The organism is Myxococcus sp. CA005, from assembly GCF_006518205.1.
In the GTDB taxonomy this organism is placed as follows: domain Bacteria; phylum Myxococcota; class Myxococcia; order Myxococcales; family Myxococcaceae; genus Myxococcus; species Myxococcus xanthus.
Map to the genome: position 1 here is coordinate 1 of NZ_SRLV01000027.1, position 98,888 is coordinate 98,888.

91 protein-coding genes and 2 pseudogenes are annotated in these 98,888 nt (G+C 68.6%); 48 read left to right on the forward strand and 45 right to left on the reverse strand.

What is annotated here, in order from left to right; translation table 11 throughout:
• Positions 1 to 258: 258 nt before the first annotated feature.
• The gene (locus FMQ63_RS14230) at positions 259 to 1,440 is read left to right on the forward strand and encodes a hypothetical protein (protein WP_020478712.1); all 1,182 of its coding nucleotides are present in this window, start codon (positions 259 to 261) and stop codon (positions 1,438 to 1,440) included.
• Positions 1,441 to 1,553: 113 nt separating this feature from the next.
• Here the strand turns inward: FMQ63_RS14230 and FMQ63_RS14235 are convergent, their stop codons facing one another.
• Positions 1,554 to 2,312: a DUF6209 family protein gene (locus FMQ63_RS14235; protein WP_225909399.1), complete on the reverse strand. Its 759-nt coding sequence runs from the start codon at positions 2,310 to 2,312 to the stop codon at positions 1,554 to 1,556.
• Positions 2,313 to 2,692: 380 nt separating this feature from the next.
• On the opposite strand from FMQ63_RS14235, the gene cheB reads away from it, so the two are divergent.
• From cheB to FMQ63_RS14265, 7 genes are all read left to right on the forward strand, one after another.
• A complete protein-coding gene (gene cheB / locus FMQ63_RS14240; protein WP_011555116.1) occupies positions 2,693 to 3,751 on the forward strand; it encodes a chemotaxis-specific protein-glutamate methyltransferase CheB in 1,059 nt (352 codons plus the stop codon).
• A gap of 6 nt (positions 3,752 to 3,757) precedes the next feature.
• Positions 3,758 to 5,080 (forward strand): protein-glutamate O-methyltransferase CheR, encoded by a 1,323-nt coding sequence (locus tag FMQ63_RS14245; protein WP_011555115.1) that lies wholly within the window; start codon positions 3,758 to 3,760, stop codon positions 5,078 to 5,080.
• A gap of 88 nt (positions 5,081 to 5,168) precedes the next feature.
• Positions 5,169 to 6,011 carry a tetratricopeptide repeat protein gene (locus tag FMQ63_RS14250; RefSeq protein ID WP_026114037.1) on the forward strand — a complete coding sequence of 281 codons (843 nt, stop codon included), beginning with the start codon at positions 5,169 to 5,171 and terminating at the stop codon, positions 6,009 to 6,011.
• Positions 6,008 to 6,142, forward strand: coding sequence for a hypothetical protein (locus FMQ63_RS38395; protein ID WP_002634075.1), 135 nt, complete (start codon positions 6,008 to 6,010; stop codon positions 6,140 to 6,142). The genes FMQ63_RS14250 and FMQ63_RS38395 overlap by 4 nt, the downstream gene beginning before the upstream one ends.
• Positions 6,143 to 6,214: 72 nt before the next feature.
• Positions 6,215 to 7,153 (forward strand): 5'-nucleotidase, encoded by a 939-nt coding sequence (locus tag FMQ63_RS14255; protein WP_011555113.1) that lies wholly within the window; start codon positions 6,215 to 6,217, stop codon positions 7,151 to 7,153.
• A gap of 111 nt (positions 7,154 to 7,264) precedes the next feature.
• Complete coding sequence (gene rpmE / locus FMQ63_RS14260; protein WP_011555112.1) at positions 7,265 to 7,486, forward strand: 50S ribosomal protein L31; 222 nt, start codon at positions 7,265 to 7,267, stop codon at positions 7,484 to 7,486.
• A gap of 220 nt (positions 7,487 to 7,706) precedes the next feature.
• Complete coding sequence (locus FMQ63_RS14265) at positions 7,707 to 8,591, forward strand: site-specific DNA-methyltransferase (RefSeq protein ID WP_011555111.1); 885 nt, start codon at positions 7,707 to 7,709, stop codon at positions 8,589 to 8,591.
• Between the two features lie 21 nt (positions 8,592 to 8,612).
• On the opposite strand, the gene FMQ63_RS14270 is transcribed toward FMQ63_RS14265, so the two are convergent.
• A complete protein-coding gene (locus FMQ63_RS14270; RefSeq protein ID WP_011555110.1) occupies positions 8,613 to 10,367 on the reverse strand; it encodes a M1 family metallopeptidase in 1,755 nt (584 codons plus the stop codon).
• 127 nt (positions 10,368 to 10,494) lie between these two features.
• On the opposite strand from FMQ63_RS14270, the gene FMQ63_RS14275 reads away from it, so the two are divergent.
• Positions 10,495 to 12,873 (forward strand): 3-hydroxyacyl-CoA dehydrogenase/enoyl-CoA hydratase family protein, encoded by a 2,379-nt coding sequence (locus tag FMQ63_RS14275; protein WP_011555109.1) that lies wholly within the window; start codon positions 10,495 to 10,497, stop codon positions 12,871 to 12,873.
• A gap of 79 nt (positions 12,874 to 12,952) precedes the next feature.
• On the forward strand, positions 12,953 to 14,125 hold the full coding sequence (locus tag FMQ63_RS14280) for a thiolase family protein (protein WP_026114036.1): 1,173 nt from the start codon (positions 12,953 to 12,955) through the stop codon (positions 14,123 to 14,125).
• Positions 14,126 to 14,212: 87 nt separating this feature from the next.
• Here FMQ63_RS14280 and FMQ63_RS14285 read toward each other — a convergent pair whose 3' ends face one another.
• A complete protein-coding gene (locus tag FMQ63_RS14285; protein ID WP_171452263.1) occupies positions 14,213 to 16,057 on the reverse strand; it encodes a DNA mismatch repair protein MutS in 1,845 nt (614 codons plus the stop codon).
• Between the two features lie 167 nt (positions 16,058 to 16,224).
• On the opposite strand from FMQ63_RS14285, the gene FMQ63_RS14290 reads away from it, so the two are divergent.
• The gene (locus FMQ63_RS14290) at positions 16,225 to 17,319 is read left to right on the forward strand and encodes a vWA domain-containing protein (RefSeq protein WP_171452261.1); all 1,095 of its coding nucleotides are present in this window, start codon (positions 16,225 to 16,227) and stop codon (positions 17,317 to 17,319) included.
• A 12-nt stretch (positions 17,320 to 17,331) separates the two neighbouring features.
• Here FMQ63_RS14290 and FMQ63_RS14295 read toward each other — a convergent pair whose 3' ends face one another.
• Complete coding sequence (locus tag FMQ63_RS14295; RefSeq protein WP_011555105.1) at positions 17,332 to 19,053, reverse strand: HEAT repeat domain-containing protein; 1,722 nt, start codon at positions 19,051 to 19,053, stop codon at positions 17,332 to 17,334.
• A 156-nt stretch (positions 19,054 to 19,209) separates the two neighbouring features.
• On the opposite strand from FMQ63_RS14295, the gene FMQ63_RS14300 reads away from it, so the two are divergent.
• Positions 19,210 to 19,980, forward strand: coding sequence for a metallophosphoesterase (locus tag FMQ63_RS14300; RefSeq protein ID WP_011555104.1), 771 nt, complete (start codon positions 19,210 to 19,212; stop codon positions 19,978 to 19,980).
• Entirely contained in the window at positions 19,980 to 20,576 is a 597-nt protein-coding gene (locus FMQ63_RS14305; protein WP_011555103.1) for a hypothetical protein, read from the forward strand. The genes FMQ63_RS14300 and FMQ63_RS14305 overlap by 1 nt, the downstream gene beginning before the upstream one ends.
• Positions 20,577 to 20,621: 45 nt before the next feature.
• Here the strand turns inward: FMQ63_RS14305 and FMQ63_RS14310 are convergent, their stop codons facing one another.
• Positions 20,622 to 22,517: a sulfatase-like hydrolase/transferase gene (locus FMQ63_RS14310; protein ID WP_225909398.1), complete on the reverse strand. Its 1,896-nt coding sequence runs from the start codon at positions 22,515 to 22,517 to the stop codon at positions 20,622 to 20,624.
• A 95-nt stretch (positions 22,518 to 22,612) separates the two neighbouring features.
• On the opposite strand from FMQ63_RS14310, the gene FMQ63_RS14315 reads away from it, so the two are divergent.
• Positions 22,613 to 23,533 (forward strand): LysR family transcriptional regulator, encoded by a 921-nt coding sequence (locus tag FMQ63_RS14315; RefSeq protein WP_020478711.1) that lies wholly within the window; start codon positions 22,613 to 22,615, stop codon positions 23,531 to 23,533.
• Positions 23,534 to 23,637: 104 nt separating this feature from the next.
• Positions 23,638 to 25,209: an aromatic amino acid hydroxylase gene (locus FMQ63_RS14320; RefSeq protein ID WP_026114035.1), complete on the forward strand. Its 1,572-nt coding sequence runs from the start codon at positions 23,638 to 23,640 to the stop codon at positions 25,207 to 25,209.
• A gap of 1 nt (position 25,210) precedes the next feature.
• Here FMQ63_RS14320 and FMQ63_RS14325 read toward each other — a convergent pair whose 3' ends face one another.
• The 4 genes from FMQ63_RS14325 to FMQ63_RS14340 form a co-directional block, all read right to left on the reverse strand.
• Positions 25,211 to 25,789, reverse strand: a complete 579-nt coding sequence (locus FMQ63_RS14325) for an SMI1/KNR4 family protein (protein ID WP_020478710.1) — start codon at positions 25,787 to 25,789, stop codon at positions 25,211 to 25,213.
• Between the two features lie 124 nt (positions 25,790 to 25,913).
• Positions 25,914 to 26,660 (reverse strand): Crp/Fnr family transcriptional regulator MrpC, encoded by a 747-nt coding sequence (mrpC, locus tag FMQ63_RS14330; protein ID WP_002634092.1) that lies wholly within the window; start codon positions 26,658 to 26,660, stop codon positions 25,914 to 25,916.
• 273 nt (positions 26,661 to 26,933) lie between these two features.
• Positions 26,934 to 28,400 (reverse strand): sigma-54 dependent transcriptional regulator, encoded by a 1,467-nt coding sequence (locus FMQ63_RS14335; RefSeq protein WP_011555098.1) that lies wholly within the window; start codon positions 28,398 to 28,400, stop codon positions 26,934 to 26,936.
• A 7-nt stretch (positions 28,401 to 28,407) separates the two neighbouring features.
• Positions 28,408 to 29,382 (reverse strand): sensor histidine kinase KdpD, encoded by a 975-nt coding sequence (locus FMQ63_RS14340; RefSeq protein WP_309247150.1) that lies wholly within the window; start codon positions 29,380 to 29,382, stop codon positions 28,408 to 28,410.
• A 44-nt stretch (positions 29,383 to 29,426) separates the two neighbouring features.
• Here FMQ63_RS14340 and FMQ63_RS14345 point away from each other — a divergent pair, with 44 nt between their 5' ends.
• From FMQ63_RS14345 to FMQ63_RS14355, 3 genes are all read left to right on the forward strand, one after another.
• Positions 29,427 to 32,303, forward strand: a complete 2,877-nt coding sequence (locus FMQ63_RS14345) for a fused MFS/spermidine synthase (protein WP_011555096.1) — start codon at positions 29,427 to 29,429, stop codon at positions 32,301 to 32,303.
• A 164-nt stretch (positions 32,304 to 32,467) separates the two neighbouring features.
• Positions 32,468 to 32,725: a hypothetical protein gene (locus FMQ63_RS14350; protein WP_026114034.1), complete on the forward strand. Its 258-nt coding sequence runs from the start codon at positions 32,468 to 32,470 to the stop codon at positions 32,723 to 32,725.
• A gap of 175 nt (positions 32,726 to 32,900) precedes the next feature.
• Entirely contained in the window at positions 32,901 to 33,680 is a 780-nt protein-coding gene (locus FMQ63_RS14355; RefSeq protein WP_026114033.1) for a MerR family transcriptional regulator, read from the forward strand.
• Here FMQ63_RS14355 and FMQ63_RS14360 read toward each other — a convergent pair.
• Positions 33,677 to 34,807, reverse strand: a complete 1,131-nt coding sequence (locus FMQ63_RS14360; RefSeq protein ID WP_228556419.1) for a hypothetical protein — start codon at positions 34,805 to 34,807, stop codon at positions 33,677 to 33,679. The two genes, FMQ63_RS14355 and FMQ63_RS14360, sit on opposite strands and share 4 nt — an antisense overlap.
• Positions 34,808 to 34,923: 116 nt before the next feature.
• Here FMQ63_RS14360 and FMQ63_RS14365 point away from each other — a divergent pair, with 116 nt between their 5' ends.
• From FMQ63_RS14365 to FMQ63_RS14385, 5 genes are all read left to right on the forward strand, one after another.
• A complete protein-coding gene (locus FMQ63_RS14365) occupies positions 34,924 to 36,249 on the forward strand; it encodes an amidohydrolase family protein (RefSeq protein WP_011555092.1) in 1,326 nt (441 codons plus the stop codon).
• An 8-nt stretch (positions 36,250 to 36,257) separates the two neighbouring features.
• Complete coding sequence (locus FMQ63_RS14370; RefSeq protein ID WP_011555091.1) at positions 36,258 to 37,244, forward strand: class I SAM-dependent rRNA methyltransferase; 987 nt, start codon at positions 36,258 to 36,260, stop codon at positions 37,242 to 37,244.
• A 73-nt stretch (positions 37,245 to 37,317) separates the two neighbouring features.
• Positions 37,318 to 38,544 (forward strand): serine/threonine-protein kinase, encoded by a 1,227-nt coding sequence (locus FMQ63_RS14375; RefSeq protein ID WP_011555090.1) that lies wholly within the window; start codon positions 37,318 to 37,320, stop codon positions 38,542 to 38,544.
• 3 nt (positions 38,545 to 38,547) lie between these two features.
• Positions 38,548 to 39,345, forward strand: a complete 798-nt coding sequence (gene truA / locus FMQ63_RS14380; protein WP_011555089.1) for a tRNA pseudouridine(38-40) synthase TruA — start codon at positions 38,548 to 38,550, stop codon at positions 39,343 to 39,345.
• A 21-nt stretch (positions 39,346 to 39,366) separates the two neighbouring features.
• A complete protein-coding gene (locus FMQ63_RS14385; RefSeq protein ID WP_011555088.1) occupies positions 39,367 to 40,125 on the forward strand; it encodes a hypothetical protein in 759 nt (252 codons plus the stop codon).
• 25 nt (positions 40,126 to 40,150) lie between these two features.
• Here the strand turns inward: FMQ63_RS14385 and FMQ63_RS14390 are convergent, their stop codons facing one another.
• The gene (locus FMQ63_RS14390; RefSeq protein ID WP_225909395.1) at positions 40,151 to 41,017 is read right to left on the reverse strand and encodes a universal stress protein; all 867 of its coding nucleotides are present in this window, start codon (positions 41,015 to 41,017) and stop codon (positions 40,151 to 40,153) included.
• A gap of 127 nt (positions 41,018 to 41,144) precedes the next feature.
• A complete protein-coding gene (locus FMQ63_RS14395; RefSeq protein ID WP_011555086.1) occupies positions 41,145 to 42,755 on the reverse strand; it encodes a Na+/H+ antiporter in 1,611 nt (536 codons plus the stop codon).
• 186 nt (positions 42,756 to 42,941) lie between these two features.
• On the opposite strand from FMQ63_RS14395, the gene FMQ63_RS14400 reads away from it, so the two are divergent.
• Positions 42,942 to 43,742, forward strand: coding sequence for a TVP38/TMEM64 family protein (locus FMQ63_RS14400; protein ID WP_011555085.1), 801 nt, complete (start codon positions 42,942 to 42,944; stop codon positions 43,740 to 43,742).
• Here FMQ63_RS14400 and argC read toward each other — a convergent pair.
• From argC to FMQ63_RS14435, 7 genes are read right to left on the reverse strand one after another with little or no spacing between them, the layout of a single operon-like run.
• The gene (argC, locus tag FMQ63_RS14405) at positions 43,681 to 44,748 is read right to left on the reverse strand and encodes an N-acetyl-gamma-glutamyl-phosphate reductase (protein ID WP_011555084.1); all 1,068 of its coding nucleotides are present in this window, start codon (positions 44,746 to 44,748) and stop codon (positions 43,681 to 43,683) included. The genes FMQ63_RS14400 and argC overlap by 62 nt on opposite strands.
• Positions 44,745 to 45,806 (reverse strand): hypothetical protein, encoded by a 1,062-nt coding sequence (locus FMQ63_RS14410; protein WP_011555083.1) that lies wholly within the window; start codon positions 45,804 to 45,806, stop codon positions 44,745 to 44,747. Before FMQ63_RS14410 ends, argC begins: the two co-directional genes overlap by 4 nt.
• A 7-nt stretch (positions 45,807 to 45,813) precedes the next feature.
• The gene (gene argG, locus FMQ63_RS14415; RefSeq protein WP_011555082.1) at positions 45,814 to 47,004 is read right to left on the reverse strand and encodes an argininosuccinate synthase; all 1,191 of its coding nucleotides are present in this window, start codon (positions 47,002 to 47,004) and stop codon (positions 45,814 to 45,816) included.
• A gap of 25 nt (positions 47,005 to 47,029) precedes the next feature.
• Positions 47,030 to 48,379 carry an argininosuccinate lyase gene (gene argH / locus FMQ63_RS14420; protein ID WP_011555081.1) on the reverse strand — a complete coding sequence of 450 codons (1,350 nt, stop codon included), beginning with the start codon at positions 48,377 to 48,379 and terminating at the stop codon, positions 47,030 to 47,032.
• Complete coding sequence (locus FMQ63_RS14425) at positions 48,372 to 49,433, reverse strand: M20 family metallo-hydrolase (protein WP_011555080.1); 1,062 nt, start codon at positions 49,431 to 49,433, stop codon at positions 48,372 to 48,374. Before FMQ63_RS14425 ends, argH begins: the two co-directional genes overlap by 8 nt.
• Positions 49,430 to 50,356 carry an acetylglutamate kinase gene (gene argB, locus FMQ63_RS14430; RefSeq protein ID WP_011555079.1) on the reverse strand — a complete coding sequence of 309 codons (927 nt, stop codon included), beginning with the start codon at positions 50,354 to 50,356 and terminating at the stop codon, positions 49,430 to 49,432. The genes FMQ63_RS14425 and argB overlap by 4 nt, the downstream gene beginning before the upstream one ends.
• Positions 50,357 to 50,399: 43 nt before the next feature.
• A complete protein-coding gene (locus FMQ63_RS14435; protein WP_011555078.1) occupies positions 50,400 to 51,407 on the reverse strand; it encodes an N-acetylornithine carbamoyltransferase in 1,008 nt (335 codons plus the stop codon).
• Positions 51,408 to 51,576: 169 nt separating this feature from the next.
• Between FMQ63_RS14435 and FMQ63_RS14440 the strand changes: the two genes are divergently transcribed.
• Positions 51,577 to 52,011, forward strand: a complete 435-nt coding sequence (locus FMQ63_RS14440; RefSeq protein ID WP_011555077.1) for an arginine repressor — start codon at positions 51,577 to 51,579, stop codon at positions 52,009 to 52,011.
• 144 nt (positions 52,012 to 52,155) lie between these two features.
• On the opposite strand, the gene FMQ63_RS14445 is transcribed toward FMQ63_RS14440, so the two are convergent.
• A complete protein-coding gene (locus FMQ63_RS14445; RefSeq protein WP_011555076.1) occupies positions 52,156 to 52,965 on the reverse strand; it encodes a DUF6209 family protein in 810 nt (269 codons plus the stop codon).
• A gap of 309 nt (positions 52,966 to 53,274) precedes the next feature.
• Between FMQ63_RS14445 and FMQ63_RS14450 the strand changes: the two genes are divergently transcribed.
• Entirely contained in the window at positions 53,275 to 53,826 is a 552-nt protein-coding gene (locus tag FMQ63_RS14450; protein WP_011555075.1) for a sigma-70 family RNA polymerase sigma factor, read from the forward strand.
• Positions 53,827 to 53,874: 48 nt separating this feature from the next.
• On the opposite strand, the gene FMQ63_RS14455 is transcribed toward FMQ63_RS14450, so the two are convergent.
• Positions 53,875 to 54,729 (reverse strand): SDR family oxidoreductase, encoded by an 855-nt coding sequence (locus FMQ63_RS14455; protein ID WP_026114032.1) that lies wholly within the window; start codon positions 54,727 to 54,729, stop codon positions 53,875 to 53,877.
• A gap of 101 nt (positions 54,730 to 54,830) precedes the next feature.
• On the opposite strand from FMQ63_RS14455, the gene FMQ63_RS14460 reads away from it, so the two are divergent.
• Complete coding sequence (locus FMQ63_RS14460; protein ID WP_011555073.1) at positions 54,831 to 55,247, forward strand: helix-turn-helix domain-containing protein; 417 nt, start codon at positions 54,831 to 54,833, stop codon at positions 55,245 to 55,247.
• A 57-nt stretch (positions 55,248 to 55,304) separates the two neighbouring features.
• Here FMQ63_RS14460 and FMQ63_RS14465 read toward each other — a convergent pair whose 3' ends face one another.
• Both FMQ63_RS14465 and FMQ63_RS14470 read right to left on the reverse strand, forming a co-directional pair.
• A complete protein-coding gene (locus FMQ63_RS14465; protein WP_011555072.1) occupies positions 55,305 to 57,524 on the reverse strand; it encodes an Ig domain-containing protein in 2,220 nt (739 codons plus the stop codon).
• Positions 57,525 to 57,656: 132 nt separating this feature from the next.
• Positions 57,657 to 58,970 carry an amidohydrolase gene (locus tag FMQ63_RS14470; RefSeq protein WP_011555071.1) on the reverse strand — a complete coding sequence of 438 codons (1,314 nt, stop codon included), beginning with the start codon at positions 58,968 to 58,970 and terminating at the stop codon, positions 57,657 to 57,659.
• A 139-nt stretch (positions 58,971 to 59,109) separates the two neighbouring features.
• Between FMQ63_RS14470 and FMQ63_RS14475 the strand changes: the two genes are divergently transcribed.
• Entirely contained in the window at positions 59,110 to 60,438 is a 1,329-nt protein-coding gene (locus FMQ63_RS14475) for a DUF418 domain-containing protein (protein ID WP_011555070.1), read from the forward strand.
• Positions 60,439 to 60,450: 12 nt separating this feature from the next.
• Here FMQ63_RS14475 and FMQ63_RS14480 read toward each other — a convergent pair whose 3' ends face one another.
• The 4 genes from FMQ63_RS14480 to clpB form a co-directional block, all read right to left on the reverse strand.
• Positions 60,451 to 61,836, reverse strand: coding sequence for a di-heme oxidoredictase family protein (locus FMQ63_RS14480; RefSeq protein ID WP_011555069.1), 1,386 nt, complete (start codon positions 61,834 to 61,836; stop codon positions 60,451 to 60,453).
• A gap of 256 nt (positions 61,837 to 62,092) precedes the next feature.
• Positions 62,093 to 63,109, reverse strand: a complete 1,017-nt coding sequence (locus FMQ63_RS14485) for an LLM class flavin-dependent oxidoreductase (protein ID WP_011555068.1) — start codon at positions 63,107 to 63,109, stop codon at positions 62,093 to 62,095.
• Between the two features lie 10 nt (positions 63,110 to 63,119).
• Positions 63,120 to 63,803, reverse strand: coding sequence for a hypothetical protein (locus FMQ63_RS14490; protein ID WP_011555067.1), 684 nt, complete (start codon positions 63,801 to 63,803; stop codon positions 63,120 to 63,122).
• A 76-nt stretch (positions 63,804 to 63,879) separates the two neighbouring features.
• Complete coding sequence (gene clpB / locus FMQ63_RS14495) at positions 63,880 to 66,504, reverse strand: ATP-dependent chaperone ClpB (RefSeq protein ID WP_011555066.1); 2,625 nt, start codon at positions 66,502 to 66,504, stop codon at positions 63,880 to 63,882.
• A 127-nt stretch (positions 66,505 to 66,631) separates the two neighbouring features.
• On the opposite strand from clpB, the gene FMQ63_RS14500 reads away from it, so the two are divergent.
• Complete coding sequence (locus FMQ63_RS14500) at positions 66,632 to 67,267, forward strand: hypothetical protein (protein WP_043612441.1); 636 nt, start codon at positions 66,632 to 66,634, stop codon at positions 67,265 to 67,267.
• A 6-nt stretch (positions 67,268 to 67,273) separates the two neighbouring features.
• On the opposite strand, the gene FMQ63_RS14505 is transcribed toward FMQ63_RS14500, so the two are convergent.
• From FMQ63_RS14505 to FMQ63_RS14515, 3 genes are read right to left on the reverse strand one after another with little or no spacing between them, the layout of a single operon-like run.
• Positions 67,274 to 67,915: a hypothetical protein gene (locus FMQ63_RS14505; RefSeq protein ID WP_011555064.1), complete on the reverse strand. Its 642-nt coding sequence runs from the start codon at positions 67,913 to 67,915 to the stop codon at positions 67,274 to 67,276.
• On the reverse strand, positions 67,912 to 68,226 hold the full coding sequence (locus FMQ63_RS14510; RefSeq protein ID WP_011555063.1) for a DUF1844 domain-containing protein: 315 nt from the start codon (positions 68,224 to 68,226) through the stop codon (positions 67,912 to 67,914). The genes FMQ63_RS14505 and FMQ63_RS14510 overlap by 4 nt, the downstream gene beginning before the upstream one ends.
• Positions 68,223 to 68,600, reverse strand: a complete 378-nt coding sequence (locus tag FMQ63_RS14515; protein WP_011555062.1) for a hypothetical protein — start codon at positions 68,598 to 68,600, stop codon at positions 68,223 to 68,225. Before FMQ63_RS14515 ends, FMQ63_RS14510 begins: the two co-directional genes overlap by 4 nt.
• 92 nt (positions 68,601 to 68,692) lie before the next feature.
• On the opposite strand from FMQ63_RS14515, the gene thiE reads away from it, so the two are divergent.
• The 3 genes from thiE to FMQ63_RS14530 are packed head-to-tail and all read left to right on the forward strand — an operon-like array spanning position 68,693 to position 70,871.
• Positions 68,693 to 69,349, forward strand: a complete 657-nt coding sequence (gene thiE, locus FMQ63_RS14520; protein WP_011555061.1) for a thiamine phosphate synthase — start codon at positions 68,693 to 68,695, stop codon at positions 69,347 to 69,349.
• 20 nt (positions 69,350 to 69,369) lie between these two features.
• Positions 69,370 to 70,134: a gamma-glutamyl-gamma-aminobutyrate hydrolase family protein gene (locus FMQ63_RS14525; protein ID WP_011555060.1), complete on the forward strand. Its 765-nt coding sequence runs from the start codon at positions 69,370 to 69,372 to the stop codon at positions 70,132 to 70,134.
• Positions 70,131 to 70,871: a bifunctional hydroxymethylpyrimidine kinase/phosphomethylpyrimidine kinase gene (locus FMQ63_RS14530; protein WP_011555059.1), complete on the forward strand. Its 741-nt coding sequence runs from the start codon at positions 70,131 to 70,133 to the stop codon at positions 70,869 to 70,871. Before FMQ63_RS14525 ends, FMQ63_RS14530 begins: the two co-directional genes overlap by 4 nt.
• Positions 70,872 to 70,946: 75 nt before the next feature.
• Here the strand turns inward: FMQ63_RS14530 and dnaB are convergent, their stop codons facing one another.
• The 12 genes from dnaB to FMQ63_RS14590 form a co-directional block, all read right to left on the reverse strand.
• Positions 70,947 to 72,317 carry a replicative DNA helicase gene (gene dnaB, locus FMQ63_RS14535; protein ID WP_011555058.1) on the reverse strand — a complete coding sequence of 457 codons (1,371 nt, stop codon included), beginning with the start codon at positions 72,315 to 72,317 and terminating at the stop codon, positions 70,947 to 70,949.
• A gap of 71 nt (positions 72,318 to 72,388) precedes the next feature.
• A complete protein-coding gene (locus tag FMQ63_RS14540; RefSeq protein WP_011555057.1) occupies positions 72,389 to 73,159 on the reverse strand; it encodes a LytTR family DNA-binding domain-containing protein in 771 nt (256 codons plus the stop codon).
• Positions 73,156 to 74,271 (reverse strand): sensor histidine kinase, encoded by a 1,116-nt coding sequence (locus FMQ63_RS14545; protein ID WP_020478706.1) that lies wholly within the window; start codon positions 74,269 to 74,271, stop codon positions 73,156 to 73,158. The genes FMQ63_RS14540 and FMQ63_RS14545 overlap by 4 nt, the downstream gene beginning before the upstream one ends.
• Positions 74,272 to 74,279: 8 nt before the next feature.
• Complete coding sequence (locus tag FMQ63_RS14550) at positions 74,280 to 75,446, reverse strand: acyltransferase (protein WP_011555055.1); 1,167 nt, start codon at positions 75,444 to 75,446, stop codon at positions 74,280 to 74,282.
• 173 nt (positions 75,447 to 75,619) lie between these two features.
• A complete protein-coding gene (gene rplI, locus FMQ63_RS14555) occupies positions 75,620 to 76,063 on the reverse strand; it encodes a 50S ribosomal protein L9 (protein WP_011555054.1) in 444 nt (147 codons plus the stop codon).
• A 27-nt stretch (positions 76,064 to 76,090) separates the two neighbouring features.
• The gene (gene rpsR, locus FMQ63_RS14560; RefSeq protein ID WP_011555053.1) at positions 76,091 to 76,486 is read right to left on the reverse strand and encodes a 30S ribosomal protein S18; all 396 of its coding nucleotides are present in this window, start codon (positions 76,484 to 76,486) and stop codon (positions 76,091 to 76,093) included.
• Positions 76,487 to 76,537: 51 nt separating this feature from the next.
• Positions 76,538 to 77,014 (reverse strand): 30S ribosomal protein S6, encoded by a 477-nt coding sequence (gene rpsF / locus FMQ63_RS14565; protein ID WP_011555052.1) that lies wholly within the window; start codon positions 77,012 to 77,014, stop codon positions 76,538 to 76,540.
• Positions 77,015 to 77,285: 271 nt separating this feature from the next.
• Positions 77,286 to 77,861, reverse strand: a complete 576-nt coding sequence (gene pth / locus FMQ63_RS14570; RefSeq protein ID WP_011555051.1) for an aminoacyl-tRNA hydrolase — start codon at positions 77,859 to 77,861, stop codon at positions 77,286 to 77,288.
• Positions 77,862 to 77,942: 81 nt separating this feature from the next.
• Positions 77,943 to 78,605: a 50S ribosomal protein L25/general stress protein Ctc gene (locus tag FMQ63_RS14575; RefSeq protein ID WP_011555050.1), complete on the reverse strand. Its 663-nt coding sequence runs from the start codon at positions 78,603 to 78,605 to the stop codon at positions 77,943 to 77,945.
• 173 nt (positions 78,606 to 78,778) lie between these two features.
• The gene (locus FMQ63_RS14580) at positions 78,779 to 79,729 is read right to left on the reverse strand and encodes a ribose-phosphate pyrophosphokinase (RefSeq protein ID WP_011555049.1); all 951 of its coding nucleotides are present in this window, start codon (positions 79,727 to 79,729) and stop codon (positions 78,779 to 78,781) included.
• A 47-nt stretch (positions 79,730 to 79,776) separates the two neighbouring features.
• The gene (gene spoVG, locus FMQ63_RS14585) at positions 79,777 to 80,076 is read right to left on the reverse strand and encodes a septation regulator SpoVG (protein WP_002634160.1); all 300 of its coding nucleotides are present in this window, start codon (positions 80,074 to 80,076) and stop codon (positions 79,777 to 79,779) included.
• Positions 80,077 to 80,210: 134 nt separating this feature from the next.
• Positions 80,211 to 80,591: a DUF5658 family protein gene (locus tag FMQ63_RS14590; protein WP_171452260.1), complete on the reverse strand. Its 381-nt coding sequence runs from the start codon at positions 80,589 to 80,591 to the stop codon at positions 80,211 to 80,213.
• Positions 80,592 to 80,785: 194 nt separating this feature from the next.
• Between FMQ63_RS14590 and FMQ63_RS14595 the strand changes: the two genes are divergently transcribed.
• From FMQ63_RS14595 to FMQ63_RS14615, 5 genes are all read left to right on the forward strand, one after another.
• Entirely contained in the window at positions 80,786 to 81,385 is a 600-nt protein-coding gene (locus FMQ63_RS14595) for a thymidine kinase (protein WP_011555047.1), read from the forward strand.
• Positions 81,386 to 81,400: 15 nt separating this feature from the next.
• A complete protein-coding gene (locus FMQ63_RS14600) occupies positions 81,401 to 82,216 on the forward strand; it encodes a uracil phosphoribosyltransferase (RefSeq protein ID WP_011555046.1) in 816 nt (271 codons plus the stop codon).
• A gap of 11 nt (positions 82,217 to 82,227) precedes the next feature.
• A complete protein-coding gene (gene hpt, locus FMQ63_RS14605; RefSeq protein ID WP_011555045.1) occupies positions 82,228 to 82,761 on the forward strand; it encodes a hypoxanthine phosphoribosyltransferase in 534 nt (177 codons plus the stop codon).
• 371 nt (positions 82,762 to 83,132) lie between these two features.
• Positions 83,133 to 83,969, forward strand: coding sequence for an aquaporin Z (aqpZ, locus tag FMQ63_RS14610; protein ID WP_011555044.1), 837 nt, complete (start codon positions 83,133 to 83,135; stop codon positions 83,967 to 83,969).
• Between the two features lie 83 nt (positions 83,970 to 84,052).
• On the forward strand, positions 84,053 to 84,688 hold the full coding sequence (locus FMQ63_RS14615) for a LysE family translocator (RefSeq protein WP_011555043.1): 636 nt from the start codon (positions 84,053 to 84,055) through the stop codon (positions 84,686 to 84,688).
• 3 nt (positions 84,689 to 84,691) lie between these two features.
• Here the strand turns inward: FMQ63_RS14615 and FMQ63_RS14620 are convergent, their stop codons facing one another.
• Positions 84,692 to 85,339, reverse strand: coding sequence for a hypothetical protein (locus FMQ63_RS14620; protein WP_011555042.1), 648 nt, complete (start codon positions 85,337 to 85,339; stop codon positions 84,692 to 84,694).
• 111 nt (positions 85,340 to 85,450) lie between these two features.
• Between FMQ63_RS14620 and FMQ63_RS14625 the strand changes: the two genes are divergently transcribed.
• The 11 genes and pseudogenes from FMQ63_RS14625 to FMQ63_RS14675 form a co-directional block, all read left to right on the forward strand.
• Positions 85,451 to 85,630, forward strand: a complete 180-nt coding sequence (locus FMQ63_RS14625; protein WP_225909394.1) for a hypothetical protein — start codon at positions 85,451 to 85,453, stop codon at positions 85,628 to 85,630.
• A gap of 372 nt (positions 85,631 to 86,002) precedes the next feature.
• Positions 86,003 to 87,310: a TIGR02270 family protein gene (locus tag FMQ63_RS14630; RefSeq protein ID WP_011555040.1), complete on the forward strand. Its 1,308-nt coding sequence runs from the start codon at positions 86,003 to 86,005 to the stop codon at positions 87,308 to 87,310.
• Positions 87,311 to 87,316: 6 nt separating this feature from the next.
• Entirely contained in the window at positions 87,317 to 88,327 is a 1,011-nt protein-coding gene (locus tag FMQ63_RS14635; protein ID WP_011555039.1) for a DUF2169 domain-containing protein, read from the forward strand.
• On the forward strand, positions 88,324 to 89,373 hold the full coding sequence (locus FMQ63_RS14640) for a hypothetical protein (RefSeq protein ID WP_011555038.1): 1,050 nt from the start codon (positions 88,324 to 88,326) through the stop codon (positions 89,371 to 89,373). Before FMQ63_RS14635 ends, FMQ63_RS14640 begins: the two co-directional genes overlap by 4 nt.
• Positions 89,374 to 89,386: 13 nt before the next feature.
• Positions 89,387 to 90,529, forward strand: coding sequence for a PAAR-like domain-containing protein (locus FMQ63_RS14645; RefSeq protein WP_081436823.1), 1,143 nt, complete (start codon positions 89,387 to 89,389; stop codon positions 90,527 to 90,529).
• Positions 90,530 to 90,537: 8 nt separating this feature from the next.
• On the forward strand, positions 90,538 to 91,266 hold the full coding sequence (locus tag FMQ63_RS37920; RefSeq protein ID WP_228556421.1) for an SMI1/KNR4 family protein: 729 nt from the start codon (positions 90,538 to 90,540) through the stop codon (positions 91,264 to 91,266).
• 71 nt (positions 91,267 to 91,337) lie between these two features.
• Complete coding sequence (locus FMQ63_RS14655; RefSeq protein ID WP_020478703.1) at positions 91,338 to 92,048, forward strand: hypothetical protein; 711 nt, start codon at positions 91,338 to 91,340, stop codon at positions 92,046 to 92,048.
• A 414-nt stretch (positions 92,049 to 92,462) separates the two neighbouring features.
• Positions 92,463 to 93,425: a hypothetical protein gene (locus tag FMQ63_RS14660; protein ID WP_225909392.1), complete on the forward strand. Its 963-nt coding sequence runs from the start codon at positions 92,463 to 92,465 to the stop codon at positions 93,423 to 93,425.
• 26 nt (positions 93,426 to 93,451) lie between these two features.
• Positions 93,452 to 93,718, forward strand: a pseudogene (locus FMQ63_RS14665) (transposase); the annotation flags it as partial.
• Between the two features lie 131 nt (positions 93,719 to 93,849).
• The gene (locus FMQ63_RS14670) at positions 93,850 to 94,281 is read left to right on the forward strand and encodes a hypothetical protein (RefSeq protein WP_011555035.1); all 432 of its coding nucleotides are present in this window, start codon (positions 93,850 to 93,852) and stop codon (positions 94,279 to 94,281) included.
• A gap of 109 nt (positions 94,282 to 94,390) precedes the next feature.
• Positions 94,391 to 94,665: pseudogene (locus FMQ63_RS14675) on the forward strand (ISAzo13 family transposase); the annotation flags it as partial.
• Positions 94,666 to 94,740: 75 nt separating this feature from the next.
• Here the strand turns inward: FMQ63_RS14675 and FMQ63_RS14680 are convergent.
• Both FMQ63_RS14680 and FMQ63_RS14685 read right to left on the reverse strand, forming a co-directional pair.
• Positions 94,741 to 95,751 carry a ribonucleotide-diphosphate reductase subunit beta gene (locus tag FMQ63_RS14680; RefSeq protein WP_026114031.1) on the reverse strand — a complete coding sequence of 337 codons (1,011 nt, stop codon included), beginning with the start codon at positions 95,749 to 95,751 and terminating at the stop codon, positions 94,741 to 94,743.
• A 75-nt stretch (positions 95,752 to 95,826) separates the two neighbouring features.
• Positions 95,827 to 98,343 carry a ribonucleoside-diphosphate reductase subunit alpha gene (locus FMQ63_RS14685; RefSeq protein WP_020478702.1) on the reverse strand — a complete coding sequence of 839 codons (2,517 nt, stop codon included), beginning with the start codon at positions 98,341 to 98,343 and terminating at the stop codon, positions 95,827 to 95,829.
• Positions 98,344 to 98,888 lie beyond the last annotated feature (545 nt).

A 98,888-nucleotide genomic window follows, 5' to 3' on the forward strand; every position in this document is an offset into this window, starting at 1 on the left:
GGGGTGGACGGCTACATCACCAAGGGCGACCTGGTGCGCCAGGACCTGGTGGATGTGGTGCGGCGACTGCTGGGCTGACAGGCCCCTGAATTGGCTGTGCCCCGCCGGCGTATCGGCGGGATAGAAGCCATGTGGGTTGAGGGGGAGGGCTGGAGCGGAGGAGGCGAGGAGGGCCGCTGCCGGGGGCCGGCCCGTGGATAGACTGCCGAGCCATCGCGGCGGTGTCGATCAAACTCACCGCGCTCGAGGACCAGGCCGATGGGTTACGACGTGAGGTGGGTTCGATACGACGACACGCTCCACACTGCGGCGTTCGTAAAGGCAGCCAGCCAGGAGGCAGAAGCGCGCGGAGGACTCGAAGTCGAGTTCAAACGCGGAGCCGGTGTGACCCGCTTGCTCGTCAAGTTGCCGCGCAGCTCACTCGAGGTGCAACCCGGTGAATCGGAACGGGCCCCGGACGAAGGGGGGCGCTGGGGCGAGATCCACTTCAGCGTCATCCCCTCAGCTCAGCGTGGTTTCGAGGTCCTCCGACACTTTCCGGATGAGCGAGGTTACATCGCGCTCTCGCGCTCCGGAGACGACGTGCTGATGCTGCGCGACGACGGAGTGGTGAGCCGGTGGGACGGCGTGGCCGTTCACGACGGGCCCCGCGTGTCCGAAGGATTCCTCGACGATCTCTGGTCTCCAGAGCCGGGGGTGGCGTGGGTCGTGGGGGACGAGACGTTTCACCTCGGTCCCAGCGGCTGGACGCGCGTGGAGACGGGGGCGGGCGTTCCGCTTCATCGGGTCTCCGGTCGCCATGCGCGAGACGTATGGGCAGTCGGAGAAGGGGTGGTCTTTCATTGGGATGGGGCTCAGTGGAGTCGAATCCCTTCGCCCGATTTCGGAGTGGCTTATGGCTTGTGGGTCGACGCAGAGGGGGTCTGGCTTACGGGCTCGGACGTGAAACTGCTTCGGCTCGAAGGCTCGCAAATGGTTCCGCTCGAGATTCCAGACGGCGCCAGCGCCGAACACTCCTGGTACGAGGCCATCTTCCGAAGTGGCGGCGAGCTCTGGCTTGCAGCGGAAGGCGAATGCGTTCGCTGGAACCGCGGCGGGGCCACGGTGCTCAGGACCGGCGTCGAGGGCCCCTCTGCCTTTGCAGGTACTTCCTCAGGCGCGTTGGTCCTGGTGGGGACTTGCACCTCGGCCTGGTGGGACGGCGGCAGTTGGTCGCCAGTCGCATCGCTCACCGAACGGTACGTGGCTGCGTGCGTTTACAACGATGGTTCAATCCTCGCGTCGAATCCGGATGAAGGGCTCACGCGTCTGGTGCCCAGAGGCACGCACGCCGTGCTCTCTGTCAGCTCCAGCTTCAGTTCCAATCGCAACCTATGGCTTTCGATCGCTGAACTCGCCGCCGCGATTGCACATCGCCTGCGCATGACGGTTCAACCTTAGGTCGGCGGTGCCTTCGAGGATGGGTTGATTCGGCTCTGGGTTCACCACGACGCCGCCTGCTGCAGTCTCGAACGTGATGACACTGCAGCCGGTCGCGACCCAGCAGGTGCGGCTCACTCCACGGCGAAGTGATAGTTGGAGCCGTAGTTGCTGTCGTAGCTCACGCAGGAGCTGCGGTCCGTGTTGCGGAACCACATCTCCAGGTGGCGGGCGCCGGCCGGAGCGGTGATGGCCGTCGGCTCGGACCTGCCGGAGCCGGTGACGACCGTCTCCTGGATGGGGCCGTTGTCGAAGCGGTACTGCGCGACAATCGACCAGGCCGGGCCGTTGTAGGTCGCGCGACACTCGGGCAGGCGGGCCTCGTCGTAGTTGACGATGAGCTGCTGGCCGGCGCGCAGCGTGCCCGCAATCACCTCGTCCCAGTTCGCGTTGAAGGAGAGGGTCGGCGCGCCGATGGCGAAGTGGTAGTTGCTCCCGTGGTTGGAGTCCCAGGCCTGGCAGCCCTGGCTCGAGATGTCGAACCACATCACCAGGGCGCCGCTCAACCCCGCGGGGAGATGCAGGACGCGCTGGGAAGAGTTGCCGTCCGGCGCGTGGCCGGCCACCCAGAAGCTCACCACCGGGCCGCGGTTCACCTGGACGTGGCCGGTGATGGTCCAGGTTGGGTTGCCCGAGGAGGTGGTGCCCCGGCACTGCGGCAGGCGGCTGATGTCGTAGTTGACGACCACCTGTCCGCCCACGGGAATCAGCTCCACCGACGGCGTCTCGTTCCAATCGCCATCGAAGGTGATGGAGGTGGGGGTGGTCTGCGCCGCGGCCGTGGAGGCCACCAGCACCAGCGGGAGGAGGGAGGGAAGAAATCGCCGGACCAAGATGCGCTCCTTTCGAGCGGCAGAGGGAGCGGACGGCGGTAGTCCGCTCCCGCGCATCAGGTCAATGGCTTCCCCGCTTATCCATATAGGTTGGAAAGCCATGTTGAGGGGAGAATCGGAGCTGAGGCGGGCCGCTGACGGAGGGCTGATCGAGCAGCGAGCCCGGCCGGTGAAGAGCCTGCGCAGCCCCATGGGGCACCCCGTCCGTTCGAGGTTCCCGGTGGTCAGCCTTCACCACCCGTGGGGGGAGGATGACCGGCGGCAGGGGGGCTGGCTACACCGCCCAGGGCAACCTGGTGGATGTGGTGCGGCGACTGCTGGGCTGACAAGCCCCTGCATTGGCTATACTCCCGGGCTCGCGCACGGGGTATGGACAGGGCATGGGCAAGAAAGTGTCGGTGCTGGTGGTCGATGACTCCCTCATCTGCCGACAGCTCATCTGCGAGGCGCTGAGCAAGGACCCCGATATCGAAGTCGTGGGCACCTGCGCGGACGGCAAGCAGGCCGTGGAGATGACCAAGGAGCTGCGTCCCCACGTCATCACCATGGACGTGGACATGCCCGTCATGGACGGGCTCACGGCCACCGAGCACATCATGGCCGAGTGCCCCACGCCCATCCTGGTGCTCACGGCGGACCCGCGCTCACAGGCGCCGGAGCTGACGTACCGCGCGCTGGAGCTGGGCGCGCTCGCTCTGCAAATCAAGCCCGCGATCGACGCCGGGCCGGACGCGTGGAACCTGGTTCGCGAAATCCGGCTGCTGTCCTCGGTGCGTGTCATCCGCCACCTGCGCCGGCCCCAGCGCGGCCCGCTGTTGCCGCCCCGGGTGGCCACGTCGGTGCTGCCGGCGGTGTCCATGGGCGTGGTGGTGGTGGCGGCGAGCACGGGCGGGCCCCAGGTGCTCTTCAAGATGCTGTCGGAGCTGCCTGCGGACTTTCCGGCGCCCATCGTCATCGTCCAGCACATCAACGCCGCCTTCGCGGAGTCCCTGGCGGGGTGGCTGGCCGGGGCCAGCAAGTTGAAGGTCCGGCTGGCGCAGGACGGAGAGCCGCTGATGCCGGGGCACGTCCTCATCGCTCCGCCGGGGCAGCACACCGTCATCCCCTTCCGGGGACGCGTGGGGATCAAGCTGGGCGTGGAGCGGGATGGGCACATGCCGTCCGGCACGGTGCTGCTGGAGAGCGCCGCCCGCACCTATGGCCGGCGCGCGGTGGGCCTGGTGCTGACGGGCATGGGGGCGGATGGCGCGGATGGCCTGCTGGCCATCAAGCAGGCGGGCGGACTGGCGGTGGCGCAGAACGAGGAGTCCTGCGTGGTGTTCGGCATGCCGGGCGCGGCGGTGGAGCGCAAGGCGGTGGACCACCTCATCCACGGTGACGAAGTCGCGGCGACGTTGGTGCGACTGGCGCGGGGAGAGTCCCTCTCGGTGGGGCGCTGAGCCCGGGTGACTGACGGCGCGCCATGGTCCGGAGTGCGCGCCTTCCTGTCGGCGCGGACGGGGATGGCCCTGAGTGGCCCTCAGGTCCGCCGGCTGGATGAGCGGCTGGCGGCGCGCAGCCAGGGCCTCACGCCGCACCAGTACCTGATGTTCCTCCAGTCCCCGTCGGGCGTGACGGACCTGGAGGACCTCATCGCCGCGGTGGTGGTGAACAAGACGGACCTGTTCCGCGACGAGGTGCAGCTCGCCGCGTTTCGAGCGCAGGTCCTCTCCCCACTGGTGGCGAGGAATCGGCGGCCCCTGCGCGTCTGGAGCGCGGGCTGCGCCACGGGCGAGGAGGTGGCCACGCTGCTCGTCCTGCTCGCGGAGGCAGGGGCCAACTCGGACAGCACGGTGTTGGGGACGGACATCGCCGGGGACACGCTGCGCCGTGCGCGGTGGCTGGCGTACGGCCGGGAGCAGCTGCGCCGCGTCCCACCGGAGCTGCGCTCGCGGTACTTCGTCCGGTCCGGCGCGAAAGAAGCCCTGACGCCCGCGCTGCGGGAGCGCGCGAGCTTCCAGTGCCACAACCTGATGGAGTCGCCGTATCCGGTGGCGCCCGGCGGAGGCGGCTTCGACGTCATCTTCTGCCGCAACGTCCTCATCTACTTCACCGCGGAGGCCTTCCAGCGCACCGTGGAGGCGCTCGCGGGGAGCCTGGCGCCCGGCGGCGCGCTGGTGCTGTCCGCGTCCGAGCCGCTGCTCCGGGTGCCGCCAACGCTCCGTGTGCGGCGCGGCGAGCAGGCGTTCTTCTACGTCCGGCCGGAGGAAGGGGAGTCCGAGGCGCCGCCAGCCCCGCTCTCCTGGAACGGCGCTGCGCCACCTTCAAGGAAGCGTGGCACGGCCCTGCCCCCAGGCCGAGCCCCCGCGCGCGCTCGCACCGAGGCTCACCATGGGTTTTCTGTCCCGGCTCCCACCGAGGTGGAGGGCGTCCGGGGGCCCGTGGCCACCGCGCCCGAGCCCAGCCCGGAGGCCTGCGCGGAAGCGGACCTCCTCTTCGCCTGCGTGCTGGATGGCGCCGCCTCGGGTGTCTCCGACGCCGTGGCGGAGCGGGACCTGCGTCGCTGCCTGACGCTGGACCCGGACCACGCCGCCGCCCGGTACCTGCTCGGGCTGCTCCTGGAGCAGTGCCGGCGCACCGCCGAGGCTACCGCCGAGTACCGCCGGGCCCTCCAGGCCCTGGAGTCGGGCCGCTCTCGCCCCGTGGCCTTCTTCCTCAACCCCGACCGCCTCCGGGTGGCCTGCGCGCATGCTGCCGAGCGGCTGGAGTTTTCCATCCAGAAGCGGTGACCGGCCAGCCGGGCAGGCGTTGGCGGGAGCCCCAACTGGACGAGAGAAGTCCGGACGGGCAGGGCGTTTGCGCCTAAGATGGCGCCCGATGCGAAGCTTGGCGCTGATATCCCTGCTGGCCCTCCCTGGTTGCTTCTATCCCGCTGACCGCGGCCGCGCCCTCGAGGCGAAGGTCGACCGGCTCGGCACCGACTCCGCCCAGATTCAGGCGGAGCTGAAGGAGACGCGCGAGCAGCTCGTCGCCACCCTTCCGAAAATCGACGAGAAGGTCGCGGAGGTCACCAAGGCCCTCAAGGGGCTGGACACCGCGGCGCGCCGCAAGGACGCGGACATCGGCGTGCAGTTCCAGAAGACCGTCGAAGACCTCGCCCAGCTTCGTGGCCAGGTGGAGACGTACCTCCACAAAATCACCGAGCTGGAGACGGCGCTGGCCGCGCAGGACCAGAAGCTGGTCGCCATGCAGGGCGAGGCGGCGCTGAAGGAAGCCGAGGCGAAGAAGAAGGCCGAGGAGCTCAAGCGCCCCACGGACAAGAAGGAGTTCCTGGCGCTCGCCAAAGCGAAGGCCAAGGCTGGCGACGTGCTGCTGGCGCGCCAGCTCTACAACGAGTTCATGAAGAAGTGGGCCAAGGACCCGCTGGTGGGGGACGCCCACTTCGGCCTTGGTGAGACGTACTTCTCCGAGTCCAAGTGCCGCGAGGCCCTCTTCGAGTACGGCAAGGTGCTGCAGGACTTCCCGAAGGCGGAGTCCGCGCCGGAGTCCTACCTGCGCTCGTCGGACTGCTTCGCCCAGCTGAAGATGAAGGAGGAGTCGCGGCTGGCGCTGGAGGAACTCATCAAGAGCTACCCGAAGTCCGCCGAGGCGAAGACGGCCAAGGAGCGCATCGCCGAGCTGGACAAGAAGGCGGCGCCCGCCAAGAAGGGCAAGAAGTGAGCCCGCGTCCGGTGAAGCTGGCCGCGCTGGCGCTGCTGCTCCTGCTGCCCCTGGTGGCGGGCGCGGCGCCCAAGCAGCTCGTCCTCCTCTTCACCGGAGACAATGGGGGCGAAGTCGCCCCCTGTGGTTGAAGGCACAACCCATCTGGCGGTCTGGCCAGACGAAAAGTCGCGATTGAGAAGGAGCGCAAGCAGGGCACGCCCGTGCTGGTGCTGGACGCCGGCAATGCGCTCTTCAAGAGCCGGGACAGCGCGCAGGCCCCGGATGCCCGGGCGCGCGCGGAGCTCGTGCTGTCGCAGATGGACGCGCAGGGCACCGCGGCCATGGCCGTGGGCGCGCGCGACCTCGGGTTCGGCGTGGGCTTCCTCAAGAAGCAGACGCGGCAGGCGAAGCTGAAGCTCCTGTCCGCGAACCTCGCGGACGCGCAGGGCAAGCTGCTGTTCCCCGCCTCGTTGGTGACGACGGTGGGCGGCGTGAAGGTGGGCGTGGTGGGCGTCTCTCCCGCCATGGCCAAACCCACCCCGGTGGGGCTCGCCGTTCCGGGCCAGGCCCAGGAGCAGGTGCAGGGCCTGCCGGTGCAGCCCGCAGTGGCCGCCGAGGCGAAGCGCCTGCGTGAGAAGTCGAAGGTGGACCTGGTGGTGGTGCTCGCGGCGGTGCCTCACGCGGAGGCGCTCCAGCTGGCTGACCAGGTGGAGGGCGTGGACTTCGTGGTGCAGTCCCACGAGGGCCGGGGGCAGGGCATCGCCCAGCGGCAGGCCCTGGCCACGGTGATTCCTTCCGGTGCCAGGGGCCGCGAGCTGGCGAAGCTGCTGCTCCAGTTGGAGGGGACGGGCCGCTTTGCCGACGCCTCCGTGCAGGAGCGCACGCGGCAGCAGCTGCGCCTGCTCGAAGGCAACCTCACCCGGGCGAAGGCGCGGCTCGCGGGGACCCAGGACCCGGCGGAGAAGCAGCCCCTGGAGGCGACGATTGCTCGCCTGGAAGCCTCGCGGGCGGCCTACCAGAAGGCGCTGGCCGGCGGCGCAACGGACGCCGGGCGCACGCATCTGTTGTCGTACATCCAGCTTGGCAGTGACGTCCCGGCGGATCCGGTCGTCCAGAAATGGGTGGAACGCGTCGAGCCCCCCGGCTCGGCGGCCCATTGAGCCGTGCTGGCCTTGTGAAGCGGTCCAAGCGCCATTATAAGCGCCGACCATCCCTCAGCGCCGGACCTCCTACCCGTCAGCGGGTGGGGGCAAGGCATACTGGAGCGTGTCATGAAGCCTGAAATCCATCCCGTCTACCCGCCGTCCCGCGTGACCTGCATGTGCGGCAACGTCGTGGAGACGAAGTCCACCCGCGGCTCGTTCTCGGTGGAAATCTGCTCGAACTGCCACCCCTTCTTCACGGGCAAGTACAAGCTCGTGGACACGGCCGGCCGCATCGACCGCTTCCGCAAGAAGTACGGCGCGTCGCCGACCTCCGCCAAGAAGGCGTAGGCCGCGGGGGCCTTTCAGGGGCCCCGCCACAGTCCAGGCAGTACCCGTCGAGCAGGGTGTCGGAGGGCCTCCACGAGAGGCGCTCCCGCCCTGCTCGCGGCGCTTCTACGGCCTGAATCACCCGTCAAGTTTCAGGGTGCTACAGGCCAGAAATTAGACGTAGCACCGAAGCGACCGCACAGTCCGCCGCGTCCACGACGAAGAGTCCGACGGAGGCGAGATGTCCGCGCATGCTGCAGCAGCCCCTTCCCTGAAAGTCGTCCGCCGTTCGCTCAACGAGAGCGTCTACGCGAAAGGGGAGGCCTATACGCTGCTGCACGGCGACAGCCTGGAGCTGATGTCGCAGTTCGAGCCCCAGACGTTCGACATGATTTTCGCCGACCCGCCGTACTTCCTCTCCAACGGCGGCACCACCTGCAAGGGCGGCAAGCGCGTCTCGGTGGCCAAGGGCGGCTGGGACGTGTCGCGCGGCGTGGAGGAGGACCACAAGTTCACCACCGAGTGGCTCGCGGCCTGCCAGCGCCTGCTCAAGCCCACCGGCACGTTGTGGGTGAGCGGCACGCAGCACGTCATCTTCAACGCCGGCTTCGCGATGCAGAAGCTCGGCTACAAGCTGCTCAACACCGTCACCTGGTTCAAGCCCAACGCGAGCCCCAACCTGGCGTGCCGCTACTTCACGCACTCCACGGAGCTGCTCATCTGGGCCTCGCCGAAGTCCGGCGGCAAGCTCCAGCACACGTTCAACTACGCGCGCATGAAGGCGGAGAACGGCGGCAAGCAGATGCGCGACGCCTGGGCGCTGCCGCCCTCCGGTGACGCCGAGCTGACGGCGGACGGCGAGGGCCGGATGTGGACGCTCACCGTCCCGCGCGGCGGCGAGGAGAAGGCCTTCGGCAGCCACCCCACGCAGAAGCCGGTGGCGCTGCTGGAGCGCATCCTGGAGGCGAGCTGCCCCCCGGACGCGCTCGTGCTGGACCCCTTCAACGGCAGCGGCACCTCGGGCGTGGCGGCCCTCAAGCTGGGCCACCGTTACGTGGGCATCGACATGGACGAGAAGTACCTCGCCCTGTCGGAGAAGCGCCTGAACGCGGCGGCCTCGAAGTAGTCCCGTCCTGCTCGCGCGTCCTCAGGCGCGCGAAAGGATGAGCTCCACGCCCTGACGGGCGATGGGGTGGTAGCGCTCCCCGTGCTTCTTGAAGAGCGCGCGCGCCAGACTCCGGTGCGCATGCGACGCGGAGAGCACCCCGTACAGCGGCTTGAGGTACTTCATCCGGCCCACCTCGCCGAGGAACGTCTCGGTGCGAGCCACGGCCGGCTCCCAGTCCGCGCGCAGCGCCACCACCAGCCACGCCACCAGCACCTCCGAGTTGCGGCTCTCGGTGAGGCTGAAGCGCGCGTCGAGTTGCTGGATGACGTCCCGTGGAATGTCCCAGGGCAGTGACTCCAGGTAGAGCTGCCACTCGGCCGGCGTCCAGTCCTTCGCCTGCTCCGGCGTGGGCACCTTGCCGCGCAGCGCGTCCATGGCCTCCAGCCGCAGGGAGCGCGGTGACGGCGCCCCGGGGGGCACGCCGGGCCGGTGCAGGTATGCCTCCGCGTCCACCTTGGTCAGCACGCCGGGCAGTTCCTTCTCCGCGAAGGCGACGAACTCCTCGGTGGTGAGCGCGCGGAAGCGGTAGGTGGCCAGGTAGCGGCGGAGGAACTCGTCGAAGGCGGGCCGCCCGGCCGCGTCCTCCATGGCGCGCAGCAGCAGGTAGCCCTTCTCGTAGGGAATCTGGGAGAAGGCCTCGTCCGGGTCCACGCCGGCCAGGTGGGTGCGCAGCGACGTCAGCTGCGGGTGCGCGCGGAAGTGCTGCAGCGCGGAGTCCAGCGCGCGGCGGCCCAGCGCGCCGTGCAGCGCCGACACTTCCGGACCCTCCAGGACCTCCAGGATGCGGCGCTCGGCGAAGACGGTGAAGCCCTCGTTGAGCCAGAAGTGCTCCGCGGAGGCGTTCGTCACCAGGTTGCCCGTCCACGAGTGCGCCAACTCGTGCGCCACCACGTTGACCAGGCTCTTGTCTCCGGTGATGAGCGTGGGCGTGAGGAACGTCAGGCGCGGGTTCTCCATGCCGCCGTAGGGGAACGATGGCGGCATGGTGAGCAGGTCGAAGCGCTCCCAGTCATAGGGCCCGAAGAGCGACTCGGCGGCGCGCAGCATGTCGTCCACGCCGGAGAACTCCTCCGCCGCGTCCTCCAGCAGCTCCGGCTCCGCCCACACGCGCGAGCGCGGCCCCAGCTCCTTCGGCGCCAGGCTGCCCACCGCGAAGGCCAGCAGGTACGGAGGCACCGGCTGGGGCATCTCGTAGTGCTCCTCCGCCTCCACGCCATGCTCCTCGCGCCGCAGGAAGCTGGCGGCCATGACGGCCTTGAGCGCCTTGGGAATCCGCAGCGACGCGGTGTAGCGGATGCGGATGCGCGGCGTGTCCTGGAGCGGCACCACGCTTCGGGCGTGGATGGCCTGGCACTGGCTGTAGAGGAAGGGGTGCTTCCCCCCGGCCGTCTGGGAGGGCGTCAGCCACTGGAGCGCGCTGGCGTGCGGCGCCGTGCGGTAGCGCACGGTGAATTGCCGCAGTCCCACCGGCAGCTCGATGCGCAGCCGGCTGCCGAGAATCGGCTCGGAAGGGGAGAGGATGTAGGGCAAGGGACGACCCGCGGCGTCGATGACGTCACGGATTTCCAAATCCCGGGTATCCAGGTCCAGCGGCCCGGCCGAGGCTTCCTTGAGGGTGTGGGTGACCTCCGCGTGCAGCCGCTGCGTCTTGAAATCGACGCGGGCCCTCCAGTCCAGGGTTTCCGTCTCAGGCTGCGTGCTGTCGTTGTACGAGTGCGGGTCGAGGCGAGCCATGGAGGGCCGGTATCTAGTCGGCTTGTCCTCTGGTGGCGAGTGTCCTGGCCGTCCGAACCGATTGACTTTCGGGTCAATCGCCTACATTTGTGCAATCCCCTCCTTCCCAACAGGGAGCCTTTTCCACATGACGACGCGGATCCGCAAAGTGGCTGTGCTGGGCGCCGGAGTAATGGGCAGCGGCATCGCCGCGCACCTAGCCAACTCGGGCGTGCGTGCGCTCCTCCTGGACATCGTTCCGCCCAAGGCCGCGCCGGGCGAGGACACCTCCTCGAAGGCGTTTCGCAACAAGTTCGCCCAGGGCGCGCTGGCCAACCTGCGCAAGCAGAAGCCGAGCCCCATCGTCTCTGGTGAGGTCTTCACCAACATCGAGGTAGGCAACTTCGAGGACGACCTGCACCGCATCGCCGAGTGCGATTGGGTGGTGGAGGTGGTGAAGGAGGACCTGAAGATCAAGCAGGACCTGTTCGCCAAGGTGGAGAAGCTCATCCGCCCGGGCACCATCGTGTCGTCCAACACCTCCGGCATGTCGATTGTGGGGATGACCGAGGGCCGCGGCGCGGAGTTCAAGAAGAACTTCCTGGTCACGCACTTCTTCAACCCCGTCCGCTACATGAAGCTGCTGGAGCTGGTGGCCGGCAAGGAGACTGCCCCGGAGGTGCTCAAGACGCTGCACCGCTTTGGCGAAGAGGTGCTGGGCAAGGGCATCGTCTACGGCAAGGACACCACCAACTTCATCGCGAACCGCATTGGCGTGTACGGGATGATGCGGACCATCGCCGCCATGGACAAGGCGGAGCTATCCATCGAAGAGGTGGACAAGATTTTCGGCCCGGCCATGGGCCGTCCCAAGTCCGCCGTCTTCCGCACCGCGGACATCGTGGGCCTGGACACGTTCACCCACGTGGCGAAGAACTGTTACGACACGCTGACGCACGACGAAGAGCGTGACGTGTTCGCCAGCCCCGCCTTCCTCCAGAAGATGGTGGAGAAGGGCATGCTGGGCGACAAGAGCGGCGGCGGCTTCTACAAGAAGCAGGGCAAGGACATCCTCGCGCTCGACCTGAAGACGCTGGAGTACCGGCCGCAGGCGAAGGTGCGCTACGAGTCGCTGGGCGCCGCGCGGGACATCGAGGACGTGCGCGAGCGCGTGGCCTCGGTGATGAACGCCGAGGACAAGGCGGCGAAGTTCGCCGAGGGCGTCACCCTGGACGTGCTGGCCTACACCAGCCGCCGCATCCCGGAGATCGCCGACGACGTGGTCAACGTGGACCGCGGCGTGCGCTGGGGCTTCGGTTGGGACTTGGGGCCCTTCGAGGTCTGGGACGCCTACGGCGTGAAGAAGGGCGTGGAGCGGATGAAGGCCCTGGGCCTGAAGCCAGCCGCGTGGGTGGAGGAGATGCTGGCCGCGGGCCGCGCGTCCTTCTACGGCGTGGAGAACGGCAAGGACACGTACTGGGACATCCCGTCCAAGTCCGTGAAGGTGGTGCCGGAGAACGCCCGCACGCAGCGCGTGGAGTACCTCAAGCGCGGCAACAAGAAGATCGCCGGCAACGACGGGGCCACGCTGTGGGATTTGGGCGACGGCGCGACGCTGCTCGAGTTCCACACCAAGATGAACTCCATCGATGACCAGATCATCGAGATGATGAACACCGCGCTGGACGAGACGGAGAAGAACCACAAGGGCCTCGTCATCGGTAACGACGGCTCCAACTTCTCCGCGGGCGCGAACATCGTGGCGCTGCTGTGGGCGGCCAAGAGCGGCGAGTTCGAGTCCATCCGCAAGCTGGTGACGGGCTTCCAGGCCGTCAATCAGCGCATGCGCTACAGCCCGGTGCCGGTGGTGACGGCGCCCTTCAACCTCACGCTCGGCGGCGGCGCCGAGGTGACGATGGGCGGCAACGCCATCCAGGCGAGCGCCGAGCTGTACATGGGCCTGGTGGAAGTGGGCGTGGGCCTCATCCCGGGCGGCGGCGGCAACATGCAGTTGCTGCGCAACGTGTACGGCCCTTTCGGCACGGACAAGGACTTCGACTTCTTCCCCTTCCTGAAGAAGATCTTCCTCACCATCGGCATGGCGAAGGTCGCCACCAGCGCCGAGGAGGCCCGCGAGGCGGGCTTCCTGACGCAGGCGGATGGCATCAGCGCCAACCGGGACTTCCTGCTGTCCGACGCGAAGGCCCGCGTGCTGGGCATGGCGGACGCCGGCTTCAAGGCGCCCCGTCCCACGCGCTTCCGCCTGCCGGGCACCAGCGGCGCGGCCACCATCGACATGATGCTCTACGACATGGAGCTCAACGGCCAGGTGAGCGCGCACGACCGGAAGATCGCCCAGAAGCTGGCGAAGGTGCTGACGGGTGGCAACACCAGCCCGTCGCTGCTCGTGACGGAGGAGCGCTTGCTGGAGCTGGAGGCGGAGGCCTTCCTGAGCCTGTGCGGCGAGGAGAAGACCCAGGACCGCCTGCAGCACATGATCGAGAAGGGCAAGCCGCTGCGGAACTGACGGCCGGCCAGTATCCATAGGCTACTGAACCTGAGATTCGCTGAATGCCCGGGTGCCCCCCGGGCAAGGAGACATCAAAATGGCTGGTCGAGTCGTGATTGCCAGCGCGGTCCGCACGCCCTTCACCCGCGCGCACAAGGGAGAGTTCAAGGACACCCGGCCGGATACCCTGGCCGCTGTCGCCATCAAGGAGGCCGTTGCCCAGGTCCCGGGCCTGAAGCCGGAGGACATCGGTGACGTCGTCCTGGGCTGTGCCATGCCGGAGGCCGAGCAGGGCATGAACGTGGCCCGCGTGGCCACGCTGCTGGCGGGCCTGCCCGTCACGGTGCCCGCGATGACCATCAACCGGTTCTGTTCCTCCGGTTCGCAGGCCATCGCCCAGGTGGCCCAGGCCATCCAGGCGGGGATGTACGACGTGGGCATCGGTGGTGGCACCGAGTCCATGACGATGGTCCCCATGGGCGGCAACAAGGCGAGCGCCAACCCCGAGGCCATGGAGCGCCTGCCGGAGATCTACACCTCCATGGGCGCCACGGCGGAGAACATCGCGTCGCGCTACGGCGTGTCGCGTGAGGACTCGGACAAGTTCGCCGCCGAGAGCCAGCGCCGTGCCGCCACCGCGCGCGAGCAGGGCAAGTTCAAGGAGGAGATCGTCCCCGTCACCACGACGTACTACGACGACGACGGCGTGGCGCAGAACGTCACCGTCACGGTGGACACCATCCTCCGCCCGGAGACCACGCAGGAGGGCCTGGCCAAGCTGCGCCCGGCCTTCAACCCCAAGGGCGTGGTGACGGCTGGTAACGCGTCGCCGCTGACGGACGGCGCCGCCGCCGCGGTGGTGATGAGTGAGGCCAAGGCGAAGGAGCTGGGCGTCAAGCCGCTGGGCTACTTCATCGACGCCGCGGTGGCGGGCGTGCCCCCGGAAATCATGGGCATCGGCCCGGTTCCCGCGGTCCGCAAGCTGCTGGAGAAGAACAAGCTCAAGGTCGAGGACATCGACGTCTTCGAGCTGAACGAGGCCTTCGGGGCGCAGGCGCTGTACTGCGTGCGCGAGCTGGGCATCCCCGCCGACAAGGTGAACCCCAACGGCGGCGCCATCGCCCTGGGTCACCCGCTGGGCGTCTCTGGCGCGCGCATGGTGGCCACCATCCTGCGCGAGCTGAAGCGCCGCAACGGCCGCTACGGCGTCGTCTCCATGTGCATCGGCGGCGGCATGGGCTTCGCCGCCCTCATCGAGGCGCCCAAGTAGTCACCGCTTCGACGCAAGTCACTGATTCAAGCGCGGGCCTCGGGGGAAACCCCGGGGCCCGTGTCGTTTCGGGCCTGCGTTTCGGGCTCAGCGCGCCGCCGTGGCTTCGTCCGGGTCGTCCACCGGTACGCCGGCCAGGCGCAGCACGCGCAGGGCGTTGGTGGTGTCCACCACGCCCTGGCGCAGCTTGTAGTCGAACATCATCTTCCCGGCCTCCAGGTGGTCCCGGAAGTGGACGTTGACGACATGGGCGCCCGGCTCGTCCGCGAGCACCGCCAGGGACAAGTCGTGCGTCGTCACCGCGCCAATGGCGCCGGTGCCCAGCAGCAGGCGCAGCACCTCGCGCGAGGCAATCTGCCGCTCGCGGGTGTTCGTCCCCAGGAGGATTTCGTCCAGGAGGAACAGCACCTGCCCGCGCGCGGCCTGCGCCGCGTCCAGCACCGCCTTGATGCGCTGTACCTCCGCGTAGAAGTAGGAGACGCCGCGCTCCAGCGAGTCCTTCACCCGCATGCTGGTGAGCGTCTGGAGCGGTGTCAGGCGGAAGTGCTTCGCGCTCACCGGCGCGCCCGCCAACGCCAGCACCACGTTGGCTCCAACCGCGCGCATCAGCGTCGTCTTGCCGCTCATGTTGGAGCCGGTGATGAGCAGCGCGTGCCGGGGACCGGGCAGGGACACGTCGTTGGGCACCGGAGCGTCCAGCAGCGGGTGGCCCAGCGCTGTCGCCTCCACACAGGGGCCATTGGCCGCCAAGACGGGCCAGGTGAAGTCCGGCCGGTCATGGGCGAGGCCCGCGACGCAAGACAGGGCTTCCAGTTCGGCCAGGGCCTCGAACCACTGGCGCAGCTGCTTACCGTGGGCCTCGCGCCAGCGCTCCAGCGCGAAGTGCGCGTGGATGTCCCAGAGCGTGAGCCAGTGAATCAGCGGGTGGAACTGGTGGCGCTTGAACTCGATGAAGGAGAACAGCCGGCTGAAGCGCTTGAAGTGCTCGGACACGGGCGGCTGGCCGGGCTGCTGGAGGCCGGACTGGAGCGTCTTCAGTCGCGGGTGCTCGAAGCGCTGGGCCTCCACGCGCTCGAAGATGGGGGCGTAGCGCACGAAGCCGCGCTCACCCACCTCCACGCCTTCGTCCATGACCTTCAGCGGGCGGCGGGTGATGACGGCCACGCCCAGTTGCGCGGCCAAGCCCACCCAGAAAGCCGACTCCGGCAGTACCTCGAACTTGCCCAGGACGTAGACGGCCAGCGTCACCAGGGGCAGCACCACCGCCACCGGTCGGGCCCAGCGGATGGCATTCAGCTGTGGACCCGACTCCGCCCACTGGATGAACAGCGCCGGGTCCGCCTTCTCGCGCGAGGCGTCCCGCGCGTCCACGCAGAGGTCCTGGCGGAAGTCCAGGTTGGGCGCCAGTTCGCGCGCGGCGCCCTGTCTGGCTTCGACCTCCTGGGCGGACGCGGGGGCGGAGAGCCACGCCGCCAACCGTTCTTCTCCAGCGCGCGTGGCCGTCTCGTTGAGGAGTTGGAAGAGGCTTCCCTGTCCGAAGACATCCAGGTCCGGGGTGTACAGGTGACCGGGGGAGAGGAAGCGTTCACCGCGCTCGGTGAAGTCGTGCCAGCCGGGCCCCAGCCGCGCCAATCCGCGTTCGTTGAGCGTCACGTACAGCTTCGCCCGGGCCTCGCGGCGGAAGACCTGGTGGTGGAGGACGGCGAGCACGCCGTAGAGCACCAGCGCGGCGGCGCTGGCCCACCACCACACCTTGGGCAGACGCCCCGCCAGCACGAAGCCCGCGACGCCGGCCGCGGCCAGGAAGGCGAGTGTTCGCAAGTTGGCGTAGCGGGCGCTCACGCGGTCCAGCGCGGTCAGTTCCGCCTGCGCGGCGGCTCGGCGCTCGGTGTACGTGCGATGCGGGGATGGGGGCTCGGCGGTGGCGGACACGATGGGCACGCATGCTGCGGTCACGCGGCGTTCAGGGCAAGCGGCAGGTGCAAATGCGTGACGCCGGGTCGACGGAGGCCCGGCCAGCACCCCGTTTCCTGGCCTGATTCATGTCAGACCCGGCGCGTAGATTTGTCCTCATCGGCGGTCACGAGGGGGGCACCGGAATGAGCACGTCAGTCATTGATAACCGCGTCGAAATCGTCTTCAGCTTTGACACCACCGGCAGCATGTATCCGTGTCTTGCACAGGTACGGAAGAAGCTGCGGGGCACCGTGTCCCGGCTGATGAAGGAGATTCCGGGCATCCGCATTGGAATCATCGCCCACGGGGACTACTGCGACGCGGGCTCCACGTATGTCACCAAGATGCTGGACCTGACGGACGACGAGGGCGCCGTCGTCCGCTTCGTGGACCGCGTGGAGCAGACGGGCGGGGGGGACGCGCCCGAATGCTACGAGTTCGTACTTCGCCAGGCGCAAAGCCTGTCCTGGACGGTTGGTTACACGCGGGCGCTGGTCTTGATTGGCGACGACGTTCCCCACGGGCCCGCGCAGAATCCACACAAGCTGGACTGGCGCAAGGAGGTGGCCGCGCTGGGGAAGATGGGCATTCCCGTGTATGGCGTGCAAGCCCTGGCGCGCCGCCACGCGACGGCCTTCTACAAGGAGCTGGCGGAGAAGTCGGGCGGCTTCCACCTGAGCCTGGACCAGTTCGCCCACGTCACCGACCTGCTGCTGGCCGTCTGCTACAAGCAGTCCTCGGATGTACAGCTTCAATCGTTTGAGCAGGAAGTGGTGCGCGAGGGCCGGATGAGCCGCGGCCTCAACGTGATGTTCAGCACCATGCTCCAGCGCACGGCGCCGCCGCTCTACGGCGAGGCGGACCTGCGCGCGGTTCCACCGGGCCGCTTCCAGGTGCTGGACGTGGACCGGACCCAGCCCATCAAGGACTTCGTGCAGGAGAACGGCCTGCGCTTCAAGACGGGCCGGGGCTTCTACGAGTTCACCAAGACGGAGACCATCCAGGGCCGGAAGGAAGTGGTGCTCATGGACCGGAAGACGGGTGACCTCTTCAGCGGAGACCGCGCCCGGGAGATGCTCGGGCTTCCGCCCGGGGAGACGGTCCGCATTCGGCCCGCCAGCCTGGAGAAGTACGTCGTCTTCGTGCAGAGCACGTCGGCCAACCGGAAGCTGATGGGGGATTCGAAGTTCCTCTACGAGGTCGAGGACTGGGAAGGCGCCTCGTCCGCCGCTGCGTAGCGGGCCGGCGAATCAGTGGCTGTCGACCGGCTCCGGGTCGGCTGGCACGGGCTCGATGAAGTGCAGCGTTCGTGGCGTGTCCGTGCTGGAGAGGACGTCCCGGGCCAGCTCCAGGCGGAAGCGGCGTGGCATGCCGTTGGAGGCTGGCGGCTCGGGCGTCACGGTGAATGCCGTGCTTCGGCCGGGGGCGCCCTCGGGTTGGATGCGGAGTTGGTCTCCGAGAGCGGTGTACTGAAAGGCGTGGACCCGGCCGTCGGTGCCCAGTCGCTCCAGGTGTCCGCCTTCGTAGAAGTAGAAGCGCTCGGTCGCGGGGTAGCGTTCGGGGACCGCGAGCCACTCCGCCACGCTCTGTCCCGTTCGCGCCGGGTCGAAGAAGAGACGTTCGGCGGGTGAGGCCACTGAGACGGGCGTGTCGTCAGGGGCCTGCTGTCGTTCGAGCGCCGCGTCCAGGTGCCGCAGAACGTCCGGGTCACGTTCGGTGGCTTGATGGTCGCGCAGGGTTTGAAGGGCCTCTGGGCTGGCCTCTAGGCCCAGGTCTCGCACGGCCATCCGCCGGACCTCGGGCGCGGAGTCCTCGAGCGCAAGCCGCAGGGCGCGGTGGGCCACCTCCGGGCGGCTGTTCATGAGGGCCAGGACAACGGCCTTCCGCGTTTCTGTGTCGGGGGCGCCTCGCAGGCGCTCCAGCAGCACCGGGGTTGCGTCTGGCGGTGCGGCGTCCGAGGTCCAGGCGGAGATGGCGGCGCGCCTGACGCGGAGGGATTCATCCGACAGCGCCTGGCGAAGCGCCTCCCATGCCTCGGGTCCACCGAGTTGTCCGAGCGCGGTGATGAGGTCCGCCCGTTCATCTTCGTCGCGTGTCCGGGCCAGCATCTCCAGCAGGGCGCGCGTCGCACCGGAGCAGCCGAGCCGTGCGGTGGCGAGAATCGTGCTTCTGCGGAGTGAAGAATCAGGGTCGGTCAGGAGCCGGCAAACGGGTTCGCAAGCACTGGCGTCGCCACGCAGGACGAGCGACTGAAGCGCCTGTTCGCGGACTTGTAATGGGGACGACGCGGAAAGCAGCGGGACGAAGACGCTGGCGGGCACGTGTGCGCGACGGGACAGCGCGCGAAGGGCTTCGAGTTGCACGTCTTCGGCGGCATCCGTGAGGACTTGGATGAGCAGGCCCTCTGTCGCCTCGCCTTCTCGCGCGAGCAGGGCAACCGCCGCGGTCCTGAGGGTGGAAGAGGCCGAAGCCAGGCCGAGCCGAGCCAGGGCGCCGGATTCGGGGAGCCCCAGCCGTTGCGCGGTGGCGAGCGCGTTCAGCTTCTCCGCCTCCGGGGCACGCTCGAAGCGCTCGATGAAGAGGTCGCTCGCGGCCGCCGGATTCATCCTCGCGAGCGAGTCCATGACGGCGTGCTGCACGGAGGGCTCGGTATCATCCAGCGCCTCCTGGAGGCTCCGCCAGTCCGCAGCGTCCTGTGCGCTCGCCAGCACCCGAGCCGCCAGGGCCCGGACGTCAGCCGCTTCGTCGCGAAGCGCGAGCCGAGCCAGGGCATGGGCTTCGGGTGACGCCAGCTCCCGGAGCACTCGCAGGGCCGTGGTCTTCTCCGAAGAGGTGCCCGACGCCAGGGCGTCCCGGGCGACCTGCGTGAAATCCACTCGCGCGAGCAGTGCGTCGAGGTCTTCCCGCGTGCTCCGGGTGGGCTTCGTGGCCACCCAATGCAGCAGCTCCCATGTCGACAGAGGTGCGCTCACGGCACCGCCAAAATGCGCGAGGCGAGAAGGCTGCTGGAAGTCGCCTGAGTCCGGTTCATATGGCGCGTGAGAATGGCTGCTCCTTGTCGCCGCGTGCTCCTGAATCCGGCGTCACATTCCATGGAAGCATCGGGAGGCCGACGTTAGCGTGCGTTCGTGCGCGTCTGGGTGACATTGCTACTGGTGGGCGCGGGCTGTGGCGCCTTCGAGTTCCACCCCTATGAACTCCGGGGACCCCACCGGGATTTGCATGCGCGCTCGCTCGAGCGGTTGTTCGGAGCGGAACCGAAGCAGGCCTTTCGCTTCGCGGTGGTGGGCGACATGCAGTTGTTCCTGGATGACTCCGCGGCGGCGATGCGGGACTTGGAGCAGCGCGGCGTCGACTTCGTGGTGCAGATGGGCGACCTGACGGAGTTCGGCAGCACGCAAGAGTACGAGTGGGGCGTCGAACTGCTGTCTCGGTTGAAGGTCCCGTTCTTCGTGGTCATGGGCAACCATGACGCACTGGGCATGGGGCAGAAGCTCTACCGGCGCACCTTCGGACCGGAGTCCTTCTCCTTCACGTATTCGGGCACGCGCTTCGTCTTCTTCGACTCCAACTCCCGCGAGTACGGCTTCCCGGGCGACATCCCGAACCTGCAGTGGCTGAAGACGGCGCTCGCACCGGAGCCCGCGGTGCTGAACACCTTCACCTTCTCCCACGTGCCTCCTGGGAACGGGGACTTTGACGATGCGCTCGTCGCGCCCTTGGTGAAGCTCCAGCAGAAGCAGGGCGTCGCCATCTCCTTCCACGGCCACGTCCACCAGTACCACGACGTCCATGCGCACGATGTCCGGTACGTCACCACCGATTCGATGAAGGGCCGGAGCTACCTCTGGGTGGACGTCGATGGCAGCTCGGTGCAGGTGCAGAGGGCCACCTTCTGATGGCCGCGCACGGGAGTCTCCGAGCCTCGCTGCTGGCGGCGTTGCTGTTGGCGGCGCGGGAGGCGCGGCCGGAGCCGGCGCACGAGGCGTCACCCTGGTACGTGCCCGACCATGCGGCGATGCAGTTCGCGGGCGCCATCGGTTTTCTCTCCGCGGGGCCGGGCTGGAGCTTTCTCGACGACACCGTGGAGGCCGCGCTGCTGGTGGGCTGGGCGCCGCCCGCGTTGGCGGGGGAAGACTTCTTCACCTTCACGTTGAAGGGGCAGTGGCGGCCCTTCCTGCTCGATGCGGCGGAGTGGACCGTCCGCCCGCTCATGGTGGGCGCGATGCTCAGCTACACGGTGGGCGACGACTACTTCGCGGGCCTGCCCAGCCGTTACGACCGGGGCTACTACTGGTTCCGCACCGCCGTCCGGCCCGCGCTGCTGCTGGGCGCCAGCGCGGGGCGCCCGGTGGAGGCGCTGAACCTGCGATTCGTGGAGGGGTACTTCGAGCTCGTCGCCACCGACTACCGGCTGGTGCAGTTCATCCGCAATCCCACCACCGTGAACGTCGAACTCTTCACGCTGGCCCTGGGCGTGAAGCTCCGGTTCTGAAGCGGCGCGTGTGAGCACCGCCCCAGGGCCCGCCGCGAGGTACCGTCAGGGCACGTCCGTGGCCGTGGCGGCGTCGGGAAGCGTCGACTCCGACGTCCCCCTCAGTCGGCGGAGGATGCGCGGGGCCTCGGCCGCGAGGCGCTCCTTGCCATCGGCCAGGGGACGGTCGCGCAGGTCGGTGATGACGGTGCCAGGCCGCCCCGCGCCGAAATGGACCTTCAGCTCCTGGCCGATGAGCGCGTAACGCGCCTCCCAACCCACGGTGGTGAGGAGGTATCGCTGCGGGTCCGGCCGGGACATGGGAATGCCGTCACCCAGCATCGCGGGGCTGTGCGTGTCTCCCAGCAGGTCGAAGATCGTGGACACCACGTCGATGTGTCCGGTGACGGCGTCGACCTGGCCCACGGGAAGCTGGTCGTCGAACACGAGCATGGGCACGTGAAGCTGGGAGGCCGTCACGTCGCTGCCATGGCCGACGCGGCCGTACTCGCGGAACTCCTCGCCATGGTCGCCGGTGACGAGCGTCATCGGACGCGCGCCGCGCAAGCTTTCGATGCGCGCCAGCAGCTCTTCGACCTTGGTGTCCACTTCGTAGGCCGCGTTCCACGCGCGGGCCTTGAGGTGCTCGGGAGGCACGCGCGCCGTGGAGAGTCCGCCCTTGCCATTCCAGGCGGGCGAGAAGACCTCGGAGCGCGGTGGGTAGTCGTAGTCGAAGTGCGTGCCGGCGAAGAACACGAACAGGAACAGCGGCTTGTCCTGAGGCGTGGCCTCCACGGCCGCCAGCGCGTCACGGACCATGGCTTCGTCCCGCAGGTGGCTGCGGCCCGTGTAGTCCGTGCGCAGGCCTCCCGTCACGTCGCGGAAGACGGTGTCCTTGAGGCCCATCCAGTCAACGGAGGACGCGGCGAAGAAGAACTGCTGGTAGCCATTGTGGGCCAGCGCGGGGAAGAGGAGGGGCGTGCGGCCCGCGCCCACCACGGCATTGCGGCGCTGGGCCTCCAGCCCGAAGAACATGCTGAACAGCGAGTAGTCCGTGGAGCTGGCCGCGCTGTGGTGATGCAGGAAGCGCGTGCCGCTCTGCGCCCTGCGCCACATGTTCGGCATGACGTCGGCGGTGAAGAAGTCGTCACGCAGGCTCTCCACCAGGACGACGACGATGTCGGGACGGCGGGTGAAGCGCACCGCCGCGGGGTCGATGCTCGCCGCGGGCACGCCCGCCTCAGGGCTCACGCCCAGGCGCAGGCCGGATGCGGGCGCATTGCCCGTGATGCGCGAGAGGAGGGTGTTCATCCGCAACGGTGCCTGGAGGGGCAGGGTGGTGGTGGCGTGCTGCACGGCGCCGCCATGGGCGAAGATGAGGGACGCGGTGACCAGCCGCTCGATGGTGCACAGGGCCGTCATCAGCACCACCGTGCGCGCCACCCGGCGAGGGCCGAAGCCCCGGCGCAGGAACCAGATGCCCGCCGCCGTGTCGAGCGTGAGGATGACCACCATCGCTCCGGCCACCAGCGCCACCTCCGACGAAGACAGCCCCGTCTCCGCCAGGGCATGCGGCTGGAGCGCCACCGCCAGCACCAGGCCGTTGATGTGGAAGCCCAGTGAGTTGAGCACCAGCGCGTCCAGCCCGAGCAGCACGCCGCCCACCGCCGTCAGCACCGGGAGCGCGAAGCGGTAGCGGTGGCCGAGCAGGACGGCCAGCGGGAGGGTTCCAAGAAAGGCCACCAGCCCCAGGAACAACGCCTGGGCGAAGCTTCCCGCGAGCAGGAGGGGGCGGAGTCCCGGCGCCAGCCGCTCCACGGCCACGCGCAGCGCGCCGCCGAAGTACAGCAATGCGACGAGCCCGTGGAGCACGCACCAGGTCAGCGCGGTGCTCAGGTAGGGCCGGGCTGCTTCGAAGCGCTGGAGGAAAATGGCGGCTGCGGAGGACGCCGCGTCAGACATCCGTGACATTGCACGGCGCAGGTATTCCGGATGCCAGACTTTCGCAAGCATCAATGAAGTCCGGGGGCGTATCCCGCTGATGGCGGCGTGCAAGGATGCTGCTCATGCCTCCGCGCAAGCTCGTTCGGCACCTCGTCTGGTTGGAGTCCTTCGCCGCCGCCGTGGAGGCGGGCAGCATCGAGGCCGCCGCGGAGCACCTGGGCGTGGCGCGCTCGGTGGTGAGCGAGCACGTTCGCTCGCTGGAGCTGGCGCTGGCGGATGGTGCGCCGTTGTTGGAGCGCGGGCCTGGCCGTCGCTTGCAGCTCACCGCCCGGGGGGAGCGGCTCTTCGCGGGCACCCAGACGCCGCTGCATCAACTGGACATGAAGCGGCTGCGCGACCTGGCCAGCGCCGAGCCCGTGGTGCGGCTGGGCCTCAACCCGACGCTGTCCTTGTCCCTGGTGGGCGCCGTGGCGAGGGACGCCGCCGCCGCGGACCTCAAGCTGGTGCTCAGCTTCGGAGGGCCCCACGAGCTGACGCGCCAGGTACAGACGCGGCAGCTCGACCTGGCGCTCGACTTCACGCCCCTGCCTACCCATGAAGGCGTGGAGTCGGAGTCACTGCTGCGCATGCCCTTCGTCGTGCTCGCTGGGCCGGACAACGCGCTCGCGCGGCAGGCCGCGTCCCGGAAGTCGCTGCACGTGAAGGACCTGGAGGGGCAGCGCTTCGTGGACTGGCTGCGTGATGACCCCTACGGCGGCGCCAACAGCGCCCGCTTCGCCGCCCACGGCGTGACGGTGGATGAAGTGGGGCGCGCGGAGAGCTTCCTTCTCCTCTACGAGTTGCTGCGCGCGTTCCGCGCCTGCGCCATCACTCCGGACCTGCGCCCCATGCACCCGTTTCCACCGGACCTCCATGCGTGGCCCCTCCTGGAAGAGGAGCCCCAGGCGGTCGAGGTGGTGGCCTTGTGGCCTTCGGGAGCGCTCAGCCCCGGCGCCCGGTTGGTTCTGGATGGACTTCGCCGCAAGCCAGGCTAGTTCGACGTTAAAACGACGAAGACGTCGATTTCTGACGGATTTCCGTTCGCCTGGAGAAAGGATATCTTTCGAAAAGTAGAAGATTCCGCCTGAGGTGAATGATGATGACTCCCACGGAACGGACGATTGCCCGCCTGCCTGCTCATCTGCGTCGCTACGTGGTGAGCCAGGACTACGCGGCGTATACGTCGCGGGACCAGGCCGTCTGGCGGAATATCCTGGGCTCCTTGAGGGGCCACCTGGCGGACAAGGCGCACCCCGTCTACCTGGAGGGCCTGGAGGCCACGGGCATCGGCTCGGAGTGCATCCCCAGCCTGGATGAGATGAACGAGAAGCTCGCTCGACTGGGGTGGGCCTGTGTGGGGGTGCGTGGCTTCATTCCTCCCGCCGTCTTCACGGAGCTCCAGGCGATGGGCGTCCTGGCGATTGCCGCGGACATCCGCACCCACGAGCACATCGAGTACACGCCGGCGCCGGACATCGTCCATGAGAGCGCCGGGCACGCGCCCATCATCGCCAACCGCCGCTACGCGGAGTACCTCAAGGCCTGCGGGCTGGTGGGCTTCAAGGCCATTGCCAGCGTGGAGGACCAGGCCGTCTTCGAGGCCATCCGGAACCTGTCGGTGGTGAAGGAGGACCCGGACGCCAGCGAGGAGGAAGCGGCGCACGCGCAGGCCCGGCTGGAGGCCGCCAGCGCGAGCCGCCGCTACGTCAGCGAGAGCACGCGGGCGAGCCGCCTCTACTGGTGGACGGCTGAGTACGGCCTCATCGGGAGCGTGGCGTCGCCGCGCATCTACGGCGCGGGGCTGCTGTCCAGTATCGGCGAGGCGCAGCACTGCCTGACGCCGGCGGTGAAGAAGCTGCCGCTGAGCGTGGCCTGCGCGGACATGGACTACGACATCACCCGCATGCAGCCGCAGCTCTTCGTGGCGCGGGACTTCGAGCACCTGTTCGAGGTGCTGGCGGAGTTCGAGTCCACGCTGTCGTGGAAGCGCGGCGGCGACTTCGGCCTGACGGAGGCGCTGCGCGCGCGGACCGTCAATCACCTGGTGCTGGCGGACGGCCGCGAGGTGACGGGCCGGGTGCTGGAGATGCTCGCCGCGCCGCGCGAGGTGGCGCCGGGGCTGGGCACCGCGCTTGTCTGCATGGAGGGGCCCATCATGGCCTCGCGAGGCGGGCGCGCCCTGGACGACAAGCCGTGGAGCGGGCCGGCGCTGGTGGCGTTCGGCGCGGGGACCTTGCCGGAGCGCGGGCCCTTCAAGCTGTCGCTGGAGAGTGGGCTGGAGCTGGAGGGCTTCGCCACGGACGGCGGCCAGGTGCTGGCGCTGCGCGGCCGGTTGGCGGGGCGCGAGCTGGCGCTGCCCGCGGTGGCGAAGCTCTTCGTCAGCACGCACCTGCCCTCGGTGGCGGGTGGGCCTTCGGACCCGGCGACGTGGGACCGCTGGTACGGCGAGCTGAGCGCCTTCGCGGAAGGGGATGGCGAGGAGAAGGCCCGCACACGCAAGGCCCTGGCGCTGCACCCGGCGCTGGCCGCGCTCTACCGCGAGGTCCGGAAGATGCGGGAGACGCACTCCGTGAAGCCTGAGCGGCTGAGCCAGATTGCCGCGGCGGCCACGGACTTCCCGGATGACTGGCTGCTTCGCGCCGAAGTGGAAGAGCTGCGCCGCCGCGTCTGAGTCAGCGCCCCCAGTCCTTCTCCTCCAGGCCCTCCCGGAGGACCCAGCGCAGGTGTTCGTCGAAGTCGAAGGTGCAGCCCGAGACGTCGGGCGCTCCATCCAGCAGCCACGTCGACAGGTCGAAGTCGTCGTGGCGCGCCGGGAAGATGAGCAGCCCGGTGTCGCGACGCATCCCCGTGTCGAAGTAGTAGTAGTCGCTCACGCTCGAGTAGGCGCTGTACTGGAAGGGGATGAGCCGCTCGCGGAGCTTCTTCTCGAGGATGGCGGCTTCCAGTTCGTCCTCGTTGTCGCCGAAGGCGCCCTCCTCGACGTACTCCTTGGACCACTGGAGCGTCTCCAGCACCTCGGTGGGGCTCAACATCCGGGCGCGCTCATGTCCCTGCCAGTCCACCGCGGAGAAAAGGCCGTGGCGGGAGATGAAGTCGACGTAGGCCTGGGGAAGCAGCGCGCCCAGCGAGGACTCCAAGACGTGGAGGTCCTGAGCGGCCACCGGCGTGAGCGACACGGACCGGAGCGGGAGCTTTGTCTCGTGCTTCAGGCGCTCCTGAAGCGCGAGGATGGAATCAATGGCGCCAGACATTCGCGCCATCCTACGCACACCCGGGGAGCGCCGTTCGCTGGAAACACCACGGGCCCGGCCACGCGGCATGCGCATGGTCAGGCCCGTCTGGTGTCCTGCTTCCCGTTCGCCGCGGGCGCGCGGACTACTTCTCCTTGCCGGCGATCTTCCGCAGGGCCTTCTGGTCACGCACGCAGAGGATACGGCCGACGTTGCCGAGCACGCCCTCGCGCTTCATCTCGTTGATGAGCGTGGACACGAAGGAGCGGGAGGCGCCCACGAGGTCCGCGAGGTCCTGCTGGGTGATGCCGCGCAGGTCCGTCTCGCCGCCGTGCGGGCAGCGCTCGCCGTGCGCTTCAACCAGGGTGAGCAGGGTGTCCGCCAGGCGGGCCGGAACCTCCTTGAACGTCAGGCCCAGCACGCGCTTGCGCAGGGCACGCACGCGCTCGGCGTAGGCGCGGACCACGTCCACCGCCAGGGCCGGACGGGCCTCCAACTGGGCGCGGAAGTCGCGGCCCTCGATGCTCCAGACCTCGGCCTCACCGGCGGCGATGGCCATCTCTTCAATCGGCGTGCCCTCGGGGCGGAACAGCTCGCCGAAGAGGTCGCCCGGGCGGAGGATGGACACCACGGAGCGGGTGCTGTTCTTGCCGATGCGCATCAGGCGCACGCGGCCGGACTTCAGCAGGTAGACGCGGTCGGTGTTGTCACCGGGGCGGTAGATGGTCGAGTTGTGCGGGAAGGACTCGACCTTGAAGTAGCCCTTGAAGTCGATGGCCTCCTGGCCGGGCACCAGCTTGTTGGCGGTGACCATCATCCCGGAGCTGGTCGTCTGCAGCGGCGCCACGACGTTGGAACCGATGGGGCCGAGGGGGCGGTTGAAACCGTGCATGGCATAACTCCTGGGAAGGAAGCGTAGGGAAGCCGGGCCGTCTGCTTCAGCGGCGAACGGGACTTTCCTTCTCCAAGGTTCGTGCCAGCGGGAATTGAAATGCCGCCGGGACAACACCTCCTGAAATGCCGGGTACTTAGCGCTACAGGCCCGCACCAGAGCCCGTTCTGTGTCCAAAACCTGAAACAGAACGTTCAAACAGTCTGATCAATTTGAACGAAACGTTCAAACCGGGGGCATGAGTGTCGGAGCAGCGACACTGTCCAAGAGTGCTCACAACGCATCCTTCACAGGGAAGGTGTGCACTTGAGGGCTCTGGCTCTGTGCAAGACCGTACTTCTGGAGCTTGCGCTCCAGGGTGGGGCGGCTGATTCCAAGGATCTGGCAGGTGCGACCCTTGTGCCCCTTCGTGACGGTCATCGCACGGGCGATGAGCTGGCGCTCGGCCTCTTCCAAAGTGGGAATCAGGCTGGCGTCGTCCTCGGCCGGCGCGGCGAACATGGCGCTGGCGGTGTGGTGGGCGGAGGTGGCCCGGCCCGGCTCCGGCGAGGGGAGGGGAGACTCCAGGGCGGGCAAATCGTCCCCGCGCAGGACGTCACCGGGGGCCAGCACCACGGCGCGGGTGAGCACGTTCTCCAGTTCGCGCACGTTGCCGCGCCAGGGCAGGCGGGTGAGGCGCTCCATGACCTCGCCGGGCACGCGGGTGACGCGCTTGTGGACCTTCTCGTTGATGCGCTCGAGCAGGTGCTTCACCAGCGGGGGGATGTCCTCGCGCCGCTCGCGCAGCGGGGGAATCTGGAGGGTGATGACCTTGAGGCGTTGGTAGAGGTCCTCGCGGAAGCGGCCGGCCTCCACCTCCTCCACCAGCGCGCGGTGGGTGGCGGCGATGACGCGGGCGCGCAGCTTGATGCGTTTGACGCCGCCCACGCGCTCGAACTCGCGCTCCTGCAGTACGCGCAGGAGCTTGGCCTGGAGCATCAGCGACATGTCGCCAATCTCGTCCAGGAACACCGTGCCGTCCTCGGCCAGCTCGAACTTGCCCGGCTTGCCCGCCGTGGCGCCGGTGAAGGCGCCCTTCTCGTGGCCGAAGAGCTCGCTCTCCAGCAGCGTGTCGACGATGGCCGAACAGTTGATGCCGATGAAGGGCCGGGGCTCGTCGTAGGAGTAGTTGTGGATGACGCGGGCGATGAGCTCCTTGCCGGTGCCGCTCTCGCCCGTAATCAGCACGGTGGCGTGGCTGCCGGTGACTTTTCCAATCTCCTTCACCAGTTGCTGCATCAGCGGGCTGGTGCCCACGATGTCGCCCAGGCGGGCGGCGGCGTTCTCCCGGTGGACCTCGTCCGCGCGGCGCGACAGCTGGCGGTACTCCAGCGCGCGCTCCACCACCAGGTCCAGGGCGGCCGGGTCCGGGAAGGGCTTGTGGATGTAGTCGAAAGCCCCGGCCTTCATGGCCCGGATGGTGGTCTCCATGTCGTGGTACGCGGTGACCAGGATGATGCGCGCGTCCCCGCACAGGCCCTTCATCTCCTCGATGATTTCCAGACCCGTGCGGTCCGGGAGCATCATGTCGAGGATGACCACGCTGGGCATGGCCTCCTGGGCAGCGCGCAGTCCTGCCGCGGCGCTGGTGGCGGTGGCCACCTGGTAGCGGGGCTGGCCGTCCTGCTCGATCTCCTCGAAATGCATCTTCAGCGTTTCGAGGAGCGAGACGTCGTCGTCGACGATGAGAAGGGTCTCCATGGCGCTCTCAGGTGGCGAACGTCAGCGTCAGCACCACGCCCGGCTCGGCGCTGCCCCGGGCGGCCACGTCTCCCCCCACGCCCGTCATCACCCGGCGCAGGGCGGCCAGGGACAGACCGGCGCCCCGGGCCAGCCGGGAGCCGAAGGGCTCGAAGAGCGAACCGTTCTCCTCGGGGGGCAGGGCGGCGGCGGGGTCGTGGAGCACCATCATCACCTGGTGGGGGCCACCCCGGCGCAGGGCCACCTCCATCGGGCTGCCCTCCGCCTGGCCCATGGCGACGTTGAGCAGCACCTGGGCCAGCACGGGCCGCAGCCGCGTCGGGTCCACCCGGACGCGGGGCAGGTCGGGTTCCTCGTCCACGCGGACCTCCACGCGCCGTTCGGCCAGCTCGGGGGCCACCATCTCCGTGGCCTCCTGCACCACGCCGCGCAGCGGATGGGCGTCCAGCTTCGGGGTGGTGTCGCGGCCGTATTCGGAGAGGAGCCAGAGCATGCGCTCCATGGTGCGAATCTCCCGGTTGGCGATGGTGAGCCGCCGCTTGTCCCGGTCATTGAGGCCGGTGTTCCGGGCCAGCGTCTGCACCGCCATCTTCACCGAGGAGAGGGGGTTGCGAATCTCGTGGCTGAGCGAGGAGGACAGCCGTGAAATCTGCACCGGGGGGGCGCCGTCCAGCATGGCGTTGAGGTCCAGCACGGTGGCGCTGGCCTCGCCGTCGTCCAGTCCCAGGGACAGGCGGAGGGGGGACGCGTCCTCGCCGCCGAGGTTGGCGGAGATGAACTCCACCGCGCGGCGGTCCTCGCGGGCGCGGGCGTCCAGCTCACGGGCGCGCTTGGGCGACACGCCGAGGACCTCGTGGAGCGGCTGCTCCAACAGGGCCCCGGCGGGGCGTCGCAGGATGCTGGAGAGGTCGCCTTCGGCGCGTGTCACCCGCAGGCTTGGAGTCCAGGCGAGCATCGCGGCTTGCAGGAGATGGGTGTTCATTTGATGGGCCTGAAACATACCGACTAAGGTTCCGCGCTGTCCCCATGTCATCTCCGGCGCGTTTTCCTAAGAACCTTGTGGCCTGCCTCCTCTTCCTGTCCGGGGGCACTGCGCTCGTTTACGAACTCGTCTGGTCCAAGTACCTCGGGAATGTCCTGGGGAACAGCGGCCAGGCGCATGCCGTGGTGCTCGCCACGTTCATGGGAGGGCAAGCGCTGGGCGCATTTGTCTTCGGGCGGACAGCCGACCGGGCAAAGAACCCCCTGGCCCTTTACGGCCTGCTGGAGCTGGGCGTGGGCCTGTACGCGCTGGTCTTCCCCTATGTGCTCGATGTGCTGGGGGCGCTATGGCTGAACGTGGCCCCGTCCGTGCCGGATGGCTGGCGACTGGGGCCCCGGCTGCTGGTCTCCTCCGCGTCGCTGCTGATTCCCACGCTGCTGATGGGCGGCACGCTGCCGGCGCTGGTGCGGCACTTCGCCTCCAGCCTGTCGGGCGTGCGCTACGAGTTGGCGCGGCTCTACGCCGTCAACAGTCTGGGCGCGGCGGTGGGTGTGTTCATCGCCGGGACGAAGCTGGTGCCCGCCATCGGCCTGTCCTCCTCGGCGGGGCTGGCCGCGGGGCTCAACATCCTGGTGGCGCTGGCCTCGCTGGGGCTGGCCCGGCGCTTCCCGCCCGCGCTGGTGCCGGGACAGACGCCCCCCGCGGAAGCGGGCGACGCGGAGGTGTCCTATCCGCGCATCGCGGTGAGGGCGGCGCTCATCGGCGTGCTGCTGTCTGGCTTCACGTCCATGCTGTACCAGGTGACGTGGATCCGCCTGCTGTCCATCGTCCTGGGCGCGTCCACCTACGCCTTCACGCTCATCCTCACCGCGTTCATCATGGGCATTGGCCTGGGCAGCTTCTGGCTGATGACGCGCAAGGGACAGGTGGACTCGCTGCGCCTGTTCGGCCGGCTCCAGGTCGCGCTGGTGGCCAGCATCTGCGTGGCGCTGCCGCTCTACGTCCGGCTGCCGCACCTATTCCGCAAGGCGCAGTGGATGATGACGCGCTCGCTGGACACCTGGCCGCTGTTCCAGGTGCTGACCTTCGGCTTCTGCTGCCTGGTGCTGCTGGTTCCCACCTTCTTCATGGGCGCGGCCTTCCCGGCGGCGGCGCGCGTGGCCACGGCCAAGGTGTCCGAGGTGGGGCGCCAGTTGGGCGGCGTCTACTTGTGGAACACGGTGGGCACGATTACGGGTTCGGCGCTGGGCGTGCTGGTGCTGATGCCGTGGTGGGGCATGGAGGGCAACTTCATCGCGGGCGTGGCGGCCAACCTGCTCGGCGCGGGGCTGGCCTTCCACGCGGCTCCCGGCCGTCCCGCACAGCACGCGCGCGCCTTGTGGCCGGTGGCCGCCACGGCGGTGCTGGCGCTGGTGGTGCTGGGCGGGATGAGCGGCTGGGCGGTGCGGTTGTCGGGCATCGCCTCCATCCGCTCCCACGAGAAGCCGCCGGAGAGCTACGCGAAGCTGGTGGCGGACACGGAGGCCATCATCCGCCCCATCTTCTACCAGGACGACACCTTCGCCACGGTGATGGTGGCGGACGTTCCCGTGGACAACCTGCGTTTCATGAAGCTCAACGGGAAGGTGGACGCGTCCAACGGGAGCGACGTGGAGACGCAGGTGGTGGCCGGTCACCTGGGCGCCCTGTTGCACCCGCGTGAGCCCAAGTCGGTGCTGCTGGTGGGCGCCGGCGCTGCCATCACCGCGGGCAGCGTGCTGGTGCACCCCGTGGAGCACCTGGACATGGTGGAGATTGCTCCCGCCGTCATCGACGCGGCGCGCCTGTTCAAGGCGGACAACCGCAACGCGGTGGATGACCCGCGCACCCACGTGCACGTGGACGACGCCAAGACGTTCATGGCGCTGTCGCCGCGCAAGTACGACCTGGTGGTGAGCGTGCCGTCCAACCCGTGGGTGTCCGGCGTGTCCGGCCTCTTCACGCGGGACTTCTTCCAGACCGTGGACCGGCACCTGGCGGACGACGGCGTGCTGGTGCAGTGGATCCACACCTACGAGAGCAACGAGGACCTCATCAAGCTGGTGGTCCGCACCCTGCGAGACACCTTCCCGCACGCCACCACGTGGCTGGGGCCGCATGACCTGGTGATGGTGGCCAGCCGCAAGCCCCTGGCCTTCGATGCGGCGCGCCTGGCCGAGCGCATGGGGCATCCGGAGGTGCGGAAGGACTTGTCCCGCGTGGGCATCAACGACGTGTTCGCGCTGCTGTCCAAGCAGGTGCACAGCGAGGCCGGCCAGCTCGAGTTCGCCGGTGAGGGCCCCATCAACACGGACGACCACAACCTGCTGGAGTACGCGTCGCCCATCGCCTTCTTCGTGTCGAATCTGGACGTGCGCGTGAAGGACGAGCGGCGCGCGCCCGAAGGGGCGGACCGCCTCTTCCTGCACGACTATGTCCAGCAGCACCCGCCCACCGCGGAGCAGGCCGCCGGGCTGTACCGGAACATCGAGCGCTACCACGCGCCCAATGACCCCATGGTGCGCGGCGCGGCCGCGCAGTGGCGGCGGCTGGCCCCCGACAGCCCGGAGTCCGCCCTGGCCCTGGGCAAGGCGGCGCTGGCCCAGCAGGACTTGACGCTGGCCGCCTCGCTCCTGGAGCCGGAGGTGGCACGGGGAGGACGCGCGCCCGCGCTGGTGACGGCCTACCTCCGGCTGGTGACGGCTCAGACCTGGGCTTCGCGCACCATGTGGACGCCTGTAGGTGCCCTGCACGACACCGTGGCCCTGGGGCGCGAGGTTGCGTCCCGGCACCCGGACGACGAACATCTGGCCCGGGCGCTGCGCTCGCTCTGCGAGGCGCTGCCCCGTTCGAGCTGCGAAGGCACGGCCCAAACGCCCGTTGCCGCCCCCGGGGGCCCCTGAAATGGGGGCTTGGATCATCCCAATCGGGCCAATTGCCTGGAATCACTGAGAATTCCAGGCATCCTCCCGATGACCGATGGAGGTGGAAGTGGGATCTGCCCTAGGGTGCGAATCACCCAAGCAGCAGGGTGTTTTTTCCACCACTGCAATCCCCGGAGAGTTCCATGAAGGCGATCTCGAAGAAGCAGCAGCTCCGCAAGGCTCGTGGCCAGGGCATGACCGAGTACATCATCATCGTCGCCCTCATCGCGATCGCCGCCATCGGCGTGGTGACCCTGTTCGGCGACAACATCCGCAAGCTGTTCGGCGCCTCCGCCGACGCGCTGGCCGGTAACGCCTCCGTCGACTCCGAGGCCACCGAGCGTCAGCGCCAGCTGGAGAAGAAGACCATCAAGACGTTCGGCCAGAACAACGCGTACTGAGCCGTGTCCTTCCGGGGGGAGCCATACCTGCCTCGTGCGGGTGGCTCCTCTCGGGCGGCTGAGGTCGAGGGCTGAGTCGTCAGCCCGGTGCCCGGCCGGAAGTGGCAGCACCCCCGCCCAGGGGCTTGACCCTCACGCGACGTGAGGCCCTACACCTCCTCATCAAGAGGTGGAGATGGCCCTGACGGTGAGCCAGGTCGCCCGGCTGGCGAAAATCAGCATCCGCGCGTTGCACCACTATGACGAGCTGGGCCTGTTGTGTCCTTCGGACCGCAGCGAGGCCGGCTACCGGCTCTATTCACAGGCGGACCTCCAGAAGCTCCAACAGGTGCTCTTCTTCAAGGAGCTGGGCTTCCCGCTGGAGGACATCCGCCGCATCCTGGGCGACCCCACCTTCGACCTGCGCACCGCGCTGCGGATGCAGCGGCAGCTCCTGACGGAGCGGGCCGCCCGTCTGGACGCGCTGGTGCATGCCGTGGACGCGGCGCTGGACGCGCTGGAGAAGGGGACGCACGTGGACAAGGAAGCGATGTTCGAGGCCTTTGGCGACTTCGACCCCTCGAAGTACGAGGAGGAGGCGAAGCAGCGCTGGGGGAACACGGAGGCCTACAAGGAATCCGCCCGGAGGACGGCGCGCTACAAGAAGGAGGACTGGAAGCGCATCAAGGAGGAGGGGGACGTCCTCTTCCAGGCGTTGGCGGACCTGCTCGCGGCGGGCACCAGCGCCGCGTCGGCCGCGGCCATGGACCTGGCCGAGGCGCACCGGCAATACCTGGGCAGGTGGTTCTACGCGTGCCCACCCGCCATGCACCGGGGCCTGGGGGAGATGTACGTGGCGGATACGCGCTTCACGGAGAACATCGACAAGGCGCGCCCTGGCCTGTCGCTGTTCCTACGGGATGCCTTCGCGGCCAACGCGGAGCGACAGGGGGCCGCCGATGTTCCCTGCGGCTAGCTGAAGCCCAGCCGCTTCAGCATCACCGCGCGGATGGAGGGAATCCGGAAGCGGTAGATGAGCGCGTCCGCGAAGTAGTGCGCCAGCACCACCGCGAAGCCCAGGGACGTCATGGCGCGCAGCAGGGGATGCGTCTCCGCCACGCCCATGTTGCTGCCCAGCGCGCCGCGCACCACGCCCTGCTGGAGCAGGCCGTGCACCGCGCCCAGCGCCAACAGGGGCAGCATGGACGCAATCATCGCCGGGACGATGAACTTCCGCGGCAGCCGGGGCGTATCACCCTCGCGCGGCTCCAGCATCCGCGCGGTGAGCATGTAGTACTCCAGGCCGTGCATGCCGGGCAGCATGACGTAGCCCCAGGTGGGCGCCACCAGCACCAGCCCGGTCGCCGTCGCCATGGCCAGGAGGTAGAGCACCTTGGGTCCGCTGACGGCCTCCGCGCGCAGTACCGTGCGGAACAGCAGCATGAAATAGCCCAGCCACACCGCCAGCAGCACCCCTAGCGTGCCGTGCGGGAGCACCGCGCCCTGGCCAATGTCCAGGTACGCCGGCGCATCGGGCCCGGGGGCCTCCGGCACGAAGAAGATGCGCACCAGCAGCAGCGAGAGCAGCAGCGGGACGTACATCTGTTGCAGCTTGCGCTCCAGTGCCGACGCGCCAGGCAGGCCGGCCTTGCCCGCGCGCAGCCCGTGGAGTGACCAGATGCCCCGGTGCTGGGACAGGGTGTGGTGCGTGCCGAAGACGTTGAAAATCACCGCCACGCCATACGTGTGCGCCGTGCGCTCCGCGTAGAACGTGAAGAAGAGCACCGTGCCCACCGCGAGCATGCCCAGCGAACCCGCCAGCACCTGCCGGGGTTGGCCCGGGGCGGACGTCAGCACGTCCCGGTGCACCGCGAAGAGCAGGAACGTGAGGATGACGTGGGTGGCGTTGCCGAGCAGGTTCTGCGCCGTCCAGGCTGAAAGGCGGTGTGCGCCTTCCGCGGCGCCCGGGGCCAGCCAGACGTTGGCGGCCGCCGTGCACAGGGCCAGGGCCAGGGGCAGGGCGACGATGAGGGCATCTGCCCGCGGTGAGAAGAGCCACAAGCCCCGGAAGGCCAGCGCCCCGCCCGGGGAGGGGGCCGTCACGGGGGACGGGGAGTTCACGGCGGGGCTCAGCGGCGTCATACCGTACGGACCCTAACATGCCCGCTGGCGGCGGCGCCGCTCGCGTCGCGCCGTGCCCGTGTTAGAACAGGGCTTTCATGGAAGGCCGCCTGCTTCTGAAAAACTGTGCCGTGTTCAGGGCGGACGGACGCGTCCGCCATGGCATGGCCGTGGTGGTGGAAGGCAACACCATCCGCCGCATGGCTCCGGACGCCCAGGTGCCCGTGCTGCCCGGGGACTGGGAAGTCGCCTGTCATGGCCGGCTGGTGGCGCCAGGCCTGGTGGACTGTCACACGCACCTCGTCAACGGCCAGTTGCTGCCGCCGACGGGACACTTCCTGATGCTCCCGCCCCGCGAGCGCCTGGACCGGCTCCGGCACGTGGCGCGGCTGCTCACGAACGAGGACGTGGAGGCCCTCACCCGCTACGCGGCGGCCCGGGCCCTGCGTCACGGCGTCACCCTGGCGGTGGAGCACCTGTCCTGCCAGGACGTGGCCGGAGGACTCGCCGCCCAGGCTCGCGCCGCGGAGGCGGTGGGCTTGCGGTTGGTGACGAGCCACTCCACCCACGGATTGGACGGCGCCGCGCAGGCGCAGGCGTGGCTGGACGCCAACGCGGACTTCACGCGCGCGCATCGGGACCACCCGCTGGTCCGGGGGGCGCTTGGCTTCCATGCGTCGTTCACCTGTGACGACGCGCTGCTGCGCCGCATCGCGGAGCTGAGCCGGGTGCTGGACGCGCCCACCGTCTTCCATCTCGCGGAGAGCGAGGACGACCTCTCCTCCACCTACTCGCAGCACGGCAAACGCGTGGTTCCGCGGCTGGATGCGCTGGGGCTGCTCGGGCCGCGTGCCATCGCGGGCTATGCGCGCGTGCTGGACAGCGCGGAGGCGGAGCTGCTGGAGCAGAGCGGTGCCTTCGTGGCGCTGGCGGCCCGGGGCGTGCGCGCGCTGGAGCGTGGCGCGGACCCCATGGACGCGGTGCTGTCGCGGGTCCACCTGCTGGGGCTCGGCACCGGGGGCCATGGCAGCCTCCAGGACGAACTGCTCGCCGCGCTGGTGGGCGTGCTGCGCATCTCCCGTTCCGGAAGGCTGCCGGACGTGGATGGCGCGCTGGCGCACCTGCTCGTCAACGGCCCGGCGGAGCTGTGCACGCGGCTGTTCGGCCTGCCCTCCGGGAGCGTGGAGGAGGGGAGCATCGCGGACCTCGTCGTCTACGACGTCGTGCCCACCGCGGATCCGGAGACGGGCTACTCGCCCTATCTGCTCGGGCAACTGGCGCATTCGCCGGTGGGATGGACCATCGTGAACGGCCGGGTCTGCGTGCGGGAGGGGCAGTTGCTGGGGCTCGACTACGTGGCGCTTTCCCGTGCGGCGACCGAGGCGCTGGAGCGTGTCTGGACGCGCGCGCGTCTGGGCAGTTGAGCGGCGGCATGGGCACACTGGCTTCTTCTCTCGTGGAGACGCTGCGCGCCTCGCGCGGCCGGCGCGGGCCGCTGCTGGGAGACGCGCGGACCACGGCCTGGCGCGTGGTAAACGCCGAAGCGGACGGTGTGCCGGATGTGACGGCGGATGTGTTTGGTGACGTGTACGTCATCAGCCTCTACCGGGACTTCACGCCGGACGAGGAGGAGACGCTGCTCGACGCGGCCGTGGCCGCCTGGGCGCCTCGAAGCCTCTACCTCAAGCGCCGGCCCCGGGAGGCGCGTGTCCTGGCCAACGTGGCGAAGGAGTCGCTCGCACCCGAGGCGCCCGCCCGGGGCGAAGCGGTGGAGTCCTTCACCGCGCTCGAAAACGGCCTGACGTTCCTCATCCGTCCGGCGCAGGGGCTGTCGGTGGGGCTGTACCTGGACATGCGGGACACGCGGGCGTGGCTGCTGTCGCAGGCGCGGGGCCTCACCGTGCTCAACCTCTTCTCGTACACCTGTGCCTTTGGCGTCGTGGCCATGGCGGGCGGCGCGAAGCGGGCGCTCAACCTGGATGCGAGCCGGCGCGTGCTGGAGTGGGGCGAGGAGAACGCGCGCCTCAATGGCCAGACGGTGGACCGATATGACTACGTGGCCGGTGACGTGTTCGATTGGCTGAAGCGCCTGGCGAAGAAGGGCGAGTCCTTCGACATCGTCATCTCGGACCCGCCGTCGTTCTCGACGACGCGCAGTGGCCGGTTCTCCGCGGCGCGCGACTATGCCCGGCTGGCCGAGGCCGCCGCGCGCGTCGTCAGTCCGGGAGGCCAACTGGTGGCGTGCTGCAACCACGCGGGACTGGCTGCCCGCCGCTTCGAGGCCATGGTGCTCGAAGGGGTGTCCCAGGCGGGACGCCAGGGGAAGTCGTTGGGCTCGCTGGCGCCGTCCGCGTTGGATTTCCCACCGCCGCCCGGACAGGAGCCCGCGCTGAAGGTGCACCGGGTGCAGGTCCGTTAGGAATAGAGGCCTGCCGAGCTTCGCCCAAGTTTGTTGCCACTCCGCGGCTCGGCACAGGTAGGCTCGCCGGGCCATGCCTCCCGCCGCCCCGCAGCGCGACACCGGCCGCTTTGGAAAGTACCGCCTCATCGACCGCATCGCCGTGGGAGGCATGGCCGAAATCTTCCTCGCGCATCAGCAGCAGGAGGACGGCCGCGAGTCTCCCGTCGTCATCAAGCGCATCCGCCCGCATCTGTCCAAGCACACGGCCTTCGTGAAGATGTTCCTCAACGAGGCCCGGCTCGCCGCGCAGCTCAACCACCCCAACGTGGTGCAGATTCACGACCTGGGGAAGATTGCCGACAGCTACTTCATCGCCATGGAGTACGTGTCCGGGCGGGACATGCGCCGCGTCGTCCCCAAGGCGGAGGCGCTGGGGATTCCCTTCCCACTGGTGTACGCGGTGAAGATTGCCTCGTGCGTCTGCGCGGGCCTGCACCACGCGCACACCAAGGGGGACCTGTACGGCAACCCGCTCAACATCGTCCACCGGGACGTGTCACCGGAGAACATCGTCGTCGCCTTCGATGGCTCGGTGAAGATTCTGGATTTCGGCATCGCCAAGGCCGCCAACCAGATGGAGCAGACGCGCAACGGCGAAATCAAGGGCAAGCTCAGCTACATGAGCCCGGAGCAGTGTCTGGGCAAGCCGCTCGACTGCCGCAGCGACGTCTTCTCCCTGGGCGTGGTGCTCTACGAGTGGCTCACCGGCTTCAAGCTCTTCACCGGTGAGTCCGAGGCCGCGGTGATGCGCAGCATCACGGACGGGAAGATCTACGCGCCGTCGTACTTCCGCGAGGACCTGCCGGAGCGCCTGGAGACCATCCTGATGCGCGCGTTGGAGCGCGACCGGGACAAGCGCTACCAGACGGCCGCGCAGATGCAGAAGGACCTGGACGCCTTCCTGGACGCGTACGACTTCACGCCCACGGCGCTGCACCTGTCCAACTTCATCAAGCAGCTCTTCGAGGAGGAGCTGGCCGCCGAGCAGCGCCGCCTGGCCGTGCGCGCCGCGGCCGCGCCCACGTCGGAGGAGGCCCTGGAGCTGTCGGATGTGGCGGATGCGCTCGACACCGCGAAGGCCATGCCCGCTCCGGAGCCGGAGCCCCCGGCCCACGATGACCGCACCGAGCCGCGCACCCTGGCCGTGCCGCTGAGTCCCGCCGTCTCGGAAGCGCTGGAGGCGGTGGCCCGCCGCAACAACGTGCCCGCGGGCCGCATGGTGGCCGAGCTGCTCGAGTCCTGGCTCAAGTACCGCTGACCCATGCCCCGGCTGAAGCTGACGCTCGAATACGAAGGAACGCGCTACGTGGGCTGGCAGGTGCAGCCCAACGGGCCCTCCATCCAGTCGGTGCTGGAATCGGGACTGGAGCGGCTGCTGGGGGCGCGTGTGTCGGTGGCGTCGGCGGGGCGTACGGATGCGGGCGTCCATGCCTCCGGGCAGGTGGCTTGCTTCGACTCGCCCCGGGTGTTGCCGATGAAGGCGTACGTCATGGGGCTCAATGGCCTGCTGCCTCCCGACGTGGCCGTGGTGGACGCGGTGGAGGTGGCCGAGGACTTCGACCCACGCCGGTGGTCCCGGGGCAAGCGCTACCGGTATCGCGTGAGCAACCGGCGCACGCGCTCGCCCCTGCGGCGGATGACGCACTGGGAAGTCTTCGCTCCGTTGGATGTGGAGGCCATGCGGCAGGCGGCCGCGCACCTGTTGGGGCGGCATGACTTCTCTGCCTTCAGGGCCGCGGACTGCCAGGCCAAGCACGCGGTGCGGGAGATACGGAGCCTGGCGGTGGAAGGCACGTCGGGGGACGCCGTGTCCTTCGTGGTGGAGGGCACCGCGTTCCTGAAGCACATGGTGCGCAACCTGGCGGGGACATTGGTGGAGGTGGGGAAGGGACGGCGGCCCGCGTCCTGGGTGGCGGAGGTGCTGGCCTCCCAGGAGCGCAAGCGCGCCGGGCCCACCGCGCCGCCTCAGGGGCTGGTGCTGGAGGAGGTCTTCTACCGGGACGGCCCGCCTGCCCGCACGCCGGGGGGAACGACGGACGCGGAAGAGGATGAGGGCTGAAGTGGAGTAGGCTGCCTGCCCGTGAGCTCCAAGACGAGTGTCCTCGAACCGCTGCGCGTCCGTGTCCGTCGCTTCCAGTTCATCATGGGACTGGGGTTCATCGCGCTTATCGCGGGGTCGATTCTGAGTGTGGCGCTGACGCTTCGGCTGAGCGTGCGCATCCAGGCGGTGCCGGTGGGCGTGCTGCGGGTGGCGCTGGCGGTGCTGCTGGAGAACCTGTGGGTGCTCGGGATGTTGCCGGTGCTGTGCTACGGCGCCGCGCGGGTGATGGAGCTGCGTCCGTGGACCACGGCGGGCGGTGCGGCGCTCACGGGCGCGGCCTTCTTGAACGCGATGGCCTTCATCCAGAGCGGCGTGTACGGGCTGTGGGCCGGGGACATCGGCTCCGTGTTCAGCCTAGCGGCCTTCGCTGGAGGCGTCGTGCTCAGCGCGCGTGCGGTGATGATGGGCCGGCACGCCGCGGCACAGCAGTCGGTGAAAACCCAGGCCAAGGCAGCGGAGCGCAAGTCCGAGTACGACGAGTTCCTCCGCGCGGCGGAGCAGGGCGGGGCGCGGCTGGAGCAGCGAGAAGCCCAGTCCACGGCTGTGGCTGGAGACGCGCTCACGGCCGCGGCCCTCTCGGCGACGGTTGCTTCCGCGCAGGCTCAGGCGCCAGCCAGCGACGCGAACGCTGCTGCATCGCAGGCGCAGGACTCCGGTGGCGTGGAGCCCGCTGCGACGGAAGAGGCAGGGGCATCACCCGCCACCGACACCCAGGCCGGCAAGGCCCCCGAGGCCTGAGCCCGCACGAGCGGGGGCCTTCACGCTACTCGTGGGGCTCGGCCTCGCGGACGACGAGCACGTCGCACTTCGCCTCACGGATGAGGTCCGTCGCGACGCTGCCGAGCAACGCGAACGCCACACCGGAGCGCGCCCGGGTGCCCAGCGCCAGCAGGTCCGCGCCCTGGTCGTCCACGAACTCGAGGACGATGGAGCGTGAGCCGCCGCTCTCCATCACCAGGTGGTACGGGATGTCGACCGCATCGAGCTCCCGCTGCAACGCCTTGAGCTTGCGCTCCGCGGTCGCCTTGAACGTCTGCCGGTAGTGCTTGTACTCCTTCGCCGTCAGCCCGGGGAACACCGCGTACTCCAGCGGCACGTCATACGCGTGCACCAGCGTTAGCTCCGAGCCGGGCGTCATCAGCGTGGGAACGAAGCTCGCCGCGCGCTTGGACGTTTCGTCGGCGTCCACGGCCACGACGGGCCGTAGGTAGGGCCCAGGAGCCCGCCGGTTGGCGATGAGCACGGGCAGGTCTCCGCCGCGGATGACGTTCTCCGCCGTGGAGCCCAGGAACATGTTGCGCAGCGGCTTGTCGCCATGCCGGCCCAGGACGATGAGCTCCGCGCCAAAGGCCCGGGCCCGGCGCAGGATGGCCTCGACGGGCTTGCCGCGAGCGATGTGCGTGTCGACCGTGGCGGAACTGCCCTCGGCACGCAGCATGTTGCGCAGCCGCTCGGCGACCCGCTCCAACTCGCGCGCGGTGGCCTGGAGCGCTCGGGAGCCCACCTCCGCGGGCATGCGGCTGGGGAGGACGTGTGTCACCAGCACCTTCGCGCCGTCCGCGAGTGGCAGGTGTCCAGCCCTGCCCACCGCGTGGGTGCTCGCCTCCGAGAAATCAGTGGCGACGAGCACTCTGCGAAGTCGCCTCGGGACCGCCTGCTTTCGTGGTTTCACACACGAGAGTCTAGGAGGCCCAGACGCAGCAGGCACGGCAAACCCGCCTGAATGTCATCAGGCGGATGTGCCGTGCCCGGATGAATCAGGCGCTCGCGGCGCCGGCCACGGCCGGAGTCTCACCCTCTGGCGGCACGTGGTTCTCCGCGGCGTCCGCGGCGGCGATGCGCTCATCCAGATCCGCCGTCAGCCGTGCGAAGGCCTCCTTGCCAATGGTGGCGGACTGGTAGGCCTTGAGCAGCGCCGCCTTCTCCACGATGAGCACGCGGCGAACCGCTTCCTGGTGCTCCTCCTCGTGGAAGCGCATCGACTGCTGCTTCAGCGCCGTCAGCTCCTTCTCCGCGACGACTTCCTTCTCCTGGTAGTCCTTCTCCAACTGCGTCACCACATCCCCCGGAATCTCCCGGGCGCGGCGCATGCTCTCCAGCGCGGCCTGCGCTGCGTGGATGGCGCCCAGGCGGCCGCGGGCCAGCTCGTACTGCTCCTGGAACGCGTCCTTGAGGCCGGTGATGCGCAGCTTGCGCAGCAGCGGCGCCATGGTGAGGCCCTGGAAGATGATGGAGAGGACCACCACGCCGAACGTCATGTTCACCAGCAGCTCGCGGTGCGGGAAGTCCGTGGGAAGACCGAGCACCAGCACCATGGAGATGGCGCCACGCAGGCCGCTCCAGGTGAGCACCGCGCTCCAGGTCCACGGCATCTTCTCCTTGGTGAAGCGGAGCAGCGCGGACACGCCGTAGACGACCACGGCGCGGGCCACCATCACCGCCACATAGGCGGCGAGGATGGGCTTCCACGAGGCCAGCAGCGAGGAGAGCTGCACCTCCAGGCCGATGAGGAGGAACACCACGGAGTTGAGCGCGAACGCCAGGTACTCCCAGAAGCTCTCCACCGCGATGCGGGTGGCGGGGCTCATGCCCTCGTGCGTGGCCCAGTTGCCGCACAGCATGCCGGCCACCACCGACGCGATGACGCCCGAGTAGTGGAAGTGCTCGGCGAGCACGAACGAGCCGTACGCCGCGATGACCGTGAGGGTGATTTCCACCATGGCGTCGTCTACGCGCTTGATGACCTGCGCGACGGCGAAGCCCACCGCGCTGCCCATCAGCACGCCCATGCCGAAGACCTTGATGAAGTCGAACAGGGCGCCGCCCACCGTGAACTGGCCACCCGTGGCGACCGCGACGATGAGCGTGAAGAGCACGACGGCGGAACCGTCGTTCAGCAGGCTCTCTCCCTCCACCAGGATGAGCAGCCGCTTGGGCGCGCCCAGCGACTTGAAGAGCGCCACCACGGCGATGGGGTCCGTGGACACGATGACGGACGCGAACACCAGCGCGGACAGCATCCCGAAGCCATGGACGAAGTCCAACCCATCCACCACGCGCGTGAGGATGAAGGCCGTGAGCCCCGCGGAGGCCAGGAGCCCTGGAATGGCCAGGGCGTGGATGGCCATCTTGTTCTTCCAGAACTTGCGGAACTCGACGTGGAAGGCCGCTTCGAAGAGCAGACCTGGGAGGATGATGGCGAAGAGCAGCTCCTTCGTGAGGTGCGGCGGCTCGAACGCCTTGAACGTACCCAACAGCAGGCCCGCGACGACCAGGGCAACCGTATAGGGGATTTTGAAGTACCGCGCGGCGATGGCCACGGCGGTCGCGATGGCGAAAATCAGTACGAAGGCCAACTCGAAATGCATTCGTCCTTACCTGTTTAGACTCAAAGCGCGGGACGATAGCGCAGTTGCGCTGGACAGAGACGCACTCGATGTTGTTCTTGCTTGTACGGAGGGCATCGCAAATTGCCAGGGCGAGGTGGAATGCAAGGCATCACCTCTCGCCTGGCTGCTCTTGCCTTCCCGCGTGGGGCTTCCCAGCTTTGAGCCATGTCCAAGCACCCTCGCTCCAAGGGAGGACGGCTGAGCGCGGGCCTCAAGCTCATCGGGCCGCTCTGCATCTCCGTCGGCTTGCTCGTGGGGCTGCGGCTGCTGGGGCCGCAATACCTGGATCAGCAGACGCTGTCGGGCTGGCTGAGGCCCCTGGGCGCGCTGGCGCCCTTGGCCTTCATCCTGCTCCTCGCGGTGCGCCCGGTGACGCTGCTGCCCGGGCAGCTCTTCACGGCGGTGGGCGGCATCCTCTTCGGCATGGCCGCGGGCACGGTCTACGCGCTCGTCGGGACGCTGCTGGCCTCGGGCCTCATCCACTTGCTGGCGCGCAGGCTGGGCCGCAAGCCCATGCGGCGGCTGGCCGGGGACAAGCACCCGGTGTTCGAGCGCGCGGCGCGCGAGCATGGCTTCCAGCTCGGCTTCCTGGCCTGCATCAATTCAGTGATTCCGGCGGATGTGATGCTGGCGACGGCGTCCGCGTCAGGCGCCCGCTACGTCCCGCTGGCGCTGGGCGCGGTGGTGGGCACCCTCCCCGGGACGCTGCTGACGGCGCTCTTCGGTAGCTCGCTGGGACAGGGGAAGACGTGGATGACGGCTGTGTCCGCCACCGGCATGGTGGTGAGCCTGCTGCTGGGGCTCGTCCTGGGACGCAAGCTGATGCGGGAGTTGCTCGCGAAGGAGGCGGCCGTTGCGAGCGGAGGGCCTGGGCGTGTGCACCCAGGCCCTGGGGACGTGCGGCCTACGGGTAGCAGGCGGCCTGGCGCAGCGCCGTGTCTTCCGGCAGCCCCAGCGCGACGTTGAAGTTCTGCACCGCCTGGCCGGCCATGCCCTTCACCAGGTTGTCGAGCGCCGCCATGACGGCCACCGAGCGGCCCTTGGTGGCCACCGCGATGTCGCAGAAGTTGCTGCCGGCCACCGCAGCGATGCGCGGCGTACCCTCGACGATGCGCACGAACTTCGAGCCCTCGTAGTAGCGGCGGTACTTCTCCATCAGCGACGCCGTCACCACCGCGCCGCCGTGCTCCGGCCACTCGAACTGCACGGTGGCGAAGATGCCGCGCACCATGGGCGCCGAGTGCGGGACGAAGGCCAACCGGTGCCGCTGCGCGCCGTGGGCGACCAGCATGACCTCCACCTCGGCCTCGTGCTGGTGCTCCAGCGGCTTGTACGCGCGGAAGTCTTGCGCACGCGTCGGGTGGTGCGTGCCCTCACCGGGCAGCGAGCCGGAGCCGGACGAGCCCGTGACGCCGGACACCGCGAGCAGCCCCAAGCCCGGCGTGGAGGCGATGGGCAGGAGCGCCAACTGCACCGCCGTGGCGAAGCAGCCCGGGTTGGCGATGCGCTTCGCCGTCTTCACCGCGTCGCGCTTCCACTCGGTGAGGCCGTAGGTGAAGGTGCCCAGCAGCTCCGGGGACGGGTGGGGCCGGCCGTACGCGCCCGCGTAGCGGCCCGGGTGGTCCAGCCGGAAGTCGGAGGACAGGTCCACCAGCAGCAGGCGCTCGGCGATGCCGACCTCCGCCCACTGCTTCTCCAGGCCCGCGAACTGCTTGGCCAGGTCGCCGTGGCCCAGCGCGCTGAAGACGACGGGCTGCTCGCAGTCCGCCAGCCACTTCCAGTCGGGCTCGCCCTCGAAGCGGCCCTCCACCAGTCCGCGCAGGTGCGGGTGCACCTTGTGGATGGGCTCGCCGGCGTGGTGCCGCGACACCGCGCGGATGCTGCCCACCGCGGGGTGGCCGGAGAGGATGCGCAAGAGCTCGCCGCCGCCGAAGCCGGAGGCACCCAGGATGTAGATGTTGACCTGCGTCATGACTTCCTCCCCGCGCCCAGCTTGGGGGCGATTTTTTCCAGGATGAGTCCGCCCAGCGCCGCCGCGTCCGCGCGGGCGTTGCGAGCGGGGATGCCCACCACCTGCTCCACGAAGCGCACGCCCACGGCGTTGTCCGTGGCCGGTCCGGCCACCACGTCCACTTCGATGCCGTACGCCTCGCGCAGGTGCCGCACGCCGCCGGATGCGCCCACCGGGTCGTTGGCGCACAGCACCCACGCCCCCGCCAGGCTCTTGAGCTCCGGGTCCGCGAGGATGCCCTGTACGCCGTACTCGCCCATGATGCCGTCGCCCGTCTCCGCGACGATGACGTCCACGTTCTCCGCCGCCAGCTCGGAGAAGAGCACCCGCGCCACGCGCGCGCCCGTGCGAGGGCCCGTGCAGACGATGCCCGCGTCCGTGAAGTCCATCACCACGTCCGCGCCGGAGTCCTGCATGCTCAGCGTGTCGCGCATCAGCGACACCCCCGTCAGCTTGGCGCCGCCCACGCGGAAGCCCGCCTGTGCCAGCTTGCGCACCATGGCCGCCGAGGCGAACGTCTTGCCCGAGTTCATGCAGGTGCCCACCACGTAGACGACGGGGCACTTCACCGGCGACGACGTGCCCTTCAGAGCGCCGGAGGACACGTGCGCTGGCTGCCCGGTGCGCGACATCAGCTCCGGGAACTCCAGCACCTGGCCCAGCACCTCCGCCTCGAAGGGCAGGCCCACGCCGTGGTTGTGCGAGGTGCACTTGCCGATGACGCCGCCCATGTTGAGCATGTGCAGCCGCTCGCCCACGGTGACGGACGCGGGCACCACGCCCTCATAGCCGTGAAGCGCGTTGCGGTGGCCCAGCGCGCCCACGACGATGTCACCGGCGTGCAGCGTCACCAGGCGCCCGTGCACGTCCTCGAGCTGGTTGTACGTGCTCTTCTCTCCGTGGATGCGCACGGCCACCACCGCGCCCTCCTCGGCCTTCACCTCGGACGCGAGGTGGACGGTACGGCCCAGGCCGAGGTTGCGGGTGACACTGCCTACCTTGTCGACGAAAACCTTCATGGCACCCTCACTTCGCGCGATGCGAGAGCATCTGCGCGACGCCGTACAGCTTGGCGAAGCCCGCGGCTTCCGAGCCGTTCCACAACACGTTGGCCTCTCCGTACGTCGCCACCTTCGCGTCCATCAGCGAGTGCGGCGAACGCACGCCTTCCACCACCTGCGTGCGCGGGTGCAGCACCAGCCGCACGTCACCCGTCACGCGCTCCTGCGACGAGGTGAGGAACGCCTCCAGGTCCTTCACCAGCGGGTCGAAGAAGTGCCCCTCGTGCAGCAGCGAGCCGTAGAGGTTGCCCATCGACTCCTTCCAGAAGAGCTGCTTGCCGGAGAGCACCAGCTTCTCCAGCTCGCGGTGCGCGGTGACGAGCAGGTGCGCCGCCGGCGCCTCGAAGCCCACGCGGCCCTTGATGCCCAGAATCGTGTCACCCAGGTGCACGCCCCGGCCGATGCCGTAGGTGCGCCCCAGCGCGTTGAGCGCCTCCACCAGCTTCACGGGGCCCAGCTTCTCGCCGTCCAGCGCCACCGGGACGCCCTTCTCGAAGGACACCGTGAGGGGACGGGGCTTGAGGTCCTGCGACAGCTCGCCGCCGGGGAAGGCCGCCTCGGGCAGCGCCTTCCAGGAGTCCAGCGTCTCGGCGCCGCCCACGGAGGTGCCCCACATGCCCTCGTTGACGGAGTAGGAGCCCAGCTTCGGCGGCATGTGGACGCCGCGCTCGGCCAGGTAGGTCAGCTCCTGCTGCCGGCTCAGGGACAGCGTGCGGATGGGCGTGAGCAGCTCCAGCTCCGGCGCCAGCGAGCGGAAGGCCACGTCGAAGCGCACCTGGTCATTTCCCGCGCCCGTGCTGCCGTGCGCCAGCGCCTGGGTGCCCTTCTCGCGCGCCACGCGGACGACCTCCGCCGCCTGGCACGCGCGCTCCGCGGACACGCTCAGGGGGTAGACCTGGCCGCGCAGCACGTTGCCCGCGATGAGGTAGCGCAGGTAGCCCTGGAAGAGCGTCTCGCGCGCGTCCACCGTCACGTGCTCCACCGCGCCCAACTGCTTGGACAGCGCGGCGATGCGCTCCAACTGCTCGGGCGGGAAGCCGCCGGTGTCCACCGTGACGGTGGTGACGTCGTAGCCCTGCTCTCGCAGGTAGACGGCACAGAAAGCGGTATCGAGTCCGCCGGAGAAGGCCAGCACCACGTTCTTCTTGTTGCTCATGATTCGCTCCTCGCGGGGATGCGGTTCAAACCGTCCAGACGCGCCCGGCGGCATCGGCCACCAGGCGGTGCGTCTCATCGAGCCAGGCGCGCGAGGCGGCCAGCTCTTCCCGGGCCTGGGGCAGGCCCAGGTTGCCGGCGCCACCCAGGTGGGTGGCCGTCAGGGCGCCGCGGTCTGGACGGAACGTTCCTTCCACCAGCTCGCGGCCCACCTGCTTGTAGGCGTCACGGAAGGCCTGTCCCTGGGCCACCAGCGCATAGGCATGGTGCGCCGCGTACAGCGTGTCGTCGCTGGCACGCGCCGCCGCGTCCGCCTTCACCTGGAGCGCGGGCACCAACCGGGTGAGCACGTCCAGCAGCTCCCGCGTGGAGCCCAGCGCCGTCAGGGTGGGGGACTTCAGCAGTTGGAAGTCGCGGTGGTAGCTGGAGGGCAGTCCGCCCGCGACGGCCTCCACCTGATGCGCCAGTCCGCGCAGCTCGCGGCAGCGGCCCCGGGCCAGCTCCACGACGTCCGGGTTCTTCTTCTGCGGCATGATGGACGAGCCCGTGGTGTACGCGTCCGGCAGTCCGAGGAAGCCGAACTCGTCCATGCTGTAGAGCTGCACGTCCCACAGCCACTTCTCCAGCGTGCCCGCCACCGAGCAGGCCCAGCCCAGCACCGCGGACTCGTGACGGCCGCGTCCGTTCTGCACGTCGATGGGGCTGCGCTGCACGCGCGAGAAACCCAGCAGCGCCGCCACGTACTCCCGGTCGATGGGCAGCGGCACGCCGAAGCCCGCCGCCGCGCCCAGCGGGCAGCGGTCCAGCCGAGCCCACACGCCGCGCAGCGCCTCGAGTTCCTCCAGCAGCCCTTCCGCGAACGCCATGCCCCACAGACCGAAGGTGGAAGGCATGGCCCGGCGCAGGTGCGTGTAGCCCGGCAGCGCCACGTCCTTGTGCGCCTGCGCGAAGTCCAGGAAGGCCCCCGCCAGCTCCGCCGCCCGCGCGCCCAGCGTGAGCACTTCTTCACGCAGCAGCAGGCGCAGGGCCAACTGCACCTGGTCGTTGCGAGAACGCCCCAGGTGGATGCGCTTGCCCGGCTCGCCCACGCGCTCCACCAGCGCCGCCTCCAGGGCGGTGTGGCCGTCCTCCTGCTCGGGACGGATGACGAACGTGCCCGCGCGGGCCTCGTCGTGCAGCGCCTTGAGCGCCGTCACCAGGGACTTGGCCTCCGCGTCCTTCAGCAGGCCCACGCGCGCCAGCATCCGCGCGTGCGCGGCCGAGCCGAGCGCGTCATGCGGCGCCAGCGCCAAGTCCACCACCGGGTCGTTGCCCACCGTGAATCGATGGATGGCCGCGTCCAGGGGAAGGCCCTTGCCCCACAGCGTGTCAGCCACGAGCCGCCTCCTCGAAGTAACCCCGAACCAGTTGCGTGTAGAAGGCGGCGCCGGCTTCCAGCTCCGCCCGGGTGATGAATTCGTCCGCCAGGTGGCTGCGCAGCGTGTCGCCAGGGCCCACCTTCACCGCGGGGATGTCCCCCAGGAAGGCCCAGTCCGACGCCGTGCTGGAGCCCACCGGCTGCGCGCCCGACGCGGCCACCGCCGCGCGGACGATGGGCTGCTCCGCCGACGTCGCCTTCGGTAGGTAGCGCTCCGAATGGACCTTCACTTCGCTCTTCAACGCGCCCGCCACCTGCCGGGCCACCATCGCGTGCTCCATGCCCGGCGTGGTGCGCAGGTCCACGAAGAACTCACACCGGTCCGGCACCTGGTTGCGCGCCAGGCCACCCGACACCTGCGTCACCTGCGCCCGGGCCTCGCCCAGGAGCGGGTGGGACGGAAAGCGCAGCTCGGCCAGCACCGCGATGTCCGTCGCGGCCAGGTGGATGGCGTTGACGGCCTCCGTGGCGTGCGCGTGCGCGACGTGCGCGCTCTTGCCGTGCGCGGTGCAGCGAAGCAGCAGCATGCCGCGCTGGGCGGTGCAGGGCTTGAGGCTGGTGGGCTCGCCGACGATGGCGGCGTCCAGCGGGCCCAGCTTGGGCAACAGCGTTCCCAGCCCCTGGCCTCCCGTCTCTTCCTCCGCGGTGAACGCGAACACGACTTCAGCGCCCGTGGGCGCGCCTTCGGTCAGCAGGGTCCGCGCGGCGAGCAGCATGCCCGTCACGCACCCCTTGGCGTCATTGCTGCCCAGGCCGTACAGGCGGTCCTCGCGCCACACGGGCGCGTGGGGCTCGTACGTCCATCCGGCGCACGGCTTTACCGTGTCCAGGTGCGAGTTGATGAGCAGCCGGCGCGGCCCGCTCCCCACGGAGAACCACACGTTGTGGCCCTGCCGCTGGACGCGCGCGCCCCAGCCTTCCGCCCACCCGGACACCGTGTCCGCGATGCGGCCCTCGTCACCTGACACGCTGGGGATGGCCACCAGCGCCTGGAGCAGCTCCGCCGCCGTCATCCCACCGCCCCCGCGGGCTTCTGCGCGTTCTCCCGCACGACCATGGTGCCGCTGCCCTCGTTGGTGAAGACCTCCTCCAGGAGCGCGTTGGGCTGCACGCCGCTGACCAGGTGCACGCTGCCCACGCCGCCCACGAGCGCGTGGCGGATGGCGTGCGCCTTGGGCTTCATGCCGCCCGCGATGGCGCCGGTGCTCTCCATGGTGGCCAGGTCCGTGAGGTTGGCCAGCGTGACGAGCGACGACGGGTCGCTCACGTTCTTCAGCAGGCCCGGAACCTGGACCAGGAAGAAGAGCTTCTCGGCGGACAGCGCCACCGCCAGCGCCGCGGCCACGGTGTCCGCGTTGGTGTTGTACACGGCGCCGTCCGTGCCACCCGACAGGGGGGCGATGACGGGCACGTAGTCGGCCGAGCGCAGGTGCTCCACCACGCGGGTGTCCACCTGCTCGATGTCACCCACCAGGCCGTAGTCCACCAGCTTGCCCTCGGTGGCACCGGCTTCCGTCACCATGACGGGCGGGCGCTTGCGTGCCTTGATGAGGCCGGCGTCCACGCCGCTCAGGCCCACCGCGGGCACGCCCGCCGCCTGGAGGTCCGCCAGCAGGTCCGTGTGCAGCTTGCCCGCGAGCACCATCTTCGCCGCGTCCAGCACGGGCGCGGAGGTGACGCGGCGGCCGGCCACCTTCTCCACCGGAAGGTGGAGGGCGTCACACAGCGTGTCCAGCTCCGGACCGCCGCCGTGTACCACGACGGGGCGGATGGAGAAGGTCCACAGAAGGGCAATCTGCTCGCAGGCGGCGCGGCGCAGACGCGGGTCGCTGAGCATGGCGCCGCCGAGCTTCACCACGAACGTCTTGCGGCGGAACTGCTGCACGTACTTCGCCGCGTGGCGAAGCGCGGAGTAGGGGTCGGGCGAAAGGGGCACGTGAGACCTCGAAGTCAGGAAAGGAAGAATGCGGAGGGGCCGCTCAGCGCGAACGCATCCAGTGCAGCAGCGCCCGCTGGACGTGGTAGCGATTGCCGGCCTCGTCTACGACGCGGCTGCTCGGGTGGTCCAGAACCTCATCGGCCACTTCGACGTTGCGGCGCACGGGCAGGCAGTGGAGGAAGGCTGCGTCCTTTTGCGCGCGCGACATCGTCAGGCGGGTGGGCATCCAACCGGAGTAGGACGCGAGCAGCGCGGAGACGTCATTGGGCGAAAACGCCGCAGCGGCCGTGGGGCCCCACGACTTGGCGTAGACGGCGCGGCTGCCGGCCAGGGCCTCGTCCTGGTCGTGCGTATAGGTGACGCTGCCGCCCGTGGCCTTGGCGTACGCCTCCGCCTCGGCGCGGACGGCCGGGTGCAGGTCGAACCCGGGAGGGTGGGCTACGCGAATCTCGCAGCCCGCCGCCGCCGCGCTCAGCAGGAAGGAGTTGGGCACGGCCTTGGGCAGCGGCTTGATGTGCGGCGCCCACGTCAGCGTCACCGGCAGCTTCTTCGTGTTGCCGAACGTCTCGCGCAGCGTCAGCATGTCCGCCAGACCCTGGCAGGGGTGCTCGCGCGCGGACTCCATGCTCACCACCGGCACGGTGGACCACTTGCGGAACGCGTTGATGACGGGGTCGAGTTCGTCCTCCTCGTCACCGCCGCCTTGCGAGAAGGTGCGCACGCCGAGCATGTCCACGAAGCGCGACAGGACAGGCGCGGCCTCCTTGAGGTGCTCAGCCCGGTCCGCGTTCATCACCGCGCCCTCGCGGTGCTCCAGCTTCCAGACGCCGGAGCCCACGTCCAGGATGATGGCGTTGCCACCGCCGCGCAGCATGACGGCCTCGAACGAGGTGCGTGTGCGCAGCGACGGGTTGAAGAACACCATCCCCAGCAGCGTGTTGGCGAAGAGCGCGTGCTCCGGTCCCTTCTGCTTCCACGCGGCTGCCTGCGCGAGCACCGCCTCCACGCCCTCGGGCCCCAGATCCTTGATGTGCGTGACGTGCTTCATGGGCCTGTCCTCCCCGGCAGCGGCTACCTGCATATTCGTGATGAATATGCGTGAAAATGCGTGCATCGCCGCGAAAAGGCGGCGGATATTATGCAGAAAGACGCGCCGCGCAAGCGGATTATTCGCAACGAGCGCATGCATGTTCTTGCATGAATATTCACAGGGATGCATGTTGGTGGGAATGAACCTGGACGAGGCCATCCTGCGGCTCATCGCCGAGCGGGAGATCGGCGATCAGACCGTGCTGCAGCAGCTCCTGGAGGCGGAAGGCCAGTCGCCGAGCCAGTCGACGCTGTCGCGGCGCCTGAAGAAGCTGGGGATCTTGAAGGTGGGTGGGCGCTATCAGCGCGCGCCGGCCACGCCCGCGGTGATGCCAGAGCGGCCCCGTGTCACCATCCTGGAAGCGCCGCCCAACCTGCTGGTGATTCGAACGGCGCCGGGGTTCGCGCCGGTGCTCGCGCTGGCGTTGGACAAGGAGCGGGAGCTGCCGGGGCTCGCGGGGACGGTGGCGGGGGATGACACCATCTTCGTCGCGGTGACGGACCCGGCGCTGCTGCGCGACGTGCGCGCGGCGGTGGAGCGGCTCCTGTCGCTGGGGGCGTGAGAGGCGCGCCCCGTCAGGGGACTTTCGTCATGGGGTTGCGTCCCTGGCGCAGGCGCCGTCTACACGGCCTTCGTTGCCGGCGACAGTTGGACCGCGACGGGCATCACTTGGAATCACAAGTTCGACGCGTCGGAGCGCGGGAGCTCACTGGATGGCGAAGACGTAGTTCTGTCCGTGGCGCGAGTCCCACTGCTGGCAACCCTTGCGGTCCTGGGAGGAGAACCACAGCTCCAGCGTCGCCGGGCCGGGCGGCAGCGGAATGAAGGCGGGGATCTGCCTCCAGAACTCGGCGTCCCATTCACCCCAGCTCGCCGTCAGGCTGAGCATCGTCACCGGGCCGCCGTTGATGCGGTAGTGCGCCGTGGTGCCCCAGGCCTTGTAATTCAGGTACTGCGCCCGGCACTGGGCGATGCGGCCGAGGTCGTAGTCCACCATCAGCGTGGTGCCGCCCTGGAGCGTGCCGTGGACCGTGTACGTCCACGCTGGCGCGGGGTGGAACGAAATCGTCGGGTTCTGCGTCACCCACGTGTGGAAGTTGTACTGGAGGTTCGAATCCCAGTGGGAGCAGCCGGTGGCGTCCGTGTTCTGGAACCACAGCTCCAACGTGCCGCCCTGAGCCAGGGCCAGTTGCGTCTGCGCGATGGCGCCCACCGTGGTGGCATCCGCCACGGGGAAGCCCTGCACCGGGCCCCGGTTCGACATGGCGAACCCGGTGATGGTCCACCCGGTGCCCCGGCACAGCGGCAGGCGCGAGGTGTCATAGGCGATGTCCAGCGCGCCGCCCGCCTCCGGCTGGCCGCTGAGGGTGACGCTCCAGTCCGCGGCGAAGGTCAGCGTGGGCGGCCCGGACAGGAAGGCCAGGTCGGACTGCACGGCGACGGGCGCTTGCGGCGCTGCGGAGGCGGAGGAGGCAAGACACAGCAACGGCAGCAGGGCGGACAGCAGCGGCTTCATGGCGACTCCCGGGCACGGAGGGTGGTGGCGCCCGGACGGAGGGTGTGGCCCACCGGACGCGAGCGGCTCGCTAGCACGACCCGGGGAAATACCGGAATGCCTTGCTTCCGCCGTGTCTGCGGGCGCGCCTCGGCCTGGCGTCAGGGGGTGAACGCCTCCCGCTGTAGGACACTGTCGTTTCCCAACCCCTCCGGTCGGGGGAATCGTTGCACCGTGAGGGGTACCTGCCCCAGTTTTCCAAGATTTCTCGTTGAGAGCGTAGTTTCTGTGAGGGCGGCGAACCCGTCTGGCCTGGAGGTGAATGTGGGCATGTCGGAGCTGACAGAGCTACTGGACCACGCGCGCAAGGGCGAGCAGGGCGCGCGGGATGCGTTGATGGCGGCGGCCTACCAGGAGCTGCGGGACATGGTTCAGCGGGCCATGTCCGATGCGGCGTCGACGCCGTCACTTCAACCCGCGGTGTTGGTGAAGGAGGCCTGGCTGCGCCTGTTCAGCGCGGGGGCTCCGGTGGAGGCGCGGCGTCACTTCTTCAGCGCCGCGGCGCAGGCCATGCGGCGGGTGATGGTGGACCGGGTGCGGCTGCGCAGGGCGCAGGTCCGAGAGGCCCGGCTGGAGCGGGTGAGCCTGGGGGACGTGGAGGCGGATGTCCCGGCGGGTTTGAGCCTGGAGGTGCTGGAGTTGGACCGAGCACTCTCGGAGCTGGACACGTTCCAGCCGCGGCTCGCGCGCATGCTGGAGCTGCGCTACTTCGTGGGCCTGGACCTGCTGGACACCGCCGCGGTGCTGAGCGTGTCGCCCGTCACGGTCAAGCGCGACTGGGCCTACGTCCGGGAGTGGCTGCTGACGCGGCTGGGCAACTGACGGCCCGCGCGTCCACGCGGGCCGGGTTGGAATCAGGGGGCGTCGGGCTCAGCGCTTGACGGCCGCCGCCACCGCGTCCGCGAGCGGCGTCGTGGGCCGCCCGATGAGCCGCCGCAAGTCGCCGGAACTGTCGTTCATCTCACCGCGCGCCACGCCCGCATCGGAGTCCGCCAGCAACTCGGCGAAGGGGGCGGGGACGCCCACGCCGATGAGCGCGCCGGCATGGTCGGCCTGTGACAGGTCCTTGTAGACGACCGTCGTGCCCACCTGGCGGGACACCTCGGCGGCCAGCTCCGCGGCGGTGAAAGCAGTGTCGCCGGCCAGTTCGTAGATTTTGTTCTCATGGCCCGTGCCGGTGAGCACGGCCACCGCGGCGGCGGCGTAGTCCGCCCGGGTGGCGGCGGCGGAACGGCCCTGACCTGAGCTGCCGATGAGTGCGCCGTGTGCCAGCGCCGGTGCCAGGTTCTCCGTGTAGTTCTCCGTGTACCAGCCGTTGCGCAGGAAGACGAAGGGGATGCTGGACGCTCGAATCGCCTCCTCGGTCGCCTTGTGCTCGCCGGCGAGCAGAAGGCCCGAGGTATCCGCGTGCAAGATGCTGGTGTACGCAAGCAGCCGGACGCCTGCCTTCTTCGCGGCGTCCACCGCGGCCTGGTGCTGCGCCGCGCGCTGGCCGACCTCGCTGGACGAAATCAGGAGCACCTTGTCCGCTCCGGCCAACGCGGGTCCGAGCGTCTCCGGCTTGCTGTAGTCCGCCTGACGGACCTGGACGCCTTTGGCCGCCAGGTCGGAGGCCTTGCTCGGGTCGCGCACGGCGATGGCGATGTCCTTGGCAGGGACCTTTTCGAGCAGGCCCGCGACGACCAGACGGCCCAGCTTACCCGTTGCCGCAGTCACAAGAATCATGGGGTTCACATCTCCTGTCGTGGAGGGTTTTCCAGACGCGAGAGGAACCTAACGATGTCACTAACTTCTAGTAAGTACCCACTTTTTGGTAAGCTACTAACATGAGCGCGAACAAGCGTCCGGGGCCGCTGGCGCGGAAGATGGCGAAGTTGGCGGTGGAGCGGGGCAACCTGTACGTGCCCTCATGTCCTTCGCGAGGCGTGCTGGACCACGTGACGAGCCGTTGGGGCGTCCTGGTCTTGATTGCGCTGCTGGAAGGCACGCGTCGCTTCAGTGAGCTGCGCCGGAGGGTGGCGGGCGTGAGCGAGAAGATGCTGTCGCAGACGCTCCAGGCCCTGGAACAGGACGGCTTCGTGCTCCGTGAAGTCCACCCGGTGATTCCGCCGCACGTGGACTACAGCCTCACGCCGCTGGGGGAGGAAGTCGCCGCGCGCGTGGAGGCGCTCGCGGATTGGATTGAGGACAGCATGCCCCGCATCGCCGCGGCGCGGGCCGTGTATACCCCAAGGAAGGGATAGGGGTTTCTTGGCCTGACGCCCTCTCATGGATGGAGAGGACGTCAGGGCATCGCGGGGTCAGCGCTTGCGGCGGGCTCGGCCCATCAGTGCCAGCGCCGCCAGCCCCAGTGCCTGGACGCCCGCGCCGCTGCCGCTGCAACCACAGCCGCTGGGCGCGTCGCCCTTGTCGTCAATCGGGGGCGGCGTGGGCGCGATCTGCAGCGACACGCTCCGCGCCGCCGTCTGGTTCGCCGAGTCCGTCACCCTCACCGTCAGCGGGAAGGTGCCGCTGGCGGTCGGAATCCCGCTCAGCACGTAGGCGCCGTCGCGCTGCTGAATCGTCAAGCCTCCGGGCACGGTGCCGCCGTCCAGGCTCCACGTATACGGCGCCCGGCCGCCCTGGACCGTGAAGCGCGCCTCATACGCGGTGCCCTGGGTCGCGGACGCAATCGCGCCGCTGGAGATGCTCAGGGTGCCCACCACGTCCACGCTGTACGTGCGCGCCGCCACACCGCCGCGCGCGTCGCGAACCCGGACGGTGACGGCGGTGCTACCGGACTGCGCGGGCGTGCCGGTGAAGGTACCCGTCGTGGGGGCGAACGTCAGGCCCGAGGGCAGCGTGCCCTCCAGCTCGAACGTCAGGGTGCCCGAGCCGCGCGTGCTCAGTTCCACGTTGGCGGCCGTGCCCAGCCGGAACGGGGGCAGCGTCTCCGTGAGGAGCTCCGGCAGCGGCCAGGGCCGGCGCGAGGCCACCAGCAGACGCCGCTGGCTCACCGCGACCACGGAGGTGTCGCCCGTGGCGAAGGCCGTGGACGCATAGTTGCCGCCCGCGCCCGTCGGGTGCGCCGTCCATTCCTTGCCATCCGCCGACACCTGCAGCTCGAACGAGGGCAGCACTCCCACGACTTGCGGGTCGACGGCCGTCCAGCTGACGACGAAGCTCTGGTCCACGAACGTCATGAGCGGGGTGGGTAGCGGAGCGTCCGCGGGAAGCCGGAGGCTCTCCACGCGCGTCCAGGTGCCGCCGAGGTCCTCGGAGAGGAAGAATCCGCTCGTCGGTTCCACCGCCTGGGGCGCCAGAGGGGACGGTTGGTTGGGCCGGGCGAAGGCGAGGAAGCGCCCATTTCCGGCGATGAGCCGGGCGATGGTGAGCCCGGACAGCGTGGCGGGCTGGAACACCTCCCAGGCGGCGCCAGCGCCCTGGGGCCGCACGAGGACAGGATGCTGGGAGGGCGCGCCCGCCATCGGGTTGGCCACAGCGAGGAAGCTGCTCTGACCGGGCACCAGCGTCACGACGTCATAGGCGCTGTTGATGCTCTCATCGGTCCAGCGCTGGCCGTCCATGGAGCTGGCGATGAGGCCCGCGGTGCCCACCGCGACCATCCGGTTTCCGCTGAGCGCGAGCTCCAGGAAGCGCCGGCCCCCGGGCGCCGGGTCCTGGTAGGCGGGGGCCCAGGTATGCGCGTTGTCGGACGAGACGACGATGCGCCCGCTCGACAGGCCGAACCATCTGCGCTGGGAGTAGACCAGCCGCTCCAGCGGGAGGGGCGACGTGGTCCCCTCCGCCACGGGAACGAAGCCCGTCCACTGGCGCCCGTCCGAGGAGCGCAGCAGCTCCGGGTTGCCCGTGGCCGCCGCCAGGAACGTCCCGTTGCCATGCCAGGCGCGCGTCACGGACGGCGTCACCAAGATGCCGGTGGCGACGCCTGCTTGCCAGTCGTCGAAGGTGGTGGCGGGGGCCACGTTGACGTGGAGCAGGCGCTCCAGGCGTCCCGAGAAGTCCGTGGGCTGGTAGGTCGGAGCCTGCCCCCCTCCGACCGGAGGCGTCATCTCGCGGAACCCGCTCTGGTACCGCACCCGGTAGGCCCCCTGGGCCGCCGCGGGCACGGGGAGCGTGAGCTGCGCGGTCGTTTGGACCTCCTGGTTCGTTGTGGTCACGTTTTCCGACACCAGGCAGTGCCAGGTGGAGCCGTCGACGGGCCAGGCGGACTGGGCCTCGGCGGAGAGCGCCGAGGCGCCCGGCTGCGCGGCGGTGGCCGCCGAGCCGGCATGCGTGTAGCTGCCGCCCGGCGCTTGCCAGCCCACGGGCAGGGCGATGCAGGCCACCAACTGGCCGGTGCGCGCGGAGGTCTGGCTGGGCCCGGAGGAGACCTGGAGGCTCAGCGAGACGGAGGTGCCACTGCGGACCGTGCCTTCGTGACTGACGATGGCCTCGGACTGGAAGCCGGAGGCGACCCACCACAGCGAAGCCCCCAGCAGGGCTCGCAGGGAATGATTGCGATTGAGCAAGGGGGACATCCTGTCGCGATGCGAGAGGAGCCCTGTCTACGGTTTCGCATTCCCCCGAGTCAAATCAGCGTGGGCGTCTCGCGAACCCCGCCGCCGAACAGGTGCCGGCCCGGGTGCAAGGCGCTGCGCGCTTCCCGGCCATCACGGCTTGCCGAGCAGCTCCAGGGCGGCGGTGGTCAGCGTGGTGACGCCCGTGCGCAGCGTGCGCTCGCGGTCCGGCGCGAAGAGGGGCGAATGCATCGAAGGCAGCGCTGTCCCCGCGGACATCGCCTGGGCGTATTGCCGCGGCTCGGTGGAGCCGAGCCAGAGCATCACGGCGGGAACGCCCGCGCGCCCGTACTCGGAGAAGTCCTCGCCGCCCATGACGGGAGGCGCCTCCTGGAGGTTCTTTTCGCCCAGGACGCGGGACACCGCGCCCACCAGCCGCTTGGTGAGTGCCGGGTCGTTGAAGGTGGAGGGCGTGCCCTCGGTGATGGCGATGTCGGGTGGACGGGGCGCGCCGGAGGCCATGGCCTCCGCCTTGGCGATGCGCTCGATGCCGTCCAGCAGGGCCTTGCGGACCTCTGGCTTGTACGAGCGCACGGTGAGGTGGAGCTTCACGTCATCGGGGATGATGTTGTGCTTGGCGCCGCCATGAATGGAGCCGACCGTCACCACCGCGGGCTCCAGCGGGTTCTTTTCGCGGCTGACGAGCGTCTGGAGCGACAGCACGACGCGCGCCGCCATCACCACCGGGTCCACGGTGGTGTGGGGATACGCGCCATGTCCCCCCTTGCCATGCAGGGTGATTTCAACGCCGTCCACGCTCGCCATCGCATACCCGGGAGTGAACTCCACCGTGCCCGCCGCGGCGGTGTTGACGTGGAGCGCCACCGCGAAGTCCGGCTTGGGGAAGCGCTTGAAGAGGCCGTCCTGGAGCATCTGCCGGGCGCCCGCCCCCACCTCTTCCGCCGGCTGGCCCACCAGCAGCAGTGTGCCTCGCCACCGGTCCTTCGAACGGGCCAGCAGCGCGGCCGTTCCCAACAACGACGTCATGTGCACGTCATGGCCACACGCGTGCATGACCGGGTGGGTCGCGCCCGCGGCGTCCTTCGCCTTCTGCTTGCTCGCATAGGGTAGGCCCGTCTTCTCCTCCACGGGTAGCGCGTCCATGTCCGCGCGCAGCATCACCGTGGGGCCCTGGCCGTTGCGGAGCAGGGCCACGACGCCGTGCCCGCCCACCTTGGACGTCACCTCGAAGCCGAGCTTGCGCAGCCGGTCGGCCAGCTTCGCCGCCGTCTTGGCTTCCTGGTTGGACAACTCCGGCGTCTGGTGCAGGTCGCGGTAGAGCGCGTCGAGCTCTGGGTAGATGGCATCGAGGCCACCCAGGACGGGCGGCGTCTCCGCGGCGAGCGCGAGGCCGCCGGGCGCGGCCAGGGAGATGAGCAGCAGGGGAAGCAGGGGGGAAATCTTCACGGGGCGGACTCCTGTCCGTCGGGGAGCGGGGAGCCACTACAGCACACCCGCCATGCCAGGAGGGGGCAAGCCCGCATGTCCCGTCACCCTCGAACGTGCGGGATTGACGGCCAGGAGGCAGAGCGCGTCTGCTTCACACATGTCCCAATCTGGTTCTCCCGTGGCGGACGACCTGCCCGTGGCGCGTCCAGTGGATGCCTCCGAGCGAGTCGTCTTGCTGGACGCCCTCCGTGGCTTCGCACTCTGGGGCGTCTTCGTGTCCAACAGCCTCATGTGGCTGAGTGGACGGGCCTTCATGCCCCGTGAGGCTGCGTCCGCGCTGGATGCCCCCCTGCTGGAGCAGGTGATCGGCTCCATCTATCAGCTCTTCGTGACGCAGAAGTTCATCTCCATCTTCTCGTTCCTCTTCGGCCTGGGCTTCGCACTCCAGTTCTCGCGGGCCGAGTCACGTGGCGTCTCCGCCGCGCCGCTCTACCGCCGGCGGCTGCTGATGCTCTTCGGCATCGGCCTGGCGCACGCCCTTCTGTTGTGGACGGGCGATATCCTCCACACCTACGCGATGGTGGGCTTCCTGCTGATGGCCTTCCGGGCTCGCTCCAACCGCACGGTGCTGTTCTGGGCGCTGGGGCTCGTCACCGTGATGCCGTTCCTGGTGCCCGCCGCCATTCGCTACACGCCCATCCTGCTGCACGGCGCGGAGGCCGCGGCCGAGGCGGCGAAGGCCAGTCATGCCAGGGATATGGCCTTGAGAGCCGACACCCTGGTGGCGTTGTCGAGCGAGTCGTTCTGGACGGCGCAGGTGGGCAACGCACGCTTCTTCCTGGAGAACCTCGGCGGCGGCTTCCGGCGCGTGCTCTGGATGAGCCTCATCCTGGGGCGCTTCCTGCTGGGGTTGCTGGCGGGGCGTCTGCTCCTGTTGCAGGACGTGGAGCGTCACCGGGCGTTGCTGCGCCGGATTCTTGGCTGGGGGCTGAGCGTGGGCCTCGTCCTCAATGGCGGTGGGTTGCTGCTGTTCCGCCTGCGCAAAGCCGGCGTGCTGGAGTGGGACCCGAAGGGGCCCTGGATGATGATCGTCAACGGCTTCCAGGAGCCCGGCTACATCGCCATGGGCGCGGCATATGTGGCGGCCTTCGCGCTGCTCTTCCAGCGGGAGCGCTGGAGCCGCTGGCTGGGCGTGCTGACGCCCGTGGGGCGCATGGCCCTGACGAACTACCTGATGCAGTCCGCGGTGAGCATCTGGATTTATAGCGGTTGGGGCCTGGGCTTCATCGGCAAGCTGCCGGCGTCGCGCATCGTCGTCATCTGCTGCGTCATCTTCGCGGCGCAGGTGGTGTTCAGCCGTCTGTGGTTGGCGCGCTTCCGCTTCGGTCCCGCGGAGTGGCTGTGGCGCTCGCTCACGTATGGAAGGGTCCAGCCCATGCGGCGGCTCGCTGGCGACGGAGGTGTCCCCGGCGTCAGCGCTTCTTGAGCAGGTGAGGGCTCAGAGTGAGTTGAGGAACGCGAGCAGCGCCTGCCGGTCTGCGAGCGGCAGGCGCGTGTAGCGCTCCTGGGCCGGCGCGGCCTCGCCGCCATGCCACAGCACGGCCTCTTCCAGGTCGCGAGCCCGCCCGTCATGCAGGAAGCGGGTGTGGCCGTTCACCGCTTTCACGAGGCCCACGCCCCACAGCGGCGGGGTGCGCCATTCGGTGCCGGTGGCGAGCCCGTCCGGACGGTCATCCGCGAGCCCTTCGCCCATGTCGTGGAGCAGCAGGTCCGTGTAGGGGCGGATGTGCTGGCCGGACAGTTCGGGGAAGCCGGGCACGTCTTCCGTCTCGAAGACCGTGCCCACGTGGCACCCCGCGCAGCCGATGGCGCCGAACACCGCCTTGCCGCGCAGGACGTCGGCGGCTTCCCAGTCCCGGCGCTTGGGCACGGCGACCAAGCGCGCGTAGATGAGCAGCGCGTCCAGTTCCTTGGGGCTGACCTCGGGTGGGGCGGCCTCGCCGGCCTCGCGTCCCTGCTCGCGGGGATACAGCTCCGTCGTCAGTCCCATGTCGGTGACGAGCGCGTGTGCCACCTGCTGGTGCAGCGTGGGTTGGTTGGCCTTCCAGCCGAAGCGCCCCATCCGCGTCTGTCCCGTCGCCGCGTCCCGCACACGGTTGGCCCGGCCGGAGATGCCATTCTGGTCACGGTCCTCGGAATCCTCGTGGGCCAGTACCGCCGCCTCGGGGATGGCCTCGAGCAGTCCGAGGCCGAAGTTCGCGGGCGCGACACGAGGGGAGAAGCGGGTCTCCTCCCCGAGGGGCCCCTTCGACAGCTGGGTGAATCGGTAGCGGGGCCGGTGGAGGACGTAGGTCTCGCCCGAGGCGAACCGGCCGGTGACTTCTTCGTGCGTCACCTCGACGCTGCCTTCCGCGCCGGTTCCGTCGACATGGCGAACGTCGAGCTGCGCGCCATAAATCGGATGTGGCCCACGGCCGTCTGGCCCGCTCAGCTGGAACGCGAGGGAGATGGGCGTCTCGCTCGGAGAGGCGGGGGGCTGGCCGCGTCCATCCTTCACGTGGCAGGTCATGCACGAGGGGGCGTTGAACAACGGCCCCACTTGGATGGGGCCGTCCACGTCCGTCCAATCGCGACCGAAGACGCGCTTGCCCGCGTGGAAGTCCTCCCAGCGCGTCCGCGGCATGTTCATGGGCGCGCGTCCAAAGGCGTTGCGTCCCGGGTCCGGCACGGAGCCCCGTCCGCCAGACAGCTCCTCTCCAGGCTCCGTCGTGGCGGGCAGTGCGCCCAGCTCGAGAGGCCGGGGCAGCCGGTGCGTGCTCGCCCAGACCGCGGCGATAGCGATGGCTCCGACGGGAATGCCTAGAAGGTACCGCCGCCTGCGCATCAGAACGTCTCCCGAGGGAAAGCCTACTCGTTTCCCGTGACGCGCTTCGAGGCGAAGCGCCATCCGCGGCCGCGAGGTGTGCACCCATCGCGCCACGACGCGCGCAGCCATGCTGCTGCTGGGAGAAACGGCGTTCGCGAGGACGAGGCGCGTGGCCGTGTAGCGCGTTCCGCTACAGGGCGGAGGCGTGTGTGTCGTTCATTGCCACAGACGCGGTGTTTCACGCTCCGCCTGGGAGGAGGGCGCGGGCGGTTCTTCAGGCCGGCTGCGCCGCTTCTGCCTCGGCGAGCCGCTGGTGCGCCTGCGCAGTCAGCTCGAAGGAGCGCAGCCGTGCGGCGTGGTCGTAGACCATTCCCGTCACCATCAGCTCATCGACTCCCGTGAGTCGAATGAACGCCGCCAGACCCTGTTGAACGGTGTCGGGCGCGCCGATGATGGAGTACTTCAACGCGTGGTCGGCGCTCGCGCGGTCCAAGGGCGAAGCCACGGAGTCGATGTCATCGACCGGGGGCGGGAGCTGACCGGGCGTGCCGCGGCGCAGGCGGATGAACTGCTGCTGCACCGAAGTGAAGAGGCGCTGTGCCTCCGCATCCGTATCCGCCGCGAAGACATTCACACAGGCCATGGCGTAGGGCCGCTCGAGCGACTCGGACGGCTTGAAGCGCTCCCGGTAGATGTCCAGGGCCTGAAGCAGGGCATCGGGCGCGAAGTGGGAGGCGAAGGCGAACGGCATGCCCAGCATCGCCGCGAGCTGCGCGCTGAACAGGCTGGAGCCGAGTAGCCAGATGGGCACCTTCAAACCCGCGCCCGGCACCGCCTGGATGAGCTGCCCCGGCTCGGTGGGCTCGAAGTACGACTTCAGCTCCACGACGTCCTGGGGGAAGGTGTCCGCGCTCGCCGCCAGGTCCCGCCGCAGGGCGCGCGCCGTCAGCATGTCCGTGCCCGGCGCCCGGCCGAGCCCCAGGTCGATGCGCCCCGGGTAGAGCGTCTCCAGCGTGCCGAACTGCTCCGCGATGATCAGCGGCGCGTGATTCGGCAGCATGACGCCGCCCGAACCCACGCGGATGCGCTTCGTCCCTCCGGCCACGTAGCCGATGACCACGGACGTCGCCGCGCTGGCGATGCCCGTCATGTTGTGGTGCTCGGCCAGCCAGAAGCGCTTGAAGCCCCAGTCCTCCGCGTGCCGTGCCAGGTCCAGCGTGTTCCGGAGCGCGTCGGCCGCGGTGGAGCCCTGCGTGACGGGCGAGAGGTCGAGGACGGAGAAAGGAATCATGGGGCCCCTACTAACGCCGCCCCTGGGGCCTCCGCTTGCCCATGAACAGAGTATGCCGCGTCCCCTTGGTGCCATGCGCCGCCGGGTGCAGCACCTGGACGGTGAAGCCCGCTTGCTCCATGCGGCGTTCGAAGGCGGGGGAGGGCCCGGCGCTCCACACGCCCAGTACGCCTCCTGGCCGCAGCGCCTGGACGGCGTGCGCCAGCCCCACGCGCCCATAGAGGCCGTGGTTGTCGGGGTGGGTGAGGGCGGTGGGGCCGTTGTCCACGTCCAGCAGGATGGCGTCATAGGTCCCGGACTGCCGGGCCATGTGCTTGCCCACGTCGAGCTCCACCACGGTGACGCGCGGGTCCTCCAGAGGCGCCCCGGCCAGCGGCGCGAGCAGCCCCCGGTTCCACGTCACCACCACGGGGAGCAGCTCCGCCACCGTGACACGCGCGTCGGGACCCAGCCGGTCCAGCACCGCGCGGGTGGTGTAGCCAAAGCCCAGCCCACCCACGAGCACCCGGACGCCGCTTCGGCCCGCCAGCCCTTCACAGCCGGCCTCCGCCAGCGCTTCCTCGGAGCCGTGCTGCCGGCTGGACATCAGCGTCTGGCCCCGCACGCGGAAGACGTACTCGTCCCCGCGCCGGGCCAGGGTGACTTCCCCCACGTCCGGGACTTCTGCGCGCTCCAGCGTCTCCCAGGGCTTCATGGCCGGGCTCTTCGCGCGGAGGCGGCCCGGCGTCAAGCCATGACGCCGGGCCGAGGCACATCCGTGGACGCCCGGGCTAGGCCGAGCGCTTCACGTCCTTCGAGGTGTCCACCAGCACCTTGGCGAAGGTGAGCCCGTCCGGGCCCGCATCCGCCTGGATGTGGTCGCCCGGGACGAACTCGCCGCCCAGGACCTTGAGGGCCAGCGGGTCCAACAGGTTCTTCTGTACCGCGCGCTTCAGGGGCCGCGCGCCGTACGTCGGGTCGTAGCCGCGCTCGGCGAGCAGCTCGCGCGCCTTCTCCGTCAGCTCCAGCGTCAGCCGCTTGTCGGCCAGCAGCTTGGACAGCCGCGCCAACTGCAGGTCCACGATGCGGTAGATGTCCTTCTTCCGCAGCGGCTCGAAGATGACGATCTCGTCCACGCGGTTGAGGAACTCCGGCCGGAAGTGCGCGCGCAGCGCGTCCATCACCTCGTTGCGCGTGCGCTCGTCCAGCTCCTCCTTGCCCGCCATGCCGGCCTGGATGTCCTGCGAGCCGATGTTGGACGTCAGGATGAGCACCGTGTTCTTGAAGTCCACCGTGCGGCCCTGGCTGTCCGTCAGCCGGCCCTCGTCGAGAATCTGGAGCAGCACATTGAAGACGTCGTGGTGCGCCTTCTCGATTTCGTCGAAGAGGACCACCGTGTACGGCCGCCGGCGCACCGCCTCGGTGAGCTGGCCGCCCTCCTCGTAGCCGACGTACCCCGGAGGCGCGCCGACCAGCCGGGCCACGGAGTGCTTCTCCATGTACTCGGACATGTCGATGCGGACCATGGCCGAGTCATCATCGAAGAGGAACTCCGCCAGCGCCTTGGCCGTCTCCGTCTTGCCCACGCCCGTGGGGCCCAGGAAGATGAACGAACCGATGGGGCGGTTGGGGTCCTGCAGTCCGCTGCGCGCGCGGCGCACGGCGTTGGACACCGCCTCGATGGCGCTGCGCTGGCCAATCACCCGGTTCGCCAACCGGTCCTCCATGTGGACCAGCTTCTGGACCTCGCCCTCCATCAGCCGCGAGACGGGGATGCCCGTCCACTTGGCCACCACCTGGGCGATGTCCTCCGCGTCGACCTCCTCCTTGAGGAACTTCTGGTTCTTCTGCAGCTCGGCCAGCTTCTCGTTCTGCGCCTTCAGCTCCTTGTCGAGCGAGGGGATGACGCCGAACTTCAGCTCCGCCGCGCGGTTCAGGTCGCCCTGACGCTCGGCCGCAGCCTGGTCGTTCTTCGCCTTCTCCTGCTTCTCCTTCAGGCTGCGGATGGCGCCAATGGCCGTCTTCTCCGCGTCCCAGTGCACCTTGAGCGCGTTGAACTTCTCGCTCAGGTTGGCCAGCTCCTTCTCAATCTGGCCCAGGCGCTCCTGCGAGTGCGGGTCCGTCTCCTTGCGCAAGCCCTCCCGCTCAATCTGGAGCTGCGTCATCTTCCGGCGCACGTCGTCCAGCTCCGTGGGCATGGAGTCGATTTCGATGCGCAGGCGGCTGGAGGCCTCGTCGACCAGGTCGATGGCCTTGTCCGGCAGGAACCGGTCCGCGATGTAGCGGTGGCTCAGCGTGGCGGCGGCCACCAGGGCGTTGTCCTGGATGCGCACGCCGTGGTGCACCTCGTAGCGCTCCTTCAGGCCGCGGAGGATGCTGATGGTGTCGTGCACGCTCGGCTCGCCCACCAGGACGGGCTGGAAGCGCCGCTCCAGCGCGGCGTCCTTCTCGATGTGCTTGCGGTACTCGTCCAGCGTGGTGGCGCCGATGCAGTGCAGCTCGCCGCGCGCCAGCGCCGGCTTGAGCATGTTGCCCGCGTCCATGGCCCCTTCGGCCTTGCCCGCGCCCACCAGCGTGTGGAGCTCGTCGATGAAGAGGATGACCTCGCCCGCGGCGTCGGCAATCTCCTTGAGGACGGCCTTGAGGCGCTCCTCGAACTCGCCGCGGTACTTCGCGCCGGCCACCATGGCGCCCAAATCCAGGGACACCAGGCGCTTGTTCTTCAGGCCCTCCGGCACGTCGCCATCGACGATGCGCCGCGCCAGTCCTTCCGCGATGGCCGTCTTGCCCACGCCGGGCTCGCCGATGAGCACCGGGTTGTTCTTGGTGCGCCGGCTCAGCACCTGGACGCACCGGCGGATCTCCTCGTCACGGCCGATGACGGGGTCGAGCTTGCCGGAGCGCGCCGCCTCTGTGAGGTCGCGGCCGTACTTCTCCAGCGCCTGGTAGGTCGCCTCGGCGTCCTGGCTCGTCACGCGCCCGGAGCCCCGGACCTCCTTGAGTCCGGACAGCACGCGCTCCCTCGTGACGCCCGAGGACTTCATCACCTCGCCCACCGCGCCCTTGTCGTGCGTGAGCGCGAGCAGCAGGTGCTCCGAGGAGATGAACTCGTCCTTGAGGGACTTGGCCTCGTCCTCGGCCTTGTCGAAAGTCTTGAGCAGCCGCTGGCCCAGCATCGCGCTCTCGCCCCCCTGCATGCGGGGCAGCTTCTGGAGCGCCTCGCCGAGCCGCGCGGCGAACAGCTTCACGTCTGCCCCGATCTTCCGGAGCAGGGGATCGACGATGCCGTCCTTCTGGCCGAGCAACGCAGCGGCCAGGTGCTCGGGCTCGTACTGCGGATTGTCCGCCCGACGGGCCAGGCTCTGACCCTCGTGGATCGCCTCCTGCGCCTTCACTGTGTACTTGTCGAGTCGCATGCCTCCAACGTAAGAGTCGGCCACCCCTTGGCAAGCAGCGCACGTGGCGCGACGTTTCCGCTTGTCTGGAATAGTTTGGACTCCTGGTAACTACCTGCTTTTCAAGGTGCCGGAGTTGCCAGCGGGTATGATGCCGGGTATAGGCGGCGCCCAATCCCCTGGGGGGCTGAAACTGAAAGCACACGGCGGATATCTCCTACGACTCGAGAGCTTCGGCGGCCTGGAGCTGCTCCGGTTGGCGCGTGAAGCGCTGGCGCTGGACGGTGCGATGGGCGCGACGGGGCTGAAGGTGTCCGTCAACCGACGCCGCAAGGTGGTCCGTCTGGCGTACGTGGCTCCCTTCACCGAGGGACGGCAGGGCGCACACTGGTATGCGGCCCACCATGCGCTCCCCCGGCTGCTTTCCCGGGCGACGAACGCCGCCGTCCAGGCCTACGTCTATGATCCAGACGAAGGCGAGCAGGTCATCGCGTACGGCAACGGCCGGCGCGTGGGCGGTGAGCGGGTCGTCTACGAGGACGTGGAGCTCCCGGTGCCGCTGGACCAGATGGACGACGCGGCCTTCAAGCACATGCAGGAGCGCTGGCCGGTGGGCCACCTGGCGTACGTGTTCGGCCTGACGCGCAAGGAGCTGCTGCGGCTGCCGCGCGTGGCTCCGGGCCACGAGCTGGCGCTGGAGGGCCGTGACGCAGAAGGGGCCGCCGTCCTGGAGGCCCTCCTGCCGACCTGCCAGGTGACGCTGCCGGAGTCCGACGCCCTCTGAGAAGGGCTACTCCTCCTGCGGCCCGTCCTGCACGGCCATGGCCTCGCGGACGCGCTGGCTGCGGAAGTACTGCCCCAGAAGCGCGAAGGTGCCCGCCACCACCACGGTGCCGAAGATGGCGCTCCCCACGCCCATCGCGCTCAGGATTTCGCGAGAGGCCTCGACGGTGATGTCCGGTGGGAACTCGGGCATCTTGCTCATCGGCTCCGCCAGCGCCGCGAAGAGGCGCTGCTTGGCCACGGACATCTGCGCGCCGTCGATGGTGCGCAGCCCGGCGGCGATGATGGCCGCGCGGCTCAGGACCCGGCTCAGGGCGTCGCGGTGCAGGTTCTCCGGACTCAGCATGCGCGCCGCGGACACGCTGACAAAGGCGCAGGCAACGGCCAGCAAGCCGAGCAGCACCGCGCGCGGCTCCCGCATGGGCTCCAGCGCCGCGTAGTAGACCTCGAGAATCTTCGGGTCGAGTGCCGGGGCGCCGGGAATCCGAGGCAGCTCCTGCTCCATCCGGAGTGAGCGCGCTTCGTAGAAGTTCGCCATCTCGACGGCTTCCATCAGCGCCGCCCAGCCCGTGAGGATGGAGAGCACCAGGCCCACGATGGCGGCGAAGCGGACGCCACCGGGCAGGCCCTTCCTACTGGAGTGCTTCACCGCTTGGTCGCCTCCACGTAGCGCAGGCGGAGGTCCGCGAGCAGCCCGTCGAAGAGCTTCTCTTCCTCGGCTGTGAGGTTGCCCCGCGTCTTCGCGCGCAGCATGGACAAGAGGTCCAGGTTCTGCCGGGCCAGCGGCAGGTCCTTCTCCGTCTGACCCGTTTCAGGATTGGGCGCACCTCCCAGGTGGATGAGCACCGCGGTGCCCAGCCCCACGATGAAGGTGCTGAAGGAAATCGACTCCTCGGACGCGGAGCGCGCTTCCCCCCGCATCACGAAGGTCTCGCCGCGCTTCTCGTCCCCGGAGCTCATGCGGAGACCGGCCCCTCATCGTCGGAGGTCTCGTTCGAAGCGGTGGCGGCCTCGTCGTCGCTCTCGGCCTCGTCGTCGCTCTCGGCGTCGTCGGCCTCGGCGGTGTCGCCATCCGTCGACTCGGCGGCGGCGGAGGTCTCGGCCTCATCGCTGTCGTCGGACGTATCGTCGCCCTCGTCCTCGAAGTCATCCTCTTCGTCGTCGAAGTCGTCGGCGTCGTCGAGCATGAGCGTCTCAACGGGGACGGACTTCTCCGCCACGTCGGGCAGGCCCTGGAGGTGGCGCTCGTACTCCGCCTCGTCGAGCTGGCCTGAGCGCACGTACCGCTCCGCGGTGCGCTTATCGAGGTACTTCGGGTCCGCCGAATCCGCCATGGTTCAAATCCTCAGAATTGCTTGGAAAACAGCGCGGCACCTTATAGCAGGGTGGCCATCTGTCAACGCCGCCGTCCTGCCTTCCAGAGCCGATGAACGCACCGTCCCGCCCGCACCTTCCCCGCGGTCCTTACCTGCTGTGCGACGACTCCGTCCTGCCGGAGATTTCACTGGTGGACAAGGCGGCTCGCCTGGTGGCCGGCGGGGCCCGGCTGGTGCAACTGCGCATGAAGCGCACCCCGATTCGTGAGGCGCTGGCCGCCACGCGGCAGGTGGTGGCGCTGTGCCGCCGGGAAGGCGCGCTGTGCCTGGTGAACGACCGGGTGGACCTGGCGCTGCTGGCGGACGCGGACGGTGTGCACGTGGGTGACGAGGACGTGCCCGCCGAGGATGCGCGCGCGCTGCTGGGGCCTGGCCGTCTGGTGGGCGTCACGGTGCGAGACGTGGTGGGCGCGCGGGCGGCGCAAGCGGCGGGGGCGGACTATGTGGGGCTGGGGCCTGTCTTCCCCACGTCGACGAAACAGGTGCCCGCGCCAGTGCTGGGTCTGGAGGCCTTCGCGTCCGTGGTGCGTGACAGCCCGCTGCCCGTGGTGGGCATTGGTGGGGTGGGGCTGGTGAACATCGCGAGCGTGGCGGCGGCCGGGGCGCACTGTGCGGCGGTGGTGTCCGACGCGCTGCTCGCCGCGGATATCACCGAGCGTGTGAGGCGGTTGGTTGAGGCGTTTGAACAGGGGCGTTTCGGGGCATAGCCTCGAAGCCAGGAGCTTCCATGAACAACCATTCGCGTCACCACGGGCCGGCGCCGCGCCGCCCCAACATCGGCATCACCCCGGACTGGAGTCCGGCCGGAGAACAGCCCTTTGCCCGCTATGAGCTGAAGGTTCCGTACGCGGACGCCGTCCTTCGCGCGGGCGGGCTGCCCTTCGTGTTGCCGTATTCGGACGAGCCGGCCTGCGTGGAGTCCTATCTGGACCGCATCTCCGGGGTGCTCGTCACGGGCGGCGCGTTCGACATTCCTCCGTCGGCCTACGGCGAGGATGCGCGCGAGGGCTTGGGGGCGCTGAAGGAAGGGCGTACCGCTTTCGAGGCGGCGCTCATGCGCGGCGCGCTCAAGCGCAACATGCCGCTGCTGGGCATCTGTGGCGGCATGCAACTGCTCAACGTCATCCTGGGTGGCACGCTGTACCAGGACATCGGCCGTGAGGTGGAGGGCGCTCGCGAGCATGAGCAGAAGCACGACCGCACGCACCCGCAGCACCCGGTGGACGTGAAGAGCGGCACGTTGCTGGCGGAGGCGGTGGGGTATGGCCAGTTGATGGTCAACTCCACCCACCACCAGTCGGTGCGCGGCGTGGGCAAGGACGTGACGATTACCGCGGTGGCGCCGGATGGCGTGGTGGAGGCCATCGAGTCCTCCGTGCACACCTTCGCCGTGGGCGTGCAGTGGCACCCCGAATACATGTCCACGACCATTCCGGTGCACGTGGGGCTCTACAAGGCGTTCGTGCAGAAGGCGCGCGAGCATCGCCGGTGAGTCCCCGCGTCCTCCTGCTGGCGGGGTTGGAGCCCACGGGACGGGCGGGGCTCTTGGCGGATGTCGCCGCGGTGCGCGCGCTGCGGGGCCAGCCGGTGGCGGTGCCCACCGCGCAGACGGCGCAGGGTGTCCGCACCTTCACCTGGACGGCCTCGCCGCCGCGCGTGCTGTCCGCGCAGGTGGCCGCCGCGCGCGAGCTGGGGCCGGTGCACGCGGTGAAGTGCGGCATGGTGCCCGCGCGCGCGCAGCTCGAGGCCGCGCAGCGGGCCCTGGAGGACACGGGCGCGTGGTGGGTGGTGGACCCGGTGGTGCGCACCTCCCGGGGCGAGCCGCTGACGCGCCTGTCCGCACGGGCCTACCTGTCTCTGGCCGGGCCGCGCGTGGTGCTCACGCCGAACCTGGATGAAGCGGGCTGGCTGCTGGGACGCCCCGTCGCGCGCACGGTGGAAGAGGCTGTCGAGGCCGCGGAGGCACTGGCGCAGCACGGCTTTGGCGCGGTGCTGGTGAAGGGCGGGCACTTGCCGGACACGCAGGGGTTGGCGGACGTCCTGGCCACACCGGGCCGCGTGCGAGTGCTGGAGGGCAAGAGGCTGGCACGCGCCCCCGGACGCCGGGGCACGGGGTGCCGGCTGGCCTCCGCGCTGGCCACGGAGCTGGGCCGGGGCCGCGCGCTGGAGACGGCGGTGCGTTCGGCCCGCGCGCTGGTGCTGCGCTACCTGCGGACCGGCGCGGAGTAGGGCGGGCCCGCTGCTCCTGCGAACCGGCAGGGGCGGGTGCGAGGTGCACCGCACCCGCGCGAACACGGAGGGCTGCTACTCGCTCCGCGACCGGCTCTCGAAGCGGGTGTACTCGGCCAGGAACACCAGGTCGATGGAGCCAATGGGGCCGTTACGCTGCTTGGCGATGATGAGCTCCACGGGGATGACGGTGTTCGACTGCTGCGCCGGCTGCCCGTCGGGGCCCGCCTCGTCAGACGTCTCACGGTGGATGAACATCACCACGTCGGCGTCCTGCTCGATGGAGCCGGACTCACGGAGGTCTGACAGCAGGGGCTTGCCGTCCTTGCGGTCCTCCACCTTTCGGCTGAGCTGACTGAGCGCGATGATGGGCACCTCCAGCTCCTTGGCGAGCTGCTTCAGTGCGCGGGAGATTTCGGCGACCTCCAACTGGCGGCTCTCCACCTTGCCCTTCTGATGCATGAGCTGGAGGTAGTCGATGACGATGAGCGACAGGCGCGGGTCGCGCTGCTTCACGCGGCGGGCCTTGGCGCGCAGGTCGAACGGGGACAGACCGCCGGAGTCGTCGATGTAGATGGGGGCGTTGTAGAGCGCGCCCGCCATCTCCTGGAACTTCTCCTCGTCGTGCGGCGTCAGCCGGCCGCCGCGCAGCTTCTTCATGTCCACGCGCGCGGTGGAGGCCAGCAGACGCATCAGCAACTGGTCGGCGGGCATTTCGAGGCTGAAGATGCCGACGGCCTTGTTCTCCTTCAGCGCCGCGTGCACCGCGATGTTCATCGCGAAGGACGTCTTGCCGATGCCGGGACGCGCCGCGAGGATGATGAGCTCGCCGGCGTGCAGGCCGGTGAGCTGGTTGTCCAGGTCGATGTAGCCGGTGGACAGGCCCGTGATGCCCGTGGCCGCCGCCTTCATCTTGTCGAGCAGGTCGAGCGTATGCTCCATCAGCTCGCTGACCGGGCGCAGGTCGCCCTCGCGCTTCTTCTCCGCGAGGAGGAATACCTTGCGCTCGGCCTCGTCGAGCAGCACCTCCAGCTCGCCCGTCTCCTGGCTGGCGAGGTCCTGGATCTCCCTGCCCGCCTGGGCCAGGCGGCGGCGGATGGCCTGGTCCTTGACGATCTGCGCGTACTGGACCGCGTTGGACGCGATGGGCACCACCTGGTCCAGACGCATCAGGTAGGCCGGGCCGCCCACCGACACCAGGTGGCCCAACACCTTCAGCTCCTCGGCCAGCGTCAGGTGGTCCACCTGTCTCGACTGGCCGTCGAGCTTCAGCATCGCCTCGAAAATCTGGGCGTGCGCGGGGCTGGAGAAATCCTCTGGGTGGACGACCTCGCCTACCGCGGCGATGAGCGTATTGTCCGCCAGCACGGCGCCCAGCACGGCGCGCTCCGCGGCGAGGTCCTCGTGGACCTTCCGACCCTCTCTGAACTCGTGGACGTTCTCCATGGCAGCCCGCCCACTCTACAGGCAGGGCTGACACAACCAAATTTGCTGCCACAGCCCTGTAGCAGTGACGCTTACCCCTCCAGTCCCCACTTCTGGAGGAACGCTTCACGCCAGGTGCGGCTGAGTACGACGGAGCTCCCGTCCTTGAGGACGAGGATTCCATCCCCGTGGCTCCACGGCTCCAGGCGGGCCACCGCGTCCAGATTGACGATGTCGCCCCGGTGCACCCGGACGAAGCGTGAGGGGTCCAGCCGCTCCTCCAGGGCGCGGAGCGTCTGTCGTACCAGGTGCTCGCCTTGGCCCGTGTAGAGCCGCACGTACTTGTCTTCGGCTGACAGGTGCCAGACGTCCGCCAGCGGCAGGGGCACCCAGGCCTCGCCCACCTTCACCACCAGCCGCTCCAACGGACGGCCTGCGGGGGCCCGCCCCAGCTCCGCTAGCAGGGACTGGATCCGCGCGGTGTCCGGCATCCCGCTGCGGAGCACCGCGTGCGCCTTGTCGAGCGCCCGGCCGAAGCGCTCCGCGTCGTAGGGCTTCAGCAGGTAGTCCACCGCCTGCGCTTCAAAGGCCGCCAGCGCGAAGGCGTCGTACGCGGTGGAGAAGATGACGGCCGGACAATGCTCCGGGCCCAGGGCCTCCAGCACCTCGAAGCCGGTGAGGCCCGGCATCTGCACGTCGAGCACCAGCAGGTCCGGGCGCAGGGTGCCCACCTGCCGCAGCGTCTGCGGGCCGTCCGTCGCTTCGCCCGCCAGCGCGAAGCGGGCGTCCTCCGCCAGCAGGCGCTTCACCTTCGCCCGCGCGGGCGCTTCGTCATCGGCCACGAGCACCTGGAAGCGCGTCATGCCGCGGTCTCCCGGGGCAGCCACAGCGACACGCGCGCGCCGCCCTCGGGGCCGTGGCTCCGCTCCAGCCGCGCTCGGCCCCCGTGGAGCAGCGTCAGGATGCGCTCCAGGTGCGACAGGCCCACGCCGGGGCCGGACGCGGGCGAGGCCACGCCGAAGCCGCGCCCCGTGTCCTCCACTTCCAGCCGCCACCCATTGCCGTCCTCCCGGGCCTGGATGCGCACCTCCAGCGGCTCTGTCCGGTCCTGGTTGTGCTTCACCGCGTTCTCCACGAGCGCTTGCAGCGCGAAGCAGGGCACCTGGGCGCCGTCCAGGCCGGGGGCCACGTCCCAGCACACCGTCACCCGCTCGCCGAAGCGCGCGGCCAGCAGGGCCACGAAGCGCGCGGCCTGGGTTCGCTCCTCGGCCAGCGTCCACGTGGCCTCGCGCCGCTCCATGCTGGCGCGCAGCAGTCCGCCCAGGTCGCTGAGCAGCCGGTCCGTGCGCGCGAGGTCCTCGTACATCACCGCGCTGACGGTGTTCAGGGCGTTGAAGAGGAAGTGCGGATGGAGCTGGCCGGTGAGGGACTGGAGTTGGGCCGCTCGTAACTCGGCCTCCAGCGCGGCCTCCCGCAGCGCCCGCGCCTGACGCTCCTTCCAGGTTTGGAGGAAGCTCCAGAGCGTGGCGGTGACCGTGTACGAGATGAGGTCCTTCTGCGCCTCCATGGGGATGCGGAAGGCGAGCGCGCCATAGTCGTAGGTGCCCCAGCCGAGCAGCGCGTACAGCAACTGCCGCGTCCCCACCATCAGCGCGGTGTGCAGGCCGGTGAAGAGCACGAAGGCCACGGCATGAATGCCCAGGAAGCGCCCCCATCCCACGCGAGGGCTCGGTGCGTTGACCACCGCCGTGTAGAGGATGGGTAAGACGGCCCAGATGCCGAGCGCCCCGGTGATTTCCCAGAGGAAGGGACGGGAGCCCGGGAGGGTGCCGCCGTCCCCGAGGATGGTGAGCCACAGCGTGAGCCCCATCCACAGGCCGATGAGCAGGCAGAAGCCGAACAGCGCCAGCGCCGGCTTCGCGCGGATGCGGGGCCACTTCCAGTCGAAGCCGGCCTGGGGCGGAGAGGGCGTCATGGGCGTCGTCAGGCAGTATGCACTGGGGCGGCGGCGTGGATGGGCGCGGCCCGTTTCGAGCGAGCCGGCATCCCGAAGCACGCTCGCAGCCAGGGCACCCGGGCCACTCCTTCACACAGGCCCCAGGTGAGACCGAACGTCAGCGTGAGCACCGCCAGGAAGAGGCCCCAGGGGCCCACGGGCCAGTCCACGACCGCGAAGCCGACGACGACGATGACCGTCTGGTGGAGGATGTAGAACGGGTAGGCCCGCTCGCGCGCGTGCCGGAGCCAGGGGCGGCGGACGTGGATGCAGGCCCGCGCCCACGCCAGGGCCGTGAGGATGAAGAGCCACTGCAGCGCCGTGCGGCCCAGTGTCTCCAGTGGGAAGGCGTACTCGTTCGGCGGCACCATGACGGCGAAGAGCAGGCCGCAGGCGCCCAGCAGCGCCTTGCGCCGGGCCACCAGGTGCTCCATGACGCGAGGACACCGGCCCAGCAGGTGTCCGCCGATGAAGAAGAGGCCGAAGTGGATGAAGGCTCGCGGGTCGTCGAGCAGCGCGTGCGTCTGGGGGAAGCGGCGCAGCAACACCTCGTTGAGCGCGAGCGGCAGGAACAGCCACACCACGTTCCAGCCCCGGCTCAGCCACGCCTCGGCGCGCTGGAGCCAGACCTGGCCGCTCGCCGTGCGCAGCGCCGCGAAGAGGGGCAGCGCGAGAAGGCAGTAGATGAAGAGGTACGCGACGAACCACAGGTGGTGCCAGCTGAAGCTGCCGGCGGGGTAGGGCACGAAGCCGAACACGGACGGGTAGAAGTCCGCGTAGCTGCCCTGGAACGTCCCTCGCTGGAGCCGCTCCAGGTAGATTTGTGGCGGCACCACGACGAACATTCCGAAGACCAACGGGCCCAGGAGCCGCTTCGCGCGGTCCCCGGCGAAGGTGCCCAGCGAGCGCCGCCGCAGCGCGAACGCTGTGCCCAGGCCGGAGATGCACATCAGCAGCGGCATGCGGAGGTGATGCAGCACCTCCATGGGGGGCTCCAGCCACGGCAGGGCTTGGGCGCTCTTCACGTGCCAGTCCCAGGTGTTGAACATCATCCCGGTGTGGAACAGGTGCAGCAGGAGGATGGCCACCACGCGGAGCCAGTCCAGGTCCGGGCGGTGCTCATCGGTGAGGTGCGGGGGGGCGGTGGTGCTCATGCGCGAGCCTCCTTCCGCTCCGGGATACGCACCGCGCCCCGAGCGCTCCACGCATCTGTCGCCAGCCGGTTTCACGGGGGTGTGAGCCGGACGGGCGGGGTGGGGCGCAAAGGAAAAGGCCGCCCGGATTGCCCCGGACGGCCCTCTCTCACTTCAGTGAAGCCCGCGGAGGATTACTCCGGCAGGACCTCGAGCTTGATCTTCGCGATGACGTCGCGGTGCAGGCGCAGCTCCACCTCGTAGTTGCCCAGGGCCTTGATGGGCTCGGGCAGGTGGATGTGGCGGCGGTCGATGCTCTGACCCTCGGCGGCAACCGCCTCCGCGATGTCCAGCGCCGTGACGGAGCCGAACAGCTTGTCCTGATCGCCCACGCGGCGCTTGATGCTGACCTTGATGGCGCCAATCTTCTTCGCCTGCTCCTCGGCCGCGCCCTTCAGCTTGGCGTTCCGAGCGGCGATGACCGCCTTCTCGTGCTCCAACTGGCGGAGGTTCTGCTCGCTGGCCAGAACCGCCTTCTTGCGGGGCAGGAGGAAGTTGCGGCCGAAGCCGTCCTTCACGGTGACGAGTTCCCCGGACTTGCCCAGGTTCTCGATGTCCTCACGCAGAATGACCTTCATGTTCAGTCTCCTGTGCGGACCGGCGGACTAGCCGACCACCGCGTTGTAGGGGAGGAGCGCGATGCCACGGGCGCGCTTGATGGCCACCGCCACCTCGCGCTGGTGCTTGGCGCAGTTGCCGGAGATGCGGCGGGGGATGATCTTGCCGCGCTCGGTCACGAAGTACTTCAGCGTCGCCTGGTCCTTGAAGTCCACCGACGCGTTCTTCTCCGCGCAGAAGCGGCAGACCTTCTTGCGGCCGAAGCCGCGGCCACCACCGCGCTTGTCGTCGTCGCCGCCCAGCCCGCCGCCGCGGTCGCCGCGATCACCACCGCGGTCACCCCGGTCACCCCGGTCTCCACCGCGCGAACCACCACCGCCGAAGCCACCACCGCTGCGGGCGGGGGGGGCAGAGGCCGTCTTGCTATCCGTTCCGTTGCTCATGAGCGTTCTCGTATCCTGGAATGGTCTCTAGGGAATTGACCCAGAAGGCGCTCAGGCCTCCTCGGACGACTCCTCCTCGGAGTCGCCGCCCTGCTCCTCGGAACCCTCGGAGCGGAAGCCACCCTCGCGCTCCGCGGGAGCGCCCGGACGGGTCTCCTCCACGTCGCCGGCCAGCTTCACGTCCTCGAGCACCGGACGCGTCTCGGGGTCCACCTCGTCCGCGAGCTTCACGGAGATGTAGCGGGTGACCTCGTCCAGGTTGCGGAGGTTGCGCTCGATTTCCGCCACCAGCTTCGCGCCGCCCAGGAAGTGGGTGTGCACGTAGATGGCGCGGGGCTGCTTCGCCACGGGGAACAGGGTCTTCTTCTTGCCCCACACCGTGAAGCGGATGACCTTGCCACCCTCACGGGAAACGATGCCGCGGACGCGCTCCTTGAGCTTGTCCACGTTGTCGTCCGTCAGGTCCGGCTTGACCAGGAAGATGGTCTCGTACTCACGAAGCCGCGTCGCGGCCTGCGTCTCAGCCATTGTTTTCTCTCCCCTTGGGGTCGAGTGCCCTCCGGTGAATCCAGAGAGCGGGGAAACGGCCAGCGGACCTGAGAGGCCCACCGCCGGGGACGGGAAACCGCGCGCCCGTCACCCTCGCGCTACGTCCCGTGTACCAACACGGGAAGCTGGAAAAGAACATCCCACCGGGTCATCCCCGATGAGGGAAGGGGCCTTCTATGGGGGGCCCCCCGCCAAGTCAAGCGGCCGGGCGCCCCGTCCGCCAGCCCGTGGGGGAGCCTGGGGGCCTGCCTCAGGCCTTCCGGTTGAACCGGTTCATGGCCACTGACAGCCCTTCGCGGATCCACAGCTCCGTCATGTCCATGGCCCGGTCGATGAGCGCATCCATCTCCCGGCGCTCGCCGTCGTCGAAGTTGGACAGGACGTAGTCGGACACGCGCTCGCGGGCATTGGGGCCCTCCGGCTTGCCGATGCCGAAGCGCAGGCGGATGAAGCTCTCGTCGCCCAGGCTGGAGACGATGCTCTTGAGGCCGTTGTGGCCGCCGCTGCCGCCGCCGGCCTTGAGCTGCAGTCGGCCCAGGGGCAGGTCCAACTCGTCATGAATGACGAGCACGTCCGCGACCGGCACCTTGAAGAAGCGCGCCGCCTCCGCGACGGAGCGGCCCGACAGGTTCATGAACGTCTGGGGCTCCACGAAGAGGACGCGCTCGCCCGCCAGGGTGCCCTGGCCGACCTTGGCCGCGAACTTCTCCTGGTTGAGCTGCGCCCGCGCGCGCGACAGCAGCGCCTCCACCACCATGAACCCGATGTTGTGCCGGTGCCGCTCGTACTCGCGCCCCGGATTGCCCAGTCCGACGATGAGCTTCATGACGTGGCTCCCGAAACGAGAAACGGGGCCAGCCCCTTACCGGGCCGGCCCCGCTCCAGAAGGACCGCTGAAGGCGACAGACTACTTCTTCGCCGGGGCCTTCGCGTCCTTGGCCGGAGCCGCCTTCGCGTCCTTGGCCGGAGCCGCCGCGGCAGCCGCCGCGCCCGGACCCGCCTCCACGGCCTCCGGCGCGCTGATGACGGCCAGGGTGTAGTTGACGTTCGTCTTCACCGACACGCCCTCGGGCAGCTTCAGATCGTTGATGTGGAGCACCTCAGCGATCTTCATCGGCGTCACGTCCACTTCGATCTTCTCGGGGATGGCGCCCGGAAGCGACCAGACCTCGATCTCACGGCGGGCCTGGGTCAGCAGACCGCCGTCCGCCACACCCTGCGCGCGGCCGGAGAGCACCAGCGGCACGTTGACCTTCACCTTGTCGGTGGGGCGCACGTCCAGGAAGTCGGCGTGCAGGATGGCGCGGGTGACGGGGTCCATCTGGTAGTCCTTCAGGAGCACCTGGCGGTCACCGCCCTCCACCTTGATCTGGATCAGGGTGTTGAACTTGTGCGGGGTGTTGATGGCCTGGCGGACCGCCTTGGGGTTCACGGAGATGTGCACCGGCTTCTCCAGGTGCTTTCCGTAGACGACGGCGGGAATCAGACCCTGGGCGCGCAGGCGGCGGGCAACGCCCTTGCCGGAACCCTCACGCGGCTTGGCCTCGAGGGTGCTCGTATTGACGGACATGGAATCCTCACGGATGGGACTGCGGGTGCCACCGGCGGCCCTGGCGCCCTCGGCATCCCGCCCCAGTGGCGGGCCCCGAAGACGGCGCCTGTGAAGGCCTCCGATGGAGGGTCGTGCACATGCCAGCCGGAGGGCCTGGAGTCAAGCCGCCCGGCGGGCAAGCGCGCGCCGGCTCAGACGAACAGCGAGCTGAGCGAGTCTGCGCGGTGGATGCGGGCAATGGCCTCGCCGAAGAGGCGCTCGGTGGTGAGCAGGCGGATCTTCGAGCAGGCCTGCGCCGCCGGGGACAGCGGCACGGTGTCCGTGAAGACGACCTCTTCCAGCACCGAGTCCTGGATGCGCTGGATGGCCGGGCCGGAGAGGATGGGGTGGACCGCGTATGCCACCACGCGCCGTGCGCCCTTGGCCTTCAGCGCCGCGGCCGCCTGGGCGAGCGTGCCGGCGGTGTCCACCATGTCGTCCACCAGCACCGCGTCCTTGCCGCTCACGTCGCCGATGAGGTTCATCACCTCCGACGCGTTGGGGCGGGGACGGCGCTTGTCGATGATGGCCAGGCCCGTGTTCAGCCGCTTGGAGTACGCGCGGGCGCGCTCCACACCGCCGGCGTCCGGCGAGACGATGACCAGCTCCTGCGACTCCGGGAAGCGCTTGCGCAGGTCTTCCAGGAACACCGGCGAGCCGTAGAGGTGGTCCGAGGGGATGTTGAAGAAGCCCTGGATCTGCCCCGCGTGCATGTCCATGGACACCACGCGCCCGGCGCCCGCGGACTCCAGCAGGTCCGCGATGAGCTTCGCGGTGATGGGCGTACGCGGCGCCACCTTCCGGTCCTGACGGGCGTACCCGTAGTACGGAATGACGGCGGTGATGGAGCCGGCGCTCGCCCGCTTGAGCGCGTCACACATGATGAGCAACTCCATCAGGTGATCGTTCGCAGGCGGGCAGGTCGACTGGAGGATGAAGACGTCGTGGCCGCGGACGTTCTCGCCGATCTCGACGTGAATCTCCCCGTCCGAGAACCGACCGACCTCCGCCTTGCCCAGAGGGCGCTTGAGGTACTCGCAGATGCGATGCGCCAGGCCGGGATTCGAGTTCCCGGCGAACACCTTGAAGTCACGCGGCTGCATGGTGGGGCCGCTGACTAACCTGGACGCGGACAGAAGGAAAGAAGTCGTTAGTCGAGGTCCGCTGGCGCTGCGACGAGCATCCCGGCTTGCGCCTGATGGAGGTGTCGCTCGTACTCCATCAGGATGACGCGTTCCATTTGACTCCGCGTATCCGCGTTGAGCGGGTGGGCAATGTCCTTGTACGTCCCATCCTTCCGCTTCTTGGCTGGCATCGCGATGAAGAGCCCGGTCGAGCCGTGAATGACCTTCAAATCGCGAATGACGAAGCAGTGGTCCAAGGTGATGGTGACGTACGCCTTGAGCTTGTCCTCTTCGACCGGAAACACCCGGACGTCGGTGATGTTCATGGTCCCCCCCCGAACCCGAAAGGTCGGAGCTGAAGGGAAGCCTGGGACATACCGGGTGCCAAATGCAAGCGCGGGCGCGAGAGAGATTTGCGCCACTGTTCAATGCCCCCACAGTCGGCCGCTGCGAGTGGAGGCTAGGTCAGCATTTGCGGCCAGTGCATGACCAGGTGGGTCAGGAACGCGAGGTGGTAGACCACGATGACGGCATACACGGCGGCGCCCAGCCGGATGGCGATGCGGCTGGCCTTGAGGTGCCGGTGGATGCACAGCAGCCACAGGCCCGCGTTCACGATGACCAGCTTGGAGAACATGAAGAAGAGCGGGGACTGCTCATAGGCCTCCCGCATGATGGGGTTGAGCTCTTCGGCCACGCCCAGTTGGAGGAAGAAGAGGGTGAACAGCCCGTCCAGCAGGTTCAGCATCAACAACGCGACGGACGCCGGTGACAGGTAGAAAGAAGCCCTGTTGCCCCACGCCCCACCCCGCATCTGTCCGATCGTCGCCGCCACGCCCATCCCCCTTCGCCAGTCCGTAGCCAATGCTCTTCAAGAGCCTTGCCAACGCCCGCGGGGCCGGGTGACGGGCAGGCGAGGAAGCGGGCGACATCCGGGGACGATTCGGCTATGGGACGGGCGTGGCGGGAAGTTGACTCCCCTGGGGTCGTGGCAGACTATCCGCGCCCTTTCCGCCCCCGGCCCGTGAGCGTTCCTTGCACCAATTCCCCAAAGATATCGGGTGGATAGAGGTCATCTGCGGTTCGATGTTCTCCGGCAAGACGGAGGAGCTGATCCGCCGCGTCCAACGCGCCGTCTACGGCAAGCAGAAGGTGCAGGTCTTCAAGCCGCGCATCGACAACCGCTACGACGAATCCGCGGTGGTGAGCCACTCGCAGCACAAGGTGCTGTCCACCGCCATCGAGCGGGCTGAAGAGATTTTTTACAGGCTCGCGCCCGACACCCAGGTGGTGGGCATCGACGAGGTGCAGTTCTTCGGTTCAGAAGTGGTCGCCGTGGTGGAGGCGCTGGCCAACAAGGGCCTGCGCGTCATCTGCGCGGGCCTGGACCAGGACTACCAGGGGCGCCCCTTCGAACCGATGCCCCAGTTGATGGCGGTGTCGGAGTACGTGACGAAGGAGCTGGCCATCTGCGTGGTGTGCGGGAATCCGGCCAACCGCTCCCAGCGCATCGTGTCCAGTGGTGAGCGGGTGGTGGTGGGCGCGGCGGGCGCGTACGAACCGCGCTGCCGCAAGTGTCACGTGGCGGAACCGGCGGAGGGCACGCCGCCGCAGACGTTGGAACTGTTCGACTGAGCGGGAGCTGAACGGATGCGCGACACCCTGTACTCCAACGTTCCCTTCAAGCTGAACGAGATGCCCCACCACTATGGGCCTCACGTCCACCTGGTGGGAAATCCCTTTCTCCTGACCCAGCTGGCCACGCTGTGTTCGAAGGGCGTCATCCAGCCGCAGATCAACCGCCTGGTGGAGACGCTGTACGTCGACCTGGTGAAGACGGTGCTCAACGCGGAGTTCCCGCGGAAGAACGTCAGCCTGCCCACGCGGATGATCGACTCCACCCCTCAGGGGCTCTACCAGGGCGAGGTCATCGACCCGCAGGTGCGGGTGGTGACGGTGAACATCGCCCGGGCAGGCACGCTGCCGTCGCAGGTGACGTACGACCTGATGAACGCCACGCTGGACCCGACGGTGGTTCGCCAGGACCACATCATCATGAGCCGCATGATTGATGCCGCGGAGGCGGTGGTGGGCTCGGAGATTGGCGGCGCGAAGATTGGCGGCGACGTGGACGACGCCTTCGTCCTGTTCCCCGACCCCATGGGGGCCACGGGGGGCAGCCTGTCCACGGCGATTTCGCTCTACAAGAACAAGGTGCCCGGGACGCCCCGGCGCATCATCACCCTGAACCTCATCGTCACGCCGGAGTACCTGCGGAAGATGACCACGGACCATCCGGACGTCATCATCTACGCGCTCCGGTTGGACCGGGGCCTGTCCCCGCCGGAGGTGTTCGGCACCGAGCCGGGCGCGCTCTGGGAGAAGGAGCGGGGCCTGGATGACCGGCAGTACATCGTCCCCGGAGGCGGCGGCTTCGGGGAGATCATGAACAACGCGTACGTGTAGCGGAGGAATCCTTGGCGTTCTACGAGCAGGAAGTCGGTGTCCTGATTTCCGAGGACAAGTTGCAGGCGCGCGTGCGCGAGCTCGCGGCGGAGATTACGCGCGACTACGCGGGCAAGGACCTGACGCTCATCTGCGTGTTGAAGGGCTCGGCGTTTTTCGCCATCGACCTGGCGAAGTACATCGACCTGCCGGTGAAGTTGGAGTTCCTGGGCGTCTCCAGCTACCAGGGCGGCACGGAGTCCACGGGCGAGGTGCGCATCACCACCGACGTCAGCAAGCCGATGGCTGGCAAGCACCTGCTCATCATCGAGGACATCATCGACACCGGGCTCACCATGCAGTTCCTGCTGGAGAACCTGCGCGCTCGGCACCCCGCGTCGCTGAAGGTGTGCACGCTGCTGGAGAAGCCCTCGCGCGCCCGGACGAAGGTGGACATCGACTACAAGGGCTTCGTCATCGATGACCTCTTCGTCGTGGGCTACGGGCTCGACTTTGGCGAGGTGTACCGGAACATCCCCTTCATCGGGGTGATGAAGAACAAGTAGTCCCGGCCGGGTGCTGGCGCCGCCCTCGTGCGCGGCGCCGCACCGGTCTTCAGGTGATGCTCGGAACGGGCAGCGGCGCTCCACGCCGCCGCACTGGATGGAGCACGTCGTCACCGCGAGAAGCAGCGTTGCAGCCTTCGACAAGTCCTTTCCAGGTGGAGACGGCCTATCCAGGCTGTCTTTCCTATGCCTGAAGGTCAAAGAGGGCATGTCTGTGTATGTCAGGGGAGACGGAGGGCCATGGGCCGCTCACGGGGGCTGCTCAGCGGCCGTGACGCGGTGCTTCGCGTTGTCGTCTTCCGGTCCATGCGCAGCGTGCCTGGAAGAATTCGCTGAAGCGCGGCGTCTGGCCGCGCGAATCGAGGCTGACCATGGATGCATCCAGGGACAGGGCCGCGCTGGCTCGGGCGGGCAACCCCCGCAACAACGACGCCGTCCGGAAGTACGTTGCGGAGTTCATCGGGACGTTCGTCCTGGTGTTGGGTGGCGTCGGGGCGGCCGTGCTGGCGGGCGACCACATCGGCTTCCAAGGTGTCGCGCTCGCCTTTGGCCTGTCACTGCTGGCCATGGTGTACGTGATTGGGCCCATCTCGGGCTGCCATGTGAATCCGGCGGTGACGCTGGGCCTCTTGCTGTCGGGGAAGATGGAGGGCAAGGACGCGGTCGGCTACGTGGTGGCGCAGTGCGCGGGGGCCATCCTCGGCGCGGGCGTGGTGCTGCTGATTGCCAAGGGCATGCCCGGTGGGTACTCGGCGGTGACCGAGGGACTCGCGACCAACGGGTACGGCGCCGCTTCACCTGACGGCTTCAACATGGGAGCGGCCTTCCTCACGGAGGTGGCGCTCACCTTCTTGCTCGTGCTCACGGTGCTGGGCGCGACGGATGCGCGCGCCCCGGTGGGCTTCGCGGGGCTGGCCATTGGCCTGGTGCTGGCGCTCATCCACTTGGTGGGGATTCCGGTGACGAACACGTCTGTGAATCCGGCGCGCAGCCTGGGGCCGGCGGTGTTCGCGGGGAGCGTGCCCATGGGGCAGCTCTGGCTGTTCATCGTGGCGCCGCTCCTGGGAGGCGCCACCGCGGCGGCGGTGTATCGCACGGTGTTCCGGCCTGCCGTGCCCATCAGCGCGGAGGAGGCCGAGCGGGCGCTGCGGCGCGAGCGTGAGGCGCGAATCGCGGAGGATCGGGCGGGCACGCGCGCGCCCGTCTGATGCTGCGGGTCGCTTTGCTCGGCGGTCTCCGGCAGGTACGGTGACTGGCAATCGGGGCCAGTCGTGCCCCCACTGGAGCCGCCATGTTCTTCGACCCGACGCGCCTCACGGCCTACTTCCTGGCGGTGCTCGCGCTCATCCTGACGCCCGGGCCGGACACGATGTTCGTGCTGGCCCGGAGCATGGGGCAGGGGCGTAAGGCGGGCATCGTCTCCGCGCTGGGCATCTTCGTCGGATGCCTGTTCCACATCGCCGCGGCGGCGTTCGGGCTGTCGACGTTGCTGGCGACATCGGCGTTGGCCTTCTCCGTGGTGAAGTGGGGTGGGGCGGCCTACCTCGTGTGGATGGGCGTGCAGATGCTGCGCAGCAAGGACACCGTGGCCGAGGCGGTGCAGGCGCTGCCACCCGCTGGCCTGTGGCGCATCTTCCGCGACGGCGTCGTCACCAACGTGCTGAACCCGAAGGTGGCCGTGTTCTTCCTGGCCTTCCTGCCGCAGTTCGTGGACGCGTCCGCGGGCTCGACAGGGCTCCAGTTCCTGGGGCTCGGGTTGATGTTCTCCGTCACGGGCACGTCGTGGCTGGTGCTGCTGGCTGCGTTCGCGGGTGCCTTTGGGGGCTGGATGCGGCGCAATCCGCGCGTGGCGGCGTGGCAGAAGCGCGTCACGGGTGGCGTGTTCGTCGCACTGGGGGCGCGGTTGGCGTTGCAGCGCCAGGAGTAGGCGTCAGACGAGCGCCTTGATGACCACGTAGAGCACGTAGAGGACCCACGGCACGGCGGCCAGGAGTCCGAGGATTCCGAGCAGGCCGGCCCAGACGGGGTATCCCTTGCGCCACGGCAGGAGGAGGAAGGTGCCTCCTGCGAGCGCGGGCAGGGGCAGCAGGTTGAGGGCGGCCAGCTTCGCGCTCATCAGGCCCCAGGCGCGCAGCAGGTCGCCGTCCCGGAGGAGCGCGAGGAAGCGCTCCACGCGGCCGGGGAGCAGGGAGGGCTCGAAGGGCACGGCGAAGCCGCTCACGAACTGGCGCAGGGCCTCCGTGGACCCCAGGCAGGCCATGGCGATGGCGACCTGCACGGCCCAGGGCAGGAGGATGACGGCGGCGTGGAGGGGCGGGGAGAGCTGGAGGAGGCGGCTCTTGGCGGGGGCGCCCTCGACGGGCTCGTCGAAGCTCACCGCGCTGCCGAGCGCCAGGGGGCGGAAGGCCCACAGGATGCTCCCCAGGCGGGCGGAGAGCAGGGTGGGGCCGTAGCCGAGGACGACGGACACGGGTCGTGCCCCCAGGGTGCTGGCCACGGCGGTCTGCGCCAGCGCCCAGAGGGCGTTGACGGCGAAGAAGAGCATCCAGAGCCAGAGGAGTTGGGACAGGCGGTCCATGCAGTGCGTCCCTGTCTACCATGACCCGGGGTGGTATCCGTCGCGGGCGGGGCACCAATCACCTTGGAGCGTGGCGCCGCGTCTCTGGTGGGCATCCGGGTTGAGGAGCTCATGGCTTACGGCATTGCGAATCACCTCTGGATTCATGGGAGCCCGGACCGGTTCAGGGTTCGTCAGTGGATGGCCGCCGCACTGGGGACGTCGTTCGGGGATCAGCCTCAGAGCGACATCGTCGTCGCGGACGTCTTCCAGTTCGGGCCGGCGCTGACGCTCATCAACATCAGCGGGTGATGGTGGCAAGGTACTGCTGTCGGACGCTGCATCCAGGTGAAGGGATGCATTGATTGCTCATACTCGCTCCATGCCTTGAAGCGATGCCTCCAACGCCGGAGGTACTTGATTGCTGTTGAGGGAACTGCTGGGCTGCAACAGTAGGCTGCCGTTGTGTGCCGTAGGTGTACTTGCGGCATCATTGTAGCCAGCCGGGGGGAATCATGGACGTTTCGGCAACCCAAGCGGATGGGCAGCCGGTGGGGAAGACATTGCTCAATCCCATTGGGCGCACGAACTTGGGTTGGCTTCTCGACACGGGGGTGGGAAGGCACTTGGGGGAGGCACTCACCACCCGGTGCAAGGACAGCTCGGGGCAGGTCAACTGACGTGATGCCCACGCTGAGGATAGACGTCATCGAGGAGCACTTTTCCGAGGCGGCCTTCCTGTACTCGCAATGGGAGCGAGCACTGCGGGGAGCGAACTACAATCTGGAAGAGACAGCGCAGTTGGAGGAGCGGCTGCTGGCACATCTGGACGGACTGGTGCTCGGGGGGGAGCCCGTCGCCGAGGCTCTGCTCAGTCCCGCCCTGGACGGTGGGGAACCTGGGGAGGTGTTTTGCTCAGTGTTCGCCTCCATCGCCGAATCCCCACCTGCTGCGCTGGAAGTGGTACTCGCGCTGGCGCCGGTCGCGCCTCCAGAGGTACTGGCTTCGCTGCGGCGCGCGCTGGAACTCAGCGGGCGCACCGGGTTGGATGCGTCGCTGGTTCCGTTGCTGAAGGCACCCGAGGCATCCGTCCAGGCACTGGCATTGGAGGTGCTTTCGTTCCGCGGAGCCGTACCACGCGGAGTTGCTCTGAAACTGCTCGACCAGGCGGATGGCCGGGTGGTGGCGGCGGCACTGCGGGGCCTTGGCACGCTGGAAAGAGATGTCGGGCACCGGGAGTTGCGGCGACTGTTGGACGACAATCGACCGCAGGTGCGACTGGCGGCCATCGAGTCTGGCCTGCTGTCTGGAGTACGCGCGGCATGGGACGCATGCCGGCAGGAGGCGCAAGGCTGCGGCGAGGGCGCACCTCCGGCCCGACTGCTCCAGGCGATATGCGGGGATGACGAGGACGTCGAGCGCCTGGTGGCGCTCATGGCCAATGACGTCGTCCGCGCGGACATCGTGTGGGCACTGGGCTTCACAGGGCGGGTTGCTGCCGTGGAGGCTTGTCTGGAGTTGATGGGGCATGTGCCATCGGTGGCACGACTGGCTGGCGAGTCCTTTAGCGCCATCACCGGGCTGGTGCTGAAGGACACTTACGCCGTGGAGTTAGAGGAGGGGGATTCGCTCCCGCCACTGGAGGAAGATGACCTCGAAGCCGACCTTTCTTCCAAGGAAGAGGACAATCTGCCGGTGCCGGCCCGTGCAGCAGTCGCTGACTGGTGGCAGCGAGCGCGTCAGGATTACTCTCGGAGTGGACGCTACCTGGGCGGCAAGCCGTTCAGTGGCGCGGCGCTGTTGGACGTGCTGGCGAGGGGGCCCATGCGTCGACGTCACGTCCACGCACGAGACCTGGCACTGAGGACGCAGGGCATACACGACGTTCAAACACGTGCGTTCACTGCCCGACAGGGGGCGGAACTGGCCGAAGCACAGCGCGTGCGCGAGCACCTGTCGACACGTCCACTGAAGCGTGCTTTTGGGGGGTGAAGTTCCATGTGGGCACTGAAGAATCGCACTGCGTACGCTGCGGAGCGAAACTGGACGCGTGACAAGGAGGGGGTTCACTGGTGGCTCGTCGCGGTCAAAGCGACTTTTGACATCGCGCCCGGGGGGAGACTCCAACTGGCGGACGAACAGCCTCCTCCTGTGCTGATACCGGAGTACTTCGGAGCGCCTGGTCAGTCGAGCTTGCGCTATGATTCGGACCTGCTGGCGGTGAAACCGGGCACGGAGGTGCTGCTCGATGGTTGCGCGCACGCGCCTCGCGGTAAGCCCGCAGAGACGGTGCCGGTCTCGCTGCGGCTCGGACCGCTCCACAAGGTCCTGCTCGTGCACGGGCCACGCACCTACTCTCGGGGGATGCTCGGGATGGCAGTGAGCCGGCCCCAGCCGTTCACCACGAGCCCCATTCGCTATGAAGCCGCGTTCGGGGGCTATGACACGACGGACTCCGACCCCAGCAAGCATCGGATCGATGAGCGTAATCCTGTCGGGCGTGGCTTCGCGACACGTCAGGCCCAACTGACGGGCAAGCCCGCCCATACCATCGAGTATCCCAGTGGTGAGCCGGCGACCCGAGGCCCCGCAGGGTTCGGGCCCATCGACGCCGCCTGGATGCCGCGACGCAAGCTCGCGGGGACGTACGACGCCCGGTGGGAGCGTACGAAGAAGCCCCTGCTTCCCGACGACTACGACCCCACATTCGCGTTGAGCGCCCCGGGGGACCAGCGACTCGACGGGCCGCTCACCGGCGGCGAGCGGGTCGAATTGATGAACATGACGCCCGAAGGGGTCCTTCGCTTCGAATTGCCCCGAATCTCGCTTGGTTTTACCACGCATGTGGGCCGGCGGAGCGAGGAGCACGGCGCACGCCTGACCACGGTTCTCGTGGAGCCTGAAGCCAGGCGCCTCTCGCTGGTGTGGCAGGGAACGCTGTGTGTGCCCGCGCCGGATGCGGACTACCTCGACGAGACGGAGATTGCAGAATTGAAGGAGGCGGAATGAGCACCTCCCTGGAGGTCGTTGCAGTCGGCGCGCGAACCCCCGTCGGGTATACGGCGGAGAGCAGCGCGGCGGCCGTGCGTGCTGGCATCTCTCGCTACGCCGAGTTTCCCTTCGCCGACGCCCGGGGGGAGCCCGTGGTGATTGCATCGGACGGGATCCTTGACCCAGCGCTGGAGGGGCGGAATCGGCTCTTGCCGCTGCTCGAGAGTGCGTTGGGGGAGGTCGAGGCCGAACTGGGGCCTGAAGCGCTGCTGCGGAGTCGGCTCAGCGTGCTGCTGTCGTGTCCGGAAGCCCGCCCCGGTTTCTTGGAGGAGGATGCGAGCTGGCTGGTCGACGCCATGGAGGCTCGCTATCGAGGGAGAAGCGCAGGCACGCGCGTCGTGCTCGCGGGGCGCGGCCACGCGGGAGCGCTCCGGGCGGTGGAGCAGGCCCTGCGGGAGTGTGTCGATGGCGGGGACCACCTGTTCCTGGTGGCGGGTGCGGACAGCTACCACCACGCGGAGACGTTCCTCTGGCTGGAGCAGGCTCGTCGCTTCGCGCAGCCGGGGATTCGCGGTGGCTTCACGCCTGGCGAGGGCGCCGCCTGTCTGGCGCTGATGAGCGCCGGGACGCGGCGCCGTCTGGGGCTGTCAGGGTTGGCCGTCGTGCGGGGAGCGCACACCGCACGAGAGCGCCAGCTTCGCGAAAGCAGTACGGGCTCTCTCGGCGTCGGGATGACCCAGGCAGTCGAGGGCGTCGTCGCGGGACTCAAGTTGCCCCATGAAGGGGTCGACGACCTGTATACGGACATCAATGGCGAGCGCTATCGAAGCGAGGAGTGGGGCTTCGTCGTGCTACGGACGCCATCCGTCTGGAAGTCCACCAGCTACAGGGCTCCGAGCACCTGTTGGGGCGATGTCGGTGCTGCATCCGGAGTGCTTGGGGGCGTCCTTGCAGTCCGGGCATTCGCCCGGGGGTATGCGCGAGGCCCGCGGGCCCTGGTGATGGCCGGTTCCGATGGGGGGCTGCGGGGGGCGATGCTCCTGCATGCGCCCCAAGTCTCGTAAGGAGAGGATGCCCATGCCCAAGGTCTCAGTGAATGCGCCCAAGACCCCGGTAACTGAAGGAAGCAGTGGGGTTGCCGCAGCGACCCTGCCGAACGTGTGCAAGATGCCAGGGCCGCCGGCCCCGTTTGTACCAACACCGCTACCCAATATCGGCAAAAGCGGGACCGAGCCAAAGAACTACTCGAAAAGCGTCACAATTGAAGGGAAGAAGGTTGCGATTCGGGGCGCAACGTTTGGCTCCATGGGGGATGTGGCCAGCAAAGGAACCGGCGGCGGAGTGGTTTCCTCCAATGTGGAAGGTCCGACTAGTTTCGTCGGGCCCGGGTCCATGGACACGAAGATCGAGGGTAAAAACGTCCAACTGCTCGGCGACCCCATGCTCAACAACTGCGGACCGAGCGGGAGCCCAGCCAATGCGGCGACGATGATGGGCTTGCTTCAGGTGAGCGGCACGGTCACTGCTGTCAACGGGAATGACAGATGCCCACTTTGCAGGAAGCGCCATGGCCCCGAAAGCACGCTCGAAGAGAATCCTACGACGAAGGTCAACGCGGGGCGGCTGGCTCAGAGGGTTGCGAGGAAAGTGCGTGGCGGCGAACTCCCCAGTCCTTTTTCAACCATGCTGGGCGTGGTTCAGTGCCTGTGCGGCAAGAAGAAGACCTATGCGGATCACTCAGGGCCAACGCTCAAAGGCGTCTGTGACAGCATTTCGGACCTCAAGTGGGTCGGTCCGGAGAGTGGACTGCCGATTGACGCCACAAAACAAAAGGTCAAATCCTTCATTAGGGGACGATTTGGTAGTCGAAAGACCGATTTTGATAAGATATGGGAGAGACTTGAGTCCCGCGCAAGGAAGAGCAAGCGTGGCGAGACCTCGTCCGCAGCATATCCGCCCGGCTCCTGTGCTGGGCCCAAGGCACTTGTATACTGCCTGGAGGACAATGCATATCCAAGAGGCATCACCGAGCGCTGGCACCACAGCGAAAAGCAGCCAGTTGATGCGAAAATCAAGTTTCGCGATGCGGAGAGTGGCGAGGAAGTCGAAGGTCACTTCGGTCATGGCAAGACCGTTCCGCCATGTCTGACATGCAACTTTCTCCTCCCCGCGATGCTCTGTCCTGAAGACAAGGTACTGGAATGTCAGCACACGAACTAGCAGCCGAGATGGAAGATCTACTCCTGAGGATCGTTCCAGGACTCTCAGAGCAGTGGCAGGGTGCCAGCCCGGAGACGATTGCACATATCGAGCGACTGGCAGGTCGGCCTCTGCCTCCGTTCTATCTGTGGTTCCTGCGTCGCATGGGACGTTGCATGGGGGCTCTGACCTATCCGAGCCTGGATTTCTCAGCAGAGCGTATTCTCCGCTGCTACGCAGAGAAGACGATCCATCCAGAACCGCGGTTTCTGCTCATTGGATATGAGTCTGATGAGATGATGCCACTGCATCTCTTCTACGATTTTGACGCACCGGTACGGGACGATGCGCTGGTGACGGAGCGGTACGCCAATGGCGGCGAGCTTCATGACAGGTTCGAAACTCTGGGTGAAATGTTGGCTTGGGGGGCGCTCCTGAAGTTCAGGGTCAACACGATGCCTCAGCGATGTGAAGGAATGCTCTCTTGTGACGATCCAGACCTCCTCTCTCAACTCGATCCAGTGATGTTCAGTCTGGGGTTCACCAAGCCGATTACAACCGGTCCTCGCTGTGGACTGTATGAACGGAACGATGCGGTCTTGATATGCGAGCGCACGCCCCGAGAAGAACTCCTGGGGAACCAGGCCTTCACTCTGGGCGGCCGTGATGCCGGAGTACTTAGAAGGCTCCTGGGAAGGCTCACCACCGAGTCCTCGTTGGAGGTCGAAGTCGACGAATGGACCCCAGCGCTTGGATGACTCGCAGTCCTCCGGACGATTACGGAATTCCAGCAGACTCCATGTCAACACACGAGGAAGTAGAGCTCGAGATGGAGCGCCTGCTGTTGCGGACTGTCCCTGGGCTCGAGGAGCAGTGGCGGGGCGCAGTGCCTGTCACGATTGAGAAGATCGAGCGGATTGTCGGCCGCCCCCTGCCGCCGTTCTATCGCTGGTTCCTGAGTCGCATGGGCCAGAGCATGGGGCCCCTGGCCTATCCCACCCTGGATTTCTCCGCCGAGCGCGTGCTGGCGTGCTACGCCCAGAAGTTGGTCAAGCCCGAACCTCGCTTTCTGCTCATCGCCTATGAGTCCGATGCGATGATGCCGCTGCACCTCTTCTACGACTTCAATGCGCCCTCGCGAAACGATGCCATGGTCACTTCCCGCGAAGCGCGCGGCAAGGAATTGACCGACGCCTTCGAGACGTTGAGGGAGATGCTGGCGTGGGGAGCGCTCTCCCTCTTCCGCATTGACAGGGCGCCGCACACCTGCAGCGGCAGTCTCAAGGGCGACACCACCGACTTCCTGGTGGACCTCGACCCAGTGATGAGCAGTCTTGGATTCATCCAGCCCATCCCCACTGGCCCGCTCTGCAGATTGTATGAGCGACCGGATGCAGTCATGGTGTGCACGGGCACGCCAAGAGCGGGAACCGGGAATCGGAGGGCTTTTGACCTCGGCGGCAATAGTGTCGGAAGGCTGCGGAGAATTCTGGGAGAGATCTCATCCGCGCGCGTCGCGGAACTCCAGGTGAAGAAGTAGGCTGCACACCCAGTGAGTTCAGGGCAGGAGGATACCGACGGCGTGCAGGGGGCGCGCGGGCTGGAGCGGAGGCGCTCTCGCCGGGCTCGTCAAAACTCACCGCGCTGCCGAGCATGACCGGACGGAAGGCCCATAGGATGCTCTCCAGGCGGGCGGAGAGTAGGGGGCCGTCGCCGAGGCCGAGGGACACGGGCCGTGCCCCAAAGGCGCTGGCCACTGCGGTCTGCGCCAGCGCCCAAAGGGCGTGGACGGCGAAGAAGCGCCCCCAGAACCAGAAGTGCTGGGACAGGCGGTCCGGCTCATGCGGTGCGTCCCTGTCTACCATGGCCCGGGGTGGTATCCGTGAGCGGCGGGGCACCAATCACCCTGGAGCATGGCGCCGCGTCTCTGGTAGGCATCCGGGTTGAGGAGCTCATGGCTTACGGCATCGCGAATCACCTCTGGATTCATGGGAGCCCGGACCGGTCCAGGGTTCGTCAGTGGATGGACGCCGCACTGGGGACGTCGTTCGGGGAGCAGCCTCGGAGCGACATCGTCGTCGCGGACGTCTTCCAGTTCAGGCCGGCGCTGACGCTCATCGACGTGCAGGTGCTCGGTGCGCCGCGCGTCGAAGGCGAGGCGGAGGCGGCGGAGCAGGACGGCTTCCTGACGCGCGTGGCCAGCCTGGCGAAGGAAGCGGGCTTCAAGAGCACGCGGGTGTGGATGGGCGAGGTGGGCACCATGGCGTGGGAACTGGAGTCCCAGGACGAAGAGGGCGTGCCCGTTGGTGCGAAGCGGGAGGACGAGGCGCTGCGCACGCTGGGGGCAGACGGGTGGACCGTGGACCCGCTGGCGCCCGTGGTGGCGCGCGAGGTCATCCGGAGCATCGTCAAGCTGCCGCTGGAGGAGGTCCACCACTACATCGACTGGGCGGTGAGCTGCCGCAGCTCGATGGCGGCGGGGACGCCGGTGGAGGGCTTCAACCTGACGCGAGCCTCGCGGCTGATGGCCACGCACTACCTGGTGTGGAAGGGGACGGTGCTGCCCAAGCCGACGCCGGTGAGCGAGATGGCGCCGAAGCTCGGGAGGGCCCGGAGGATGCGCAGGGCGGCGACTTTGGTCCCTGCTGCGCGCGTCTGGGGACTGGTGCTGCTGGTGGCCTTCGTGGTGCCCGCGGTGCTTTACCACTTCATCTTCGCCCCGCCGGTGGAGAGCCCGGTAAAGGGCTTCGTGCTCAGTGGCGTGATGACGCTGGTCTGGGCCCTGTTCGCCCTGGTGCGCTTTGACGACTTCCAGGGGCGGCCGGTGCGCCTACCATGGAGGCTGGCGCTGTTCGTCGGTGGCCAGCTCGTGGTGGGGGCGTTGATGTGGTGGCTTCATGGGATGCCAAGCAGATGAGGCATCCCGTCAGTCAATACGACAAATCGCAGCTAGAGAGTGTCCGCCAATAAGGGACGGCCTTCTTCGCCTTCCACATGGCCAACTGGACGCGTTTTCGCAGCACCAATGGCCTGGAGCGCCTCCATGGCGAGGTGAATCGCCGCACCCGCGGCATCGGTGCCTTTCCGGACCGCGCCAGCGCCCTGCGCTTCATCACCGCCGTCGCACTTGAAGTCACCGGCGTCTGGGTTGGCCGTCGCTATCTCGACATGTCTCTACTGAAATCAACCCCTGACACTTCCGCTGCATGATGCAGCCAAGGATCCTTCCTCCCCCGAACCCCCTCCGAACCAACTACACAGGATTCGGGACTTGACCGTCTGTTTTCCTGCCTACGCTTGGGGGCGCAGACTGCCTGAGAATCTGGGTACAATCGCGAGCCATGAATGTGCTCGCCGCCACTCACCAACTTCCGCCTGCGGCCATTCTCCCAGTGCTCGTGGGGATGTTCGTCCTTACCACCTTCATCTTTGCCGCTGTGAGCGGCTGGCGGCAGCTCGCGCAGAACTATCCCGCTGGGGGGGCCGTGCCGAGCCCACTGAAGTACTTCGTCTGGGGGCAGGTGGGCCGGATCTACTACCGGAAATGTCTCAACGTGGGGGGCGACGAGCGAGGCCTCTATCTCGTTCCGTTCTTCGTCTTCCGACCGTTCCATCCCCCGCTCTTCATTCCCTGGTCTGAAATCCAGGCGAGGACGCAGGAGCGGTTCTTGTTCATGAGGGTCGACACGCTTGATCTGGGAAGAGGCTTCTCCAAGATTCGCATTCAGTCCTCGGCGCTGGAGCCCTTTCAGGCGAACCTGCCTTCCGTTTGACGGACGCTCGGCGTCACACTTGGCGCCGTCACGCGCGCCGGTAAGGGCTCGAACAGGAGTTACCTAGCCAAATAGGAAGTAGACAGGCGACCGAGCACATTGGTCGGATGTGGGCGCGGAAAAGGCCATGACGGAGCGCTACCAGGCGCATCGAGACGTCATGGACGAGCGGGTGACGCGCCGTTGAGCAGACGCCGACGCACTTGCGCTGGGGTGAGGTGGTGTTACCGCAGTCGCACGTGCGATGGGCTTGTCGCGCATGGCGGTGCACGCGGGGCGTGACGTGGCGAGTGGGCAATGCCTCCAGAGGAGGTGGTGAGGATGCGGCGCAAGGGCGGGGGGGCCCCCCTGGTGGAAGTGGCCCAGCCGAGGCTGATGGCAACCTGAGAGTCACTGATGGCCCCCCGTGACCTCAACGGGGGCGCGTAAACCGCGCCCCGGGACACAGCGCACAGCCGCTCAGAACGCCGCGTCGAGCACGACGTCCGTGGCCGCGCCAACACCCACGGCCACCTGGTACGACGACACGCGGCGCTCGAAGAAGTTCGTGAGCTCCTGCACGTCCTGCAGGTCCATGAAGTGCAGCGGGTTCTTCGTGCCGAACACCGGCGTCATGCCCAGCATCTGGAGCCGCTGGTCCGCCACGTACTCCAGGTAGCCGCGCATGTCCTGTACGGACAGGCCCATGACACCGCCGCTCAGCAGGTCCTGGGCGAACTGCGTCTCGCACTCCACGGCCTCGCGGAGCATGGCCACCACGTCGCGCTCCATCTGTGCGTCGAAGAGGTCCGGCTCTTCCTTGCGTGCCACCTGGATGGATTCGAACGCGAACGCCATGTGGGCGCTCTCGTCCCGGAACACCCAGTTGGTACCCGCCGCCAGGCCGTTCAACAGGCCCTTGCTGCGCAGGAAGTACACGTAGGCGAAGGCTGCGAAGAAGAAGAGGCCCTCAATGCAGCCCGCGAAGCAGATGAGGTTCAGCAGGAACTGCCGCCGGTGCGCCTTCGTCTGCAGCGTGTCCAGCCCCTGGATGCTGTCCATCCACTTCATGCAGAACTGCGCCTTGCGCTGGATGGAGGGGATGTTGTCGACGGCCGCGAAGGCCATCGCCCGCTCCGCCGGGTCCGGCACGTAGGTGTCCAGCAGCGTCAGGTAGAACTGGACGTGCAGCGCCTCCTCGTAGAGCTGGCGCGACAGGTACATCCGCGCCTCAGGGGCGTTCAGGTGCTTGTAGAGGTTCAGCACCAGGTTGTTGCCGACGATGCTGTCACCCGTCGCGAAGAACGCCACCAGCCGGTGGATGAGGTGGCGCTCCGCGTCCGTCATCTTCGAGCGCAGGTCCACCAGGTCCGTGGAGAAGTCCACCTCCTCCACGGTCCAGGTGTTCTTGATGGCGTTCCGGTACATCTCGAAGAACTGCGGATACGCCATCGGGCGCAGCGTGAGATTCAGGCCAGGGTTCAACAGCATTGCTTCCGTGCTCCTCGCGCTGCGGCGCGGTGTCTCCAACGTTCTTCCAACTGCGAAACCGTCAACGTCCCATGCCTACTGGCAGGCCTCGCACGCCTCCGGGTTCTCCAGCGAGCAGGCCACCGCCTCGGCCTCGGTCGCCTTCGCCACCGGAGCAGGGGCCGCCTGCGCCACGCTGGCGCCACCACCCGCGCCCACCGTGGCCTTGGCAATCCGCGTCGCCGGACGCGAGCGCAGGTAGTACGTGGTCTTCAGGCCCTTCTGCCACGCGTAGAAGTACATCGAGGACAGCTTCCCGATGTTCGGCGTCTCGACGAAGAGGTTGAGCGACTGGCTCTGGTCGATGAACGCCCCGCGGTCCGCGCCCATGTCCAGCAGCGAGCGCATCGGCAGCTCCCACGCCGTGCGGTACACCGCGCGCAGGTTCTCCGGCAGCTCCGTAATGTCCTGAACGCTGCCTTCCGCCATCTTGATGCGGTTGCGGATGTTCTCGTTCCACAGCCCGAGCGCCTGGAGGTCGCGCACCAGGTAGCGGTTCACCTGGAGGAAGTCACCCGACAGCGTCTCGCGCTTGAACAGGTTGGACACCTGCGGCTCGATGCACTCGTAGCAGCCCACGATGGACGCAATCGTCGCCGTGGGGGCAATGGCAATCATCAGCGAGTTGCGCAGGCCGTGCTTCATGATGCGCTGGCGCAGCGCGTCCCAGCGCGCCGTGTCCTCGGGCACCACGCCCCAGTGGTCGAACTGGAGCTCGCCCTTGGCCGCCCGCGTCTCCGCGAAGGACTCGTGGGCGCCGTACTGCTCGGCCAGCTCGCAGGACGTGGTCAGCGCCGCGAAGTAGATCTCCTCCGAAATCTTCTTGGAGAGCGCACGCGCCTCCGCCGAGTCGAAGGCCAGCTTGAGCTGGAAGAAGACGTCCTGGAGCCCCATCAGGCCCAGGCCCACCGGGCGCCAGCGCTTGTTGGACGAAGCCGCCGTGGGGATGGGGTAGTAGTTCAGGTCGATGACGCGGTCGAGCTGCCGCATCGCGAGCTGGGCGTTGGCGCGCAGCCGCTCGAAGTCGAACTTCCCGTCCACCAGCATCCGGCTCAGGTTCAGCGAGCCCAGATTGCACACCGCCGTCTCACCCTGGCTCGTCACCTCCAGGATTTCGGTGCACAGGTTGGACAGGTGGATGACGTTGCCCGCCTTGCCCGTCTGGTTGCTCTTGCGGTTGCTGATGTCCTTGAAGGTCATCCAGCCGTTACCCGTCTGCGCCAGGCTCTTCATCATCCGGGCGTAGAGGTCACGCGCCTTCACCTTGCGCATGGCCAGGCCGTCGGCCTCGGCCTTCGCGTAGGCCTGCTCGAAGGCGTCGCCGTACAGGTCCGTGAAGTGGGGGACGGACTTCGGGTCGAACAGGCTCCAGTCGCCGTCCGCCTCCACGCGCTTCATGAAGAGGTCCGGCACCCAGTTGGCCAGGTTCAGGTTGTGCGTGCGGCGCGCGTCGTCGCCGGTGTTCTCACGCAGCTCGAGGAAGTCCTCGATGTCCGCGTGCCACGTCTCCAGGTACACGCAGCACGCGCCCTTGCGCTTGCCGCCCTGGTTCACCGCCGCCACGGAGGCGTCCAGCGTCTTCAGCCAGGGGACGATGCCGTTGGAGTGCCCGTTGGTGGACTTGATGAGCGAGCCGCGTGCGCGCACCCGGTGGTACGCCACGCCGATGCCGCCGGAGAACTTCGACAGCATCGCGATGTCCGAATACTTCTTGTAGATGGCGTCCAGCTCGTCCGCGGGCGAGTCCAGCAGGAAGCAGCTCGAAAGCTGCTCGTGGCGCGTGCCCGAGTTGAACAGGGTGGGGGAGCTGGGCAGGTACTCCAGCGAGCTGAACAGCCGGTACAGCTCGATGGCCTCATTCACATTGTCGCCGCTGAGCGCGCTGGCCACGCGGAGGAAGAACTCCTGCGGCGTCTCCAGCACCTCACGCGTCTGCGGGTTCTTCAGCAGGTACCGGTCGTAGACGGTGCGCAGGCCGAAGTACTCGAAGAGGTCGTTGCGCGACGGGTCGATGGCCGCGTTGAGCTTGCGCGCGTTGGCCTGGACGAACTGGAGCAGCCGGTCCGCGATGAGCCCGTGCTTGTGGCCCGCGGCCACCGACTGGCTGAAGGAGTGGATGTCCTGGTTGCTGACTTCCTTCTGGATGAAGGTGGCCAGCAGGCGCGCGGAGAGGCGGCCGTACTCGGGCTCTTCGACGATGAGGGCGGCGGCCGTCTGGATGGAGAGGCTGTCCAGCTCGCGCGTCGTCGCGCCGTCATACAGGCCGGAGATCGTCTTGGTGGCCACGCGCATCGCGTCCACGCGGGGCAGGCCCACGCAGGAGCGGCCCACGGCGCGCACAATCTTGTTGAGGTCCACCGTCTCCGTGCCGCCGTTGCGCTTACGCACCCGCATGGAGGTGGCGCTGAAGTCGCCCGCCGTGGGCTCGGAAGCAACCGCGCCCGAGGCAGCGGCGCCCGTCGGCGCTGTCGTCGTCGCCGGCGTGGACGGACCGGAGGCGACGGGCGGGACAGACATGTTGGCGGACGGCTTCACGGGCGTATCGAAGTTCACGAGCGGCTCACTCCAGACAAAAGCAGGGCGCTTTGGGCAGACACGAGGCCTGTCCAGGGAAGCGGACTTCCCCACCACGTTACTGGAAAATTGTTCAGGTAAGTCCCGTTTCGGCGGGACGGGACTAGCGGCTGGAATCGATGGTGTGTCTGGGGGGATTTATGGGCCAGACCGATGTTGTAAGCAAGAAACCCACAGTCCCTCCTCTTCCCCGCTCCCTGCCACATCGGCTGGTGGGGCGCCATCGACCAGCCACAAGCTATGGGGGGGTACCCGACCTGTCAACGCGAGATCTAGTGCTCGGCCCGGCATGGCCCGTGCAATCTATGATCGATCTCCGAGACGATCTCGCAGTCATTCCGTGAACACTCGGTGACCCCACTCAGGAACGTGGAGTGTGGGCCACCTGGAATCCACCGTGGACGGTCAGAAAGGGCCCTACGGAGGGGTTGGAACCACACCGCCCGCATCCGTCCCGGTGGGGGCCTGGGGGGCTCCGTCCAGGGCCTCCCCGGTGGTCTCCGGCTGCGGCGTGGGGGCCGGGG

Excerpts from the sequence above, each read along its gene's own strand:
- FMQ63_RS14550 (WP_011555055.1), bottom strand. The coding sequence starts at position 75,446 with ATGAGCACCACCGCCCCCCCGCACCTCACCGATGAGCACCGCCCGGAC.
- FMQ63_RS14680 (WP_026114031.1), bottom strand. The coding sequence starts at position 95,751 with ATGCTGTTGAACCCTGGCCTGAATCTCACGCTGCGCCCGATGGCGTAT.
- FMQ63_RS14305 (WP_011555103.1), top strand. The coding sequence starts at position 19,980 with ATGGCCGCGCACGGGAGTCTCCGAGCCTCGCTGCTGGCGGCGTTGCTG.
- cheB (WP_011555116.1), top strand. The coding sequence starts at position 2,693 with ATGGGCAAGAAAGTGTCGGTGCTGGTGGTCGATGACTCCCTCATCTGC.
- argG (WP_011555082.1), bottom strand. The coding sequence starts at position 47,004 with ATGAGCAACAAGAAGAACGTGGTGCTGGCCTTCTCCGGCGGACTCGAT.
- FMQ63_RS14510 (WP_011555063.1), bottom strand. The coding sequence starts at position 68,226 with ATGAGCTCCGGGGACGAGAAGCGCGGCGAGACCTTCGTGATGCGGGGG.
- FMQ63_RS14670 (WP_011555035.1), top strand. The coding sequence starts at position 93,850 with ATGAATGTGCTCGCCGCCACTCACCAACTTCCGCCTGCGGCCATTCTC.
- FMQ63_RS14400 (WP_011555085.1), top strand. The coding sequence starts at position 42,942 with ATGTCCAAGCACCCTCGCTCCAAGGGAGGACGGCTGAGCGCGGGCCTC.
- FMQ63_RS14635 (WP_011555039.1), top strand. The coding sequence starts at position 87,317 with ATGTGGGCACTGAAGAATCGCACTGCGTACGCTGCGGAGCGAAACTGG.
- rplI (WP_011555054.1), bottom strand. The coding sequence starts at position 76,063 with ATGAAGGTCATTCTGCGTGAGGACATCGAGAACCTGGGCAAGTCCGGG.
- rpmE (WP_011555112.1), top strand. The coding sequence starts at position 7,265 with ATGAAGCCTGAAATCCATCCCGTCTACCCGCCGTCCCGCGTGACCTGC.
- FMQ63_RS14625 (WP_225909394.1), top strand. The coding sequence starts at position 85,451 with ATGGCTTACGGCATTGCGAATCACCTCTGGATTCATGGGAGCCCGGAC.
- FMQ63_RS14290 (WP_171452261.1), top strand. The coding sequence starts at position 16,225 with ATGAGCACGTCAGTCATTGATAACCGCGTCGAAATCGTCTTCAGCTTT.
- FMQ63_RS14475 (WP_011555070.1), top strand. The coding sequence starts at position 59,110 with ATGTCCCAATCTGGTTCTCCCGTGGCGGACGACCTGCCCGTGGCGCGT.
- FMQ63_RS14345 (WP_011555096.1), top strand. The coding sequence starts at position 29,427 with ATGTCATCTCCGGCGCGTTTTCCTAAGAACCTTGTGGCCTGCCTCCTC.
- FMQ63_RS14515 (WP_011555062.1), bottom strand. The coding sequence starts at position 68,600 with ATGGCGGATTCGGCGGACCCGAAGTACCTCGATAAGCGCACCGCGGAG.
- FMQ63_RS14335 (WP_011555098.1), bottom strand. The coding sequence starts at position 28,400 with ATGGAGACCCTTCTCATCGTCGACGACGACGTCTCGCTCCTCGAAACG.
- FMQ63_RS14375 (WP_011555090.1), top strand. The coding sequence starts at position 37,318 with ATGCCTCCCGCCGCCCCGCAGCGCGACACCGGCCGCTTTGGAAAGTAC.
- truA (WP_011555089.1), top strand. The coding sequence starts at position 38,548 with ATGCCCCGGCTGAAGCTGACGCTCGAATACGAAGGAACGCGCTACGTG.
- FMQ63_RS14580 (WP_011555049.1), bottom strand. The coding sequence starts at position 79,729 with ATGCAGCCGCGTGACTTCAAGGTGTTCGCCGGGAACTCGAATCCCGGC.
- thiE (WP_011555061.1), top strand. The coding sequence starts at position 68,693 with ATGAACGCACCGTCCCGCCCGCACCTTCCCCGCGGTCCTTACCTGCTG.
- FMQ63_RS14575 (WP_011555050.1), bottom strand. The coding sequence starts at position 78,605 with ATGTCCGTCAATACGAGCACCCTCGAGGCCAAGCCGCGTGAGGGTTCC.
- FMQ63_RS14320 (WP_026114035.1), top strand. The coding sequence starts at position 23,638 with ATGACTCCCACGGAACGGACGATTGCCCGCCTGCCTGCTCATCTGCGT.
- FMQ63_RS14265 (WP_011555111.1), top strand. The coding sequence starts at position 7,707 with ATGTCCGCGCATGCTGCAGCAGCCCCTTCCCTGAAAGTCGTCCGCCGT.
- FMQ63_RS14310 (WP_225909398.1), bottom strand. The coding sequence starts at position 22,517 with ATGTCTGACGCGGCGTCCTCCGCAGCCGCCATTTTCCTCCAGCGCTTC.
- FMQ63_RS14660 (WP_225909392.1), top strand. The coding sequence starts at position 92,463 with ATGGCTTACGGCATCGCGAATCACCTCTGGATTCATGGGAGCCCGGAC.
- FMQ63_RS14655 (WP_020478703.1), top strand. The coding sequence starts at position 91,338 with ATGGAGCGCCTGCTGTTGCGGACTGTCCCTGGGCTCGAGGAGCAGTGG.
- rpsF (WP_011555052.1), bottom strand. The coding sequence starts at position 77,014 with ATGGCTGAGACGCAGGCCGCGACGCGGCTTCGTGAGTACGAGACCATC.
- FMQ63_RS14485 (WP_011555068.1), bottom strand. The coding sequence starts at position 63,109 with ATGATTCCTTTCTCCGTCCTCGACCTCTCGCCCGTCACGCAGGGCTCC.
- FMQ63_RS14365 (WP_011555092.1), top strand. The coding sequence starts at position 34,924 with ATGGAAGGCCGCCTGCTTCTGAAAAACTGTGCCGTGTTCAGGGCGGAC.
- FMQ63_RS14370 (WP_011555091.1), top strand. The coding sequence starts at position 36,258 with ATGGGCACACTGGCTTCTTCTCTCGTGGAGACGCTGCGCGCCTCGCGC.
- FMQ63_RS14230 (WP_020478712.1), top strand. The coding sequence starts at position 259 with ATGGGTTACGACGTGAGGTGGGTTCGATACGACGACACGCTCCACACT.
- FMQ63_RS14640 (WP_011555038.1), top strand. The coding sequence starts at position 88,324 with ATGAGCACCTCCCTGGAGGTCGTTGCAGTCGGCGCGCGAACCCCCGTC.
- FMQ63_RS14500 (WP_043612441.1), top strand. The coding sequence starts at position 66,632 with ATGATGCCGGGTATAGGCGGCGCCCAATCCCCTGGGGGGCTGAAACTG.
- mrpC (WP_002634092.1), bottom strand. The coding sequence starts at position 26,660 with ATGCACGGTTTCAACCGCCCCCTCGGCCCCATCGGTTCCAACGTCGTG.
- FMQ63_RS14620 (WP_011555042.1), bottom strand. The coding sequence starts at position 85,339 with ATGGACCGCCTGTCCCAACTCCTCTGGCTCTGGATGCTCTTCTTCGCC.
- FMQ63_RS14325 (WP_020478710.1), bottom strand. The coding sequence starts at position 25,789 with ATGTCTGGCGCCATTGATTCCATCCTCGCGCTTCAGGAGCGCCTGAAG.
- FMQ63_RS14395 (WP_011555086.1), bottom strand. The coding sequence starts at position 42,755 with ATGCATTTCGAGTTGGCCTTCGTACTGATTTTCGCCATCGCGACCGCC.
- FMQ63_RS14340 (WP_309247150.1), bottom strand. The coding sequence starts at position 29,382 with ATGAACACCCATCTCCTGCAAGCCGCGATGCTCGCCTGGACTCCAAGC.
- FMQ63_RS14630 (WP_011555040.1), top strand. The coding sequence starts at position 86,003 with ATGCCCACGCTGAGGATAGACGTCATCGAGGAGCACTTTTCCGAGGCG.
- FMQ63_RS14275 (WP_011555109.1), top strand. The coding sequence starts at position 10,495 with ATGACGACGCGGATCCGCAAAGTGGCTGTGCTGGGCGCCGGAGTAATG.
- FMQ63_RS14525 (WP_011555060.1), top strand. The coding sequence starts at position 69,370 with ATGAACAACCATTCGCGTCACCACGGGCCGGCGCCGCGCCGCCCCAAC.
- FMQ63_RS14480 (WP_011555069.1), bottom strand. The coding sequence starts at position 61,836 with ATGCGCAGGCGGCGGTACCTTCTAGGCATTCCCGTCGGAGCCATCGCT.
- FMQ63_RS14350 (WP_026114034.1), top strand. The coding sequence starts at position 32,468 with ATGAAGGCGATCTCGAAGAAGCAGCAGCTCCGCAAGGCTCGTGGCCAG.
- FMQ63_RS14435 (WP_011555078.1), bottom strand. The coding sequence starts at position 51,407 with ATGAAGCACGTCACGCACATCAAGGATCTGGGGCCCGAGGGCGTGGAG.
- FMQ63_RS14615 (WP_011555043.1), top strand. The coding sequence starts at position 84,053 with ATGTTCTTCGACCCGACGCGCCTCACGGCCTACTTCCTGGCGGTGCTC.
- pth (WP_011555051.1), bottom strand. The coding sequence starts at position 77,861 with ATGAAGCTCATCGTCGGACTGGGCAATCCGGGGCGCGAGTACGAGCGG.
- clpB (WP_011555066.1), bottom strand. The coding sequence starts at position 66,504 with ATGCGACTCGACAAGTACACAGTGAAGGCGCAGGAGGCGATCCACGAG.
- FMQ63_RS14490 (WP_011555067.1), bottom strand. The coding sequence starts at position 63,803 with ATGAAGCCCTGGGAGACGCTGGAGCGCGCAGAAGTCCCGGACGTGGGG.
- FMQ63_RS14540 (WP_011555057.1), bottom strand. The coding sequence starts at position 73,159 with ATGACGCGCTTCCAGGTGCTCGTGGCCGATGACGAAGCGCCCGCGCGG.
- FMQ63_RS37920 (WP_228556421.1), top strand. The coding sequence starts at position 90,538 with ATGGAAGATCTACTCCTGAGGATCGTTCCAGGACTCTCAGAGCAGTGG.
- FMQ63_RS14250 (WP_026114037.1), top strand. The coding sequence starts at position 5,169 with ATGCGAAGCTTGGCGCTGATATCCCTGCTGGCCCTCCCTGGTTGCTTC.
- FMQ63_RS14315 (WP_020478711.1), top strand. The coding sequence starts at position 22,613 with ATGCTGCTCATGCCTCCGCGCAAGCTCGTTCGGCACCTCGTCTGGTTG.
- FMQ63_RS14445 (WP_011555076.1), bottom strand. The coding sequence starts at position 52,965 with ATGAAGCCGCTGCTGTCCGCCCTGCTGCCGTTGCTGTGTCTTGCCTCC.
- FMQ63_RS14410 (WP_011555083.1), bottom strand. The coding sequence starts at position 45,806 with ATGAAGGTTTTCGTCGACAAGGTAGGCAGTGTCACCCGCAACCTCGGC.
- argC (WP_011555084.1), bottom strand. The coding sequence starts at position 44,748 with ATGACGCAGGTCAACATCTACATCCTGGGTGCCTCCGGCTTCGGCGGC.
- FMQ63_RS14355 (WP_026114033.1), top strand. The coding sequence starts at position 32,901 with ATGGCCCTGACGGTGAGCCAGGTCGCCCGGCTGGCGAAAATCAGCATC.
- FMQ63_RS14270 (WP_011555110.1), bottom strand. The coding sequence starts at position 10,367 with ATGGCTCGCCTCGACCCGCACTCGTACAACGACAGCACGCAGCCTGAG.
- FMQ63_RS14590 (WP_171452260.1), bottom strand. The coding sequence starts at position 80,591 with ATGGGCGTGGCGGCGACGATCGGACAGATGCGGGGTGGGGCGTGGGGC.
- FMQ63_RS14455 (WP_026114032.1), bottom strand. The coding sequence starts at position 54,729 with ATGATTCTTGTGACTGCGGCAACGGGTAAGCTGGGCCGTCTGGTCGTC.
- FMQ63_RS14450 (WP_011555075.1), top strand. The coding sequence starts at position 53,275 with ATGTCGGAGCTGACAGAGCTACTGGACCACGCGCGCAAGGGCGAGCAG.
- rpsR (WP_011555053.1), bottom strand. The coding sequence starts at position 76,486 with ATGAGCAACGGAACGGATAGCAAGACGGCCTCTGCCCCCCCCGCCCGC.
- FMQ63_RS14460 (WP_011555073.1), top strand. The coding sequence starts at position 54,831 with ATGAGCGCGAACAAGCGTCCGGGGCCGCTGGCGCGGAAGATGGCGAAG.
- spoVG (WP_002634160.1), bottom strand. The coding sequence starts at position 80,076 with ATGAACATCACCGACGTCCGGGTGTTTCCGGTCGAAGAGGACAAGCTC.
- dnaB (WP_011555058.1), bottom strand. The coding sequence starts at position 72,317 with ATGGAGAACGTCCACGAGTTCAGAGAGGGTCGGAAGGTCCACGAGGAC.
- FMQ63_RS14645 (WP_081436823.1), top strand. The coding sequence starts at position 89,387 with ATGCCCAAGGTCTCAGTGAATGCGCCCAAGACCCCGGTAACTGAAGGA.
- FMQ63_RS14425 (WP_011555080.1), bottom strand. The coding sequence starts at position 49,433 with ATGACGGCGGCGGAGCTGCTCCAGGCGCTGGTGGCCATCCCCAGCGTG.
- FMQ63_RS14465 (WP_011555072.1), bottom strand. The coding sequence starts at position 57,524 with ATGTCCCCCTTGCTCAATCGCAATCATTCCCTGCGAGCCCTGCTGGGG.
- aqpZ (WP_011555044.1), top strand. The coding sequence starts at position 83,133 with ATGGATGCATCCAGGGACAGGGCCGCGCTGGCTCGGGCGGGCAACCCC.
- FMQ63_RS14440 (WP_011555077.1), top strand. The coding sequence starts at position 51,577 with ATGTTGGTGGGAATGAACCTGGACGAGGCCATCCTGCGGCTCATCGCC.
- FMQ63_RS14545 (WP_020478706.1), bottom strand. The coding sequence starts at position 74,271 with ATGACGCCCTCTCCGCCCCAGGCCGGCTTCGACTGGAAGTGGCCCCGC.
- FMQ63_RS14280 (WP_026114036.1), top strand. The coding sequence starts at position 12,953 with ATGGCTGGTCGAGTCGTGATTGCCAGCGCGGTCCGCACGCCCTTCACC.
- FMQ63_RS14600 (WP_011555046.1), top strand. The coding sequence starts at position 81,401 with ATGCGCGACACCCTGTACTCCAACGTTCCCTTCAAGCTGAACGAGATG.